At 72.4% G+C, this 115,047-nt stretch carries 96 protein-coding genes, 2 tRNA genes, 2 pseudogenes and 1 riboswitch (2 of these 101 cut by a window edge); of the genes and pseudogenes, 58 read left to right on the forward strand and 42 right to left on the reverse strand.

The window, feature by feature from the left end; translation table 11 throughout:
- Nucleotides 1-340: the 3' end of an SDR family oxidoreductase gene (locus ABZY13_RS08850; RefSeq protein ID WP_356628246.1), read on the forward strand. The gene continues 545 nt to the left of window position 1, outside the view; the window shows 340 of its 885 coding nt (coding positions 546-885); its start codon lies off the left edge, out of view; it ends in the stop codon at nt 338-340.
- A gap of 149 nt (nt 341-489) precedes the next feature.
- A complete protein-coding gene (locus tag ABZY13_RS08855) occupies nt 490-678 on the forward strand; it encodes a hypothetical protein (RefSeq protein ID WP_356628248.1) in 189 nt (62 codons plus the stop codon).
- 82 nt (nt 679-760) lie between these two features.
- On the opposite strand, the gene ABZY13_RS08860 is transcribed toward ABZY13_RS08855, so the two are convergent.
- The gene (locus tag ABZY13_RS08860) at nt 761-4,042 is read right to left on the reverse strand and encodes a S41 family peptidase (RefSeq protein ID WP_356628250.1); all 3,282 of its coding nucleotides are present in this window, start codon (nt 4,040-4,042) and stop codon (nt 761-763) included.
- A 211-nt stretch (nt 4,043-4,253) separates the two neighbouring features.
- On the opposite strand from ABZY13_RS08860, the gene ABZY13_RS08865 reads away from it, so the two are divergent.
- Entirely contained in the window at nt 4,254-4,853 is a 600-nt protein-coding gene (locus tag ABZY13_RS08865) for a TetR/AcrR family transcriptional regulator (RefSeq protein ID WP_356628513.1), read from the forward strand.
- A 137-nt stretch (nt 4,854-4,990) separates the two neighbouring features.
- Entirely contained in the window at nt 4,991-7,216 is a 2,226-nt protein-coding gene (locus ABZY13_RS08870) for an MMPL family transporter (protein ID WP_356628252.1), read from the forward strand.
- A gap of 320 nt (nt 7,217-7,536) precedes the next feature.
- On the opposite strand, the gene ABZY13_RS08875 is transcribed toward ABZY13_RS08870, so the two are convergent.
- Complete coding sequence (locus ABZY13_RS08875) at nt 7,537-7,794, reverse strand: hypothetical protein (protein WP_356628254.1); 258 nt, start codon at nt 7,792-7,794, stop codon at nt 7,537-7,539.
- A gap of 89 nt (nt 7,795-7,883) precedes the next feature.
- Between ABZY13_RS08875 and ABZY13_RS08880 the strand changes: the two genes are divergently transcribed.
- Nucleotides 7,884-8,375, forward strand: a complete 492-nt coding sequence (locus tag ABZY13_RS08880; RefSeq protein ID WP_356628256.1) for a YbaK/EbsC family protein — start codon at nt 7,884-7,886, stop codon at nt 8,373-8,375.
- 91 nt (nt 8,376-8,466) lie between these two features.
- The gene (locus tag ABZY13_RS08885; protein ID WP_356628258.1) at nt 8,467-8,742 is read left to right on the forward strand and encodes a DUF1876 domain-containing protein; all 276 of its coding nucleotides are present in this window, start codon (nt 8,467-8,469) and stop codon (nt 8,740-8,742) included.
- 6 nt (nt 8,743-8,748) lie between these two features.
- Here ABZY13_RS08885 and ABZY13_RS08890 read toward each other — a convergent pair whose 3' ends face one another.
- The 5 genes from ABZY13_RS08890 to ABZY13_RS08910 form a co-directional block, all read right to left on the reverse strand.
- Nucleotides 8,749-9,921, reverse strand: coding sequence for a serine hydrolase domain-containing protein (locus ABZY13_RS08890; RefSeq protein ID WP_356628260.1), 1,173 nt, complete (start codon nt 9,919-9,921; stop codon nt 8,749-8,751).
- Between the two features lie 98 nt (nt 9,922-10,019).
- Nucleotides 10,020-10,364 (reverse strand): MarR family transcriptional regulator, encoded by a 345-nt coding sequence (locus ABZY13_RS08895; RefSeq protein ID WP_356628515.1) that lies wholly within the window; start codon nt 10,362-10,364, stop codon nt 10,020-10,022.
- Between the two features lie 68 nt (nt 10,365-10,432).
- A complete protein-coding gene (locus ABZY13_RS08900) occupies nt 10,433-11,191 on the reverse strand; it encodes an ABC transporter ATP-binding protein (RefSeq protein ID WP_356628262.1) in 759 nt (252 codons plus the stop codon).
- Nucleotides 11,179-11,940 carry a cobalt ECF transporter T component CbiQ gene (cbiQ, locus tag ABZY13_RS08905; RefSeq protein ID WP_356628264.1) on the reverse strand — a complete coding sequence of 254 codons (762 nt, stop codon included), beginning with the start codon at nt 11,938-11,940 and terminating at the stop codon, nt 11,179-11,181. Before cbiQ ends, ABZY13_RS08900 begins: the two co-directional genes overlap by 13 nt.
- A 1-nt stretch (nt 11,941) precedes the next feature.
- Nucleotides 11,942-13,003 carry an energy-coupling factor ABC transporter permease gene (locus ABZY13_RS08910; RefSeq protein ID WP_356628266.1) on the reverse strand — a complete coding sequence of 354 codons (1,062 nt, stop codon included), beginning with the start codon at nt 13,001-13,003 and terminating at the stop codon, nt 11,942-11,944.
- Nucleotides 13,004-13,176: 173 nt separating this feature from the next.
- Between ABZY13_RS08910 and ABZY13_RS08915 the strand changes: the two genes are divergently transcribed.
- Nucleotides 13,177-13,536, forward strand: coding sequence for an SsgA family sporulation/cell division regulator (locus ABZY13_RS08915; protein WP_356628268.1), 360 nt, complete (start codon nt 13,177-13,179; stop codon nt 13,534-13,536).
- Nucleotides 13,537-13,711: 175 nt separating this feature from the next.
- Here the strand turns inward: ABZY13_RS08915 and ABZY13_RS08920 are convergent, their stop codons facing one another.
- The 3 genes from ABZY13_RS08920 to ABZY13_RS08930 all read right to left on the reverse strand — a co-directional run bounded on the left by ABZY13_RS08920 (nt 13,712) and on the right by ABZY13_RS08930 (nt 19,012).
- Complete coding sequence (locus ABZY13_RS08920) at nt 13,712-15,382, reverse strand: penicillin-binding transpeptidase domain-containing protein (protein WP_356628270.1); 1,671 nt, start codon at nt 15,380-15,382, stop codon at nt 13,712-13,714.
- 114 nt (nt 15,383-15,496) lie between these two features.
- Nucleotides 15,497-17,140 carry a penicillin-binding transpeptidase domain-containing protein gene (locus tag ABZY13_RS08925; RefSeq protein WP_356628272.1) on the reverse strand — a complete coding sequence of 548 codons (1,644 nt, stop codon included), beginning with the start codon at nt 17,138-17,140 and terminating at the stop codon, nt 15,497-15,499.
- A gap of 114 nt (nt 17,141-17,254) precedes the next feature.
- Nucleotides 17,255-19,012: a phospholipid carrier-dependent glycosyltransferase gene (locus ABZY13_RS08930; protein WP_356628274.1), complete on the reverse strand. Its 1,758-nt coding sequence runs from the start codon at nt 19,010-19,012 to the stop codon at nt 17,255-17,257.
- Nucleotides 19,013-19,071: 59 nt separating this feature from the next.
- Here ABZY13_RS08930 and rsmI point away from each other — a divergent pair, with 59 nt between their 5' ends.
- The 4 genes from rsmI to ABZY13_RS08950 all read left to right on the forward strand — a co-directional run bounded on the left by rsmI (nt 19,072) and on the right by ABZY13_RS08950 (nt 22,679).
- A complete protein-coding gene (gene rsmI / locus ABZY13_RS08935) occupies nt 19,072-19,917 on the forward strand; it encodes a 16S rRNA (cytidine(1402)-2'-O)-methyltransferase (RefSeq protein WP_356628276.1) in 846 nt (281 codons plus the stop codon).
- A 58-nt stretch (nt 19,918-19,975) separates the two neighbouring features.
- The gene (locus tag ABZY13_RS08940; protein ID WP_356628278.1) at nt 19,976-20,845 is read left to right on the forward strand and encodes a TatD family hydrolase; all 870 of its coding nucleotides are present in this window, start codon (nt 19,976-19,978) and stop codon (nt 20,843-20,845) included.
- A 77-nt stretch (nt 20,846-20,922) separates the two neighbouring features.
- Nucleotides 20,923-21,789, forward strand: coding sequence for a 16S rRNA (adenine(1518)-N(6)/adenine(1519)-N(6))-dimethyltransferase RsmA (gene rsmA / locus ABZY13_RS08945; protein WP_356628280.1), 867 nt, complete (start codon nt 20,923-20,925; stop codon nt 21,787-21,789).
- Complete coding sequence (locus ABZY13_RS08950) at nt 21,786-22,679, forward strand: 4-(cytidine 5'-diphospho)-2-C-methyl-D-erythritol kinase (RefSeq protein ID WP_356628282.1); 894 nt, start codon at nt 21,786-21,788, stop codon at nt 22,677-22,679. Before rsmA ends, ABZY13_RS08950 begins: the two co-directional genes overlap by 4 nt.
- A 3-nt stretch (nt 22,680-22,682) precedes the next feature.
- On the opposite strand, the pseudogene ABZY13_RS08955 reads toward ABZY13_RS08950, so the two are convergent.
- Nucleotides 22,683-23,152 (reverse strand): annotated as a pseudogene (locus tag ABZY13_RS08955) (Uma2 family endonuclease).
- 157 nt (nt 23,153-23,309) lie between these two features.
- Between ABZY13_RS08955 and ABZY13_RS08960 the strand changes: the two are divergent.
- The 4 genes from ABZY13_RS08960 to ABZY13_RS08975 all read left to right on the forward strand — a co-directional run bounded on the left by ABZY13_RS08960 (nt 23,310) and on the right by ABZY13_RS08975 (nt 29,971).
- Entirely contained in the window at nt 23,310-25,115 is a 1,806-nt protein-coding gene (locus tag ABZY13_RS08960; RefSeq protein ID WP_356628284.1) for an ABC-F family ATP-binding cassette domain-containing protein, read from the forward strand.
- A 209-nt stretch (nt 25,116-25,324) separates the two neighbouring features.
- Entirely contained in the window at nt 25,325-27,154 is a 1,830-nt protein-coding gene (locus tag ABZY13_RS08965; protein WP_356628286.1) for a PQQ-binding-like beta-propeller repeat protein, read from the forward strand.
- Nucleotides 27,155-27,214: 60 nt separating this feature from the next.
- Nucleotides 27,215-28,948, forward strand: coding sequence for a PQQ-binding-like beta-propeller repeat protein (locus ABZY13_RS08970; RefSeq protein WP_356628288.1), 1,734 nt, complete (start codon nt 27,215-27,217; stop codon nt 28,946-28,948).
- 234 nt (nt 28,949-29,182) lie between these two features.
- Nucleotides 29,183-29,971 carry a LuxR C-terminal-related transcriptional regulator gene (locus ABZY13_RS08975; protein ID WP_356628290.1) on the forward strand — a complete coding sequence of 263 codons (789 nt, stop codon included), beginning with the start codon at nt 29,183-29,185 and terminating at the stop codon, nt 29,969-29,971.
- Nucleotides 29,972-30,003: 32 nt separating this feature from the next.
- On the opposite strand, the gene ABZY13_RS08980 is transcribed toward ABZY13_RS08975, so the two are convergent.
- Nucleotides 30,004-30,324: a hypothetical protein gene (locus ABZY13_RS08980; protein WP_356628292.1), complete on the reverse strand. Its 321-nt coding sequence runs from the start codon at nt 30,322-30,324 to the stop codon at nt 30,004-30,006.
- A 33-nt stretch (nt 30,325-30,357) separates the two neighbouring features.
- Nucleotides 30,358-32,037 (reverse strand): sodium:solute symporter family protein, encoded by a 1,680-nt coding sequence (locus ABZY13_RS08985; RefSeq protein ID WP_356628517.1) that lies wholly within the window; start codon nt 32,035-32,037, stop codon nt 30,358-30,360.
- A 225-nt stretch (nt 32,038-32,262) separates the two neighbouring features.
- Here ABZY13_RS08985 and galT point away from each other — a divergent pair, with 225 nt between their 5' ends.
- From galT to galK, 3 genes are read left to right on the forward strand one after another with little or no spacing between them, the layout of a single operon-like run.
- Nucleotides 32,263-33,348 carry a galactose-1-phosphate uridylyltransferase gene (gene galT, locus ABZY13_RS08990; RefSeq protein ID WP_356628294.1) on the forward strand — a complete coding sequence of 362 codons (1,086 nt, stop codon included), beginning with the start codon at nt 32,263-32,265 and terminating at the stop codon, nt 33,346-33,348.
- Nucleotides 33,345-34,313 (forward strand): UDP-glucose 4-epimerase GalE, encoded by a 969-nt coding sequence (gene galE, locus ABZY13_RS08995; protein ID WP_356628296.1) that lies wholly within the window; start codon nt 33,345-33,347, stop codon nt 34,311-34,313. The genes galT and galE overlap by 4 nt, the downstream gene beginning before the upstream one ends.
- Nucleotides 34,313-35,473 carry a galactokinase gene (gene galK / locus ABZY13_RS09000; protein WP_356628298.1) on the forward strand — a complete coding sequence of 387 codons (1,161 nt, stop codon included), beginning with the start codon at nt 34,313-34,315 and terminating at the stop codon, nt 35,471-35,473. Before galE ends, galK begins: the two co-directional genes overlap by 1 nt.
- 44 nt (nt 35,474-35,517) lie before the next feature.
- Here the strand turns inward: galK and ABZY13_RS09005 are convergent, their stop codons facing one another.
- On the reverse strand, nt 35,518-35,973 hold the full coding sequence (locus tag ABZY13_RS09005) for a GNAT family N-acetyltransferase (RefSeq protein WP_356628300.1): 456 nt from the start codon (nt 35,971-35,973) through the stop codon (nt 35,518-35,520).
- Between the two features lie 250 nt (nt 35,974-36,223).
- Here ABZY13_RS09005 and ABZY13_RS09010 point away from each other — a divergent pair, with 250 nt between their 5' ends.
- Nucleotides 36,224-36,997 (forward strand): response regulator transcription factor, encoded by a 774-nt coding sequence (locus tag ABZY13_RS09010; RefSeq protein ID WP_356628302.1) that lies wholly within the window; start codon nt 36,224-36,226, stop codon nt 36,995-36,997.
- Here the strand turns inward: ABZY13_RS09010 and tamR are convergent.
- Nucleotides 36,956-37,453, reverse strand: a complete 498-nt coding sequence (tamR, locus tag ABZY13_RS09015; RefSeq protein ID WP_356628304.1) for a MarR family transcriptional regulator TamR — start codon at nt 37,451-37,453, stop codon at nt 36,956-36,958. The genes ABZY13_RS09010 and tamR overlap by 42 nt on opposite strands.
- Before the next feature lie 73 nt (nt 37,454-37,526).
- On the opposite strand from tamR, the gene ABZY13_RS09020 reads away from it, so the two are divergent.
- On the forward strand, nt 37,527-38,315 hold the full coding sequence (locus ABZY13_RS09020) for a trans-aconitate 2-methyltransferase (protein ID WP_356628306.1): 789 nt from the start codon (nt 37,527-37,529) through the stop codon (nt 38,313-38,315).
- Between the two features lie 122 nt (nt 38,316-38,437).
- On the opposite strand, the gene ABZY13_RS09025 is transcribed toward ABZY13_RS09020, so the two are convergent.
- Nucleotides 38,438-39,115, reverse strand: a complete 678-nt coding sequence (locus tag ABZY13_RS09025; protein ID WP_356628308.1) for a TetR/AcrR family transcriptional regulator — start codon at nt 39,113-39,115, stop codon at nt 38,438-38,440.
- Nucleotides 39,112-40,128, reverse strand: coding sequence for a fatty acid desaturase (locus ABZY13_RS09030; RefSeq protein WP_356628310.1), 1,017 nt, complete (start codon nt 40,126-40,128; stop codon nt 39,112-39,114). The genes ABZY13_RS09025 and ABZY13_RS09030 overlap by 4 nt, the downstream gene beginning before the upstream one ends.
- A 313-nt stretch (nt 40,129-40,441) precedes the next feature.
- Here ABZY13_RS09030 and ppc point away from each other — a divergent pair, with 313 nt between their 5' ends.
- On the forward strand, nt 40,442-43,186 hold the full coding sequence (gene ppc / locus ABZY13_RS09035) for a phosphoenolpyruvate carboxylase (protein WP_356628312.1): 2,745 nt from the start codon (nt 40,442-40,444) through the stop codon (nt 43,184-43,186).
- Between the two features lie 119 nt (nt 43,187-43,305).
- Here the strand turns inward: ppc and ABZY13_RS09040 are convergent, their stop codons facing one another.
- The 7 genes from ABZY13_RS09040 to ABZY13_RS09070 all read right to left on the reverse strand — a co-directional run bounded on the left by ABZY13_RS09040 (nt 43,306) and on the right by ABZY13_RS09070 (nt 49,024).
- Nucleotides 43,306-43,794, reverse strand: coding sequence for a hypothetical protein (locus ABZY13_RS09040; protein WP_356628314.1), 489 nt, complete (start codon nt 43,792-43,794; stop codon nt 43,306-43,308).
- A 46-nt stretch (nt 43,795-43,840) separates the two neighbouring features.
- On the reverse strand, nt 43,841-44,443 hold the full coding sequence (pth, locus tag ABZY13_RS09045) for an aminoacyl-tRNA hydrolase (RefSeq protein WP_356628316.1): 603 nt from the start codon (nt 44,441-44,443) through the stop codon (nt 43,841-43,843).
- Nucleotides 44,444-44,513: 70 nt separating this feature from the next.
- Nucleotides 44,514-45,110, reverse strand: coding sequence for a 50S ribosomal protein L25/general stress protein Ctc (locus tag ABZY13_RS09050; RefSeq protein WP_356628319.1), 597 nt, complete (start codon nt 45,108-45,110; stop codon nt 44,514-44,516).
- A 275-nt stretch (nt 45,111-45,385) separates the two neighbouring features.
- A complete protein-coding gene (locus ABZY13_RS09055; RefSeq protein ID WP_356628321.1) occupies nt 45,386-46,366 on the reverse strand; it encodes a ribose-phosphate diphosphokinase in 981 nt (326 codons plus the stop codon).
- A 137-nt stretch (nt 46,367-46,503) separates the two neighbouring features.
- On the reverse strand, nt 46,504-47,952 hold the full coding sequence (glmU, locus tag ABZY13_RS09060) for a bifunctional UDP-N-acetylglucosamine diphosphorylase/glucosamine-1-phosphate N-acetyltransferase GlmU (protein WP_356628323.1): 1,449 nt from the start codon (nt 47,950-47,952) through the stop codon (nt 46,504-46,506).
- A 115-nt stretch (nt 47,953-48,067) separates the two neighbouring features.
- A tRNA-Gln gene (locus tag ABZY13_RS09065) sits at nt 48,068-48,139 on the reverse strand.
- A gap of 12 nt (nt 48,140-48,151) precedes the next feature.
- Complete coding sequence (locus ABZY13_RS09070; RefSeq protein WP_356628325.1) at nt 48,152-49,024, reverse strand: hypothetical protein; 873 nt, start codon at nt 49,022-49,024, stop codon at nt 48,152-48,154.
- A 165-nt stretch (nt 49,025-49,189) separates the two neighbouring features.
- Between ABZY13_RS09070 and ABZY13_RS09075 the strand changes: the two genes are divergently transcribed.
- Nucleotides 49,190-50,500: a histidine kinase gene (locus tag ABZY13_RS09075; protein WP_356628327.1), complete on the forward strand. Its 1,311-nt coding sequence runs from the start codon at nt 49,190-49,192 to the stop codon at nt 50,498-50,500.
- Nucleotides 50,501-50,570: 70 nt separating this feature from the next.
- Here ABZY13_RS09075 and ABZY13_RS09080 read toward each other — a convergent pair whose 3' ends face one another.
- The gene (locus ABZY13_RS09080) at nt 50,571-51,065 is read right to left on the reverse strand and encodes an SUKH-3 domain-containing protein (protein ID WP_356628329.1); all 495 of its coding nucleotides are present in this window, start codon (nt 51,063-51,065) and stop codon (nt 50,571-50,573) included.
- Between the two features lie 53 nt (nt 51,066-51,118).
- On the reverse strand, nt 51,119-51,649 hold the full coding sequence (locus tag ABZY13_RS09085; protein WP_356628331.1) for a YwqJ-related putative deaminase: 531 nt from the start codon (nt 51,647-51,649) through the stop codon (nt 51,119-51,121).
- A 292-nt stretch (nt 51,650-51,941) separates the two neighbouring features.
- On the opposite strand from ABZY13_RS09085, the gene ABZY13_RS09090 reads away from it, so the two are divergent.
- From ABZY13_RS09090 to ABZY13_RS09105, 4 genes are all read left to right on the forward strand, one after another.
- Entirely contained in the window at nt 51,942-52,976 is a 1,035-nt protein-coding gene (locus tag ABZY13_RS09090) for an SMI1/KNR4 family protein (RefSeq protein WP_356628333.1), read from the forward strand.
- Nucleotides 52,977-52,978: 2 nt separating this feature from the next.
- Nucleotides 52,979-55,636, forward strand: a complete 2,658-nt coding sequence (locus ABZY13_RS09095; RefSeq protein ID WP_356628335.1) for an SUKH-4 family immunity protein — start codon at nt 52,979-52,981, stop codon at nt 55,634-55,636.
- A 262-nt stretch (nt 55,637-55,898) separates the two neighbouring features.
- Complete coding sequence (locus ABZY13_RS09100) at nt 55,899-56,789, forward strand: cellulose-binding protein (protein WP_356628337.1); 891 nt, start codon at nt 55,899-55,901, stop codon at nt 56,787-56,789.
- A gap of 320 nt (nt 56,790-57,109) precedes the next feature.
- A complete protein-coding gene (locus ABZY13_RS09105) occupies nt 57,110-58,408 on the forward strand; it encodes a glycosyltransferase family 4 protein (protein WP_356628339.1) in 1,299 nt (432 codons plus the stop codon).
- Nucleotides 58,409-58,561: 153 nt separating this feature from the next.
- Here the strand turns inward: ABZY13_RS09105 and ABZY13_RS09110 are convergent, their stop codons facing one another.
- Nucleotides 58,562-60,061 carry an MFS transporter gene (locus ABZY13_RS09110; RefSeq protein WP_356628341.1) on the reverse strand — a complete coding sequence of 500 codons (1,500 nt, stop codon included), beginning with the start codon at nt 60,059-60,061 and terminating at the stop codon, nt 58,562-58,564.
- Between the two features lie 446 nt (nt 60,062-60,507).
- Between ABZY13_RS09110 and ABZY13_RS09115 the strand changes: the two genes are divergently transcribed.
- The 3 genes from ABZY13_RS09115 to mfd all read left to right on the forward strand — a co-directional run bounded on the left by ABZY13_RS09115 (nt 60,508) and on the right by mfd (nt 67,717).
- Entirely contained in the window at nt 60,508-61,296 is a 789-nt protein-coding gene (locus ABZY13_RS09115; protein WP_356628343.1) for an ABC transporter ATP-binding protein, read from the forward strand.
- Nucleotides 61,293-63,872 (forward strand): FtsX-like permease family protein, encoded by a 2,580-nt coding sequence (locus ABZY13_RS09120; RefSeq protein WP_356628345.1) that lies wholly within the window; start codon nt 61,293-61,295, stop codon nt 63,870-63,872. The genes ABZY13_RS09115 and ABZY13_RS09120 overlap by 4 nt, the downstream gene beginning before the upstream one ends.
- 311 nt (nt 63,873-64,183) lie before the next feature.
- Nucleotides 64,184-67,717 (forward strand): transcription-repair coupling factor, encoded by a 3,534-nt coding sequence (mfd, locus tag ABZY13_RS09125; protein WP_356628347.1) that lies wholly within the window; start codon nt 64,184-64,186, stop codon nt 67,715-67,717.
- Nucleotides 67,718-67,906: 189 nt separating this feature from the next.
- Here mfd and ABZY13_RS09130 read toward each other — a convergent pair whose 3' ends face one another.
- Nucleotides 67,907-68,092, reverse strand: coding sequence for an antitoxin (locus ABZY13_RS09130; RefSeq protein ID WP_356628349.1), 186 nt, complete (start codon nt 68,090-68,092; stop codon nt 67,907-67,909).
- Nucleotides 68,093-68,241: 149 nt separating this feature from the next.
- Between ABZY13_RS09130 and ABZY13_RS09135 the strand changes: the two genes are divergently transcribed.
- Together ABZY13_RS09135 and ABZY13_RS09140 are read left to right on the forward strand one after the other, a co-directional pair.
- Entirely contained in the window at nt 68,242-68,973 is a 732-nt protein-coding gene (locus ABZY13_RS09135) for an HNH endonuclease family protein (protein ID WP_356628351.1), read from the forward strand.
- Nucleotides 68,974-69,166: 193 nt separating this feature from the next.
- Entirely contained in the window at nt 69,167-69,850 is a 684-nt protein-coding gene (locus ABZY13_RS09140; RefSeq protein ID WP_356628519.1) for a GNAT family N-acetyltransferase, read from the forward strand.
- A 9-nt stretch (nt 69,851-69,859) separates the two neighbouring features.
- On the opposite strand, the gene ABZY13_RS09145 is transcribed toward ABZY13_RS09140, so the two are convergent.
- On the reverse strand, nt 69,860-70,672 hold the full coding sequence (locus tag ABZY13_RS09145) for a hypothetical protein (RefSeq protein ID WP_356628353.1): 813 nt from the start codon (nt 70,670-70,672) through the stop codon (nt 69,860-69,862).
- A 217-nt stretch (nt 70,673-70,889) separates the two neighbouring features.
- Between ABZY13_RS09145 and ABZY13_RS09150 the strand changes: the two genes are divergently transcribed.
- The 14 genes from ABZY13_RS09150 to ABZY13_RS09215 all read left to right on the forward strand — a co-directional run bounded on the left by ABZY13_RS09150 (nt 70,890) and on the right by ABZY13_RS09215 (nt 88,581).
- Complete coding sequence (locus ABZY13_RS09150; RefSeq protein ID WP_356628355.1) at nt 70,890-73,028, forward strand: N-6 DNA methylase; 2,139 nt, start codon at nt 70,890-70,892, stop codon at nt 73,026-73,028.
- Between the two features lie 194 nt (nt 73,029-73,222).
- On the forward strand, nt 73,223-73,879 hold the full coding sequence (locus ABZY13_RS09155) for a hypothetical protein (protein WP_356628357.1): 657 nt from the start codon (nt 73,223-73,225) through the stop codon (nt 73,877-73,879).
- 38 nt (nt 73,880-73,917) lie between these two features.
- Nucleotides 73,918-75,408, forward strand: coding sequence for a serine/threonine-protein kinase (locus ABZY13_RS09160; protein ID WP_356628521.1), 1,491 nt, complete (start codon nt 73,918-73,920; stop codon nt 75,406-75,408).
- A gap of 262 nt (nt 75,409-75,670) precedes the next feature.
- Entirely contained in the window at nt 75,671-76,318 is a 648-nt protein-coding gene (locus ABZY13_RS09165; protein WP_356628359.1) for a SurA N-terminal domain-containing protein, read from the forward strand.
- Between the two features lie 183 nt (nt 76,319-76,501).
- Nucleotides 76,502-77,539, forward strand: coding sequence for a nucleoside triphosphate pyrophosphohydrolase (locus ABZY13_RS09170; protein WP_356628361.1), 1,038 nt, complete (start codon nt 76,502-76,504; stop codon nt 77,537-77,539).
- 20 nt (nt 77,540-77,559) lie between these two features.
- A complete protein-coding gene (locus tag ABZY13_RS09175; protein ID WP_356628363.1) occupies nt 77,560-78,852 on the forward strand; it encodes a cytochrome P450 in 1,293 nt (430 codons plus the stop codon).
- A gap of 250 nt (nt 78,853-79,102) precedes the next feature.
- The gene (locus ABZY13_RS09180) at nt 79,103-80,164 is read left to right on the forward strand and encodes a transglycosylase family protein (protein WP_356628365.1); all 1,062 of its coding nucleotides are present in this window, start codon (nt 79,103-79,105) and stop codon (nt 80,162-80,164) included.
- 182 nt (nt 80,165-80,346) lie between these two features.
- Nucleotides 80,347-80,514, forward strand: a riboswitch (cyclic di-AMP (ydaO/yuaA leader).
- 3 nt (nt 80,515-80,517) lie between these two features.
- Nucleotides 80,518-81,258 carry a transglycosylase family protein gene (locus tag ABZY13_RS09185; protein ID WP_356628367.1) on the forward strand — a complete coding sequence of 247 codons (741 nt, stop codon included), beginning with the start codon at nt 80,518-80,520 and terminating at the stop codon, nt 81,256-81,258.
- A 477-nt stretch (nt 81,259-81,735) separates the two neighbouring features.
- Complete coding sequence (gene eno / locus ABZY13_RS09190) at nt 81,736-83,016, forward strand: phosphopyruvate hydratase (protein ID WP_356628369.1); 1,281 nt, start codon at nt 81,736-81,738, stop codon at nt 83,014-83,016.
- 113 nt (nt 83,017-83,129) lie between these two features.
- Nucleotides 83,130-83,603, forward strand: a complete 474-nt coding sequence (locus tag ABZY13_RS09195; protein ID WP_356628371.1) for a septum formation initiator family protein — start codon at nt 83,130-83,132, stop codon at nt 83,601-83,603.
- A 28-nt stretch (nt 83,604-83,631) separates the two neighbouring features.
- Nucleotides 83,632-84,216: a DUF501 domain-containing protein gene (locus tag ABZY13_RS09200; protein ID WP_356628373.1), complete on the forward strand. Its 585-nt coding sequence runs from the start codon at nt 83,632-83,634 to the stop codon at nt 84,214-84,216.
- The gene (locus ABZY13_RS09205; protein ID WP_356628375.1) at nt 84,213-85,154 is read left to right on the forward strand and encodes a Ppx/GppA phosphatase family protein; all 942 of its coding nucleotides are present in this window, start codon (nt 84,213-84,215) and stop codon (nt 85,152-85,154) included. The genes ABZY13_RS09200 and ABZY13_RS09205 overlap by 4 nt, the downstream gene beginning before the upstream one ends.
- A gap of 516 nt (nt 85,155-85,670) precedes the next feature.
- Entirely contained in the window at nt 85,671-87,050 is a 1,380-nt protein-coding gene (locus ABZY13_RS09210; protein ID WP_356628377.1) for an NAD(P)/FAD-dependent oxidoreductase, read from the forward strand.
- Nucleotides 87,051-87,270: 220 nt separating this feature from the next.
- Nucleotides 87,271-88,581 carry a cyclopropane-fatty-acyl-phospholipid synthase family protein gene (locus ABZY13_RS09215; RefSeq protein ID WP_356628379.1) on the forward strand — a complete coding sequence of 437 codons (1,311 nt, stop codon included), beginning with the start codon at nt 87,271-87,273 and terminating at the stop codon, nt 88,579-88,581.
- Nucleotides 88,582-88,681: 100 nt separating this feature from the next.
- Here ABZY13_RS09215 and ABZY13_RS09220 read toward each other — a convergent pair whose 3' ends face one another.
- On the reverse strand, nt 88,682-91,210 hold the full coding sequence (locus tag ABZY13_RS09220; RefSeq protein ID WP_356628381.1) for an FtsX-like permease family protein: 2,529 nt from the start codon (nt 91,208-91,210) through the stop codon (nt 88,682-88,684).
- A gap of 51 nt (nt 91,211-91,261) precedes the next feature.
- On the reverse strand, nt 91,262-92,032 hold the full coding sequence (locus ABZY13_RS09225) for an ABC transporter ATP-binding protein (RefSeq protein ID WP_356628383.1): 771 nt from the start codon (nt 92,030-92,032) through the stop codon (nt 91,262-91,264).
- 404 nt (nt 92,033-92,436) lie between these two features.
- On the opposite strand from ABZY13_RS09225, the gene ABZY13_RS09230 reads away from it, so the two are divergent.
- The 3 genes from ABZY13_RS09230 to ABZY13_RS09240 all read left to right on the forward strand — a co-directional run bounded on the left by ABZY13_RS09230 (nt 92,437) and on the right by ABZY13_RS09240 (nt 94,954).
- Nucleotides 92,437-92,519, forward strand: a tRNA-Leu gene (locus ABZY13_RS09230).
- A gap of 222 nt (nt 92,520-92,741) precedes the next feature.
- Complete coding sequence (locus ABZY13_RS09235; protein ID WP_356628385.1) at nt 92,742-93,917, forward strand: 4-hydroxybenzoate 3-monooxygenase; 1,176 nt, start codon at nt 92,742-92,744, stop codon at nt 93,915-93,917.
- A gap of 137 nt (nt 93,918-94,054) precedes the next feature.
- On the forward strand, nt 94,055-94,954 hold the full coding sequence (locus tag ABZY13_RS09240; RefSeq protein WP_356628387.1) for a Bax inhibitor-1/YccA family protein: 900 nt from the start codon (nt 94,055-94,057) through the stop codon (nt 94,952-94,954).
- Nucleotides 94,955-95,050: 96 nt separating this feature from the next.
- Here ABZY13_RS09240 and ABZY13_RS09245 read toward each other — a convergent pair whose 3' ends face one another.
- Nucleotides 95,051-95,278 carry a DUF4287 domain-containing protein gene (locus tag ABZY13_RS09245; protein ID WP_356628389.1) on the reverse strand — a complete coding sequence of 76 codons (228 nt, stop codon included), beginning with the start codon at nt 95,276-95,278 and terminating at the stop codon, nt 95,051-95,053.
- Between the two features lie 104 nt (nt 95,279-95,382).
- Between ABZY13_RS09245 and ABZY13_RS09250 the strand changes: the two genes are divergently transcribed.
- Nucleotides 95,383-95,694, forward strand: a complete 312-nt coding sequence (locus ABZY13_RS09250) for a hypothetical protein (RefSeq protein ID WP_356628391.1) — start codon at nt 95,383-95,385, stop codon at nt 95,692-95,694.
- A gap of 123 nt (nt 95,695-95,817) precedes the next feature.
- Here ABZY13_RS09250 and ABZY13_RS09255 read toward each other — a convergent pair whose 3' ends face one another.
- From ABZY13_RS09255 to ABZY13_RS09265, 3 genes are all read right to left on the reverse strand, one after another.
- Entirely contained in the window at nt 95,818-96,603 is a 786-nt protein-coding gene (locus ABZY13_RS09255) for a hypothetical protein (protein WP_356628393.1), read from the reverse strand.
- A 303-nt stretch (nt 96,604-96,906) separates the two neighbouring features.
- Entirely contained in the window at nt 96,907-98,127 is a 1,221-nt protein-coding gene (locus tag ABZY13_RS09260; protein ID WP_356628395.1) for an acetyl-CoA C-acetyltransferase, read from the reverse strand.
- A gap of 108 nt (nt 98,128-98,235) precedes the next feature.
- Nucleotides 98,236-99,297, reverse strand: a complete 1,062-nt coding sequence (locus ABZY13_RS09265; protein ID WP_356628397.1) for an SGNH/GDSL hydrolase family protein — start codon at nt 99,295-99,297, stop codon at nt 98,236-98,238.
- Nucleotides 99,298-99,445: 148 nt separating this feature from the next.
- Between ABZY13_RS09265 and ABZY13_RS09270 the strand changes: the two genes are divergently transcribed.
- Nucleotides 99,446-100,834 (forward strand): cystathionine beta-synthase, encoded by a 1,389-nt coding sequence (locus tag ABZY13_RS09270; RefSeq protein WP_356628399.1) that lies wholly within the window; start codon nt 99,446-99,448, stop codon nt 100,832-100,834.
- A 353-nt stretch (nt 100,835-101,187) separates the two neighbouring features.
- Here the strand turns inward: ABZY13_RS09270 and ABZY13_RS09275 are convergent, their stop codons facing one another.
- Entirely contained in the window at nt 101,188-101,613 is a 426-nt protein-coding gene (locus tag ABZY13_RS09275; protein WP_356628523.1) for a hypothetical protein, read from the reverse strand.
- 183 nt (nt 101,614-101,796) lie between these two features.
- On the opposite strand from ABZY13_RS09275, the gene ABZY13_RS09280 reads away from it, so the two are divergent.
- Nucleotides 101,797-102,651 (forward strand): MurR/RpiR family transcriptional regulator, encoded by an 855-nt coding sequence (locus ABZY13_RS09280; RefSeq protein WP_356628401.1) that lies wholly within the window; start codon nt 101,797-101,799, stop codon nt 102,649-102,651.
- Nucleotides 102,652-102,941: 290 nt separating this feature from the next.
- Nucleotides 102,942-103,523, forward strand: a complete 582-nt coding sequence (locus ABZY13_RS09285; protein ID WP_356628403.1) for a hypothetical protein — start codon at nt 102,942-102,944, stop codon at nt 103,521-103,523.
- Nucleotides 103,524-103,646: 123 nt separating this feature from the next.
- On the opposite strand, the gene ABZY13_RS09290 is transcribed toward ABZY13_RS09285, so the two are convergent.
- From ABZY13_RS09290 to ABZY13_RS09305, 4 genes and pseudogenes are all read right to left on the reverse strand, one after another.
- Nucleotides 103,647-104,021, reverse strand: coding sequence for a hypothetical protein (locus ABZY13_RS09290; protein WP_356628405.1), 375 nt, complete (start codon nt 104,019-104,021; stop codon nt 103,647-103,649).
- A gap of 12 nt (nt 104,022-104,033) precedes the next feature.
- Entirely contained in the window at nt 104,034-104,564 is a 531-nt protein-coding gene (locus ABZY13_RS09295) for a roadblock/LC7 domain-containing protein (RefSeq protein ID WP_356628407.1), read from the reverse strand.
- Between the two features lie 127 nt (nt 104,565-104,691).
- A pseudogene (locus ABZY13_RS09300) lies at nt 104,692-105,537 on the reverse strand (transcriptional regulator).
- Nucleotides 105,534-105,950, reverse strand: a complete 417-nt coding sequence (locus tag ABZY13_RS09305) for a hypothetical protein (protein WP_356628409.1) — start codon at nt 105,948-105,950, stop codon at nt 105,534-105,536. The pseudogene ABZY13_RS09300 and the gene ABZY13_RS09305 overlap by 4 nt, the downstream one beginning before the upstream one ends.
- Before the next feature lie 411 nt (nt 105,951-106,361).
- Between ABZY13_RS09305 and hutU the strand changes: the two genes are divergently transcribed.
- The 4 genes from hutU (at nt 106,362) to hutI (ending at nt 111,938) form a co-directional block, all read left to right on the forward strand.
- Nucleotides 106,362-108,080 (forward strand): urocanate hydratase, encoded by a 1,719-nt coding sequence (gene hutU / locus ABZY13_RS09310; protein WP_356628411.1) that lies wholly within the window; start codon nt 106,362-106,364, stop codon nt 108,078-108,080.
- 5 nt (nt 108,081-108,085) lie between these two features.
- A complete protein-coding gene (locus tag ABZY13_RS09315; RefSeq protein WP_356628525.1) occupies nt 108,086-109,342 on the forward strand; it encodes an allantoate amidohydrolase in 1,257 nt (418 codons plus the stop codon).
- Nucleotides 109,339-110,685 carry a formimidoylglutamate deiminase gene (locus tag ABZY13_RS09320; protein ID WP_356628413.1) on the forward strand — a complete coding sequence of 449 codons (1,347 nt, stop codon included), beginning with the start codon at nt 109,339-109,341 and terminating at the stop codon, nt 110,683-110,685. Before ABZY13_RS09315 ends, ABZY13_RS09320 begins: the two co-directional genes overlap by 4 nt.
- A gap of 77 nt (nt 110,686-110,762) precedes the next feature.
- Nucleotides 110,763-111,938, forward strand: coding sequence for an imidazolonepropionase (hutI, locus tag ABZY13_RS09325; RefSeq protein WP_356628415.1), 1,176 nt, complete (start codon nt 110,763-110,765; stop codon nt 111,936-111,938).
- Nucleotides 111,939-112,147: 209 nt separating this feature from the next.
- Here the strand turns inward: hutI and ABZY13_RS09330 are convergent, their stop codons facing one another.
- On the reverse strand, nt 112,148-113,065 hold the full coding sequence (locus tag ABZY13_RS09330; RefSeq protein ID WP_356628417.1) for an RNA polymerase sigma factor SigF: 918 nt from the start codon (nt 113,063-113,065) through the stop codon (nt 112,148-112,150).
- A 237-nt stretch (nt 113,066-113,302) separates the two neighbouring features.
- Between ABZY13_RS09330 and ABZY13_RS09335 the strand changes: the two genes are divergently transcribed.
- Nucleotides 113,303-113,692, forward strand: a complete 390-nt coding sequence (locus ABZY13_RS09335) for an STAS domain-containing protein (RefSeq protein ID WP_356628419.1) — start codon at nt 113,303-113,305, stop codon at nt 113,690-113,692.
- 232 nt (nt 113,693-113,924) lie between these two features.
- Complete coding sequence (locus tag ABZY13_RS09340) at nt 113,925-114,461, forward strand: ATP-binding protein (RefSeq protein WP_356628421.1); 537 nt, start codon at nt 113,925-113,927, stop codon at nt 114,459-114,461.
- Nucleotides 114,462-114,616: 155 nt separating this feature from the next.
- On the opposite strand, the gene ABZY13_RS09345 is transcribed toward ABZY13_RS09340, so the two are convergent.
- Nucleotides 114,617-115,047, reverse strand: partial view of an oligopeptide:H+ symporter gene (locus ABZY13_RS09345; RefSeq protein ID WP_356628423.1) — the 3' portion only. It continues 1,066 nt past the right edge of the window; only the last 431 of its 1,497 coding nucleotides appear in the window; the start codon falls outside the window, past its right edge; the stop codon is at nt 114,617-114,619.

Raw genomic sequence — 115,047 nt, forward strand, 5'->3', positions numbered from 1 at the left:
TCTGTCCTGGACGGACACCGACATGGTGCGCGGCGCCGACCAGGACGACGTCATGCGCGAGCTGCGGCAGCGGCTGCCGTGGCCGTCCAACAAGACCTATCCGCTGGGCCCCGCGGTGGACCGGATGGTCGCCGGGATCGAGCGGCGGTCGGCCCATGTGTACGGGCAGTGGTGGCTGCGCGGGATGCAGGGCGTGCGCGGGTATCTGCCGGCGCTCATCGGGACCGTGGGGCAGCGCGAGATGCGGCGCTTCGCGGACCGGCTGGACGGCATGCGCATCGGGCTCGTCGGGGCGGGCGGCGCGGCGGACGAACAGGAGCGCGCCGTACGCGAGAAGTAGGAAACGTCGGGCATCCGCCGGGCCGGTCCGGGCCGGCCACGCTCCGCTACGGTCCGTCACTGATCGAAATGCGAGCTTTGTCCGCCCGTGCAAATCTGGTCGAGGCCGTGAGGGAACCCTCCCTCACCCACGACCAGGAGTGAACGCACATGGGTATGAAGGACAAGTTCCAGGACCGGGCCGACAAGCTCCGCGAGCAGGGCCAGGACAAGATGGACCAGGCCAAGGAGCGGATCGGGCAGCGCCGCGGCGGTGAGCAGGACCCGCAGCGCGAGCCGCAGCGCGACCCGATGCGGGAGCGGGACGAGGACCGTCTCGACGAGGACTACGACATGTGACCTCGGTCCCGGAGCAGCGCAAGGGGCGCCCCAAGGGGCGCCCCTTCTGTGCTGTCCTCACGCCGTTGTCGCCCTCATGCCCTCACGTCCGCGGCGGCAGCTTCGGGCGTGAACGGTCGGGTACGGCGCTGTAGTCGGGCGGGGAGGCGGGCGGATTGCTCTCCAGCAGCTCCAGCGCCAGCCGTACCGCGTCGTCCAGTTCGGCGTACCGCCCCTCCGCCCAGTCCAGCGGGGTGCGCAGGGACTCCACGTCCGGGGCGACGCCGTGGTTCTCGACCGACCAGCCGTACGCGTCGAACCAGGCCGCGTTCATCGGCACGGTGATGACCGTGCCGTCGCCCAGCCGGTGCCGGCCGGTCATGCCGACCACCCCGCCCCACGTCCGCTGCCCGACCACCGGCCCGAGCTTCAGCAGCTTGAACGCGGCCGTGATCATGTCGCCGTCGGAGGACGTCGCCTCGTCCGCCAGCGCCACCACCGGTCCGCGCGGGGCGTTGGAGGCGTACGACACCGGCTGCGCGTCGCGGGTGAGGTCCCAGCCCAGGATGGTGCGGGTCAGCTTCTCCACCACCAGTTCGCTGATGTGACCGCCCGCGTTGCCGCGCACGTCGACGATGAGCGCCGGGCGGGACATCTCCATGCGCACATCGCGGTTGAACTGAGCCCAGCCCGAGCCGCCCATGTCCGGGATGTGCAGATAGCCGCACTGCCCGCCGCTCAACTCCCGTACCACCTCGCGCCGTTTGGCCACCCAGTCCTGGTAGCGCAGCGGCCGCTCGTCGACCAGCGGGACGACCGCGACCCGGCGGGAGCGGCCCTGGCCCTCCGCCGGGACGAAGGTCAGCTCCACCGTCGTACCGCCCGCCGCGGCGAGCAGCGGGTGGGGGCCGGTCACCGGATCCACCGGCCGCCCGTCCACATGGGTGAGCACCGCGCCCTCGCGGACGCCCGAACCGGCCAGCGGGGAGCGGGCCTTGGAGTCGGAGGACTCGCCGGGCAGGATCCGCTTGACCATCCACCGGCCGTCCCGGCACACGAAGTTGGCGCCGAGCAGGCCCTGCCGGCGCTGGTAGACCGGAGGCCCCTCGTTGCGGCGGGCGGCGGTGACATAGGCGTGGGAGGTGCCCAGTTCGCCGAGCACCTCGCGCAGCAGGTCGGCGAACTCGTCGGGGGAGGCGACCCGTTCGACCAGCGGGCGGTACTGGGCGAGCACCGCGTCCCAGTCGATGCCGCACATCCCCGGGTCCCAGAAGTGGGCCCGGATGATCCGGCCCGCCTCCTCGTACGCCTGCCGCCACTCCGCGCCCGGATCGACCTCGTGGAGGATGCGGCGCAGGTCGATCCAGGTGGTCGTGTCGCCGTCGCCGGGCTCGGTGGCCGGCACCGCGCGCAGGTCACCCTCGTCGACGACGACCAGCCGGCTGCCGTCGCCGCTGACCGCGAACCAGTCGAGGTGGGAGACGAGTTCGGACTTCTTCGCCTTGCTGATGGTGAAGTGCTCCAGCGTCGGGCGGCCCGTGGTGTCGTCGGGGTTGGCGAAGGTCTCGCCCAGCGCGCCCGAGATCGGCCAGCGCAGCCAGACCAGTCCGCCGCCGGCGACCGGGAACAGCGCCGAGTACTTGGAGGCCGCCACCGGGAACGGCGTGACCCTGCTCGGCAGGCCCTCGACCTCCACGGTGGGGGCGCTGCCGTCGCCGGGCTCCTCGTCCTCCACCGGGTCCAGGCCCCCCGCTGCCGGACGCCCGTCGGGCGACAGCGCGAACGGGGACGGGGTCGCCGAGGACAGCGGGACCAGATAGGGGCGGCAGCCCAGCGGGAAGGACAGGTCGCCGGTGTGCACGTCGTAGACCGGGTCGAAGCCGCGCCAGGACAGGAAGGCGAGATAGCGGCCGTCGCTGGTGAAGACGGGGTTCTCGTCCTCGAAGCGGCCGTTGGTGACGTCCACGATCAGCCGGTCCTGGATCCTGGCGAGCCTGATCTGGCGCAGGGAACGCCCGATGCCGGGATGCGACCAGGCCAGCCAGGAGCCGTCGGGGGAGAAGGCGAGGTCGCGAACGGGGCCGTTGTCGGAGCGGACCAGCTCGGTGACCGCGCCGCCCGCCCCGCCCTCTTCGGTCACGTCGCCGCCCGCCGAGCCTTCCTCGGTCACGTCGAGCAGCAGCAGCCGCCCGTCGTGCGAGGCGACGGCCAGCCGCTCGCCCTGGGGGTCGGACACCAGCTCCAGCACCCGGCCCAGCCGCCCGGAGGCCAGCCGGCGCGGCGGGCGGACGCCGGTGGCGCGCGGCAGGGAGGCGATCTCGATCGCGTCCTCGCCCTCCGCATCCGTGACGTAGGCGACCTGGCCGCCGGGGCCCAGCATCTCCGGGAGCCGGACCCGTACGCCCGGGGTGTCGGCGATGGTGCGGGCGGGACCGTCGCGGTGGGTGAGCCAGTACAGGCTGCCGCGCACCACGACCGCGCTCGCCCGGCCCGTCTCGTCCACCGAGAGTCCGGCGACGTGCTGGGCCGCGGGGACCTGGTACGTACGGCGGCCCGCGCGCGGTCCGCTCAGGCGCACGTCGAGGCGGCGGGGCCGGGAGCCGGGCGACAGGTCGTCCACGATCCACAGGTCGCCGGCGCACTGGTAGACGACGCGGGCGCCGTCGCTCGCGGCGTGCCGGGCGTAGAAGGCGTCGTGGTCGGTGTGACGGCGCAGGTCGGAGCCGTCGTGGGCGCAGGAGTAGAGGTTGCCGACGCCCTCGTGGTCGGAGAGGAAGGCGATCCGGTCGCCGACGAACAGGGGGGAGTGCAGATGGCCCTCCAGGTCGGCGAGGAGCCGTCGGCCGTGCAGCCAGAGGCGGCCGGTGGCGCCGCCCCGGTAGCGCTGCCAGGAGGCCGGTTCGTGCGGCGGGGTGCCGGTCAGCAGGAGGGTGCGGCGCTCGCCGTCGACGTCGCCGACCTGGATGTCGGTGACCGGGCCCCAGGGGAGTTTGCGGCCGGGGTCGCCGTCGGGGGAGACCTTGTAGGACCAGGTGAAGTGGGAGAAGGGCTCGCCGTGCGAGGCGACGGCGAGGATGTCGCTGTGTCCGTCCGCGTCGGGGGGCGTCCAGCCGCAGACGCGGGTGTCGGGGCTGCCCCAGTGGGTGAGCCGGCGCGCGGGTCCGCCGTCCACCGGGACGAGGTGCAGCTCGGGCACGAGGGTGCGCCAGCTCGTGAACGCGATCTGCCGGCCGTCCGGCGAGAAGCGGGGGTGCCCCAGCTTGGTGCGGTCGACGGTGAGCCGCCAGGCGCGGCCCGGTCCGTCGGCGGAGGCGAGCCAGAGGTCGTCCTCGGCGACGAAGCACAGCAGGTCACCGCTGAGGTGGGGCAGGCGCAGATAGGTCACGTCACCATGCTTTTCCCTGGGACGCACCGGGGCAACTCGTGCCTTTGGCGCACGGGTGCGCGCGCCGGGGGTGCGTGGAAGCGTGCGGCGTGACCCACACCACGAACGAAACGGTTTCGTTTCGCAGGGTGGGTGCGCTACCTTCGTCTTGTACGAAACGGTGTCGTACGGATTCGGTTCGACGGGAAGGTGGGACGACATGACGGAGACCGTGACGGCTACGGCGACGGCACGTCGCAGCCGGATCACCCCCGAGCGCGAGGCCGAACTGTACGAAGCGGTGCTCGACCTGCTCCGCGAGGTCGGCTACGACGCCCTCACCATGGACGCCGTGGCCGCCCGCACCCGGTCCAGCAAGGCGACGCTCTACCGCCAGTGGGGCGGCAAGGCCGAGCTGGTGGTCCGGGCCCTGCGGCACAGCAAGCCGGGCTCCATCGGCGACATCGACACCGGGTCGCTGCGGGGCGACCTGCACGCCCTGGTGACCCGCGAGGACGACTGCGCCATGGCCCAGAACTCCGCGCTGATGCGGGCCCTGGCCATGGCGGTGCACAACAACGCGGATCTGCTGAAGGCGTTCAAGGAACTCCTCGTCGAACCCGAGATGGACGAGTTCCAGCGCGTCATGCAGCGGGCCGTCGACCGCGGCGAGGTCCAGCCGGACCGCCCCGCGCTCGACTACATCGTGCACATGCTGGTCGGGGCGTTCGCGACGCGGACGCTGATCGACGACCAGCCACCGACGCAGGCGTTCCTGCGCGCGTACATCGACGCCGTGGTCCTCCCCGCCCTCGGCGTTCCGGCTCACTGACAGTCCCCTGCCAGCCCCCTTCCCCAGCGGCACGACCTGCAGCACGACCATCAGCACCACCTGACGTCACCGCTCACGTCGTCGGGCTGATCATCCCTGCCCTGAAGTACCCACGACCTGACCGGGAGTACGCCCTCGTGGCCACGTTCCTCTACAAACTCGGCCGGTTCGCCTTTCGGCGACGGCACTTCGTCGCCCTGATATGGGTGGCGCTGCTGACGCTGGCGGGTGTCGGCGCGGCGAGCGCCCCCACCCCCGGCTCCGCCTCCTTCTCCATCCCCGGCACCGAGGCCCAGAAGGCCTTCGACCTGCTGGAGGAGCGCTTCCCCGGCATGAGCGCCGACGGAGCGACCGCACGGGTCGTCTTCAAGGCGCCGGCCGGCGAGAAGATGACCGACGCCGGCCCCAAGGAGACCGTCCAGGAGACGGTGAAGGAGCTGTCCGGCGGCTCCGAGGTGGCCTCCGTCGCCGACCCGTACACGGAGAACGCCGTCAGCAAGGACGGCGCGATCGCCTACGCGTCGGTGCGCTACGACGTCTCCGGCATGGAGCTGGAGGAGTCCACCAAGGAGGCCCTGGAGGACGCCGCCCAGCAGGCGCGGGACGCCGGGCTGACCGTCGAGATCGGCGGTGACGCGCTCCAGGCCGTGCCGCACACCGGCACCACGGAGATCATCGGCATCGCGGTCGCCGCGGTGGTCCTCGTCATCACCTTCGGCTCGCTGATCTCGGCCGGCATGCCGCTGCTCACCGCGCTCATCGGCGTCGGCATCGGCGTCTCGTCCATCACCGCCCTCGCCAGCACGCTGGACCTGGGCTCCACCACCTCCACTCTGGCGATGATGATCGGCCTCGCGGTCGGCATCGACTACGCGCTGTTCATCGTCTCCCGCTACCGGGCCGAACTGGCCGAGGGCCGCGGGCGCGAGGAGGCGGCCGGCCGGGCCGTCGGCACCGCGGGCTCCGCGGTCGTCTTCGCCGGTCTGACCGTCGTGATCGCCCTGGTCGGCCTCGCGGTCGTCAACATCCCGATGCTCACCAAGATGGGCGTCGCGGCGGCGGGCACCGTCGCCATCGCGGTCCTGATCGCGCTCACCATGATCCCGGCGCTCCTCGGCTACGCGGGCCGCAAGGTCCGTCCGGCGGGCGAGAAGGGCAAGCTGCTCGGCGGCGGGCGCAAGAAGAACCAGGACGGCGGGGCGGCCCGCCCGAACATGGGCACCCGCTGGGCGAGCTTCGTCGTCCGCCGTCCGGTGGCCGTGCTGCTGCTGGGCGTGATCGGCCTCGGCGCGGCGGCGGTCCCCGCGGCCTCGCTGGAGCTGGGCCTGCCCGACGACGGCTCCCAGCCGACCTCCACCACCCAGCGCCGGGCCTACGACCTGCTGTCCGAGGGCTTCGGTCCCGGCTTCAACGGCCCGCTGATGGTGGTCACCGACGCCAAGGGCGCCGACGACCCGACCGAGGTGTTCAACGGCGTCGTCGACGACATCAAGGGTCTGGACGACGTCGTCACCGTGACCCCGCCGGCGCCGAACAAGTCCGGCGACACGGCGACGATCACCGTGATCCCCGACGCCAAGCCGTCCTCGGTCACCACGGAGGACCTGGTCCACGCCATCCGGGACACCGGCGCCGGCATCAAGGCGGACACCGGGGCCACGGTCCTGGTCACCGGTTCGACGGCGATGAACATCGACGTCTCGCAGAAGCTGAACGACGCGCTGGTGCCGTACCTGATCCTGGTGGTCGGCCTGGCCTTCCTCCTCCTGATCGTGGTCTTCCGCTCGGTCCTGGTCCCGCTGAAGGCGGCTCTCGGCTTCCTGCTCTCCGTGATGGCGGCCCTCGGCGCCGTGGTCGCGGTCTTCCAGTGGGGCTGGCTGGCCGGCCTGATGGGCGTCGAGGAGACCGGTCCGGTCATGTCGATGATGCCGATCTTCATGGTCGGCGTGGTCTTCGGCCTGGCGATGGACTACGAGGTGTTCCTCGTGACCCGCATGCGCGAGGCGTACGTCCACGGCGAGAGCCCGAGCCAGGCGGTCGTCACCGGCTTCAGGCACGGTGCGCGGGTCGTCACGGCGGCGGCGGTCATCATGATGGCGGTCTTCGCGGGCTTCATCGGCTCCAGCGAGTCCATGGTCAAGATGATCGGCTTCGGCCTCGCGATCGCGGTCTTCTTCGACGCGTTCGTGGTCCGCATGGCCATCGTCCCGGCGGTCCTGGCGCTGCTGGGCAAGAGGGCCTGGTGGCTGCCGAAGTGGCTCGACCGCGCCCTGCCCAACGTCGACGTCGAGGGCGAGGGCCTGCGCGACCTGTCGGGTCCGGCCGACGACACGGACGAGGACCGGGCGCTGGCGCGCGTCTGACACGCCGCAGACAAGCCGGTGAGGGCACCGTGGGGACGGGGCAGGCCCTCACCGGCTTCTTCGTGCCGCCGGGACGTCAGCCCCGGTGGCTGCCCGAGACGACGGCGAACCTCCGGACGACGGCGCCGCCGCTCACCCGGACGACGGCGCCGCCGCTCACCCGGACGGCGAGGAGCTGCGGCTTTCTCTGGCGTATGCACGACACCGGCCGTCGGCGCGCCGTCGCATGCCACCGGATGGGGCTCGCCCCCGCCGTCCCGGTCGACCGGGTCACCCGGCCCTCGCCGGTGCAGTGGGCGTGGACGGAGTACGTCCGCCGGTCAAGGCCCGGGGAGGTCCCTGCCGCGGGTGCCGGTCGTCTCGGCGACGAGGAACCGGGCCTGGAGGGGGAGTTCCAGTCCGGAGGGCCACGGCGTTCCTCCGGCCGGGGGCCGCTCGGCGGGCGTCTGCTCGGCGGAGGGCTGCGCGGGACGGCTCTGCGCGGGGGCGGCGGTTTCGGCAGGGCCGGTGCAGCCGCCGGCGAGGACGGCTGCGGAGGCGACCGCGACGGCCGCGGCGGCGCGGAGGGAGCGGCGCACGGAGGCCTCCGGCCGTGGGCGCCCGCCGTCATGCCGTACCGGGGTAACTCGGTCGCGTCCGCGCCGCTCGCGCCGTTAGCGTGCCCCGTATGACGACGAGTGGTGCGGTGCATCCGCGGTTCGGCGAGGCTCTGCGGGAGCTGGGGCTCGGGGACGTCGGCGAGCGGGCACGGAGATTTCCCGAGGCCACCCGGACCGCCGCCGAGGCGGCCGCGGCCATCGGATGCGAGCTGGGTCAGATCTGCAAGTCACTGGTCTTCGCGGCCGACGGCGTCCCCGTCCTGGTGCTCATGGACGGCGCCTCCCGCGTCGACCTCGGGCTGGTGCGCGAGGCGCTCGGCGCGCAGCGCGTCACGCGCGCCGACGCCGCGGTCGTGCGCGAGGTCACCGGGTACGCCATCGGCGGCGTCCCGCCCTTCGGCCACCGGACGCGCACGCGCGTGCTCGCCGACCGTGGGCTGCTCGCCCACGACGTCGTCTGGGCCGCCGCCGGCGACCCCCACACCGTGTTCCCGATGGAGCCCAAGACGCTGATCGCCCACGCCGGCGGCGACCTCGTGGACGTGCGCGAACGCCGGTAGCGGCCCGGTGGCTGTCCGGTGGCCGCCCGCGTGGGTGCGCCCGCGCCCCGTCGGGCGCACCCTGGAAGGAGGTCTTCCGGAGGTGATCGTCATGATGCACACCGCAGTGGGATGGCACGTCGAGCTGGAGTTCCAGGAGGACGACCAGCACACGAAAGCGGCCGCGCTGGTGCGCTTGCCGGACGGGAGCGAGGTGCGCGCCCACGGGCACGCCACCCGGCACCGCACCGACCCCAACCAGCCCCGGGTGGGCGAGGAGATCGCCGGCGCCCGGGCACTGAACGAGCTGGCGATGCGGCTGCTCACCAAGGCGCACGACGAGATCGACGAGGCGTCGGGACGGACCTCGCACCCGATCCACGTGTGAGCCCGGTCAGCGGCCCAGCGACTGCCGTACCGCCGTCACCAGCGCCTGCGCCCTCGGGTCGGCCGTGACGCTCTTGCGGAAGCCGTTCGTCACATAGGCGAAGGCGACGCCGGCCTCCGGATCGGCGAACGCGAGGGCGCCGCCCCGGCCCGGGTGGCCGAAGGAGCCGGGCGACAGCAGTGGCGAGGCCCCGCCGTGCAGCATGTAGCCCAGGCCGAAACGGGTGTTGACCACCAGTACCCGGTCCGGCCCCGACGCGTGCTCACGCCGGGCCAGTTCCACCGTCTCCGGCGTGAAAAGGGCCCGCTCGCCGTCCACCTCGCCGATCAGCGAGGCGTAGAAACGGGCCAGGCCGTCCGCCGTGGCGATGCCGTTCGTCGCGGGCAGGGACGCGGCGCGGTATGCGGGGTCGTTCTGGTCGGGGAACGGCGTCACGGCCGCGAAGGCCCGCCGGGTGAGGGAGCCGGGGTCCCGGTAGGCCTCGGCCACCGCACGCTTGGGCCGGGTGCGCAGGACGCCGCCGGCCGACGGCGCCTCGGTCTCGCCGACCCGCCCCACGCGCCCGGTCTCCGCCTCGGGCAGCCCCAGCCACAGCTCCAGGCCGCGCGGCCCGGTGACCTCCGCCGCGAGCCACTCGCCTGTCCGCCGCCCGGTGACCCGCCGGGTCAGCTCGTCCACCATCCAGCCGTACGTCAGCGCGTGGTAGCCGTGGTCCGTGCCGGGCTCCCACACCGGGGCCTGCGCCGCCACGGCCGCCGGCCCCCGCTCCGGGTCCAGCGCCTCCCGCGCGTCCAGCGGGCGGTCCAGCACCGGCACCCCGGCCCGGTGGGCGAGCACGTCCCGCACCAGGACCCGCTCCTTGCCGCCCGCCTTGAACTCCGGCCAGTACGCCGCCACCGGCGCGTCCAGGTCCAGCAACCCGCGCTGGTGCAGCAGCAGCACCACGGCCGCCGCCACGCCCTTCGTCGCGCTGCGCACGATCTGCGCGGTGCCGCGCTCCCAGGGCGCCGCCCCGTCCGTGCCGTCGACGTCCCGGACCCCGGCCCACAGGTCGACGACCCGGCGCCCGTCCCGGTAGACGGAGACGGCCGCGCCCCGGTCGCCGAGCACCTCGAAGTTGCGGACGAACGCGTCCCCGACCGGTTCGAACCCCTCGGCGACCGTGCCGTTCACATCCACGTCCGTACTCCCGTTCCCTCGCGGCGTCACGCTCCCTGCAACGCCCCCGCCCACCGGCCGATTCCGGCCGCCCGCTGCCCGCTATCCCAGCAGAATCGTCACGTCGACGTTCCCGCGGGTCGCGTTCGAGTACGGGCACACCTCGTGCGCCGCGTCGACCAGCCGGGCCGCGACCTGCGCGTCCAGCACCGGCAGGGAGACGCTGAGGGCGACCGCGAGGCGGCCGCCTGGAGCCGCTTGAGCAGCGGCGAGACGGTGCCGTAGTCCAGGCGCAGGGCGGCGGCCAGGTCCTTCACCGTCGTCTCGCCGCGCTCCCACAGCACCAGCAGCACCAGGTATTGCGGGTAGGTGAGCCCGAGTTCGTCCAGGAGCGGCCGGTAGGCGGCCGTCACCGCCCGCTGGGCGGCGTACAGCGCGAAGCACAGCTGCTCGTCCAGGAGCAGCGACCCTTCCGGCCCCTGAGCCCCTTCCTCGACGGCGACGGCGTCGTCCCGGGCGTTCTCGTGTCGCGTCACGCGCCCATTGTCACGGACCTGGGGTCGAACCCGAAGGGCAGCTCCAGCCGGTGGGCGCGCATCAGCTGCTCGTCGGAGAGCAGGGTGCCGGTCGGGCCGTCGGCGGCGATCACGCCGTCGCTGAGGATCAGCGAGCGCGGGCACAGCTCCAGCGCGTAGGGCAGGTCGTGGGTGACCATGAGGACGGTGACGTCCAACGAGCGCAGGATGTCGGCGAGTTCGCGGCGGGAGGCGGGGTCGAGGTTGGACGACGGCTCGTCCAGGACGAGGATCTCCGGCTCCATCGCCAGCACCGTCGCCACCGCGACCCGCCGGCGCTGCCCGAAGGACAGATGGTGCGGCGGCCGGTCCTTGAACGCGGCCATCCCGACCTGCTCCAGCGCCCGGTCCACGCGCGCCTCCAGCTCCGGCCCCTTCAGCCCGGCCGCCGCCGGGCCGAAGGCGACGTCCTCGCGCACGGTCGGCATGAACAACTGGTCGTCCGGGTCCTGGAAGACGATCCCGACCCGGCGCCGGATCTCCGCCATGTGCTTGCGTCCGACCGGCAGCCCGGCGACCGTCACGCTGCCCGTGCCGCCGCCGAGGATGCCGTTGAGGTGCAGCACGAGCGTCGTCTTGCCCGCGCCGTTCGGCCCGAGCAGCGCGACCCGTTCGCCGCGCTCGATCCGGAAGTCCACGCCGAACAGGGCCTGGTGGCCGTCGGGGTAGGCGAAGGCGAGGCCCGAGACCTCGAGGGAAGCAGTCACAGCACCCATCCCAGCAGACAGACGGCGAGAGCGGTCGCCGGGAGGGCGAACGCGCCCGACCACTGCGCCCGCGACGCGGTCACCTCGTCGATCACCGGCATGGACCCGGCGTACCCGCGGCTGATCATCGCCAGGTGCACGCGCTCGCCGCGCTCGTAGGACCGGATGAACAGCGCGCCCGCCGACTTCGCCAGCACGCCCCAGTGCCGCACGCCGCGCGCCTCGAAACCGCGGGACTCCCGGGCGATCCGCATCCGCCGCATCTCGTCGGCGATGACGTCGCCGTAGCGGATCATGAAGGAGGCGATCTGCACCAGCAGCGGCGGCAGCTTCAGCCGTTGCAGGCCGAGCAGCAGCTCGCGCAGTTCGGTGGTGGACGCCAGCAGCACGGAGGCGGCGACGCCGAGGGTGCCCTTGGCGAGGACGTTCCAGGCGCCCCACAGACCGCTGACGCTGAGCGACACGCCCAGCACCTCCGTGCGCTCGCCCTCCGCGACGAACGGCATCAGCACCGCGAACGCGACGAACGGCACCTCGATCAGCAGCCGCTTGAGCAGGAACGGGGCCGGCACGCGCGCGACGACCGCGACCACCGCCAGCAGCACGGCGTAGACCCCGAAGGCCCACATCGCCTCGCGCGGGGTGGACACCACGACCACCACGAACGCGAAGACGGCCGCGAGCTTGGTGTGCGGCGGCAGAGCGTGCACGGGCGAGTGCCCGTGCCGGTACAGCTTGTGCGCGTGTCCGGCGCCCATGTCAGGCGCTCGGGCGGGCGGCCGGCACGTCCGCGGGGCCGGCCGGCTCGTCGCTGCGGCGGCGGCGCACCGACCAGAAGACGGCGGTGCCCGCGACGACGGTCACGCCGACGCCGATCACCCCCGCGAGGCCCCCGGACAGCCGGGCGTCCTCGACGTCCTCGACGCCGTAGTCGGCGAGCGGCGAGTCGGCGACGGCGTGCTCCTCGGCCTTCTCGTCGATGCCGTTGTCGGCGGCGACCTTCTCCAGGCCGTCGGGGCTGGCGGAGGCGTAGAAGCTGACGAACCCGGCGAGCACCAGGGAGGCGGCCAGACCGGCGATCCACACCGTGCGCGGCGAACGCGCGCGGGCCGGCTCGGGCTCCGGGGCCGGGGCGTCGACCAGCTCGCCGCCGACCCGCAGCTTCAGCGGCCGGCGCAGGTCCCGGGCGCCGTACACCAGGTCCGGCCGTACGGCGACGACCGCGCCGACCGTCAGCGCCGTGATCGCGGCCTCGCCGATGCCGATGAGGAGGTGGACGCCGACCATGGCGGTGGCGACCTTGCCGATGGAGACGTCGGCGGTGCCGCCGAGCCAGTACAGGAACGTGAAGGCGACGGCGGCGGCCGGCACCGACAGCAGCGCGGCGACGAAGGAGGCGGCGGTGATCGACCGCCGGGAACGCGGCAGCACCTTCACCAGACCCCGGAAGACGGGGTAGGCGACGACGGTTCCGACGACGGCCATGTCGGTGATGTTCACGCCGAGCGCGGTCAGGCCGCCGTCCGCGAAGAGGATGCCCTGCATCAGCAGGACCACGGATATGCACAGCACGCCTGTGTAGGGGCCGACGAGTATCGCGGCCAGGGCTCCGCCGAGCAGATGTCCGCTGGTCCCGGCGGCGACCGGGAAGTTCAGCATCTGCACGGCGAAGATGAACGCCGCCACCAGCCCGGCCAGCGGTGCGGTGCGCTCGTCCAGTTCGCGGCGCGCGCCGCGCAGGCTCACGGCGACGGCGCCGGCGGCGACGGCTCCGGCCGCGACGGAGAGGGGCGCGTTGATGAATCCGTCAGGTACATGCACCGTTCGATGATAGTGGCTTAATGCGAACGCTTTGCAAGAGCGAGAGCGTCTCGATGTGCTAAAGGGGCCGAACCGGATCGCTCCGGGAGGTGTGATTCCCGGATTGTGGGACATTGGACTGGGAGCGGATTCATGGCTTCCGCACAGGCCACGCTGAGTAAAGGGGCCGTCCGATGTCTGTAGTCGAACAGTACGCGCGAGCACACATCGTCACGGACATGGACGCCGGGGCGTCCGAGGAACACGGAGCGGTTCCGGTCGTCCTGCGCTACGACCCCGACAGCGATCCGCGCACGGTCCGCATCGCCCTGCCGGGCGCCCAGGAGTGGGCCTGTTCCCGCGAGGTGCTGGAACAGGGCCTGCGCGCCCCGGCCGGCTCGGGCGACGTACGGGTGTGGCCGTGCGGGCGCGTTCAGGCCGTGGTCGAGTTCCACACGGCGCACGGCGTCTCGGTCGTCGAGTTCGAGTCGAAGACGCTGGTGCGCTTCCTGCGGCGCACCCACGCCGAGGCCACGACGCCGGTGCACCACTGAGACGCCGGTGCACCACTGACCGGACGCGGGCTGCCCGCCGTAGGGGCCGCGCCCGCTGCGGACCGGGGGCGGCCGACCAAGCCGCCCCGCCGGCGGGCCGCCCCGATCGGCCGCCCTGTTTCCGGGGCAGCGCCGCCCCGATCGGCCGCCCTGCTGCTCGAGCAGCGCCGCCCGATCAGCCGCCGTGCTTGAGCAGCGCGGCCACGATCGGGCCCGCCGTCTCGCCGCCGTGCCCCGCCGCCTGGACGACGCCCGCCGCCGCGAGGTCGCCCCGGTACGCGGTGAACCACCCGTTCGGCTTCTTCTGGCCGTCGACCTCCGCCGACCCCGTCTTCGCGCCGACGTCGCCGGTGACCCCGGCCATCGCCTCCGCCGCCGTGCCGTACGCCGCCGTGTACGCCATCAGCTCCCGCAACTGCGCCAGCGTGCCCCCGGACATCGTGCGCGCCGCCTTCGCGAGCGTCCGCCCGTCCACCGACGGGGACACCAGATACGGCTGCCGGAACACCCCCGACTTCACGGTCGCCGACACCGACGCCATGTTCAGCGGGTTCATCCGCACCCCGCCCTGCCCGATCAGCGACGCCCCCATCGGGGCCTTCGTCTGCACCGGCACCGAGCCGTCGAAGGTGGGCACGCCGACCGCCCAGTTGTTCAGCGACAGGCCGAAGACCTGCTGCGCCTGCTCGGTCAGGTCGTCGTCCTCCAGCTTCGGCGCCCGGCTGATGAAGGCCGTGTTGCAGGACCGGGCGAAGCTGGCCTTGAAGGTGCCGTCCTCGATCCTGAACTTGTCATCGTTGTGGAACTTCCAGCCGCCGTAGGTGAAGTACTTCGGGCAGGGGTGCGCCTTGTCCGCCGACGCCAGCCCCTTCTCGATCAGCAGCGACGCGGTGATGACCTTCATCGTGGATCCGGGCGCGAGCGAGCCCTGGAAGGCGGTGTTGAAGCCGGGGGAGGAGTTCGCCACCGCGAGGATCTCGCCCGTGGACGGGCGCAGCACCACCACCGACGCCCGGGACTTCGCGGCGACCTGCTTCTCGGCGGCGGCCTGCAGGCGCGGGCTGAGCGTCGTCCTCACCGTGCCCGGGGTGCCCTCGCTCAGCTCCAGCAGCGTCTTGTCGGACAGCTTCTTCGCCGTGGACGCCTTGCCGCGCACCACACGCAACTCGACGCCCGCCGTGCCGCCGGCCGTTCTGCCGTACTTCTCGCGCAGCCCGTCCAGCACCGGCCCCAGCGACGGGTACTTCTTCGTGGTCAGCTTCCCGCCGTCGCGGTCCAGCGCCGTCACGGGCGGGTCGCCGGCCTCGCCCGTGACCAGCCGGTCGCCCTCGCGCAGGTCGGGGTGGACGACGGAGGGCCGCCAGTCGACCACCGGCTCGCCGTCGCCGCCGTCGCGGACGACGGTCAGCGCGCTGCGGTACGTCAGCGGCTTCGCGGTGTCGCCGTGGCGCACCTCGCCCCGGACGGTGAAGGCGACGCGATCGCCCTTGCGGACGCCGGGAGTGAGTGCGAGGTCCGTGATCCGGGCGTCCTTCGCGTGACCGGCGAGCAGGGCCTTGGCGGCCTTGGCGTCGTCGGTGGCGCGGGCGGCCTTCGCGGCGTCGCCCCGCTGCCAGGCGGTGAGGAAACGGGTCGCCGCCCCGTCGACCTCGTCGGCGGTGAGCGGGCCGGTCCGCACCGACCGCACCTGCTGGTGGCCGGCGCTCGCGGCGGTCCCGGTCGTGCCGCCGCCGGCGAAGAGCGCGTAGGCGCCGACCCCGGCCCCGGCGGCGGCCACGGCGATCACCCCGCCGATGAGGGCGGGATTCGTCTTCCGTCGCTCGGCGACACGCCTTCTCTTGCCCACTGCTTCCCGATCCTCCGCGCTGTCCCGGCCCTGCCCCCGTCACCCGGGGCGCCCTCGTCCGCCTCACGCATCCAACGACGGCGACCACCTTAGAGTCCCGTCCTGTGGAGCGGTTCAGCCTCCTGCCCGCAGCACGTCCGCCACGATGGGGCCGGCCGCCTCACCACCGCGGCCGCCCTCCTTGGTCATGGCCGCCGCCGCGAGGTCGTTGCGGAAGCCGGTGAACCAGCTGTCCGACGTGGCCTGCCCCGCGACCTCGGCCGAGCCGGTCTTCGCCCCGATGTCGCCGCCGAGGCCGCTCATCGCCGACGCGCCCGTGCCCTGCGTGGCGGTCAGCCGCATCATCTGCTTGAGCTGGGCCGCCGTGCTCGCGGGCAGGCCGTCGGCGGTGGCGAGCTGCCGGCCGTCCAGGTCCGGGGAGACCAGATACGGCTGCCGGAACGCGCCCGTCATCGCGGTCGCCGTCACCGACGCCACGGTCAGCGGGTTCATCTGCACCTGGCCCTGGCCGATCGCGCCAGCCGCGCGGTCCGGTCCGGCCACCGGCGGGACGCTGCCGTCGAAGGAGGTGATGCCGGTCTTCCAGTCGTCCCGGCCGATCCCGAACCGCTGCTGCGCCTCCTGCGTCAGCGACGCGTCCGTGAGCGGCTGCTCGTCCACGAGCTTGATGAAGGCCGTGTTGCACGAGCGCAGGAAACTGTTCGCCAGGGTGGCGCCCTCGTCGGGCTGCATGCCGGTGAGGTTCTGGAAGGTCTGGCTCTGCCAGGTCGCGGTGGGCGGGCAGGGCGCCGGGCCGTTCATCGTGGTCACGCCGTTGTCGATGAGCATCGCCGCGGTGACGATCTTCATCGTGGAGCCGGGCGCGACCCGTCCCTCGAAGGCCGCGTTGAAGGCGTCCGCGCGGTTGTTCGCCACCGCGAGCACCTCGCCGGTGCTGGGCTTGAGGGCGACCACGGACGACTCGTCGTACCGCCGCACCGCCCGCTCGGCCGCCGCCTGCACGGCCGCGCTCAGAGTGGTCGGCAGCCGGCCCGGCCGCCCCTCGGACAGGGTCACGAGCGGGGTGTCGGCCGCCTCGGCCGCCGCGTGCCGCACGACCAGCTCGACGCCGGGCTCGCCGCCCGCCTTGTCGCCGTACCGCTTGCGCAGCGTGTCCAGGATCGGCCCGAGGGAGGGGTACTCCTTCCTCGACAGCACCTTCCCGTCGCGGTCCAGGGCCTCCACGGGAGCGCTCGCCGACTCCTCCGTGACCAGCGTGTCGCCCGCCTTCAGCCGGGGGTGGACGACGGACGGCTCCCAGTCGACCAGCGGCCGCCCGGTGGTCACGCCACGCACGACGGTCAGCGCGCTGTCGTAGGCGATCGGCTTCGACTTCCCCCCGAACGACACCCTGCCCTCGACGGAGAACGGCACGGTGCTGTCCTTCGCCGGGGCGGGCGTGATCCTCACGTCGGTGATGTGCGCCGACTCCCCGAACGCGGTCAGCACCGGCTCCGCCTCGACGGCGTTGTTGGTGAGCCGTGCCGCGGCGGCCCCATCGGCGTTCGACCACGCGGCGAAGAACTTCCGCGCGGTCTCGCGCACCTCGTCCGCGCCGGGCGGCCCGGTCTCCACGGCCGCGGTCCCACCGGCGCCCCCGCCTCCGTCCCCGCCGCCCCCGTCCAGCGCGGACACCACGTTGAACGCCCCGTACCCCGCACCGCCGACCATCGCGGCGAACACCCCGCCGACGATGCCGACCTTGACCCCCCTGCGCATCGCGCGCCCCTCCCGTTGTAGTCCCCACGCACTGTAGGCACGGGATGCCACAACGGCGGCCGGAGTTTTCCCGATCGTTGTTGCCGGCCCCGCCCAACGCCGGGTATCCGGCCGCTAAACCCAGGTATCCAGCCACATCCGCGACCGCCAGTCGTCGATCGGGATGGACTGGCCGGTGTGGATGGGCCAGAAGTAGATGAAGTTCCAGGCGATCAGCAGCACCAGGACGCCCGCGCCCGTCGCGCCCGCCACCCGGCGGCCGTCGTCCGAGCGGGGCGGGCCGAGCAGGGCGCCGATCAGCATCGCCACCGCCAGGCACAGGAACGGCACGAAGACCACGGCGTAGAAGAAGAAGATCGTCCGTTCCTGGTAGAAGAACCAGGGCAGGTAGCCGGCCACGATCCCGCAGGCGATGGCGCCCGCCCGCCAGTCGCGGCGGAAGAACCAGCGCCACAGCACGTACAGCAGCGCGAAGCAGGCCGCCCACCACAGCATCGGCGTGCCCAGCGCCAGCACCTCGCGGGCGCACTTGCCGCCCGCGTCGACGGGGCAGCCGGCCACGCCGGAGTCGGGGTCCTCGTAGAAGAAGGACACCGGGCGGCCGGTGACGATCCACGTCCACGGGTTGGACTCGTAGGTGTGCGGCGAGTGCAGGCCGACGTGGAAGTCGTACACCTGGTTCTCGTAGTGCCACAGGCTGCGCCACCAGTCGGGGAACAGCCACGACCAGGCGCTGTCCTTGCCGTCCGTCGCCGCCCAGTTCCGGTAGTAGCCGCCCTTGCCGTCGTCGGGGGAGAGGATCCAGCCCGTCCAGGAGGCGACGTACGTGGCGATCGCGACCGGCACCGTCGACAGGAACGCCCAGCCGGCGTCCCGCTTCAGCATCGTGAGGTAGGGGTGCGGGGCGCCCGCCACCCGGCGCGCGCCGGCGTCCCACAGGACCGTCAGCACGCCGAACGCGGCCAGGAAGTACAGGCCGTTCCACTTCGTGCCGAAGGCCAGACCCAGCATCACGCCCGCCGCCAGCCGCCAGGGCCGCCACCCCAGACGGGTGTGCTCCGCCGTGTACGCGTCCGGCCGCGCCCGGCCGTCCTCGTCCACCGGGAGCGCCGCGGCCAGCCTCGCGCGCGCCCGGTCCCGGTCGACCAGCAGACAGCCGAAGGCCGCCAGCACGAAGAACATCAGCACGCCGTCCAGCAACGCCGTGCGGCTCATCACGAAGTGCAGCCCGTCCACCGCCATCAACGCGCCCGCAAGGCAGCCGAGGAACGTGGAACGCAGCAGCCGGCGCCCGATCCGGCACAGCATCAGCACCGACAGCGTGCCCAGCAGCGCGGTCATGAACCGCCAGCCGAACGGATCGAACCCGAACATCAGCTCGCCCAGGCCGATCACGTACTTCCCGACCGGCGGATGGACGACGTACGCGGCGTCCGTGGGGATCGGAACGTTTCCGCCCGAGTTGAGGATGAGGTCGTTGACCTCCTTGTCCCAGTTGACCTCGTAGCCGCGGTGGACGATCGCCCACGCGTCCTTCGCGTAGTACGTCTCGTCGAATATCACGTCCTTCGGGCTGCCCAGGTGCCAGAACCGCAGCACCCCCGCGAACAGCGCCACCAGCAGCGGTCCGGCCCAGCCCGCCCAGCGGTTGATCCGCACGGCGAGCGGGTGGGCGACGCCGAGCGCCGCCCACATGCGCGGACTCGGCTCGGCGCCGGCGTACGGCGGAACCAGACGGTCCCGGACGTCGCCGCGGGGATCCGCCGGCGCGTATCCGAAGCGGCGCAGCCGCTGCTGCCACGAGGACTCGGCCCGCCCCTCGGGGGAGGACTGGTCCTGCCGGGTGTCCGTGGAGGACGCGGTACTGGTCACCGCGCCATCGTAGGGAACGCTTCTGTGGGAGTCCCGCGGTTCCCTGCGACGATTGGGGCGTGACAGGAATCCTTGTACTGGCAGGCACCCCCATCGGCGACATCACGGACGCACCGCCCCGGCTCGCCGCCGAACTGGCGGGGGCCGACGTGATCGCCGCCGAGGACACACGGCGGCTGCGGCGGCTCACCCAGGCGCTCGACGTCACCCCCAGGGGGCGTGTCGTGTCGTACTTCGAGGGCAACGAGTCCGCCCGCACGCCCGAGCTGGTCGAGGAACTCCTGGGCGGCGCGCGCGTGCTGCTCGTCACCGACGCGGGCATGCCGTCGGTGTCCGACCCCGGGTACCGGCTGGTCGCCGCCGCGGTGGAGCGGGACGTCAAGGTCACCGCCGTGCCCGGCCCGTCCGCCGTGCTGACCGCGCTCGCGCTGTCCGGGCTGCCCGTCGACCGCTTCTGCTTCGAGGGGTTCCTGCCGAGGAAGGGCGGCGAGCGGCTGTCGCGGCTGCGCGAGGTCGCGGGCGAGCGGCGCACGCTGGTGTACTTCGAGGCCCCGCACCGGCTCGACGACACCCTCGCCGCGATGGCCGAGGTGTTCGGCGGCGAGCGCCGGGCCGCCGTCTGCCGGGAGCTGACCAAGACGTACGAGGAGGTCCGGCGGGGCCCGCTGGCCGAGCTGGCGCAGTGGGCGGCCGAAGGGGTGCGCGGGGAGATCACCGTGGTCGTGGAGGGCGCGCCCGAGCGGGGGGCCGAGGAACCGGACGCGGAGGAGCTGGTGCGGCGGGTGCGGGTGCGGGAGGAGGCGGGGGAGCGACGCAAGGAGGCCATCGCGGCGGTGGCCGTGGAGGCGGGCGTGCCCAAGCGGGTCGTCTTCGACGCGGTGGTGGCGGCGAAGAAGGGGGCGTAGCGGCCCCGGGGGGTAGGTACGGTCCGGGCCTCGTCGGCCCTTTCGTAGGATCGGGGTCATGCCGTCCAACGCCGAAGCTCCGCCGCTGCCCGAGCCCCTGCGGGTGCCCGTCGCCGACTCGCACACCCACCTCGACATGCAGGACGGGACCGTCGAGGAAGCGCTCGCCAAGGCCGCGTCCGTCGGGGTGACGACGGTCGTGCAGGTCGGGTGCGACGTCGCCGGGTCGCGGTGGGCGGCCGAGACGGCGGCGGCGTACGACGCCGTGCACGCGGCCGTCGCCCTGCACCCCAACGAGGCGCCCCGCATCGTGCACGGCGATCCGGACGGGTGGTCCCGACAGGGCGCGCGCCTACCCGGCGGGGACGCGGCGCTGGACGAGGCGCTCGCCGAGATCGACCGGCTGGCCGCGCTGCCCCAGGTCAAGGCCGTCGGCGAGACGGGGCTCGACCACTTCCGCACCGGCGAGGAGGGCAAGGCGGCGCAGGAGCGCTCGTTCCGCGCCCACATCGAGATCGCCAAGCGGCACGGCAAGGCCCTGGTCATCCACGACCGCGACGCCCACGCCGACGTACTGCGCGTCCTCAAGGAGGAGGGCGCCCCCGAGCGCACCGTCTTCCACTGCTACTCCGGCGACGCCGAGATGGCCGAGGTCTGCGCCCGCGCCGGGTACTACCTGTCCTTCGCCGGCAACATGACCTTCAAGAACGCCCAGAACCTGCGCGACGCCCTCGCCCTCGCCCCGCTGGAGCTGGTGCTGGTGGAGACGGACGCGCCGTTCCTGACGCCCGTGCCCTACCGCGGGCGGCCCAACGCGCCCTATCTCGTCCCCGTCACCGTGCGCGCGATGGCGCAGGTGCGGGGCATCGCCGAGGACGCGATGGCGACCGCGCTCGGCGCCAACACGGCCCGCGCCTTCGGCTACTGACCGGAGCACCGGCGAGCGGCCGCCGACGCCGACCCCGCCCGCCGGGACCACCGTCGCCCCGCGGCTAGGCTTGTCGCGTGAGCACCTCCCCCGACGCCCTGCTGGGCCCCGCCGACGTCCGTGAGCTGGCGGCGGCCCTCGGCGTGCGTCCCACCAAGCAGCGCGGACAGAACTTCGTCATCGACGCCAACACGGTCCGCCGGATCGTCCGCACCGCCGACGTCCGCCCCGACGACGTGGTCGTGGAGGTCGGCCCGGGGCTCGGCTCGCTCACGCTGGCGCTGCTGGAGGTGGCCGACCGGGTCACCGCCGTCGAGATCGACGACGTCCTCGCCGCCGCCCTGCCCGCGACGATCGACGCGCGGATGCCGGAGCGCGCCGACCGGTTCGCGCTGGTGCACTCCGACGCCATGCAGGTGACCGAGCTGCCGGGCCCGGCCCCGACCGCGCTGGTCGCCAACCTGCCGTACAACGTCGCCGTGCCGGTGCTGCTGCACATGCTGGAGACGTTCCCGAGCATCGAGCGCACCCTCGTCATGGTCCAGTCCGAGGTCGCCGACCGGCTCGCGGCCGGCCCCGGCTCCAAGGTATACGGCGTGCCGTCCGTGAAGGCCAACTGGTACGCCCAGGTGAAGCGGGCCGGCGCGATCGGCCGCAACGTCTTCTGGCCCGCGCCCAACGTCGACAGCGGACTGGTCTCCCTGGTCCGCCGCTCCGAGCCCCTCACCACGAGCGCGTCCCGCCGCGAGGTCTTCGCCGTGGTCGACGCCGCCTTCGCCCAGCGCCGCAAGACGCTGCGCGCCGCCCTCGCCGGCTGGGCCGGGTCGGCGGCGGCGGCCGAGGCGGCGCTGGTGGCCGCCGGGGTGTCGCCGCAGGCGCGCGGTGAGGCCCTCACGGTGGAGGAGTTCGCGCGGATCGCCGAGCACAAGGAGTCCGGCAAGTGAGCGTGACGGTACGCGTCCCGGCCAAGGTGAACGTCCAGCTCGCGGTGGGCGCCGCCCGCCCCGACGGCTTCCACGACCTGGCCAACGTCTTCCTGGCGGTCGGCCTCCACGACGAGGTGACGGCCACCCCGGCCGAGGAGCTGCGCGTCACCTGCGCGGGCCCGGACGCCGCCCAGGTCCCCCTGGACCGCACCAACCTCGCCGCCCGCGCGGCCCTCGCCCTGGCCGAGCGCCACGGCCTCGCCCCCGACGTGCACCTGCACATCGCCAAGGACATCCCGGTCGCCGGCGGCATGGCGGGCGGCAGTGCGGACGGCGCGGGCGCGCTGCTGGCCTGCGACGCCCTGTGGGGCACGGGGGCGACCCGCGGCGAACTCCTCGACATCTGCGCCGAGCTGGGCAGCGACGTGCCGTTCAGCCTGATCGGCGGCGCGGCCCTCGGCACCGGGCGCGGGGAGAAGCTGACGCCGCTGGAGGTCGGCGGCACGTTCCACTGGGTGTTCGCGGTGGCGTCCCGGGGGCTGTCCACCCCGGCGGTCTTCCGGGAGTTCGACCGGCTGACCGAGGGCACGGACATCCCCGCCCCGGTCGCCTCGCCGGACCTGATCGAAGCGCTCGCCAAGGGCGACCCAAAGGCCCTCGCCGCGACCGTCTCGAACGACCTCCAGCCGGCGGCGCTGTCCCTCTTCCCCAAGCTGGCGCGGACCCTGGAGGCGGGCCGCGGGGCCGGCGCCCTCACGGCCCTGGTCTCGGGGTCGGGGCCCACGACGGCGTTCCTCGCCGCGGACGCTGAGTCGGCGCAGGAGGTGGCGCGGTCGCTGCGGGCGTCGGGCACGTGCAGGAACGTGCGCACGGCCACGGGGCCGGCGCCCGGGGCGACGGTGCTGTGAGGGTCAGAGCCGGTCGATCTCGGTGAGGTCGATGTCGACGGGGAAGGGCTGGTCGACCTTGAGACGGTCGCGGTGCATGCCGGCGTGCACGTAGGCCTCGGTCACGGGATCCAGCTCGTACACATGGATCACGGGCCTGCCGTCCGCCCCCATCTCCACCCGCCAGAAGTGCTCGATCCCGGCGGTGGCGTACTTCAGCGGCTTGGTCGTGCGGTCCCGGGACTCCGAGTCGGGAGAGACGACCTCGACGGCCAGCGCCACGTCCTTCGCCGGGAAGCTCGTCTGGTCCGGACCGGTGACGGCTTCACGCCGGACCACGATGATGTCGGCTTCGGGTCCGTTCTTCTTGTCGAGGACGACCGTCATTTCCTGTGCGGCGGGAGATCCGGCAGGCTGGACAGGTCGTCCACGGTGTAGCCGTCCTGCGGCGGCACCGGCCACTGGACGCGGTGCTCTACGGGCTCGGCGATCATGATTCCTCCCATGGACGGGATCCTGCTGCCTGCTCACCACGTTAGCGGCCGATCAGCGATCATGTCATCACAAAGAGTGACCATCTCCGCGTGCGCTGCCCCACCCCCGCAAGGCCCTACGCTTGAAGGCTGACCCACCCCCGCGCACAGGAGTGAAATGGCCGTCAACCTGGTCAATGTCGAGAACGTCAGCAAGGTGTACGGCACCCGCACCCTCCTCGACGGCATTTCGCTCGGCGTCTCCGAGGGCGACCGCATCGGCGTCGTCGGCCGCAACGGCGACGGCAAGACCACGCTCATCCGGATGCTGGCCAAGCTGGAGGACACCGACACCGGCCGGGTCACCCACTCCGGCGGCCTGCGCATGGGCGTGCTCACCCAGCACGACTCCCTCGACCCCGCGGCCACCGTCCGCCACGAGGTCATCGGCGACATGGCCGACCACGAGTGGGCGGGCGACGCCAAGGTCAGGGACGTGCTCACCGGGCTGTTCGGCGGGCTGGACCTGCCGGGCTTCCCGCAAGGGCTGGACACCGTGATCGGACCGCTCTCCGGCGGCGAGCGGCGCCGGATCGCGCTCGCCAAGCTGCTCATCGAGGAGCAGGACCTGATCGTCCTGGACGAGCCCACCAACCACCTCGACGTCGAGGGCATCTCCTGGCTCGCGAACCATCTGCGCGAGCGCCGCTCCGCGCTGGTCTGCGTCACCCACGACCGCTGGTTCCTGGACCAGGTCTGCACCCGCATGTGGGACGTGCAGCGCGGCGTCGTCCACGAGTACGAGGGCGGCTACTCCGACTACGTCTTCGCCCGCGCCGAGCGCGAGCGGATCGCCGCCACCGAGGAGACCAAGCGGCAGAACCTGGTCCGCAAGGAGCTGGCCTGGCTGCGCCGCGGCGCCCCGGCCCGCACCTCCAAGCCGCGCTTCCGCGTCGAGGCCGCCAACGAGCTGATCAAGGACGTGCCGCCGCCCCGCGACAGCTCCGAGCTGATGAAGTTCGCCTCCTCCCGGCTCGGCAAGACCGTGTTCGACCTGGAGGACATCACCGTCCAGGCCGGCCCCAAGGTGCTGCTCAAGCACGTCACCTGGCAGCTCGGCCCCGGCGACCGCATCGGCCTGGTCGGGGTCAACGGCGCCGGCAAGACGACGCTGCTGCGCGCCATGGCCGAGGCGGCCCGCACCGGAGGCGAGGCCCAGCCGGCCGGCGGGCGGATCACCGTCGGGCGGACCGTCAAGCTGGCCTACCTCTCCCAGGAGGTCGCCGAACTCAACCCGGCGTGGCGGGTCCTGGAGGCCGTGCAGCAGGTCCGCGAGCGCGTCGACCTCGGCAAGGGGCGCGAGATGACCGCGGGTCAGCTGTGCGAGACGTTCGGCTTCAACAAGGAGAAGCAGTGGACGCCCGTCGGCGACCTGTCCGGCGGTGAGCGCCGCAGGCTCCAGCTGCTGCGCCTGCTCATGGACGAGCCCAACGTCCTCTTCCTCGACGAGCCGACCAACGACCTCGACATCGAGACCCTGACCCAGCTGGAGGACGTCCTCGACGGCTGGCCCGGCTCGATGATCGTGATCTCCCACGACCGGTTCTTCGTCGAGCGCACCACCGACCGGGTGTTCGCCCTGCTCGGCGACGGGACCCTGCGAATGCTGCCGCGCGGCATCGACGAGTACCTGGAGCGCCGCCGCCGCATGGAGGAGGCCGCCGCCGCCTCCGCGCCCACCGCCCCCGCCCGGCCCGCGGCCGAGAAGAGCGCCGCCGACCAGCGCGCGGCGAAGAAGGAACTCCAGAAGATCGAGCGGCAGTTGGACAAGATCTCCGAGAAGGAGACCAAGCTGCACGACCAGATCGCCACGAACGCCACGGACTTCGCGAAGGTGGCCGAACTGGACGCGGAGCTGCGCCGGCTGGCGGGCGAGCGCGAGGAGCTGGAACTGCGCTGGCTCGAACTCGCCGAGGACGCGTGACCGTCGTGAAGGACGCGTGAAGGCGCGTAACAGGGGCATCACGGGCCGGTCCACCCTTGGGAACAGGGGCGGACGCGGCCCGCTGTGCTGTCGGCGCCGGGTGATAGAAAGGGCCGTCTGAAAACCGTCTGAGATTCATGAGCTACACGGGTGTGGCGAAAACGCAGCGCCGTCGGCGCGGGCCACATCGTCACAAGGGGGAACCGCCGATGACCCAGCCGCCCAGCCAGCCGCCGCAGCCGCCGCAGGGAGGCTTCGGAGCCCCGCAGGACCCGCAGGAGGGCTTCGGCGCTGCTCAGGACCCGCGCCGGGCGACGCCCCCCGGCGCCCCGCAGCCGGGCTACGGCTACCCGCAGCAGCCCTCCGCCGGCCCCTACGGGCAGCCTCAGCAGCCGGGCCCCTACGGGCAGCCCCAGCAGCCGGGCCCCTACGGCCCGCCGCAGCAGCCCGGCGGGCCCTATGCCCCGCAGGGCCCGTACGCCCAGCAGGGTCCCTACGGGCAGCCCCAGCAGCCCGGCCCCTACGCCGCCCAGCCCGGCTACGGCCACCCGCAGTCCCCGTCGTACCCCGGCGCCCCCACCCCGCCCCCCGGCGGCGGCTCGCGCAACCCCTTCAAGGGCAAGCCCGCCCTCGCCGTCGCCGCCGCCGTGGCCGCCCTGCTCGTCATCGGCGGCACCGTCTACGCCGTGACCGGCGACGACGGCGGCAAGGCGAAGAAGCCGGTCGCCAAGACCAGCGACGGCCCCGCGCCCAAAACCTCCGGCACCCCGGTCAACCCCGGCGACGGCAGCGGCGACGGCAAGGGCGGCGACGACCCGGAGAACCTCAACGACGGCCGCAAGCCCGGCGAGTCGAAGGTGCTCTGGTACAAGGACGCCCCCGACGCCCCGGCCGACGGCGCCGACGCCCCCGGCATGTGGATCACCGACAAGACGGCGGTCAAGGCGGCCTACAAACAGCTGTTCGCCTTCAACGTCGGCGACGGCCAGCCCACCTGGGAACCGGTCGGCTTCCAGGAGCAGATCTGCGCGGCCACCCCGCAGAAGACGGCCGACGACAAGATCGTCGTCGCGTACATGAGCGGTTCCAGCGACCGCGCCAAGTGCAACCGGCTCGCGCAGATCGACCTCAACACCGGCAAGCAGGGCTGGCAGGCCGAGGTCGAGGACGGCGCCCTGTTCGACAGCGCGCTCTCGGTGGAGCTGTCCCTGGCCGGCGACACCCTGATGGTGGGCCGCTCGCAGTCCGGCACGGCGTACGACGTGACCAGCGGCAAGAAGCTGTTCGACAAGAAGAAGTACGACGACTCCTGCTTCCCGACCGCGTTCGCGGGCGGCGCGAAGCTGATCTCGGTGGCGTCCTGCGGCGCGGGCACCGAGACCGAGCACGAGGAGATCCAGGAGCTGGACCCGCGGACCGGCAAGGTCAAGTGGACCCAGAAGTTCGACAAGGGCTGGCGCATCCTGCGCACCTACTCCGTGGACCCGCTCGTCGTCTACAGCACCAACGAGGACAAGAACGCCTGGAACATCTCCACCATCGACGACCGGGGCGGCCTGCGCTCCCAGGTCGAGGTGGACGAGGAGTTCGCCCCCGAGTGCGGCTGGGGCATCCTCCAGCGCAACCTCACCGGCTGCCTGGGCGTCGCCGCCGACGCCGACACGCTGTACCTGCCGACCAAGGCGACCGCCGCCGCCAACGAGGTCGTCGCCGTCAGCCTGTCCACCGGCAAGGAGAAGTGGCGCGTCAAGTCCCCCGCAGACGAGACGATGCTGCCGCTCCAGGTCGAGGGCGGGAACCTGATCGCGTACGTCCAGCCGTCGTACGACGCGGGCGGGCGGATCGTGTCGATCGCGACGGCCGGCGCCGGCCACGAGCCGAAGACGCTGATGCAGAACCCGGTCGGCGCCGCGGAGGTCGAGGGCGGCTTCTTCTCCCGCGACCTCGCCTGGGCGGACAACCGCTTCTACCTCTCCACCACCCGGCTCAACGGCGACGACGAGGCCAAGGAGAAGCTGATGCTCTCCTACGGCAACTGACGCCCGCGCAACCGCCTTCGCCACCCCTCCGGCTCCCGTCCCACGAGGTAACCCACCGTCATGACCCAGCCGCCGCCCCCGCCGAACCAGCCCCCCAGCCAGCCCCAGGGCCCCGGCTACGGCTACCCGCACACCCCGCAGCCCGCGCAGCAGCCCGCCCAGCCGCCCCAGCCCGGCTACGGCTACCCGGCGCAGCCGCCGGGCGCCCCGACCCCCGCCCCCGGCCACAACCCGTACGCCCAGCAGCCCCCCGCCGCGCCCAACCCCTACGGGCAGCAGTCCGGCTACGGCTACCCGCAGCCCCCGACCACGCCGATGGCGCCGTATCCGGGCGCACCCGGCGGCAAGCGGAAGATCAACGCGCAGGTCGCCATCATCGTCGCCGCCGTCGTCGCCATCGCCCTGATCATCGGCGGCGGCGTGTGGTACTCCTCCGGCAAGGACGACGGCAAGGACGACGTCGCCGCGAGCAGCGGCGGCGCCACCGGCGGCGGCGAGGACAAGGGCGGCGAGGGCGGCACGTCCACGACGGGCGACGAGAAGGTCCCCGCCGACGTCAAGTCCCGGGTGCTGTTCCAGGTCCCGCAGCCCGAGGTGGAGAAGGGCGAGTCGGTCGTCGTCGAGGGCTCCTGGCTCACCGACACGGTGTACGCCAAGAGCGGCATCGCCGAGATCGTCGGCTACGACCCCGACTCGGGCGCCAAGAAGTGGACGATCGACCTGCCGGGCCCGGTCTGCCAGACCACGCCGCACATCACCGAGGACAACAGGACGGCGATCATCCACCAGCCGAAGATGCCGGCCAAGGACGGCTTCGAGGGCTGCAGCGAGATCGCGGCGATCGACCTGGACGCCGGCAAGAAGCTGTGGACCAAGACGGCCGCCGCCGGCGACGACACCATCAGCTTCGACAACGTCACCGTCGGCGCGACCACGGTCGCCGTGGGCAGCCACGACGGCGGGGCCGCGTTCGACATCGCCACCGGCAAGGCGCTGTGGACGCCGAAGGTCGGCGACACCTGCCACGACGCCGGCTACGGCGGCGGCCCCAAGCTGGTCGCGGTCCGCAAGTGCGGCTCGTACGGCGCCTACCAGCTCAACATCCAGACCCTGGACCACAAGACGGGCAAGGTCGTCTCCGAGTACAAGATGACCGAGGGCATCGACTACGCCAGCGTCGTGTCGACCGACCCGCTGGTCGTCGCCGCAGACGTCGGCGACTCCGCCGGCGACGGCAGCGGCATCTCCGACTTCTTCTCCATCGACAACAAGACCGGGCAGCTGCGCGCCCGCATCTCCGCGCCGGGCGAGGAGTACGCCGCCGAGTGCGACGGCATCACCCGGATCGAGAACTGCTCCGGCGTCGTCGTCGGCAACGACCGGCTGTACCTGCCGACCGAGGAGCACGACGGCAGCGCCGACCTGAAGAAGACCAACGAGATCATCGCGTTCGACCTGGCCCGCGGCAAGCAGACCGGCCAGCGTCTGGTCGCGGGCGACGGCTACACGCTCACCCCGCTGCGGATGGACGGCGGCAACGTGATCGCGTACAAGCGTCCCCCCTACGACGAGGGCGGGCAGGTCCTCAGCATCGACGGCGGCAGCTTCAAGGCCGTCAAGCTGATGCAGAACCCGGACACCGAGGCGGTGCGCGACGTGGAGATGAGCATGCTCCCCGACACGGCCGAGCTGCGCTTCCGCAACGGACGCCTGTTCATGTCCGAGGTGTACGCCAGCAACTACGGCACCGGTGAGAAGCGGTACCTGGCGATCGGCTTCGGCACCAAGGGCTGACCGTCCTCGCGCCGTCGACCGCGGCCCCGCACCCCGCACGACCGGGGGTGCGGGGCCGCGCGCGTGGTGCGCGGCGGGCGCGCGCGGAGCGAAAGACCGCGGTTCAGGGCAGATCTCATGAGTAGGGGCAGCGCGACGCCCGACTTGCGTGTAGCTTCCGGGGGCATGACGAGCGGGGGGCGGCCCGGACCTGGGGAGCGTCCGGCGCGCCCGCCGGGGGGACTGGGGGGTTCGATGGGAGTGCGGCTCATGGTGGTCGACGACCACCGGCTGCTCGCCGAGGCGCTGGCCTCGGCGCTGAAACTGCGCGGCCACCGGGTGCTGGCCGCGGCGGCGCCGGCGGCGGGGGCGGCCGAGCTGGTGATCGCCCGGGCGCCCGAGGTGTGCCTGCTGGGTACGGCCGCGCCCGCCGACCCGGGGGCGTTCGACCCGGTGGTGCGGATCAAGCGGGAGCGTCCGCAGGTGGCGGTGGTGGTGCTGGGGCCGGTGCCGAGCCCGTGGGGGATCGCGGCGGCGTTCGCGGCGGGGGCGTCCGGCTATGTGCGGCACGACGAGCGCATCGAGGGCGTCGAGCGGGCGATCGTGAAGGCGCGGGCGGGGGAGGTGGCCGTCGCGCCGCAGCTGCTGCAGGGGGCGTTCGCGGAGCTGCTGAACCCTGCGGCCCAGCCCGACGACGAGGGCCGGCGCCTGCTCCAGATGCTCACCCCGCGCGAGGTCGAGGTCCTGGTCAGGGTCGCCGACGGCGAGGACACCCGGCTGATCGCGGCCGGCATGGGCATTGCCCCCTCCACCGCCCGCACCCACGTCCAGCGCGTCCTGATGAAGCTCGGCGTCGGCTCCCGCCTGGAGGCCGCGGCCCTGGCGGCCCGCACGGGCCTTCTGGACCGGGCGGGCTCACTGCCCCGGCAGGACCGACAAGACCGGCAGGACCGGCAGGACCGGCAGGACCCGCAGGGGCGGCAGGACGGTCGGCCGCCGGGACCGGGGCTCGGACCGCGAGCGGCCCCGGGGCCGGAGTCGTAGCGGCTCGCGGCCCCGGTGGCGCCGGGCGTGGATCACTCCGGGCGGCGGTCGTCCGGTACGGCGTCCGGCGGGGGCGGGGCGATCGGGCGCAGCTTGAGCCAGATCAGGAAGAACAGGCCCAGCAGCAGCATGCCCAGGCCGGTCCACAGGTTGATGTTGACGCCCTCGGCCTTGTCGATGGCCGCGTCGTCGTCGGTGAGGCCGGCGATCGTGACGATGACGCCGTAGAGCACGAACAGGCCGCCGATGATGCGCCGGATGTCGAACAGGTGGGCGGCCGTGGCGGACTTGCCCTCCAGCTCGGTGACTTCCCGCTGGACGTCCTTCTCGGAGTAGCCGTACTCGTGTGACATGTCAGTCCATCCTCCCAGTCGTGGTGCCGTCCGTCAGAACGAGAACGGGATGTAGCAGGCGGCGGCGAGGATCACGGCGCCCCAGCCCAGCAGGGCCGGCTTGCGGTACCAGGCGTCGTCGCCGGCGGCGGGCGGCTCGGCCATGCCGGGGGAGACGGTGCCGTAGACCAGGCCCTGGAGTTCCTCGGCGGGCTTGGGCTTGGTGAACAGGGACACGGCGACCATGACGACCGCGCCCGCGACGAACCCGGCGATGGCGGAGACGAAGTTGGCGCCCTGGTCGGAGGGGATGTCGACGATGTCCTGCTTGTAGAGGACGAAGTAGTTGACCATCGCCGCGGTGGTGCCGGCGATCAGCCCCCAGAAACCGGACTTCATCGAGGCCCGCTTCCAGAACATGCCGATGATGAAGACCACGAACATCGGCACGTTGAAGAAGGAGAACAGCGTCTGCAGGTAGCTCATGATGTTGGAGAACGACGACGCCAGGAACGCCGTGCCGATCGACGCCATGACGCCGATCGCGGTGATCAGCCGCCCGAACCGCACGTAGTAGGCGTCCTCGCGGCCCCGGACCACGTACTTCGCCCAGATGTCGGTGGTGAACACGGTGTTGAACGACGACACGTTGGCCGCCATGCCCGCCATGAACGCGGCCAGCAGACCGGTCACCGCGATGCCGAGCACGCCGTTGGGCAGCAGCTGCTCCATCAGATAGGGGATGGCGTCGTTGTACTGCAGGTCGGACTCGGGGGTGCCGATCTTCGGCACGAGCACGGCGGCGACCAGACCGGGGATCATCACCAGGAAGACGATGAAGATCTTGGGGAAGGCGGCGATGAGCGGGGTGCGCTGCGCGGCGGAGAGGTTCTTGGCGGACAGCGCGCGCTGCACCTCGGCGAAGTTGGTGGTCCAGTAGCCGAAGGACAGGACGAAGCCGAGGCCGAGGACGATGGTGAGCCAGTTGGCGCCGAGCGGGTTGTCGCTGCCGATGCCCGTGCCGCCCCAGGAGGTCATGAAGTCGCCGCCGCGTGACTCGGTGAGCGAGTCGGACAGGCCGTCCCAGCCGCCGACGCTCTTGAGGCCGAGCACGGTGATCGGGATGAGCGCGGCGAGGATCACGAAGAACTGGAGCACCTCGTTGTAGATCGCCGAGGACAGTCCGCCCAGGGTGATGTAGGCGAGGACGAAGAAGCCGGCGACCACGATCGCCACCCACTCGGGCCAGCCGAGCAGCGCCTCGACCACGATCGCCAGGGCGTAGAGGTTGACGCCGGCGATCAGGATGGCGGCGAAGGCGAACAGGACCGAACTGAGCAGGTGCGCCGCCTTGTCGAAGCGCAGCAGCAGGAACTCGGGGACCGAGCGGACCTTGGAGCCGTAGTAGAAGGGCATCATCACCAGGCCGAGGAAGACCATGGCCGGGATGGCGCCGATCCAGTACCAGTGGGTGGTGTAGACGCCGTACTGGGCGCTGTTGGCGGCCATGCCGAGGATCTCGGTGGCGCCGAGGTTGGCCGCGATGAACGCGAGGCCGGTGACCCAGGCGGGCAGGGAGCGTCCGGAGAGGAAGAAGTCGAGGCTGGTCTTGACCGACCGGCGGGCGGCGAAGCCGATGCCGAGGACGACCACGAAGTAGATGCCGAGGATCGTGTAGTCGAGCCAGTTGGTGGGAAGCCGCAGCTCGGCTGCCAGGTATGTGGGGGTTTCCAGGGTTTCCATACGCACTCGCTTCGTTGCGGGAACTGAGCCGGAACTGATTCCTGAACTGATCCGTGGCGGAACCTATGCCTCTGTGTTCGCCAATTGAACACGCCCCGTGTCGAACTTTGATTGATTGTGATGTTGCCAGTGGTGTGGTGAGTTGTGTTTTGGTATGTTGAGTTCTGTTGAATGTTCTGTTCGATGGCAGGTGGTACTGCGAATGGGGACCCCGCGGTGAAGAAGACCTCGACCCGGCTGGCCGACGGTCGCGAGCTGATCTACTACGACCTGCGCGACGACACCGTGCGCGACGCGGCCGACCGCCGCCCGCTGGAGCGGACCGTCACCACCTCCCAGGTCCGGCGCGACCCGCTGCTCGGCGACTCGGTCGCCGTCGCCTCGCACCGCCAGGGCCGCACCTACCACCCGCCCGCCGACGAGTGCCCCCTGTGTCCCACGCAGGGCGAGCGGCTGAGCGAGATCCCGGACTCGTCGTACGACGTGGTCGTCTTCGAGAACCGCTTCCCCTCGCTGGCCGGCGACTCCGGCCGCTGCGAGGTCGTCTGCTTCACCTCCGACCACGACGCCTCCTTCGCCGACCTCACCGAGGACCGGGCGCGGCTCGTGCTGGAGGCGTGGACCGACCGCACGGCGGAGCTGTCCCAGCTGTCCTCCGTCGAGCAGGTGTTCTGCTTCGAGAACCGCGGCGCCGAGATCGGCGTGACCCTCGGCCATCCCCACGGGCAGATCTACGCCTACCCCTTCACCACCCCGCGCACCGCGCTGATGCTGCGCTCCGTCGCCGCCCACAAGGAGGCCACCGGCGGGGAGAACCTCTTCGACGCCGTGCTGCAGCGGGAACTGGCAGACGAGCGGGTCGTCCTGGAGACGGATCACTGGGTGGCCTTCGTCCCCTACGCCGCGCACTGGCCCTACGAGGTCCACCTCTACCCGCGCCGCCGCGTCCCCGACCTGCTCGGCCTGGACGAGGCGGCGCGCTCGGAATTCCCCCGGGTCTATCTGGAACTTCTGAGGCGCTTCGACCGGATCTTCGACGGGCGGGGTGGAGGGAGAGAAGGGGCGGGAGAGCCCCCGACGCCGTACATCGCCGCCTGGCACCAGGCGCCGTTCGGCGCGCTGGAGGAGTTCGACGGCGTCACCCGTGACGACTTCGCGCTCCACCTGGAGCTTTTCACCATCCGCCGCACTTCCGGCAAGCTGAAGTTCCTCGCGGGCTCCGAGTCCGGCATGAACGTCTTCATCAACGACGTGCCGCCGGAGCACGCGGCCGAGCGACTGCGAGAGGTAGCGAGTTCATGAGCGGTAAGTACCTGGTCACCGGCGGCGCCGGCTACGTCGGGTCGGTCGTCGCCCAGCACCTGCTGGAGGCCGGCCACGAGGTGACCGTCCTCGACAACCTCTCCACCGGCTTCCGCGAGGGCGTCCCCTCCGGCGCCGCCTTCGTCGAGGGCGACATCCGCGACGCCGCCAAATGGCTGGACTCCTCCTACGACGCCGTCCTGCACTTCGCCGCCTCCTCCCAGGTCGGCGAGTCGGTCGTGCGGCCCGAGAAGTACTGGGACAACAACGTCGGCGGCACCATGGCCCTGCTCACCGCCATGCGCGAGGCGGGCGTGCGCCGGCTGGTGTTCTCCTCCACGGCCGCCACCTACGGCGAACCCGAGCAGATCCCCATCGTGGAGAGCGCGCCCACGCAGCCCACCAACCCCTACGGCGCGACCAAACTCGCCGTCGACCACATGATCGCCGGCGAGGCCGCGGCCCACGGCCTGGCCGCCGTGTCGCTGCGCTACTTCAACGTGGCCGGCGCCTACGGCGACTTCGGCGAGCGCCACGACCCCGAGTCGCACCTCATCCCGCTGGTCCTCCAGGTCGCCCAGGGCCGCCGCGACGCCATCTCCGTCTACGGCGACGACTACCCGACCCCCGACGGCACCTGCGTCCGCGACTACATCCACGTCGCCGACCTCGCCGAGGCCCACCTCCTGGCGCTGACGGCCGCCGCCCCGGGCGAGCACCTGATCTGCAACCTCGGCAACGGCGCGGGCTTCTCCGTCCGCGAGGTCGTCGACACCGTCCGCAAGGTCACCGGCCACCCCGTCCCCGAGGTGACCGCGCCCCGCCGCGGCGGCGACCCGGCGGTCCTGGTCGCCTCGGCCGCCACCGCCCGCGAGCGGCTCGGCTGGAACCCGTCCCGTGCGGACCTCACGGGAATCGTCGCGGACGCGTGGGAGTTCGCCCAGAAGATCGCAAGGGAGCAGTAGTGGCGGCACAGCAGGTGCGGGACGCCTTCGTCGAGCTGTACGGGACCGAGCCCGAGGGCCTCTGGGCGGCGCCCGGCCGGGTCAACCTGATCGGCGAGCACACCGACTACAACGACGGCTTCGTGATGCCCTTCGCGCTGCCGCACACCGCCGTCGCCGCCGTCGCCCGCCGCACCGACGGCGTCCTGCGGCTGCACTCGGCCGACGTCGAGGGCGGCGTCGTGGAGCTGCGCGTCGAGGACCTGACGCCGGAGACCGATCGCGGCTGGACGGCGTACCCGGCGGGCGTGGTGTGGGCGCTGCGCGAGGCCGGCCACCCGGTCACCGGCGCCGACGTCCACCTCGCCTCCACCGTCCCGGCCGGCGCCGGCCTCTCCTCGTCGGCGGCCCTGGAGGTCGTCGTCGCCCTCGCGCTGAACGACCTGTACGCACTCGGCCTCAAGGGCTGGCAGCTGGCCCGGCTGTGCCAGCGCGCCGAGAACGTCTACGTCGGGGCGCCCGTCGGCATCATGGACCAGACCGCCTCCGCGTGCTGCACCGAGGGGCACGCCCTGTTCCTCGACACCCGCCACCTCTCCCAGAAGCAGATCCCCTTCGACCTCGCCGCCGAGGGCATGCGCCTGCTCGTGGTCGACACCCAGGTCAAGCACGAGCACAGCACCGGCGAGTACGGCAAGCGCCGCGCCGGCTGCGAGAAGGGCGCGGCCCTCCTCGGCGTCGACGCCCTGCGGGACATCCCCCACGGCGAACTGGACGCGGCGCTGGAGCGGCTCGGCGACGAGGAGGAGGTACGGCGGCTGGTGCGGCACGTCGTCACCGAGGACGCCCGCGTCGAACGCGTCGTCGCCCTGCTGGAGTCGGGCGAGACCCGCGCCATCGGGCCGGTGCTGACCGAGGGGCACGCCTCGCTGCGGGACGACTTCCGCATCTCCTGCCCGGAGTTGGACCTGGTCGTGGACACCGCGCTCGGCGCCGGGGCGCTCGGCGCGCGGATGACGGGCGGCGGCTTCGGCGGGTCGGCGATCGTGCTGGCCGAGGCCGGGGACGTCGAGGCGATCACCAAGGCGGTCGAAGAGGCCTTCGCCGCGGCCGGGTTCACCGCCCCGCGGGTGTTCGAGGCGGTCCCGGCGGCGGGCGCGCGCCGCCTCGGTCCCGGCTGAGTCGGCTGCCCCGGCGGGCGGCGCGTGCCGCCCGCGCCCAGGACTCAGCCCAACCGCTTCGTCAGTGTGAACTCCGTGATCCCCGGCGGATAGCCGGGGATCACGCACACCACGTCGTATCCGTGCTTCCGGTAGAAGTCCGGCGCCTGGAAGTCCCACGTCTCCACGCGCGCCGCCGCGCACTCCCGCTCCTCGCGGGCCACCCGCTCCGCCTCGTTCAGCAGCCGCGAGCCCAGTCCGCCGCCGCGGTGCCGTTCGTCCACCCACAGATAGGTGACGTGCAGCCACGTCGCCCAGGTGTGCCCGACGAGTCCCCCGGCGAGTTCGCCGTCCGCGTCCAACCCCCAGACGTGCAACGGCACTTCCCGCTCGGCCGGCGTCCCGCGCAGGGCGGCCAGCACCGGCGAGGCGGCCGTGTTGCTGTCCCGGAGCCGGGCGCGCAGCAGATCGCGCCGGGCCTTGTCGACTTCTGTCTCAAGACGAAACATGCGGCACACCATAAACGCGCCCGGTGACCAGTTCCGAAAAGGGCCTTCCCCTCCCGGCTCCCGTCCGTACTCTGAGGGCAACGCCGGTGGGGGCCGGCGTTCGTTTCAGGGGTGCGAGGCGAAGTCGGGTTCGGCGCCCGTCGAGGGGGGTAGCAGTGTCTGCACGGCGGCGGCCGTGCGGCTGCCGCGTCCCCGGGCGTCGTACCCGCGTCGTCTCTCTTTCTCCGGGTTCTTCCGGGTTCTCCGGATCAGTGGGGGTTTCGTGGTTCGCATCCGAGTGCTGGTCGTGGACGATCACCGCATCTTCGCCGAGTCGCTGGCCGCGGCGCTCGCCGCCGAGCCCGACGTGGAGGTCTCCGCCGCGGGCAGCGGCCCCGCCGCGCTGCGCTGTCTCGACCGCGCAGCCGCGGAGGGCCGCCGCTACGACGTGCTGCTCGTCGACGCCGACCTGGGCGGCCTGCCCGGCGCGCGCGGCGCCCTGCCGGTGCAGTGCGTCCCGGACGGCGGCGCGGACGGCGTGGTGGACGGCATCTCGCTGGTCGCGGGCGTGCGCACGGCACAGCCCGGCGTGCGCAGCGTCGTCCTCGCTGAGAAGGACGACCCCCGGCGCGCGGCCCTGGCGCTGCAGGCCGGGGCGAGCGGCTGGGTCGCCAAGGACTGCTCCCTGTCCCGGCTGCTGACGGTCGTCCGCGGCGTCCTGCGCGACGAGACGCACCTGCCGCCCGCCCTGCTGACCGGGGTGCTGCGCGAGCTGACCGCGGCCCGCAAGCACCGCACCGACAGCGAACGCCTGGTGGAGTCGCTGACGCCGCGCGAGCGGGAGGTGCTGCGCTGCATGGTGGCGGGGCTGGGCCGCAAGGCGGTGGCGGAACGGCTGTACCTCTCCCCGCACACGGTCCGCACCCACATGCAGAACGTCCTCGGCAAGCTCGGCGTCCACTCCACGCTCGCGGCCGTCGCCCTCGCCCGGCGGGCCGGAGTGGGCCCCGCCGACCTAACCCGGGATGTTGTCGAACGGGGCGGTCAGCTGGCGTAGCAGGGCCGCCAGCTCGCCGCGCTGGGCCCGGGACAGCTCGGCGAGGATGGCGCGCTCCTGCTCCAGCAGCCCCGCGAGCGCCTGGTCGGCGCGGTCGCGGCCCTCGGGCGTCAGCCGGACCAGCACGCCGCGGCGGTCGCTGGGGTCGGGCAGCCGCTCGACCAGGCCCTTCTTGGCGAGCCGGTCGATACGGTTCGTCATCGTCCCCGACGTCACCAGGGTCTGCGTCAGCAGCTGCCCCGGCGAGAGCTGGTACGGCGTCCCGGCGCGGCGCAGCGCCGTCAGCACGTCGAACTCCCACGGCTCCAGCTGATGCTCGGAGAAGGCCAGACGGCGCGCCCGGTCCAGGTGCCGGGCCAGCCTGCTCACGCGGCTGAGGACCTCGAGCGGTTCCACGTCGAGGTCCGGGCGCTCCCGGCGCCACGCCGCGACCAGCCGGTCGACCTCGTCCTCCATGACGATCAGTGTAGTGGTTGTGTCGACGTGAAGTCTCTTGACATCAAGATACCCGGGTGTTCAAGCTGATGACATGCCCGCAACCGCCTGGGACCCGTCCCAGTACCTGCGCCATGCCGGCCACCGCGCCCGCCCCTTCGCCGACCTCCTCGCCCGCGTCCCGGACCTCCCCTCCGACGCGCCCCGCGTCGCCGACCTCGGCTGCGGCCCGGGCAACGCCACCGCACTGCTCGCCGCCCGCTGGCCCACGGCCCACGTCACCGGCTACGACAACTCGCCCGACATGCTCGCCAGGGCCGTCGCGGACCACGCCGGCGACCGGCTGGACTTCGCCCACGCCGACGTGCGCACCTGGACCCCGGACGCGCCGCACGACCTGATCATCAGCAACGCCACGCTCCAGTGGGCGCCGGGCCACGCCGACCGCTTCGCCGACTGGATCACGGCGCTGCGCCCCGGCGGCACGTTCGCCTTCCAGGTCCCCGGCAACTTCGACGCCCCCAGCCACCGCCTCCTGCGCGAGAGAGCCGCCTCCGCCCGCTGGCGGACCCGCCTGACCGGCGCCCTCGACCACGACGACGCGGTCCTCACCCGCGAGGCATACCTCGCCCGCCTCACCCGCCTGGGCTGCGCGACGGACGTCTGGGAGACGACGTACGTCCACCTCCTCCAGGGCGACGACCCGGTCCTCGACTGGGTCAAGGGCACGGCCCTGCGCCCCGTCCTCACGGCACTGGGCGAGGACGCGGCCGACTTCCTCACGGAGTACGGCGCCCTCCTGCGCGAGGCCTACCCACGGGGCCCGCACGGCACGGTGTTCCCGTTCCGCCGGGTTTTCGCGGTGGCGGTGAAGGCGGCGTGACCGCTACCGGCTTCCTGAACGCGTCCAGAGCGGAGTCCGTGTCCACGTCGAACGGGCGCTCGCCACGAGCCTGCCGTGGTGGATGCCCGTGAGGGTGCACCTTCGCGGCCCCGGCCCGGCGGTCAGCTCTTCCGGTGCCCGATCAGCCGCGGCTTCTGCTCCAGCCCGTCCAGACCGTGCCACGCCAGATTCACCAGATGCGCCGCCACCTCCGCCTTCTTCGGGCGGCGGACCTCCAGCCACCACTGCCCCGTCAGGGCGACCATGCCCACCAGGGCCTGCGCGTACAGCGGGGCCAGCTTCGGGTCGAAGCCGCGGCTCTTGAACTCGCGCCCCAGGATGTCCTCCACCTGGGTGGCGATGTCCGAGATCAGCGACGCGAACGAGCCCGTCGACGTCGGGATGGGGGAGTCGCGGACGAGGATGCGGAAACCGTCCGTGTACTCCTCGATGTAGTCCAGCAGGGCGAACGCCGCCTGCTCGCACAGCTCACGCGGGTGACCCGCGGTGAGGGAGCTGGTCACCATGTCCAGCAGGCGCCGCATCTCGCGGTCCACCACGACCGCGTACAGCCCCTCCTTGCCGCCGAAGTGCTCGTACACCACCGGCTTGGAGACCCCGGCCTTCGCCGCGATCTCCTCCACCGACGTGCCCTCGAAGCCCTTCGCCGCGAACAGGGTGCGACCGATCTCCAGCAGCTGCTGGCGCCGCTCCGCTCCGGTCATCCGGGTTCGGCGCGCACGCCTCGGCCTGTCGTTGCTCGGGGTGCTGCTGGAGTCGGTCGCCACGGCGTCAATCATGCCGCCTCGGCCGCCGCCCTCCCCTGCCGGGAGCCGCCTTCCCCGCCGCTACGGCGCGAATCGATACGCGAGCGTGACGGCCAGCGCACGTCGTACGCCCACCCGAGCTGCTCGAACCAGCGGATCAGCCGCGCCGAGGAGTCCAGCTGGCCCCGCTCCACCCCGTGCCGCGCGGACGTCGGGTCGGCGTGGTGCAGGTTGTGCCAGGACTCGCCGCAGGACAGGATCGCCAGCCACCACACGTTGCCCGAGCGGTCCCGCGACTTGAACGGCCGCTTGCCCACCGCGTGGCAGATCGAGTTGATCGACCAGGTCACGTGGTGCAGCAGCGCCACCCGCACGAGCGAGCCCCAGAAGAAGCCGGTGAACGCGCCCCACCACGACATCGTCACCAGACCGCCGATCACCGCCGGCAGGGCGAGGGACACCGCCGTCCACAGGATGAACTGGCGGGAGATGGCCCGCAGCGTGCGGTCCTTGATCAGGTCGGGCGCGTACTTGTCCTGCGGGGTGCGCTCCTCATCGAACATCCATCCGATGTGCGCCCACCACAGCCCCTTCATCAGGGCCGGCACCGTCTCGCCGTACCGCCACGGCGAGTGCGGGTCGCCCTCCGCGTCGGAGAACTTGTGATGCCTGCGGTGATCGGCCACCCACCGCACCAGCGGCCCCTCCACCGCCATCGACCCGGCGATCGCCAGCGCGATCTTCAGGGGTCGCTTGGCCTTGAAGGAACTGTGGGTGAAGTGCCGGTGGAAACCGATCGTGATGCCGTGGCAGCCGAGGAAGTAGAAGAACACCAGCAGACCGAGGTCCAGCCAGCTCACTCCCCATCCCCAGGCCAGCGGCACGGCCGCGATCAGGGCGAGAAACGGAACGACGATGAACAGCAGAAGCGCGAGCTGCTCCACCGAACCCTTCCGGTCGCCGCCCAGCGTCGCGGGCGGCGGGGTGTCGGTGGATTGCGGGCCCGCCTTCGGGGCGTCGGCGATCACATCGGAACTCATGGTCATGGGCGTCCCCTGGGGGGTCGTGGGTTGAGAAAGACGTCGCGGGCCCCGGAACGGGAGCAGGCTCGGGCGGGACCTCCCTACGGTTCCGTAACCTACGGCGTCGTAAGTATGTCAGCGTGTCGCCCGGCGGCAAGAGCCCGACCGACTGCGCGTCCCGACCGGCACCTATCCTTGGAGTCGGTCGGACAGCGCGGTCCGCTCTGATTACTTCCACGGAACACCGGCCCGTATGCGGCAGCCGCCGCGCGACGGACACCGGGTTCCCACCCACACGAGCTTCAGACGAGCTTCAACACTGCAAGGAGCCGCACCTGTGAGCAGTGCCGACGACCAGACCGAGTCGCGAGTGACCACCAGCAGCGAACTGCGCGCCGACATCCGCCGACTGGGCGATCTCCTCGGAGAGACCCTCGTCCGGCAGGAGGGCCCGGAGCTGCTCGACCTCGTCGAAAAGGTACGCCGACTCACCCGTGAGGACGGCGAGGCCGCCGCGGAGCTGCTGCGCGGCACCGAACTGGAGACCGCGGCCAAGCTGGTCCGCGCCTTCTCCACCTACTTCCACCTGGCCAACGTCACCGAGCAGGTCCACCGCGGCCGCGAACTGCGCGCCCGCCGCGCCGCCGAAGGCGGCCTGCTCACCCGTACGGTAGACCGGCTCAAGGACGCCGACCCCGAACACCTGCGCGAGACGGTCCGCAACCTCAACGTCCGCCCCGTCTTCACCGCACACCCCACCGAGGCCGCCCGCCGCTCGGTCCTCAACAAGCTCCGCCGCATCGCCGCCCTCCTGGACACCCCCGTCCTCATGGAGGCCGACCGGCGCCGCTTCGACACCCGCCTCGCCGAGAACATCGACCTCGTCTGGCAGACCGACGAACTGCGCGTCGTCCGCCCCGAACCCGCCGACGAGGCCCGCAACGCCATCTACTACCTCGACGAACTCCACGCCGGCGCCGTCGGCGACGTCCTCGAGGACCTCACCGCCGAACTCGAGCGCGTCGGCGTCAAGCTCCCCGACGAGACCCGCCCCCTCACCTTCGGCACCTGGATCGGCGGCGACCGCGACGGCAACCCCAACGTCACCCCCCAGGTGACCTGGGACGTCCTCATCCTCCAGCACGAACACGGCATCAACGACGCCCTGGAGATGATCGACGAACTCCGCGGCTTCCTCTCCAACTCCATCCGCTACACCGGCGCCACCGAGGAACTCCGCACCTCCCTCCAGGCCGACCTCGAACGCCTGCCCGAAATCAGCCCCCGCTACAAGCGCCTCAACGCCGAAGAGCCCTACCGGCTCAAGGCCACCTGCATCCGCCAGAAGCTCGAGAACACCAAGACCCGCCTCGCCAAGGGCACCCCCCACGAACCCGGCCGCGACTACCTCGGCACCAGCGAGCTCCTCCAGGACCTCACCCTCATCCAGACCTCGCTGCGCGAACACCGCGGCGCCCTCTTCGCCGACGGCCGGATGAACCGCACCATCCGCACCCTCGCCGCCTTCGGCCTCCAGCTCGCCACCATGGACGTCCGCGAACACGCCGACGCCCACCACCACGCCCTCGGCCAGCTGTTCGACCGACTCGGCGAGGAATCCTGGCGCTACGCCGACATGCCCCGCGAGTACCGCGCCAAGCTCCTCGCCAAGGAACTCCGCTCCCGCAGGCCCCTCGCACCCACGCCCGCGCCCGTCGACGCCGCCGGCGCCAAGACCCTCGGCGTCTTCCAGACCGTCAAGCGGGCCCTGGAGGTCTTCGGACCCGAGGTCATCGAGTCCTACATCATCTCCATGTGCCAGGGCGCCGACGACGTCTTCGCCGCCGTCGTCCTCGCCCGCGAAGCCGGCCTCATCGACCTCCACGCCGGCTGGGCCAAGATCGGCATCGTCCCGCTGCTGGAGACCACCGACGAGCTCAAGGCCGCCGACACCATCCTCGAGGACATGCTCTCCGACCCGTCCTACCGGCGCCTCGTCGCGCTCAGGGGCGACGTCCAGGAGGTCATGCTCGGCTACTCCGACTCCTCCAAGTTCGGCGGCATCACCACCAGCCAGTGGGAGATCCACCGCGCCCAGCGCCGGCTGCGCGACGTCGCCCACCGCTACGGCGTCCGCCTGCGCCTCTTCCACGGCCGCGGCGGCACCGTCGGCCGCGGCGGCGGCCCCACCCACGACGCCATCCTCGCCCAGCCCTGGGGCACCCTCGAAGGCGAGATCAAGGTCACCGAACAGGGCGAGGTCATCTCCGACAAGTACCTCATCCCCTCCCTCGCCCGCGAGAACCTGGAACTGACGGTCGCCGCCACCCTCCAGGCCTCCGCCCTGCACACCGCGCCCCGCCAGTCCCACGAAGCCCTCGCCCGCTGGGACGCCGCGATGGACGTCGTCTCCGACGCCGCCCACGCCGCCTACCGCAGGCTCGTCGAGGACCCGGACCTGCCGACGTACTTCCTCGCCTCGACGCCCGTGGACCAGCTCGCCGACCTGCACCTGGGCTCGCGGCCCGCCCGCCGCCCCGGCTCCGGCGTCTCGCTCGACGGACTGCGCGCCATCCCGTGGGTGTTCGGCTGGACCCAGTCCCGGCAGATCGTCCCCGGCTGGTTCGGCGTCGGCTCCGGCCTCAAGGCACTGCGCGAGGCGGGCCTGGACACCGTGCTGGACGAGATGTACGAGCAGTGGCACTTCTTCCGCAACTTCGTCTCCAACGTCGAGATGACGCTCGCCAAGACCGACCTGCGGATCGCCGGCCACTACGTCGACACCCTCGTCCCCGACGACCTCAAGCACATCTTCGACACCATCAAGGCCGAGCACGAGCTGACCGTGGCCGAAATCCTCCGCGTCACCGGCGAGGACGAACTCCTCGACGCCCAGCCCGTCCTCAAGCAGACGTTCGCCATCCGCGACGCCTACCTCGACCCGATCTCCTACCTCCAGGTCGCCCTCCTCAAGCGCCAGCGCGACGCCGCCGCCGCGGGCACCGACCCCGACCCGCTCCTGTCCCGCGCCCTGCTCCTCACGGTCAACGGCGTGGCAGCCGGCCTGCGCAACACCGGCTGACCCGGCGCACGGACGCGAGAACGCCGGCGCCCCTGCAAAGGGGGCGCCGGCGTTCTCGCGTCCTACGGCATCCCAGCACCGGCCGGACAGGACGGCCGGCGCGCCCGGCCCGCCGTACGTCACACCACCGCGAACGCCGCCGTGACCAGCGCCAGCCCCGCCCCCGCCATCGCCCCCGCCACCCGCGTACGCCCCAGACCCCCGGCCACCACGACCGACGCCAGCAGCAGCGCGCCGCCGAGCGGCACCCACGCGTACAGCACCCCCGCCGGACCGGACCGCACGGCCTCGTCACCGTCCGGCTTCATCACCACGGTGTAGGTCTCGCCCTCGCGCACCGCAGCCGTGTCCTCCAGCACCGCCCGCTCCCGCACCGGCCACCCCCGCGACAGCGGCGCGTACGGGCCCGAACAGGAACCGCCGGCGCACCCGGTCACCTCGACCGTGCCCCGCTCCCGGCCCTTGGTCAGCATCACGTACTGGGCGGACCCCCACGAGGCCCACACCCCGGCGACCAGGATCAGCGCCGCCACGGCGCCCATCGCCGCGAGCCGGCCGAAACGCAGCGCGGTGAACGCGCCCTGACGGGAGACGACGGCAGAAGGCATGGCCGCGATCCTTGGCCATGACCTCGCGTTCCGTCAACCTGGGCGGCTACGAGTTGTACGTCCCCTGCGCCCGCTCCAACCCCTCGATCACCAGGCACTCCACCGCGTCCGCCGCCCGGTCCACGAAGTAGTCCAGCTCCTTGCGCTCCGCCGACGAGAAGTCCTTCAGCACGAAGTCCGCGACCTGCATCCGCCCCGGCGGCCGCCCGATCCCGAACCGCACCCGGTGATAGTCCGAACCCATCGCCTTCGTCATCGACTTCAGCCCGTTGTGACCGTTGTCCCCGCCACCCAGCTTCAGCCGCAACGTCCCGTAGTCGATGTCCAGCTCGTCATGGACCGCCACGATGTTCGCCACCGGCACCTTGTAGAACTCCCGCAGCGCGTTCACCGGACCACCCGACAGGTTCATGAACGACATCGGCTTCGCCAGGATCACCCGCCGGTTCCCCGGCCCCGGCGGACCGATCCGGCCCTCGACGACCTGCGCCTGCGCCTTCCCCGCCCGCTTGAACCGGCCCCCGATCCGCTCCGCGAGCAGATCCGCCACCATGAACCCCACGTTGTGCCGGTTCATGGCGTACTCCGGACCCGGATTGCCCAGCCCCACGATCAGCCACGGGGCACTGGCATCGGTCGTCACCTGCATCTCTCCTTGATACGCGCCAGCCGCTGCCCCCGACGGGGAACAGCGGCTGACGAAACGACGTCGGCGAGGATCAGGCCTCGGCGGCCTCATCGCCCTCGGCGCCCGCACCCTCCGGGGCCTCCTCCGCCTGCGCGGCCAGGACCTGGATGACGACCGCGTCGCCGTCCACCGCGAGCTTGGTGCCCTTCGGCAGCGTGATGTCCTTCGCGTGGATGGAGGCGCCGGCCTCCAGACCCTCGACGGACACCGTCACGGACTCGGGGATGTGCGTGGCCTCGGCCTCGACCGGAAGCGCGTTCAGCACGTGCTCCAGCAGGTTCCCGCCCGGGGCCAGCTCGCCCTCGGTGTGGACGGGGATCTCGACCGTCACCGTCTCGCCGCGCTGGACCAGCTGCAGGTCGACGTGCTCCAGGAAGCCCTTCAGCGGGTCGCGCTGCACGGCCTTCGGAATCGCCAGCTCCGTGCTCTTGCCGTCGATGTCCAGGGAGATCAGGACGTTCGGCGTACGCAGCGCCAGCAGCAGGTCGTGACCCGGGAAGGTCAGGTGCAGCGGGTCCGAACCGTGGCCGTACAGAACACCGGGAACCTTGTTCGCGCGGCGGATGCGACGGGCCGCACCCTTGCCGAACTCGGTGCGCGTCTCGACGGCGAGCTTCACCTCGGACATGTTGATCACTCCTCGCAGAGGTAGAACGGACGGGGTCACCCGGCCAACGAACGGCCTGCTACGAAGAGCGCGTCGATAACGGACCGCCGCAGTCGCCGGAAACACGTTCCGGAACGAGTACGGCCTCCCTCGCCGAGCAACTCCAGCAGGATACTCGGCAGGGGAGGCCATACCCAAAACGATCTTCACGGCGAGCTGGGGCGGGAAGGCGACAGGGCTTGGGAACAGGCTGCAGAACCCTTACTGCACCGGCCTTGCCGACACCCCCACCGCTCCTACTGCTCGTCGAACAGGCTCGTCACCGAACCGTCCTCGAACACCTCACGCACCGCCGACGCGATCGTCGGCGCGATCGACAACACCGTGATCTTGTCCAGATCACCACTCAGCTCACCCGGCGTCGGCAACGTGTTCGTGAACACGAACTCACTCACCCGCGAGTTCTTCAACCGGTCCGCCGCCGGACCCGACAGCACACCGTGCGTCGCCGTCACGATCACGTCCTCCGCACCGTGCGCGAACAACGCGTCCGCCGCCGCACAGATCGTGCCGCCCGTGTCGATCATGTCGTCCACCAGCACACAGACCCGGCCCTTGACCTCGCCCACGACCTCGTGAACGGTCACCTGGTTCGCCACGTCCTTGTCACGCCGCTTGTGCACGATCGCCAGCGGCGCACCCAGCCGGTCGCACCAGCGGTCCGCCACCCGCACCCGGCCGGCGTCCGGCGACACCACGGTCAGCTTCTCCCGGTCCACCTTCTTGCCCACGTAGTCCGCCAGCAGCGGAAGCGCGAACAGGTGATCCACCGGACCGTCGAAGAAACCCTGGATCTGATCCGTGTGCAGATCCACCGTCAGCAGCCGGTCCGCGCCCGCCGCCTTCATCATGTCCGCGATCAAACGCGCCGAAATCGGTTCACGACCCCGGTGCTTCTTGTCCTGACGGGCGTAACCGTAGAACGGCACGATGACGGTGATGGAGCGGGCCGACGCACGCTTCAACGCGTCGATCATGATCAACTGCTCCATGATCCACTTGTTGATCGGAGCCGTGTGGCTCTGAATCAGGAAACAGTCCGCCCCACGAGCCGACTCCTGATACCGCACATAGATCTCGCCATTGGCGAAATCGAAGGCCTTGGTCGGGACAACCCCGACACCCAGCTGCTGGGCGACCTCCTCGGCAAGCTCGGGGTGGGCGCGGCCGGAGAAGAACATCATCTTCTTCTCGCCGGTCGTCTTGATCCCGGTCACAGCACTTTCTCCTCAGAGGTGTCTCAGCCGATCACGACACGACGTCCGAACCCGGACGAACCGACATCGTCACAGCTGGTTGGGGGTGCGGGTGTGCACTTATCACGGTACGCCGTCCCAGACGCACCTGTTTCCGGTCAGCCTTCGCCACCCGGCTCCCGGGACGCCGCCTCGGCCGCCTTCGCCGCCGCGCTCCCCGGACGCTTACGAGCCACCCAACCCTCGATATTCCGCTGCTGACCACGGGCCACAGCCAACGAACCGGGCGGCACATCCTTCGTGATCACGGACCCCGCGGCCGTGTACGCGCCGTCCCCCACCGTGACAGGCGCCACAAACATGTTGTCCGAACCCGTCCTGCAGTGCGACCCCACCGTCGTGTGATGCTTGCTCACACCGTCGTAGTTCACGAACACACTGGCCGCACCGATGTTCGAGTACTCGCCGATCGTGGCATCACCGACATAGGACAGATGCGGCACCTTCGTACCCTCGCCCACGGACGCGTTCTTCGTCTCCACATACGTCCCGATCTTGGACTTCGGCCCCAACCGCGTCCCCGGCCGCAAATACGCATACGGCCCCACCGACGCCTCCGGACCCACCTCCGCCCCGTCCGACACCGTATTGTCCACCCGGGCCCCCGCACCCACCCGCGTGTCCCTCAGCCGGCTGTTCGGACCCACCTCGCACCCCTCACCGAGATGCGTCGCACCCAACAACTGCGTCCCCGGATGCACCACCGCATCCCGCTCGAACGACACCGACACATCCACCCACGTCGTCGCCGGATCCACCACCGTCACGCCGTCCAGCATCGCCGCACGCAACAACCGCTCATTCAGAATCCGCCGCGCCTCCGCCAACTGCACCCGGTTGTTGATCCCCACGATCTGCCGGTGATCCACCGCCACCGACGCCCCCACCCGATGCCCGGCCTCACGCAAAATCCCCAGGACATCCGTCAGATACTCCTCACCCTGACTGTTGTCCCTGCGCACCTTCCCCAGCGCATCCGCCAGCAGCCGCCCGTCGAACGCGAACACCCCGGAATTGATCTCCCGAACCGCCCGCTGCTCCTCGGACGCGTCCTTGTGCTCCACGATCGCCGTCACCGCACCCGACGCCGGGTCCCGCACGATCCGCCCGTACCCGGTCGCGTCCGGCACCTCCGCCGTCAGCACCGTCACGGCGTTCCCGTCCTCGGCATGCGTGCGCGCCAGGGCCAGCAACGTCTCCCCGGTCAGCAGCGGAGTGTCCCCGCACACCACGACGACCGTCCCGTCGACGCCCCCGCCCAGCTCCTCCAGCCCCATCCGCACGGCATGCCCGGTGCCGTTCTGCTCCGCCTGCACGGCGGTGCGCACGTCGGGCGCGATCGCGGCGAGGTGCGCGGCGACCTGCTCGCGCGCGTGGCCCACGACGACGACGAGGTTCTCGGGCTCCAACTCACCGGCGGCGGCCAGCACATGCCCCACCAGGCTGCGGCCGCAGATCTCGTGCAGAACCTTCGGTGTGGCCGACTTCATGCGGGTGCCCTCACCCGCTGCGAGTACGACGACGGCTGCCGGGCGGTTGGCGCTCACGGGATGCCCTTCGGCTGTGGGATGCGGGGTGACGTCCGCAGGATACCGGGGGTGGTTGTGGGGGGCATGAGTACGGGCCCTGACCTTGTGGGTCAGGACCCGAACCGAATAGTTGCTCCCCCGCCAGGACTCGAACCTGGAATGATCCATCCAAAGTGGATAGTGTTGCCGATTACACCACGGGGGAGTGCAAGCCCGGCTAATCGGACATTCCGTCGACCGGCTGGGCGGCTCCCAACACTATGCCGTACCAAGAGCCTTCGATGCGACGGTACAACTCCGCCCCCTTGAGGACTTTGATCACCAGACAGCCGCGGTACGACTCGCCGACGTTCTTGCGGACCGTCTTGGGGTTGTGCTTCTTGACGGTCGTCCTGTTGAACGCGGATCGGTCGGCGCCGACGAGGTCGGCCCAGTACTGTTCGGCGGCCGGGATGTCGGCGGTCTCATGGATCATGACCGTGTAACGGAGGCGCTCGCGCTCGACTCCGAGCAGGTCGAGCCAGGCGAGGAAGACCCGGATCATGCTCGGGTCGCTGTTGACGAACGCGACCGTCTCCCGCCGGCTGTAGGGCTTGTCCTTGCCGCCCTCGGCCCAGTAGAGGCCCACGCCGACCAGGAACAGCTCACGGCTCGTAAGCCTTCCGATCGACTGCTTCGCGGCTTCCTTCGTTCGACGTCGCTCCTCGTCGCGAATGCGCAGCTTCTCCTCCCAGCCGCGGCGAGCGATGGCCGAGGCCTCCTCCGGCGTGCGTTTGCGTTCCGGCTTCGGCAGATCCCGTACCCACAAGGACACCGAGCTCCTGGAGCAGCCCAGCTCCGCCTGGATCCGGTCGTACGTCCACCCCTGGAGTCGTAGCTCGCGGGCCTTCTCGCGGAGGTCGTCCTTGGCGCGGGGGCGCTTGGTCCAGGCCGGTGGGGGTTCGCCCTTGACGAGTTGGTTGAGGACGTCGTTGTTGAAGATCTTCAGTTCGTCGCGGATCTGCCGGAGGCTGAGGCCCGCTCGGCGGAGGGCGACGGCCTGGGCACGCAGGGCTTCGAGGTCCGCGTACTTGCCGGTTGAATGTGCCATGGGCATACCGTCCGTGCGGAATGTGCGATTCCGGTGTCGAACGGGACGGGTTCATCAGTTCGGGGGATATCGAGCGGTTCGGTGGGGTTCGATTGCGGGGCCCGGTGCGGGGTGGTCGGAGAAAGTCGACGGAAAAGGCGTGCGGTGCGCCCGTAGGCTGGGGGCATGACCACGTCGGGGGAAGAAGACGCCGGGGTCCGGTCGGGGCCCTGGTGGTGGAGTCGGCGGCGCAGTGCGGTGCTGGACGGGTGTCTTGCGCTGGTGTCGGCGGTGGAGTGCGGGGCCGAGGGGATTCCGTTCGCGCGGGACGCGGGGATTCCGGTGGCCGCGGGTGTGGCGTTCGGGGTGCTGGCGGGTTCGACGCTGCTGGCGCGCCGGGTGTGGCCGATTGCCGTGGTGCTGGTGTCGGTGGCGATCGCGCCGGCGCAGATGGGGTTGCTGCTCACGGTCGTCGGTCTGTACACGCTGGCGGCGTCGGAGTTGCCGCGGCGGATCATCGGGTCGTTGGCGGGGATGTCGCTGCTGGGCACGTTGGTGGTGACGTTCGTGCGGGCGCAGCAGGACATGACGAGTGGGGAGTTGTCGCTCGGGGACTGGTTCGTGCCGTTCATTTCGATCACGGCGTCGTTGGGGGTGACGGCTCCGCCGTTGTTGCTGGGGCTGTATGTGGGGGCCCGGCGGCGGTTGATGGAGAGTTTGCGGGAGCGGGCGGACAGTCTGGAGCGGGAGCTTCAGTTGTTGGCGGAGCGTGCGGAGGAGCGTGCGGAGTGGGCGCGCAGCGAGGAGCGGACGCGGATCGCGCGGGAGATGCATGACGTGGTGGCGCACCGGGTGAGTCTGATGGTGGTGCACGCGGCGGCGTTGCAGGCGGTGGCGCGGAAGGATCCGGAGAAGGCGGTGCGGAATGCGGCGCTGGTGGGGGACATGGGGCGGCAGGCGCTGACCGAGCTGCGGGAGATGCTCGGGGTGCTGAGGAGTGGTGACGGGGAGGCGGGCCGGCGGGACCGGGCGGGGGTTCCGTTGGCTGCGGTGGGGGTGGCCGCGGCGGTGGCGGCTTCTCGTGCTGCGGAGGAGTCGGACGGGCCGTGTCTGTCCGAGCTGGAGGAGTTGGTGGGGCAGTCGGAGGCGGCCGGGATGGTCGTGGATCTGCGGGTGGAGGGGGAGGTGCGGTCGTATGCGCCGGAGGTGGAGCAGACCGCGTACCGGGTGGTGCAGGAGGCGCTGACGAACGTGCACAAGCATGCGGCGGGTGCGAAGACGTATGTGCGGTTGGCGCACCGGGTGTCGGAGATCGCGATGCAGGTGGAGAACGAGCCGCCGCCGGAGGTGTCGTCGGCGTCGTCGGCCCGGTTGCCGTCGGGGGGCAATGGGCTGGTGGGGATGAAGGAGCGGGTTCTGGCGCTGGGCGGGGTGTTTGTGTGCGGTCCGACGGATGCGGGGGGTTATCGGGTGTCGGCGGTGATTCCGGCGTCGTAGCCGGGGCGGGGGTCTTTGGTGGAGGCCGTCGTGTGTGGGGGTGGGCCGCTGGGGGGTGGCCCGGCTGTGGTCAGGCGGTGGTGAGGCGTTGTGGGGTGAGGCCGGTGATGAGGCCGGTGAGGGCGTGGTCGATGTCGGGGCCGAGGTACCAGTCGCCGGTGTGGTCGAGGGCGTAGACGCGGCCTTCGGTGTCGATGGCGAGTATGGCCTGGGTGTCGGCTTCGGCGCCGAGGGGGCTGACTTCGGTGCCGAGGGCGCGGCCGAGGTCGCCGAGGGTGCGGGCGAGGTGGAGGCCGTGGAGGGGGTCGAGGTGGAGGGTTGCGGGGGCGATTTGGCGGCCGGGGCCGGTGGGGGTGATGTGGAGGTTGCCGAATTCGGCCCAGGCTTCGACGGCGGCGGGGAAGACGGCGTGGCGGTGTCCGGCGGGTGAGGTGTGGCCGCGGAGGGTGTCGGCCCAGATTTCGGCTTGTTTGATGTCCCAGCGTCCGGGTTGCCAGCCGGCGGCGCGGAGGGCGGCGTCGACGGGGACGGCGAAGCGGGTGGTCGAGGTGCGGTCGGTGTGCATCTGCCCTTTGTTCGTTCGGGGTGGGTGGTGTGGGGGTGTGGGGCGGGTGCCGGTCAGGCGGCGGGTGTCGTGGGGTCGACGATGCGGACGCCGAAGTGGGCGCTGAGGGCGGTGCAGGCGCGGCAGGGTGGGGCGAAGCTGCCGTGGAGGGGGTCGCCGTCCTCGCGGATGCGGCGGGCGGTGAGTTTCGCCTGTTTGAGTGATTTGCGGGCTTCGCCGTTGGTCATGGGTTTGCGGGCGGCGCGTTTGCTGCGGGCGGCGTCGGCGTTGGTGAGGTGCCGGGAGATGAGGATGGTCTCGGCGCAGCGTCCGGTGAAGCGGTCGCGTTCGGCGCTGGTGAGGGTGTCGAGGAAGTCCTGGACGAGGGGGTGCAGGGCTGGTGTGTGGTCGCCGCGGGCGGCGGTGCCGGTGAGGGTGGTGCCGCGGACGGAGAGGGCGGCGGCGACGGTGGGGAGTATGCCGTCGCGGCGGTGGCGGAGGGTGGGGGCGTGGGGGGTTCGGGTGGCGCTCCAGCCGATGCGGGGGTCGCCTTCGGGTGCGTTGCCGGGTTCGCCGGCGTGCGGTCCCGTTTGCGTCGCGTTCATGATCGTTTTTCCCCTCCGTGCATCCCCCCGGCGGACACAGAGTGCCAAATGCCGTGGCTGGTGGGGAAGCTGGGGCGGCGCGACACGCCCGTGTTCGGGTGGTCCGTGACGGTGACGTGTCGGCTGGTCACAGCGGGTGGACGTGGTGGCGGGGGTGGTCGGTGGGTGGGTCGGGGCCGCGGTGACCTGCGCCGGTGACCGCTTTCCCGGTACCGCATAGGCTGTCGGCGCACCGCGATGTGCGCGGGCAACGCGCAGGGAAGACAGTCGACACCCGCAGGGGGCAACCGCCATGACGACAGGTCGGCTCGGGCTGGGGTCGCCTCCCGGCCGTCAGGCCGGGGGACAAGCCGTGCCGCCGAACGCGGCGTATGCCGGGCAGGTCGTGCATTTCCCGGATCCGGTCCGGGCGGCGCGTCACCCGAGGGGGGTGCGGGTGGACGAGCGTGGTTACCCGGATTTCTCGCCCTATGCGCGTGCTGCGGTGGAGATCGCGGATCCGCCGGAGGGTTTCGGTGTGGACGAGCTGCGGCTGACGGATTACGTGTCGGCGAACGCGGCGCTGGCGGCGAGTGGGCACGCGTTGTGGGACACGGTGCCGGCGGTGGCGACGCCGCACGGCTGGACGTGGCATCACGTTGCGGGGTCCCGGCGTCTTGAGCTGGTGCCGGTCGAGGTGAAGGCGTTGCTGCGGCATCACGGCGGTATCGCGACGGCGGCCGTCGATCAGTCGAAGCGGGGTACGCGTCCGTTGCAGGAGACGCGTCCGGCGCACTTCGGGCTGCCGAAGTCGGGTGTGGCGGTGTCGGAGGCCCAGGTGCTGGGGGTCGAGGAGGATCTCGGTTACCGGTTGCCGGGGGCGTATCGGTCGTTCCTGAAGGCGGCGGGTGGTTGTGCGCCGGTGGGTACGGCGTTGGACGCCGAGCTGGGGCTGTTGATCGATCAGCCGTTCTTCACGGTGCGTGAGGAGGCGGCGGTCAATGACCTGGTGTACGTCAACAAGTGTCTGCGTGACCATCTGACCAAGGACTACCTGTGCGTGGCGTTCGTGCAGGGCGGTCTGCTGGCGGTGAAGGTGAAGGGCGAGCGGGTCGGTTCGGTGTGGTTCTGCGCGTACGACGACGTGCGGGACGCCGATCCGGCGTGGTCGCCGGCGGAGCGGGTGGAGCGGTTGCTGCTGCCCTGCGGGGAGGACTTCGACGTCTTCCTGTCGCGGTTGGCGGGGTCTCCGCCGGAGCTGGAGACGGTGGCGAATCTGATGGTGGACGGCGGGTTCGCGCGGGTGGCGCCGGTGTCCGGTGCGGTTTCCGGTGGGGGGAGTGACTGACGATGGTGACGTTCGCGCAGGCGCAGGAGCGCGCCGAGGAGTGGATCAACGGTGATGTGCCCGCGTACCAGCATCGTGAGGTGCGGGTGCGGGAGTTCGAGCTGGGGTTCGTGGTGTGGGCCGAGGACCGCGCCGACGGGCCGCGTTCGGACGGGGGCGCGCAGCGGTTGGTGATCGCCCGGGACAGCGGAGAGGCCACGTTGTGGCCGTCGTTGCCGGTGGGTGAGGTGATCCGCCGGTACGAGGAGGAGTACGGCCGTCCGGAGGCGGCCCCGGAGCCTCAGCCGCCGGCTGCGGCGCGGGTGGATCTGAATCAGACGTCGTTCCTGTTGAGTCCGCCGGAGTGGCTGCAGGAGGCGGCGGACCGGTTGGGGATTCCGGACCGGCGGAGTGGCGGGACGGACGGTACGGACGGGGCGGGGGCGCGGTCGGGGGGCGCGCCCGAGTCCGTGGGGGCTTCTGCGGGTGGTTCCGGGGCCGGTGCGGGTTCGGCTTCCGGGGTCGGCGCGGGCTCGGGGGCCGGTTCGGGTTCCGGTTCCGGCGGTGGTGCGGCCTGGCCCGCTGCCGCGGCGCAGGAGGAGGGTGCGCCGGGCACGCCTGCGGGGGCGACTCCGTGGGCGGGTACGGACACCAATGCCGAGGTGGGCGAGGACCGTTCGGTGCCGTTGCCGGCGACGGTGTTCGCGCCGCCGCTGAGCGGCTCGGACGACGAGACGCCGCCGCCCGTGGCGCCGCCGGAGGCGCAGACGGCTTTGATGGCCGGGGGCAGTGGGCTTCCGCCGACGGCGGTGGCGCCGGTGCTGGGCGGGCCGGGAGGGCCTGTGCCGCCTGGGGCGCCGGGTGGACCGGGTGCGTCGGTGTCGCCTGGGGTGCCGGGTGCGCCGGGGATGCCGGGTGGACCGGGCGGGCCCGGTGCGCCGCAGGGCAGTCCGCCTCCGCCGTCGCAGGCGCCGGGTACGCCGCCGCCTCCGCCCGGAGCGCCGGGTACGCCGACGCCTCCGCCGGCTCAGCCGGGCCGGCCGGTGCCGCCGGACGCCGGGGACATCGCCGAGGCCGCGACCAGCAAGGCCGCGCCTCCTCCGCGCCGGGTGGGTGCGACGCCTCCGCCTCCGCCGGGGGCGCCGGGCACTCCGGGCGTCCGCCCGGGGAGCACGCCGCCGCCTGGTGTGCCGGGTGGTACGGGGGGCGCGTATGTCCCGACGCAGATGGTGTCGTCCCTCGGACCGGACGGTCCGGGTCCCGTGCCGCCGCCCGCGCCTCCCGGTGCTCCGGGGACCCCGGGCGCGCCTGCGGCTCCGGGTGCTCCGGGCGCGCCTGCGGCTCCGGGTGCTCCGGGCGCCCCTGGTGGTACGCCCCCCGGCGGTGTTCATCACGCGGCGACGATGCTGGCCGACCCCTCGACGGGCGGGGCTCCGCATCCGCCGGGTGCGCCCGGCGTGCACGGCTCGGCCGGGGGTGCGCGCGGTGCGGTGCACCACGCCGAGACGATGCTGGCCGGTCCCGCGGTCGGCGGCCCCGGCGTGCCCCCGCCTCCGCCGGCTCCCGGTGTGCCCGGCATGCCCGGTCCGGGCGGCGCGCACACCCCGCCGCAGCCGATGCACCACACGCCGCCGCAGCCCGTGCCGCCCGGCCCGCCCGGCGCCGTGCCGCCGCCGGGTGCGTACGGCTATCCGCAGCAGGCCGGCGTGCCCACGGTCGGCCCCGGCTACCAGGCGGTCCTGCGCTACCGGGCGCAGGACGGCTCCGAGCAGCAGCTGATCCGGCGTTCCGCGCCGGGCATGCCGCATCCGGAGTGGCAGATCTTCCACGAGCTGCGCGCCATGAACGTGCCGCCGGACCAGGTCCTGGAGCTGCACACCGAGCTGGAGTCCTGCCAGCTGCCGGGCGCCTACTGCGCGCGGATGATCCGTGAGCAGTGGCCGCAGGCCCGCATCACGAGCATCGCCCCCTACGGCACGGATCACGCGAGCCGTCAGCAGGGCATGCGGCAGCTCCTCGCCCACCAGGGTGAACTGCACCAGGTGGCCGACGGTCCCGCGCGCCCCGCGCCGGTGCGTGCGCCGTTGCCGCCGGTGCCGCCTGCGCCGCCGATTCCGCCGGAGGGCGTGGCGCAGGAGCTGGCGGGGGCGTTCGGGCCGGGGGTGTTCCGGTTCGAGCAGCCTGCGGTGTCCCGGCAGGGCGTGCCGCCGGTCGTCGCGCACACGCTGGTCGTGGCGGGGCTGCCGCTGGACATGGGGCCGTTCTTCTGGGCGCAGGCCCAGCCGGGGCGGCCGGTGCCGACGCTGGCGGAGCTGGCGGCGGAGCGCGGGGTGCAGCCGGCGCCGGACGCGGGCTCGTACCTCGTCATGGGCAGCGATTTCGGCAAGGCCATCTGTGTGCAGTACGGGACCGCGCACATCGTCGCGGTGCCGGTGGAGGCCGGGCCGGGCGGATCGCCGGTGCCGCCGCAGTTCGTGAACACCGGCCTGCCGGAGTTCGCGCGGTGCTTGGCCCTGTTGGGCCGGATGTGGCGGCTGAGGTTCGGGCTGAACCAGGAGCAGGCGGGCCGCTGGACCGTCGACTTCCAGGCACAGCTGGCCGCGCTGGACCCGGCGGCGCTGGGGTCGCCGGAGAGCTGGTGGTCGGTGCTCCTGGAGCAGATGTGGGACGGCCTGCTGTGAGGTTCTGACACCTGCGGGGGTGCGCGAGCGAAGGGGGCGTGCCCGGTCGGACGACGACCGGGCACGCCCCCTTCGCCGTGCGCGGCGTATGGGGTGCGGGGTGCGGTGCGCGCGGGGTGTGCGCGGCGTGTGAAGGGCGGGCTGCGGGGTGTGGCGCGCGCGATGCCCGGAGTGTCGCATTATGAACATTTCCTGCTGGTCCACCAAGATGTGCGCAACCGCAGCGAAAAAGTCATACCCGCATCATTCGAGAGGTCTCGGAATGAGCAGCGCACCGGTGTCACCCCACGGCTTCGTGACCGTCCGGGGGCGCGGCTACCGCCCCGACCAGGCCGATGCGTTCGCCTCGGCGCTCTCCGGCGAACGCGATGCCGCCTGGGAGCGTGCCGCCCGCCTCACGGTGCTGGCGCGGGAGATGGAGGAGGGGCTGGAGGAACTGCGGGAGACGGTGGCGGGGCTCGCGCCGCAGACGTACGAGACGCTGGGGGAGGGCGCGCAGCGTGTGTTCCGGTTCGCGTGCGAGGAGGCGGAGTCCGTGCGCGAGCGTGCGCGGCTCGCGGCCCGGGAGTGTGTGGCGCGGGCGCGGGAGCGGGCCGAGGAGGTGCGCCGGGTGGCGCGGGAGGAGGCGGACGCGCTCCTCGCGGAGGCCGACGCGCGGGTGCGCGAACGGCTGGAGGCGGCGCGCGCCGAGGCCGACGAGATCCGGGTCGCCGCCCGGCGCGCGCTGAAGGAGGAGCGTGCGCGCCGACTCGTCGTGCTGCGCGAGGTGCGGCAGCGGACCGAGGCGCTGGTGACCGGGCAGGAGCGGGAGCATGCCGAGCGCTGGGCGGAGGTGGAGCGGGAGGCGGGGGAGAGCGCGGCGGCGCTGGACGCGAGCAACGCCGGGCGGATCGCGCGGGCCGAGCAGGCGCTGGCGGAGGCGGAGCGGGCGCTGGCCGACGCCGAGCGGGGAGCCCGGCGCCGGCAGGAGGAGGCCCGTGCCCGTGCCGCGGAGATCATCGCGGAGGCCCGGCTGACGGCGGACGGCATCGCCCGCGAGACCGAGCGGGTGCTGCGCGAACACGGGGAGCGCTGGGACGCCGTACAGGCGCAGATGGACGCCGCGCGGAACCGGATCGAGGAGCTGACCCGGCGTCGTACGCCGGTCGAATGACGACTACGGTCGTCCGCCGGTCCGCCGGCCCGCCGGTCTCTGCACGCGGCCTCGGTCCTGGGCGGCCGAGACCTCCGCTGCCTGCGCTGTTCGTCCGACGCGCGGCGGCCGGACAGCAGGGTGCCGAGCCAGCCGGAGGCGAAGCCGAGGGGGACGGTGACGATGCCGGTGGTGGTGCCCTCATGCCGGGCACCAACCTCAATCTCCGGCTCGCCCGTCTCCGCCTTCCCCGTGGCCGACTCCACCCGCTTCCCGTTCACAGTTGTCAAACCGGCCGGTCGGTATGCGCTTTCTGTGCGCCGGCGAGGAACCCGTTCCTCATGCGCATCGCCTTCCTGCTGCACAACGCCTACGCCGTCGGCGGCACGACCCGCACCACGCTGAACCTGGCCGCCGCCCTCGCGCCCCGCCACGAGGTGGAGCTGGTCTCGGTCTTCCGGCACCGCGCCGAACCGTGGTTCGCCGTCGACCCGGCGCTGCGCCTGCGCGCCCTGGTCGACCGGCGGGACGGCTCGGCCGACCGCGCCCACCCGGAGTACGGGCTGCTCGGCGGTCGCTTCCCGCGCGGGGACAGCCGTGCCCCGCAGTACCACCGGCTGGCGGAGCGGCGGATCGTCGAGTGGCTGGGCGCCACGGACGCCGACGCCGTCGTGACCACCCGCACCGGACTCAACGTCCTCCTGGCCGGGTTCGGGCCCGCGCGCGCCCTGCGCATCGGCCAGGAGCACCTCACCCACGACTCGCATCCGCACGCGCTCCGGCGCACGCTCCAGCGTCACTACGGCGCCCTGCACGCCCTCGTCACCACGACAGAGGCCGACGCCCGCGCCCACCGGACCGGCCTGCGCGTCCCCGGCCTGCGCATCCTGGCCATCCCCAACGGCGTCCCCGACCCCGGCGGCCCCTACGCCGACGCCGGCGCCACCACGATCGTCGCCGCGGGCCGGCTGACCCGCGTCAAGCGGTTCCCGATGCTGGTCGACGCCTTCGCCCGAGTGGCCGGCGACTTTCCCGGCTGGACCCTGCGGATCTACGGCGACGGACCCGAGCGCCGGGCCGTCGCCGACCGCATCGACCGGCACGGGCTGCGTGGCAGGGCCGAGTTGGCGGGGCTGGTGACGCCGCTGGAGCGGGAGTGGGCCAGGGGCTCCGTCGCCGCGGTCACCTCGGCGCGTGAGTCGTTCGGCATGACGATCGTCGAGGCGATGCGCTGCGGGCTACCGGTCGTCAGCACCGACTGTCCCCTGGGGCCGCGGGAGATCCTCCGGCACGGCATCGACGGACTGCTCGTCCCCCGCGACGACGTGGACGCCTTCGCCCGCTCCCTGCGCCTGCTCATGGCCGACCGCGGCCTGCGCGCCCGCATGGGCGAGGCCGCGCGAACGCACGCGTCCCGGCGCTTCGACCCGGCGGTGATCGCCGGCCGCTACGACGCCCTGCTCGCCTCGCTGAGCCCGCCGGCCCCAGCCGCCCCGGCCACCTCGCCGACCCCGCCTGCCCCGGCCGCCCCGGCAGGCGGTGGCCGGCCACGGTTCGGTGCGGTGCCTGTGGCGGTGGCGACGGTGCGGATCCGGGGGCAGGCGGTCGGGCGTCGGGTCGCTGGGTGGGGCAGGCGGTGAGGACGGGGTGTGTCCTGGGAGGGGTGGGCCGAACGGTCGGCTGTCCGCGCCGCCTGGAACCTCGGGCCGTCGGTCCTCGGCCCTCGGCCCGGGGACCGTTCGGCCCGAGGACCGAGGACCGACGGCCCGAGGGCAGTTCGGTCCGAAGGCCGTTCAGTCCTTGAGGACCGGGAACCGTCGCGGCGCCAGCAGCAGGAGGGCGAGGAAGGCGAGGGCCGCCGCTCCCGCCGCTCCCAGATAGACGGCGTGGACCGCGTCCGCGATGGCTCTGCGGGTCGTTTCCGAGGCGGCGCCGGTTTCCAGGCCGTGGGCGATGGCGTCCAGGTTCGCCGCGTCGCCGACCCGGGAGGCCAGCACACCGTTGGCGACGGCCCCGAAGAGGGCCGCGCCCAGCGTCTGACCGGTCTGCCGGCAGAACAGCACCGACGCCGTCGCCGTACCCCGTTCCGCCCAGCCCACCGTGGCCTGCACGCCGACGATGAGCGGAAGCTGGAACAGGCCCAGCGCCGCCCCCAGCAGCAGCATCAGCAGCGCAGGCTGCCAGGCCTCGCCCGGATACGGCAGGAGCGGGAAGGCGAGGAGGATCAGGGTGGCCAGGCCGATGCCGAGCATGGCGGAGTTGCGGAAGCCGATCCTGCGGTAGACGTGCTGGCTGTGCGCGGCGGAGATGGGCCAGGACAGCGTCCACACGGAGAGGACGAAGCCCGCGGCGACCGGGCCGAGGCCGAGGACGGACTGGGCGTACGTCGGCAGGAAGACGGTGGGCGCGACCATGAGCAGGCCCAGCGCGCCGAGGGCCAGGTTGACCGCGGCGATGGTGCGCCGACGCCACACCCAGCCCGGAATGATCGGCTCGGCGGCCCGGCGTTCGACCACCACGACGACCACGACCAGGGCCAGTCCGGCGCCGAACAGGCCGAGGGACGGGGCCGACAGCCAGGGCCAGGCCACGCCGCCCTGGACCAGGGCGGTGAGCAGGACGCCGCCGCAGGCGAACACGGCGACCGCGCCCGCCCAGTCGACCCGCGCCCGCGGCACGGACTCCCGCTCGGGCTCGTGCAGGTGACGGACGATCAGCCACAGCGCGGCCCCGCCGACGGGCAGGTTGACCAGGAAGATCCAGCGCCAGTCGGCGTATCCGGCGAGCAGACCGCCCACCGCGGGCCCGGCGACCGCCGACACCGCCCACACCGTGGAGAGCTTGGCCTGGATCTTCGGGCGTTCCTTGAGCGGGTACAGGTCGGCGGCCAGGGTCTGGACGGTGCCCTGGAGGGCCCCGCCGCCCAGGCCCTGGACGATGCGGAAGGCGATGAGCGCCCACATGTTCCAGGCCAGCGCGCACAGCAGCGAGCCCGCCAGGAAGACGGCCGCGCCGACGACCAGCACGGGTTTGCGGCCGAAGGTGTCGGAGAGTTTGCCGTAGACGGGCAGCGAGACGGTGACCGCGAGCAGATAGCCCGAGAAGAGCCAGGAGAAGACGGAGAAGCCGCCCAGGTCGCCGACGATCTGCGGTACGGCCGTGGCGACGATGGTGGAGTCCAGCGCCGCCAGACCCATGGAGAGCATGAGCGCGGCGACGACGGCGCCGCGTCTGCCGGTGTCCGGCGCCCGCCCGGTGGCGGTCCCTCGTATGCCGATGTCCTCCTGGCCCACGGGATTTTCCTTTCCCCTTGCACCTATCTGCCGGTGCACAGCTTCCCACTCGCACCTCATGTAGGGGCAGAGCGCGACTTCGGAGCGGCTTCCCCTAGGGGTACCTCCGCACTACGGATGGGGGCGGGTTCGTACCGGCGGAGGACGAGGCGGCGAGTGCCGTTATTTAACCTGGCTTTACACCGTGAGGGGGGCGGGCACGGGCGGTTGCCGCAGTCCGGGGGGTGGGGTTTTCCCCCGGACAAGTGGGGGTTCAGCCTCATCGAACCGGAGGCGCCGCCGGGGCCAGACTCGTGGTCGTACCGCAGCACGTCTCGTACCGCAGTACATCTCGCACGTCAGCACGTCCGGCACCTCAGCACGTCTCGACCTCAGCACGTCTCGCACCGACCGTACTCGCACGTTCTACGCACGCTTCGACTTCATACAGACATAGGAGAGTTACCGTGACATCGGCTGTAACCATTCCCAGGCACGGGGGCACTGGAGGGCGTACGGCCGTTGCCGCGCGGGCGCGGCAGGTCGTCAAGGCGTACGGGGCCGGGGAGACCCGCGTCGTCGCCCTCGACCACGTCGACGTGGACATATCCCGCGGCCAGTTCACCGCGATCATGGGCCCCTCGGGGTCCGGCAAGTCCACGCTGATGCACTGCCTCGCCGGGCTGGACACCGTCACCAGCGGCCAGATCTACCTGGACGAGACGGAGATCACCGGTCTGAAGGACAAGAAGCTGACGCAGCTGCGCCGGGACCGGATCGGGTTCATCTTCCAGGCGTACAACCTGCTGCCGACGCTGAACGCCATCGAGAACATCACGCTGCCCATGGACATCGCCGGGCGCAAGCCCGACAGGGAGTGGCTGGACCGGGTCGTGGAGACGGTCGGGCTCGCCGGCCGGCTCAAGCACCGGCCGACCCAGCTGTCCGGCGGCCAGCAGCAGCGCGTCGCCGTGGCGCGAGCGCTCGCCGCCCGCCCGGAGATCATCTTCGGGGACGAACCGACCGGAAACCTCGACTCCCGCGCCGGCGCCGAGGTGCTGGGCTTCCTGCGCAAGTCGGTGGACGAACTGGGCCAGACGATCGTGATGGTCACGCACGACCCGGTCGCCGCCTCCTACGCCGACCGTGTGCTCTACCTGGCCGACGGCCGGATCGTGGACGAGATGTTCAAGCCGACCGCCGAGGCCGTCCTGGACCGCATGAAGGACTTCGACGCCCGGGGGCGCACGTCATGACCGTGCTCAAGACCTCGATGCGCAACTTCTTCGCGCACAAGGGGCGCATGGCGCTGTCGGCGGTGGCCGTGCTGCTGTCGGTGGGCTTCGTGACCGGCACGCTGGTCTTCACCGACACCATGACGACGACGTTCGACAAGCTGTTCACCGCCACCTCCTCCGACGTCACGGTCAGCGCCAAGGGCTCCTCGGACACCGGGGAGACCACCTCCGACACCGGCAGGCCGCCGGTGCTGCCGGCCTCCGTCGTGGACGAGGTGCGGGCGACGGAGGGCGTCAAGTCGGCCGAGGGGACCGTCTTCTCCACCTCGGTGACCGTGGTGGACGCCGACAAGGACAGTCTGTCGCCCACCAGCGGCGCCCCCACCATCGTCGGCGGCTGGAACGCCAACGAGGCCCGCACCATGAAGATCACCGAGGGAGCCGCGCCGAAGGGCGCCGACCAGGTGATGGTGGACGGGGACACCGCCGACAAGCACGACCTCAAGCTCGGCGACGAGATCGCCGTGATCACCGTGGTCGGCACGCACACCGCGAAGATCTCCGGCATCGCCGACTTCACCGTCACCAACCCCGGCGCCGCGATCTTCTACCTGGACGTCGCCACCGCCCAGAAGACCCTCGTCGGCGAGAGCGACGTCTTCACCAACATCAACGTCACCGCCGAGGCCGGCTTCAGCGACGCGGCCCTCAAGCGCAACGTCGTCGCCGCGCTCGGCGGCGGCTACAAGGTGCAGACCGCCCAGGAGGTCGCCGACGCCAACGCCGAGCAGATCGGCGAGTTCATGGGCGTCATCAAGTACGCCATGCTCGGCTTCGCCGGGATCGCCTTCCTGGTCGGCGTCTTCCTGATCATCAACACCTTCTCCATGCTGGTCGCCCAGCGCACCCGCGAGATCGGGCTGATGCGGGCCATCGGCTCCAGCCGCAAGCAGGTCAACCGGTCGGTGCTGGTGGAGGCCCTGCTGCTCGGCTTCTTCGGGGCGCTGCTCGGAGTGGGCGCGGGCGTCGGCATCGCCGTCGGGCTGATGAAGCTCATGAGCATGACCGGCATGAAGCTGTCCACCGACGATCTGACGATCGCCTGGACGACGCCGGTGATCGGCATGGTCCTCGGCGTGGTCGTCACCGTCCTCGCCGCCTACCTGCCCGCCCGCCGCGCCGGCAAGGTCTCCCCGATGGCCGCCCTGCGCGACGCCGGTGCGCCCGCCGACGCCCGGGCCGGCCGGATCCGCGCGGTGCTCGGCATCGTCCTCACCGGCGTCGGCGCGGGCGCGCTGTACCTGGCGGGCGCCGCCGACACGGCGAGCGACGGGTCGCTGTGGCTGGGCCTGGGCGTGGTGCTGAGCCTGATCGGGTTCGTGGTGATCGGGCCGGTGCTGGCCGCGGGCGTGGTCCGGGTGCTGGGCGCGCTCGTGCTGCGGGTCTTCGGCCCGGTGGGCCGGATGGCCGAGCGCAACGCGCTGCGCAACCCGCGCCGCACCGGCGCCACCGGCGCCGCCCTGATGATCGGTCTGGCGCTCGTCGCCTGCCTGTCGGTGGTCGGCTCCTCCATGGTCGCCTCGGCCACGGACCAGCTCGACAAATCCGTCGGCACCGACTTCATCATCCAGTCCGACAGCGGACAGCTGATCACCCCGCAGGCGGTCGCCGCCGTCAAGGAGACGCCCGGTCTCGACCGGGTCACCGAGTACAAGGTTCTCGAGGCCGACCTCGTCACGCCCGACGGCAAGGTCTCCAAGAACGAGACGATCAACGCCGCCGACCCGACCTACGCCGAGGACGTGCGCACCGAGACCGTCGCCGGCGACCTCGCCGACGCCTACGGGCCGAACTCGATGTCCGTCTTCGAGGGCTTCGCCGAGGAGCACGGACTGACCGTCGGCTCCAAGGTGAAGGTCCACTTCCGCGACGGAGGCACCGCCACCCTCACCGTCCGCGCCATCACCAGCGACGAGGTGGTCATCGACAAGGGCGCGATGTACGCGTCCATCACCACGGTCGCCGAGCACGTCCCGGCCGAGAAGATGCCGCTGGACATCATGGTCTTCGCCGCGGCGAAGGAAGGACAGCAGGACGCCGCCTACAAGGCCCTGAAGTCCGCGCTGCACGACTACCCGCAGTACACGGTCCGCGACCAGACCGACTACAAGGAAGCCCTCAAGGACCAGATCGGCCAGCTCCTCAACATGATCTACGGCCTGCTGGCCCTCGCGATCATCGTCGCGGTGCTCGGCGTCGTGAACACCCTCGCCCTGTCGGTGGTGGAGCGGACCCGGGAGATAGGCCTGATGCGGGCCATCGGCCTCTCGCGCCGGCAACTGCGCCGCATGATCCGCCTGGAGTCGGTCGTCATCGCCCTCTTCGGCGCCCTGCTGGGGCTCGGACTGGGCATGGGCTGGGGCGCCACCGCCCAGCAGCTGCTGGCTCTGGAGGGTCTGACCGTCCTGGAGATCCCCTGGCCCACCATCGGCGGAGTCTTCGTCGCCTCGGCCTTCGTGGGCCTGTTCGCCGCCCTCATCCCGGCCTTCCGGGCCGGCCGGATGAACGTCCTGAACGCCATAGCAACGGATTAGGGCCCGAGAGCAACGGATCCGGGCTCGAGAGCAACGGATCCGGGCTCGAGAGCAACAGATTGGGGCCCCGCGGCGCAGTACAAGAGGGGGAGTGGGACACGGGGAATCCGAGCCACCGCATACGGGGGTTGCGGAGGAAGGCCGGGCCCGGCGGAGAAGTCCGCCGGGCCCGGCCCACGCAGTGCGCCGGGTGATCGGCGCGAGGGCGACGTACCCTGGAGACACCCCGGCCCGCCCCGCGCGTCGGGTCCTTCGCGTTGCCCCCGGCATCTCGGCCCGGAACACCCCGGCCCAGGACGGAAAGCCCCTTCATGAGCCTGCACGGTCTGCTCGACGCCGTCGTCAAGGACACCGCCCTCGCACACGCGATCAAGGCGGCCTCCGACGGCAACCGGATGCACCTCGATCTGGTCGGCCCCCAGGCGGCCCGCCCCCTCGCCGTCGCCGCGCTGGCCCGTGAGAGCGGCCGCCCGGTGCTGGCGGTGACGGCCACCGGCCGCGAGGCCGAGGACCTCGCGGCGGCCCTGCGGTCGCTGCTGCCGCCGGAGGGCGTCGTGGAGTACCCCTCCTGGGAGACGCTGCCGCACGAGCGGCTCAGCCCCCGCAGCGACACCGTCGGCCGCCGGCTCGCCGTGCTGCGCCGCCTGGCCCACCCCCGCCCCGACGACCCCGAGACCGGCCCCGTCTCCGTCGTCGTCGCACCCGTACGGTCCGTGCTCCAGCCGCAGGTCAAGGGCCTGGGCGACCTGGAGCCGGTCGCGCTGCGCGCCGGGCAGACCGCCGATCTGAACCGGATCGTCGAGGCACTCGCCGCCGCCGCGTACGCACGCGTCGAACTGGTCGAGAAGCGCGGCGAGTTCGCCGTACGGGGCGGCATCCTCGACGTGTTCCCGCCCACCGAGGAACACCCCCTGCGCATCGAGTTCTGGGGCGACGACGTCGAGGAGATCCGCTACTTCAAGGTCGCCGACCAGCGCTCCCTGGAGGTCGCCGAGCACGGCCTGTGGGCGCCGCCCTGCCGCGAGCTGCTCCTCACCGACCAGGTCCGCGAGCGCGCCGCCGCCCTCGCCGAGGCCCACCCCGAACTCGGCGAACTCCTCGGCAAGATCGCCGAGGGCATCGCCGTCGAGGGCATGGAGTCCCTCGCGCCCGTCCTGGTCGACGACATGGAGCTGCTGCTCGACGTGCTGCCCAAGGGCTCCATGGCCGTCGTCTGCGACCCGGAGCGGGTGCGCACGAGGGCCGCCGACCTGGTGGCGACCTCGCAGGAGTTCCTCCAGGCGTCCTGGGCGGCCACCGCCGGCGGGGGCGAGGCGCCCATCGACGTCGGCGCGGCCTCCCTGTGGTCCATCGCCGACGTCCGCGAACGCGCCCGCGAGCTGGACATGATGTGGTGGTCGGTGTCGCCGTTCGCCGCCGACGCCGAGCTGGACGCCGACACCCTCAAGCTCGGCATGCACGCCCCCGACACCTACCGCGGCGACACCGCCAAGGCGCTCGCCGACACCAAGGGCTGGCTCGCCGACGGCTGGCGCACCGTCTTCGTCACCGAGGCCCACGGCCCGGCCGCCCGCACCGTCGAGGTCCTCGGCGGCGAGGGCGTCGCCGCGCGCCTCGACGCCGACCTGCGCGAGATCACCCCGTCCGTCGTCCACGTGGCGTGCGGCTCCATCGAGCACGGCTTCGTCGACCCGGCGCTCAAACTGGCGGTCCTGACCGAGACCGACCTGTCCGGCCAGCGCGCCGCCGGCCGCGAGGGCGCCCGGATGCCCGCCCGCCGCCGCAAGACCATCGACCCGCTCACCCTGGAGGCGGGCGACTACATCGTCCACGAGCAGCACGGCGTCGGCCGCTACATCGAGATGGTCCAGCGCACCGTGCAGGGCGCCACCCGCGAGTACCTCGTCGTGGAGTACGCCCCCGCCAAGCGCGGCCAGCCGGGCGACCGCCTCTACATCCCCACCGACCAGCTGGAACAGATCACCAAGTACGTCGGCGGCGAGGCCCCGACCCTGCACCGGCTCGGCGGCGCCGACTGGACCAAGACCAAGGCGCGCGCCAAGAAGGCCGTCAAGGAGATCGCCGCCGACCTGATCAAGCTGTACAGCGCCCGCATGGCCGCCCCCGGGCACGCCTTCGGCGCCGACACGCCCTGGCAGCGCGAGCTGGAGGACGCCTTCCCCTACGCGGAGACGCCCGACCAGCTCACCACCATCGCCGAGGTCAAGGAGGACATGGAGAAGTCCGTCCCCATGGACCGCCTGGTCTGCGGCGACGTCGGCTACGGCAAGACCGAGATCGCCGTGCGCGCCGCCTTCAAGGCCGTCCAGGACGGCAAGCAGGTGGCGGTGCTGGTGCCGACGACGCTGCTGGTGCAGCAGCACTTCGGCACGTTCAGCGAGCGCTACGCGCAGTTCCCGGTCACCGTGAAGGCGCTGTCCCGGTTCCAGACGGACACCGAGGCCAAGGCGGTCCTGGAGGGCCTGCGCGAGGGCTCGGTCGACGTCGTCATCGGCACGCACCGGTTGTTCTCCTCGGAGACCAGGTTCAAGGACCTCGGCCTGGTCATCGTGGACGAGGAGCAGCGCTTCGGCGTCGAGCACAAGGAGCAGCTGAAGAAGCTGCGGGCCAACGTCGACGTGCTGACGATGTCCGCCACCCCCATTCCGCGCACCCTGGAGATGGCGGTGACCGGCATCCGCGAGATGTCGACCATCACCACGCCCCCGGAGGAGCGCCACCCCGTCCTCACCTTCGTCGGCCCCTACGAGGAGAAGCAGATCGGCGCAGCGATCCGCCGCGAACTCCTGCGCGAGGGCCAGGTGTTCTACATCCACAACCGCGTCGAGTCCATCGACCGCGCGGCGGCCCGGCTGCGCGAGATCGTCCCCGAGGCGCGCATCGCCACCGCTCACGGCCAGATGTCCGAGTCGGCGCAGGAGCAGGTCGTGGTCGACTTCTGGGAGAAGCGGTTCGACGTCCTCGTCTCCACGACGATCGTCGAGTCCGGCATCGACATCTCCAACGCCAACACCCTGATCGTGGAGCGCGGCGACACCTTCGGCCTGTCCCAGCTGCACCAGCTGCGCGGCCGCGTGGGCCGGGGCCGCGAGCGCGGGTACGCGTACTTCCTGTACCCGCCGGAGAAGCCGCTGACCGAGACCGCCCACGAACGGCTGGCGACCATCGCCCAGCACACCGAGATGGGCGCGGGCATGTACGTCGCCATGAAGGACCTGGAGATCCGCGGCGCCGGCAACCTCCTCGGCGGCGAGCAGTCCGGCCACATCGCGGGCGTCGGCTTCGACCTGTACGTGCGGATGGTCGGCGAGGCGGTCGCGGACTACCGGCGCCAGCTGGAGACGGGGGAGATCGAGGAGGAGCCGCCGCTCGAGGTCAAGATCGAGCTGCCGGTCGACGCGCACGTCCCGCACGACTACGCGCCGGGCGAGCGGCTGCGGCTGCAGGCCTACCGCTCCATCGCCTCCGCCAACTCCGAGGAGGACATCAGGGCCGTACGCGAGGAACTCGTCGACCGCTACGGCAAGCTGCCCGAGCCCGTGGAGAACCTGCTGCTGGTGGCCGGGCTGCGGATGCTGGCGCGGGCCTGCGGCGTCGGCGAGGTCGTGCTCCAGGGCAGCAACATCCGGTTCGCGCCGGTGGAGTTGCGCGAGTCGCAGGAGCTGCGGCTGAAGCGGCTGTACCCGGGCTCGGTGATCAAACCGGCGGCGCACCAGGTCCTCGTACCGCGCCCGAAGACCGCGAAGGTCGGCGGCAAGCCGCTGGTCGGGCGGGAACTGCTGGGCTGGGTGGGGGAGTTCCTGACGTCCGTGCCGGGGTCGTAGACGCGGGCGCGGCGTCCCTGCTGGGGGCGCGGGCGCCGGCGTCCCTGCTGGGGGCGTGGACGCGGGCGTCCGTGGCGGTGGCCTGGGCGCGGGCGCGGATCCGGCTGTCGTCGTGGGCGAACGGAAGCCGCCCGTCACGGACCGGCCGTGCGGGCGGCTTCGTCGTGCGCGGAGCTTCGTTCTCCGGCCTTACTGCTGCTGATCGGGCTTGTCGCGGTCCACGCCGTACCGCCCCTCGATCTTCTGCTGGGCGGTGTCGACCTGGTCCTGGTACTTGTTGCCGGTCCTCTGGTTGACCTGCTTCTCCGCGGCGTCGGACAGCTTCCTGGTCCTGTCCGGCGTCATCTTGCCCTTCAGCTTGTCGAAGATGCCCATGCGCAGCTCCTTCCGGAGGTGATCCTCCACCGACGATACGCCGGATGTGGGGGGAATGCCGATTTCGCCCCAGTGTGGTCTGGACCTCTCGGCGGCTACGGTGGCGGCAGCCGGACGGGCCGGCGGGACGGTGTGAGGGAGGACGCGGCGTGAGGCGTCTCAGGGGCGGGACGGCGGTCGCCGCGGTGACGGCGGCGCTGGTCGTGGCGGCCGGCTGCACGGAGGGGACCACCGGCTTCGGCGGACCGGAGGGGACGCAGAGTCCCGGGAGCGGGGGAGCGGCCCTCGCGGCGGCCCGGGTCCTGCCCGTGAAGGGGCGCGCCCCGAAGACCGGCTACGACCGGGACCGCTTCGGCAGCCCGTGGGCCGACACCGACTCCAACAGCTGCGGAACCCGCGACGACATACTCCGCCGCGACCTCGACGACGTCGAGTTCGGCGACGGCGAGGAGTGCGAGGTGTCCTCCGGCACCCTGGACCCCGACCCGTACACCGGCAAGGACGTCGCCTTCGTGCGGGGGCGCAGCCGCGTGGACATCGACCATGTCGTCGCACTGTCCGACGCCTGGCAGAAGGGCGCCGGGCAGTGGGAGCCGAGCAAGCGCATCGCCTTCGCCAACGACCCCCTCAACCTCGTCGCCGTCGACGCGGGCGCCAACCGGTCCAAGGGCGACGGCGACACGGCGACCTGGCTGCCGCCGAACAAGTCGTACCGGTGCCGGTACGTCGCCACGCAGGTCGCCGTGAAGAAGAAGTACGGGCTCTGGGTCACCGCCGCCGAGAAGGCCGCGATGACCAGGGTGCTGTCCGGCTGTCCCGGGCAGCGGCTGCCAGACGGGGGCTCGCCGACGAAGGCGCCGTCGCGGTTCCGGGCGGACTGAGCGCGGGCGGGCCGGTCGTGCCGGCTATTCGGTCGCGGAGCGCGGGCGAGCCGCCTACCTTGGCCGCGTGAGCCGGGGTGTCCGGCATGACCGGGGTATGGGTGTGACTGAGGTGGTTGGGGTGTCCGGCGTGACCGGCGTGACGGTGGCGAGCCTGGCCGAGCGGCCCGAGGCGCTGGAGCGGGTGACCGGCATGGCCGACAGCTGGCCGCCGTTCGTCGTCAACGACCTCGTCGGCAACGCGCACTACGGCCGGATCGCCACCGAACTCCCGCAGTACGTGCTGTTCGCCGAGGACGAGAACGGCGACGTCGTCGCCCACGCCTACAGCGTCCCCTTCGCCCTCGGCGCCGACGGCCGCGGCGGACTCCCCGCACGGGGCTGGGACCAGGTCCTCGTCTGGGCCTTCTCCGACCTGCGCCGCGGTGTCCGGCCCGACACCGTCAGCGCCATCTCCGTCGTCGTCGCCCCGCACGCCCAGGGGCGCGGCCTGTCCGCCCTGATGCTCACCGCCCTGCGCGACAATGCCCGGGCCCTCGGTTTCCGCGAGGTCGTCGCCCCGGTGCGGCCCAGCGCCAAGCACCTGGAACCCCGCACCCCCATGGAGGAGTACGCGCGCCGGCTGCGCCCCGACGGGCTGCCGTACGACCCCTGGCTGCGCGTCCACGCCCGCGCCGGCGCCACCCTGGACTCGGTCGCGCCGGCGTCGATGACCGTGACCGCCTCGCTGGAGGACTGGCGCGGCTGGACCGGGCTGCCCTTCGACGCCGCCGGCGAGGTGGAGGTGCCGGGGGCGCTGGCGCCGGTACGGTGCGAGCCGGAGCGGGGGTACGCGGTGTACGTCGAGCCGAACGTGTGGATGCGCCACCGGCTGTGACGGCGCGTCTCAGGCGGCGAGGTCGTCCAGGTCGATGATCTCGCCCGCGGGCTCGCGGGCCGGGACCGGCTTCTCGTAGTCGCGGAAGGCGAGAGTGCTCGGGTCGGCGGTGGAGGTGCTGTCGACGCGCAGCAGATAGGGCTCCTCCTCGGTGGCGACGTACAGCGTGTAACGGTCGGCGCCGTTCTTCTCGGTCAGCGTGATCGCGGGCGTGCCGTCGACGGTGGTGGTCTCACCGCGCTCGGCGGCGGAGTGCACGTCCTCGGCGCCGCCGAGCAGGGTGTTCAGGTCGCAGAAGGCGGTCATCTCGGCGGCGTCGTCGCCCGTCGCGGAGGTCTTCGCCCACTTCCCGGCCAGCAGGTCGACCACCGCGTCGGTCTCCGCCTCGTCCTGGCCCTCGCCCTGCGCGCGCAGGAAGGCCTCGTCGTACCGCAGGTAGATCGTGTCGCCGGTCTTGATCAGGTCGGCCTTGCCGCCGTCCATGCTCAGGGTGCCTGCGCACTCGTTCTGCTTGTTGAGGGCCATGTCCAGCCCGATCGTGCCACCGCTCGCCTCGTCGGGGACGTCGCCCGTCACGCGCAGCGAGGAGGCGCCGGTCGTGGCCTCGACGGCACGGTTGGCGATCTGGCCGCCGGTGAGGCCGGGGAAGGGCTCGTCGGACCCGGACTTCGCGGACTTCTTGGACTTGCCGGAAGTGCTTGGGCTGCTGGTCTTGCCGGACTTGCTCGACTTGTCGGCCTTGCCCTCGCTCGACAGGCAGCCGGTGGCGCCGAGGGCGGTGGCGGTGATGAGGCAGAGGGCGGCGATGGCGGTGCGGCGCATGAGGGCTCCTTGGAGGCATGGCGGGGGTTGAAGGCGGGCTCCGTTGCGTGCTCGCTCGGCGGGCCGCCCGTTCGGTGCGTCAATAAGATCAGAGCCTGTGAACCGAGTCAACACGATTCACGCGTCAAGGTCAGTACACGGCTGTGAAGGCTTCGAGTACGCGCTCGCCGCTATGCTCGGCGCACAGGCAGCACACGGGACGAGGGGAGCCAGGCGCGTGCAGGACAACGCCACAGAGGTGACCGCCGCCGGGATCGCCCGGCTCGCCGGCGTGGGACGCGCCGCCGTCAGCAACTGGCGCCGCCGTCACGCCGACTTCCCCAAGCCCGTCGGCGGCACCGAGACCAGCCCCGCCTTCCCGCTGGCCGAGGTCGAGGCATGGCTCCGCAAGCAGGGCAAACTCGCCGAGGTTCCTCTGCGCGAACGCGTCTGGCAGCAGGTCGCCGGGCATCCCGGAGGCCCGGTCACCGCGCTCACCCACGCAGGCTGCGTGCTGCTGCTCATCCACGACCGGCCCACGGTGTGGCTGGAGGTGAGCGGCGGCTCCGACGAACGGCTCGCCGCGCTGCTGCCGGGTGCGCTGGAGCAGGTGATCGTGCCCCGGTTCGGCGGCGACCGCGTTCACACGGGAGCGGCGGGGCGCGGGGCGGAAGCTGTGAACTCCCGGCCCACTGTGAACCCAGTGCCGCCCGTTTCCGTAGAGGCTCCCCGGACCGGCTGGTCCGTCCCGGCCCCGTCCGTTCACACCCCCACCGGCCCCGACCTCCTCCCCTCTGCCCCCCTCCTCCGCGGCGCCGCCGAGCTGGCCGCCGACGTGGGCGCCCGGCAGGCGTTCGAGTTCCTGCTCGGCCGCCACCTCGACGCCAACCCCCGCCAGTACACGCTCACCCCGGTCGACCTGGCCCGCCTCATGGCCGAGCTGACCGGACCCGCCCGCACCGTCCTCGACCCCGCCTGCGGCGCCGGCACCCTGTTGCGAGCCGTCGAAGCCCGCCCCGGCCAGCAGGTGTACGCCCAGGACAACGCCCCCGACCTCGCCGCGCTCACCGCGCTCCGCCTCGCGCTGCACGGCAGGGCCACCGTCCGGGCCGCCGCCGGGGACGCCCTGCGCGCCGACGCCCACCCCGACCTGCGCGCCGACGCCGTCCTGTGCCATCCCCCGTTCAACGAGCGCAACTGGGGGCACGACGAACTGGCGTACGACCCGCGCTGGGAGTACGGCTTCCCCGCGCGCACCGAGTCCGAGCTGGCCTGGGTGCAGCACGCGCTCGCCCGGCTCCGGGACGGCGGTACGGCCGTCCTGCTGATGCCGCCCGCCGTCGCCTCCCGGCGCTCGGGCCGCCGTATCCGCGCCGACCTGCTGCGCCGCGGCGCGTTGCGGGCCGTCGTCGCGCTGCCGGTGGGCGCGGCCCCGCCGTACAACATCCCGCTCCACCTATGGGTGCTGCGCCGGCCCGAGAAGGCGCCCGCGCAGCCCGAGGTGCTGCTCGTGGACACGGGGCGGTTCGCCGCCGACGGGCGCGGCGGACCGGACTGGCGGGGAGTGCGCGACGCGGTGATGCACGCCTGGCGGCCGTTCGACCGGGACGGCACGCTTCCCGAGCAGCCGGGGCTGGCGCGTTCCGTGCCCGTGATCGATCTCCTCGACGACGACGTGGACTTCGCGCCCGCCCGGCATCTGCCGCTGCCGGCGGCCGACGGCGTCACCCAGCTCACGGAGATGCGCGAGCGCCTCGGCGAGACCCTGCGCCTGACCGCCGGTCTCACTCCGGCGCCCGCGCCGCTCACGCCGCCCGCGCGCTGGCCGCTCACCACCATCGGCGAACTCGCCCGCGCGGGCGCCCTCACGATGCGTACCGGCGGAAACGGCGGGCACGCGCGCGTACCCGTTCTCACCGACCACGACGTCCTCGCCGGAACCGCTCCCTCCGGGACGCTGCCCGAGAGCGACGAGGAAGCGGTGCTCCTCGCGGTCGGCGACGTCGTCGTGCCGGTGCTCGGGGGCGGCGCGGTGGCGCGCGTGATCGGCGACGGGACGGCGGGCGCGGCCCTGGGCCGCAACCTCGTGCTGCTGCGCCCCGACCCCGCGTCGCTCGACCCGTGGTTCCTCACCGGTTTCCTGCGCGGCACCGACAACCACCGCCAGGCCAGCAGCTACGCCTCCACCGCCACCCGGCTCGACGTCCGACGCCTGCAGCTGCCCCGCCTCCCGCTGGACGAGCAGCGGCGTTACGGCGCGCGCTTCCGCGCGCTGGACGAGTTCGAGAGCGCGCTGCGCGATGCGAGCCGACTGGGGGCGCGTCTCGCCCGCGGGATGTACGACGGCCTGACGGACGGGACCGTCGCGCCCGACTGAGAAAAGCCCCGGCATCCGTAAGTGATCAGTGCGACAACGGTTCGGTACAACCCGGGACGGGTTGTCGGTGTCGACCTATACGCTCGAAGCGACAATCTCACGACCGGCGTTGCCCGACGCCGGTTCGAACCCCGCACGCGTGCGCGCACCAGGCATCAGGAGCAGTCATGCATGGCCACGGCTATACGCAGCCGGTGAAGCAGCCGCCCCCGACGGCGTTGCTGGTCCTCCTGCGCGTGCTGTTCGTGGCGTTGGCCGTCTTCAGCCTCGGCCTCCTGACGTGGGTGATGCTGCTGCGTCTCGCGGCCGTCACGCGCAAGTCGCTCCACTGGGGCCTGTTCGTGGCCGTGCTGGCGATCGACATCCTCTCCCTGGTGCTGCTCGGCACCGAGCCCGGCGACGAGATCCACACCACGGGCGGCTGGACCGGCCTGATCCTGCTCCTGGGCACGCTCGTCGTGGTGATCGCGTACTACATCGCGGCCGAGGTGCGCCACTACCACGACGTCCGCTACGGCATCCCCGCCGGACGGGCGACGGCGTCGTACGGGTACCCGAACCCGGCCGCGACCGCCCCGTACACCACCGCGGCCACGGGCCCGCAGCCCGTCGTCCACCCGGCCCCGCCGCACACGCCGATACCCGGCCCGCCCCCGCCCGTCCCCGCGCAGCCCCACACCCCGATACCCGGGCCCGGCACGCCCGCGCACACCCCGCCGCCGCAGCGCCCCGCGCCCGCGCGCATCGACCAGGTGCGGGCCGAACTGGACGAGCTGAGCGACTACCTGCGCAAGCAGGGCGGCCAGGGTGGTCACAGCGGTCGGGGCGACGGCGGCGAGGGCGCGCGGTGACCGTGGCGGCGAAGCGCGTCGTCGCCGGCCGCTACGAACTGGCCACGCTGATCGGGCAGGGCGGCATGGGCCAGGTCTGGACGGCCTACGACCAGCGGCTCGACCGGCGCGTGGCGGTGAAGCTGCTGCGCCCCGACAAGGTGGCCGGCCAGGAGGCCGACGAGCTGCGCCGCCGTTTCGTGCGGGAGTGCCGGGTGACGGCCCAGGTGGACCACCCGGGGCTGGTGACCGTGCACGACGCGGGCAGCGACGGCGCGGAGCTGTTCCTCGTCATGCAGTACGTCGACGGGGCCGACCTCTCCGACCACCTCGCCGAGCACGACCCCTACCCCTGGCCGTGGGCGGTGGCGGTCGCCGCGCAGCTGTGCGCCGTACTGAGCGCCGTGCACGCCGTGCCGATCGTCCACCGGGACCTCAAGCCGCGGAACGTCATGGTGAAGCAGGACGGCACCGTCACGGTCCTCGACCTCGGCGTCGCCTCCGTCATGGACACCGACACCACCCGCCTGACGCACACCGGCTCGCCCATCGGCTCCCCCGCCTACATGGCCCCCGAGCAGGCGATGGGCGGCGCGGTCGGCCCGTACACCGACCTGTACGCGCTCGGCGTGCTCATGCACGAACTGCTCAGCGGCGACGTCCCATTCGCGGGCTCCACGGCGCTCGGGGTGCTGCACCGGCACCTGTACGAGGCGCCGGTGCCCGTGCGCCGGCTGCGCCCCGAGGTGCCCGAGGCGCTGGAATCCCTCGTGCTGCGCCTGCTCGCCAAGGACCCGCAGCACCGGCCCGGCTCCGCGCAGGAGGTCTACGAGGAACTGGCGCTGCTGCTGCCCGCGCGCGGGATGCCCTCCGGCGCGCCCCTCGACCCGACCCGCCCCTTCCTGCGCCCGCACGCCCCCTGGCCGGACCGCGCCCGGACGCCCGCGCCCCAGCCCGCCCCGGCCACACCGGCTCCGGAGACGGCCGAGAAGCCGGACGTGGCCCGCGCGGTCGACGAGGTGAAGCGGCTGCTCGGCGAGGGACGTATCACCCAGGCCGTCGACATCCTGGGCGCGATCCTCCCCACGGCCGCCGATCAGCACGGCGAAAACTCCCCGGTCGTACGCACCCTGCGCAAGCAGTACGCGGCCACGCTCATGGACGACGGCCAGTACCGTCGCGCGCTGCCCGAACTGCGCCGCCTGGCCGACGAGCGCGCCGCCGAGGCCGGACAGGCCGACCCGCAGTCGCTGCGCTACCGCTACGAGGTCGCGCAGTGCCTCGAACAGCTCGGTGAACCGGCGGCGGCGCTCGCCGAGTACCGGTCGCTGCTGCCGTACTACGAGAACCAGTACGTCTCCGGTGACCCCGAGCTGGCCCACGACGTCCGCCGCCGCATCGGGCATCTGCTGCTCGCCGTCGGCGACCGGGCCGCCGCGCAGGCCACTTTGGTGCGGCTGCTGCACGACGTGGAGACGCTGCACGGGCCCGGACATCCGCTCGCCGCGGAGGTGCGGCGGACGCTGCAGTGGCTGGGGCAGGTGCGCTGACCGCCGGAGGGGCGAACGGGCGCCTTCGGCGGGGGTGCCGTCGGCCGTGCGGGTCCTGCCGTGCGGGCGCCTGCCGCGCGAGGGCGCCTGGGGTGCGGCTGCCGACCGCGCGGGGAGCCCGTGGTGCGGGTGCGTGAGCCGTGGGTGCCTGAAGTCGCGGTGAATCGTTGGTCGAATGGGTTGGCCAAAGCCCGGCCGCTGCCTACCATCGATCACCGCAAGACTTTGTGCACCGTCGCACAATCTCCTCGGGAGGTTCCCCTTGCACCGCCGCCGTCGCACCGCGCTCCTCCTGTCCGCCGCGATCGCCGCGGCCCCGCTGCTGACCGCCTGCGGCAACGACGCGCACCCCGGTGCCGCGGCCGTGGTCGACGGCCGGCGGATCACCGTGGCGCAACTCGAGAACCGGGTCGACGAGGTGCGCGAGGCGCAGCGGGCGGCGGTGGGCGACGAGACGCAGTACGCGCAGATCGTCGCCAGGACCGGCACCCTCGCCCGCGACACCCTCCACAGCATGGTCCTGGACCAGGTCCTGCACCGCGCCGCCCGGGACGCGGGCATCACGGTCAGCCGCAAGGAGGTCCAGCAGATGCGCGCCGGCCTCGAACAGCAGGCGGGCGGCGCCAAGGGCCTGGAGACGACCTGGCTCCAGCAGTACGGGGTGCCTCCGGAGCGCCTGGACGAGAACCTGCGCCTGCAGCTGGAGGCGCAGAAGCTCGCCCGGCACCTGGGCACCGACACCGGCCAGCCGGCATTCTGGAAGGCCCTGTCCGAGGCATCCAAGAAGCTCGACGTGGACCTCAACCCGCGTTACGGCACCTGGGACGTGGAGAAGAGCAGCCGGGTGGACGCCAAGACGCCGTGGGTGCGCGAGGTGACGGCGGAGGCACCGCCGGAGCAGCCGGCGTAGGCGCGGCGGTACGGCTGCGGGCGGAGGCGTAGGCGGCGGGTACTGCGGGCCGGCCGCCGGCCGGGCGGCCGACGTGCAGGCGGTCGCGGGGTTCGGTGGCGTGCCAGGCTGTTCATCCGATGATCGCAGTGGTCGCTGTGGACAACTCGCGAGCGCCTCGCCGTGGTGGGTTACGTTCGGATCGTGAACGCAACCAGCTTCGAAGGCACCCCGGACACCGGTCCCGACCCCCGTTCCGCGCCCGGACGCATCGTCCTGCTCACCACCAGCCACCGCGTCGCCCCCGGGCTGCTCTCCTGGCCCGCGTGGCAGGCCCTGCACGCCGCCGACCAGGTGCTCTGCGCCGACGGGGCGCACCCGCAGCTGCCCTATCTGCGGGAGGCCGGGATAGCCGTCGCCGAGGCGGCCCCGACCGCCGAGGAACTGGTCGACGCGTGCGCCGACGGGCGCACGGTCGTGGTCGTCGCCACCGGCGAGGGCGAACCCGGGCTGACGGACGGACTGGCCCGGCTGGCCGGCGGCGGACGCGTGCGCATGCCGGAGCTGGAGCTGCTCCCCGCCTCCTACGACCTGCCCGGCGCCCGCCTCCTCGACCTCGTCCAGGTCATGGACCGCATCCGCGCCGAGTGCCCCTGGTCGTCCCGCCAGACCCACCAGGGGCTCGTGAAGCACGGCATCGAGGAGATGTACGAGCTGATCGAGGCGATCGAGGACGGCGACCGGGACGAACTCCGGGAAGAGCTGGGCGACGTCCTGCTCCAGGTCGTCTTCCACGCCCGGATAGCGGAGGAGGACCAGGACGCCCCCTTCTCCATCGACGACGTGGCGGGCACCATCGTCGCCAAGCTCATCCACCGCCACCCGCACGTCTTCGGCGACGCGACGGCCTCCACCCCCGAGGAGGTCAGAGAGCACTGGCTGCGCACCAAGGCCCAGGAGAAGCGGCGCACGTCGGTGACCGAGGGCATACCTCTGCACCAGCCCGGCCTCGCCCTCGCGGCCAAGCTCGCGTCCCGGGCGCGTACCGCGGGCCTCGACGTGCCGCTGCCGAAGGACGAGGGGATCGGCTACGAGCTGCTGGCGCTGGCGGCACGGGCCGAGGCGGAGGGCGTGGATCCGGAGACGGCGCTGCGCGCGGCGGCACGCGCGTACCGGGACGCGATCAGGGAGACGGAGGCCGCGGCGAGCACGGCGGCCGAGGAGCCCGGAAAGGAGTCTTAGCGGCCGGATAACGTCGACGGGTGACCAACCAGCCGCATTCCCGTCAGCACGCCGCCCCACCCGCGCCCGAACTCTTCACCTGGGAGTTCGCGACCGACCCCTACCCGGCGTACGCCTGGCTGCGCGAGCACGCGCCGGTGCACCGGACGCGGCTGCCCAGCGGGGTCGAGGCATGGCTGGTCACCCGGTATGCCGACGCGAGGCAGGCGCTGGCCGACCAGCGGTTGTCCAAGAACCCGGCCCACCACGACGAGCCCGCGCACGCGAAGGGCAAGACCGGCATCCCCGGTGAGCGCAAGGCCGAGCTGATGACCCATCTGCTCAACATCGACCCGCCGGACCACACCCGGTTGCGGCGGCTGGTGTCCAAGGCGTTCACCCCGAGCCGCGTCGCGGAGTTCGCGCCGCGCGTGCAGGAACTGACCGACCGGCTCATCGACGGGTTCGCCCGCACGGGGAGCGCGGACCTCATCCACGAGTTCGCCTTCCCGCTGCCCATCTACGCCATCTGCGACATGCTCGGCGTACCGCCCGAGGACCAGGACGACTTCCGGGACTGGGCGGGCATGATGATCCGTCACGGGGGCGGGCCGCGGGGCGGTGTCGCGCGGTCGGTGAAGAAGATGCGCGGCTACCTCGCCGAGCTCATCCACCGCAAGCGCGAGTCCCTGCCCGCGGAGCCGGCGCCCGGCGAGGACCTCATCTCCGGCCTGATCCGCGCCTGGGACCACGGTGAGCACCTCACCGAGAACGAGGCGGCGGCGATGGCGTTCATCCTGCTGTTCGCCGGGTTCGAGACCACCGTCAACCTCATCGGCAACGGCATGTACGCGCTGCTCACCCACCCCGTGCAGCGCGCCCGCCTCCAGCACTCCCTCGCGGCGGGCGAACGCGACCTGCTGGCCACCGGAGTGGAGGAACTGCTGCGCTACGACGGGCCGGTGGAGCTGGCCACCTGGCGTTTCGCGACCGAGCCTCTGACGATCGGCGGCCAGGACATCGCGCCCGGCGACCCGGTGCTCGTCGTCCTCGCGGCGGCGGACCGGGACCCGGAGCGGTTCACCGACCCCGACACGCTCGACCTCGCCCGGCGCGACAACCAGCACCTCGGTTACGGACACGGCATCCACTACTGCCTCGGCGCGCCGCTCGCCCGGCTGGAGGGCCGGACAGCGCTGGCCACGCTGCTGACCCGCCTCCCCGACCTGCGGCTCGGCGTCGACCCGGCAGAGCTGCGCTGGCGGGGTGGACTCATCATGCGCGGACTGCGCACGCTGCCGGTGGAGTTCACGCCCGAGCAAGGTCGTGCATAGCGGACTCTTCCGGACACCCGTGTCCCAAACCAAACATGACAGCCCTTCACATCTGTGATCTTCACGTGATCTGCGCGGCATGAACTTGTGACAAGTGATCGTCTGCCGATACGTTCACCCATCAACGTGGCGGCGGCGCATCACCCGCCGCGCGGGTCACTGCTGTCTCGGGAAAGGTCCCCGCATGCTCTCCGGGAACGGTCGTCACCGTCGCCCCCGCCAGGCCCCGGCACTCGTCGTCGCGGCCGGCGTGACCGGCTCCGCCATCGCCATCCCCCTGCTCGGCGCGACCGGCGCCAGTGCGGCGAGCGGTGCGACGTGGGACAAGGTCGCGGAGTGCGAGAGCGGCGGTTCCTGGAGCGCCGACACCGGCAACGGGTACTACGGCGGCCTGAACCTGTCGCAGGAGGACTGGGAGGCGTACGGCGGTCTCACCTACGCGTCGCGACCGGATCAGGCCAGCCGTTCCCAGCAGATAGCCGTCGCCGAACGGCTGCTCGCGGACCGGGGCGCCGAGGCGTGGGCCAGTTGCGGCATCCTCGTCGGTCTCGACCAGGACGACAGTGAGGCGGGCGTCGACACGGGGGTGGCCGGCGACGCGGCGTCGAGCACGCCGGACGGCGTCCTCAACCCGCCCGGATTGTCCAACTCCTCCGGTTCTTCCGCCTCAGTGGGCGGGAAGTCGGGTGCGAAGTCGAGCACGAGCCCGACCGAATCGGCGGGCGCGGGGAAGTCGGCCGAATCCGACCGATCCGGCGAATCCGATGAATCCCCTGGAACTGAATCGACGGATTCGGGTCGGGCGACGGCGTCCGAGACCGGAACCGGAGCCGGGGCCGGCCGGGAGACGGGCGCACCCTCCGCCTCCGTCTCCACTTCCCCCTCTGCACCCGAATCACCCGATAGCGGCACGGATGTGTCGGAATCTGCAGACTCCGACACTCTCGCCAAAACCCCCGAAAGTGTCGGCTCTTCCAGTCTCATCGACACCGGCATCGCCGACGCGGGCTCGGGGACCGGCCGTCATCGCGGCTCCAGCGCGCAGGAGGACGTCCTCGACGACCGCGAGGCCGGGTCCTCCGGCTCCTCGGGGCGGCACGCCTCGCGGGGCGGGTCGGCGGAGCGGGCGGCCGCCGACGGGTCGTACACGGTGCGCGAGGGCGACAGCCTCTGGGGCATCGCCGACTCTCTTGAGGTCGACGGCGGATGGTCCGCGCTCTACTCGGAGAACAAGGACGCCGTCGGCGCCGACCCGGACCTCATCCTTCCCGGTCAGACCCTGGATGTCGGGGTCGAAACGGTCGAAAAGTAGCGGGAGTTCACGTCACGGTTCGGGCTGATTGTCCGTTTTGGAATCAGTGTGGGATGAGTCTCAGAAGCCCTGATCGTCTTTGAAATTCCGCCGATCGCGTGTCTACGGTCGTGACCGCTCGCCAATGCGGGCCCCGGTAGCCGCAACGCCGAATCCTGCCAGCGGCCGTCCGGGAACAGTCGTCGCGTCAAGCGCCGTAGGCAGGAGCGGGGGACCCAAGGTAGGCGCCGTTCCGGGCAGTTGAGCCCGGGGCGGCTAGGGGTGAAGCCGCGTCCCGTGAGGGACGCGGCCGGGCAACTCAACCGGCCCGAACCCGACAGCTCACCTCGCAGGCGTCGGTGAGGGGATCAACCATGCTGTTTTCCGGCAAGGGCAAGCACCGTCGTCCGACCGCCCTCCAGCGCTCCACTCGCGCCATCGCCATCGCCGGCGTGACCGGCGCCGCCGTCGCCGCTCCGCTGATGGCGTCCGGCACCGCCTCCGCCGCCACCGCCTCCGAGTGGGACGCCGTCGCCCAGTGCGAGTCCGGCGGCAACTGGTCCATCAACACCGGCAACGGCTACTACGGCGGCCTGCAGTTCTCGGCCTCCACCTGGGCCGCCTTCGGTGGCACGCAGTACGCCGCCACCGCCGACCAGGCCACCAAGGAGCAGCAGATCGCCATCGCCGAGAAGGTGCTGGCCGGCCAGGGCAAGGGCGCCTGGCCGCACTGCGGCACCGGCCTGTCGAACTCCGCCTACAACGGCGGCTCGGCCGGCACCTCCGGCGACGCCGGCAGCTCCACCGGTTCGAACGCGACGGGCTCGGCCGACACCGGCTCCTCCGAGGCCACCGCCCCGGCCCGCGAGACGGAGCAGCAGCCGGCCTCCCGTTCCGCCGACCGCCCGGCCGCCAAGAAGACCGTCACCACCCCGACCGGCAAGAAGGTCAAGAAGGGCGACGGCGAGTACAAGGTCGTCGAGGGCGACACCCTCAGCGAGATCGCCGCGGAGCACGACGTCAAGGGCGGCTGGGCGAAGCTGTTCAAGCTGAACAAGGACATCGTCGAGGACGCGGACGTCATCTACCCGGGCCAGCAGCTGCACCTCAAGTGACGGCCGGCGGCGAGGGGCGCGAAGTGACGGCGGGCGCCGAAGGGCTGAACTGACAGGCGGCGCGGAGCGCACTCACAGCACGCGCCGACCGACGCCGTCATCCTGAAAGCCCCCGGGCCTCCGGGCCTCCGGGCCTCCGGGCCTCCGGGCCTCCGGGCCCCCGGGCTGACGGCCACAGGCCCCAGCACCCCGGTCCCCCAGGACCCCCGCCCCCAGACCCCCGTGAGGGTTCCCCCCGTCCCCGCGGGCTCCCCGCCCCGGCGCGTTCTCCCCCGTACGCGCCGGGGCGGGGCTTTTTTCGGCCAGGCGTGCACGCAACCGTGCGCGGGACTTTTTGTTCCGTTCGGAAACAATTTACTCTCGGTTCCGTCCACGGGGTGGTCGACCGGCTGGCCGATCGCCCGGAGCCGGTTAGGCTCGTCTCGCAGAGCCACCGCGGCCCTGCGAAGCCGCGTCACATTGAAGAAGGAGATGCTCGTGCCGTCCATCGACGTCGTCGTAGCCCGGGAAATCCTGGACTCCCGAGGCAACCCCACGGTCGAGGTCGAGGTCGGCCTCGACGACGGCAGCACGGGTCGTGCCGCCGTTCCGTCCGGCGCCTCCACCGGCGCCTTCGAGGCCATCGAGCTCCGCGACGGCGACCCGAACCGCTACCAGGGCAAGGGCGTCGAGAAAGCCGTGCTGGCCGTCATCGAGCAGATCGGCCCCGAGCTGGTCGGCTACGACGCCACCGAGCAGCGCCTGATCGACCAGGCGATGTTCGACCTGGACGCCACCGACAACAAGGGCTCCCTCGGCGCCAACGCCATCCTCGGCGTCTCGCTCGCCGTCGCGCACGCCGCCTCCGAGGCCAGCGACCTGCCGCTGTTCCGCTACCTGGGCGGCCCGAACGCGCACCTGCTGCCCGTTCCGATGATGAACATCCTGAACGGCGGCTCGCACGCCGACTCCAACGTGGACATCCAGGAGTTCATGATCGCCCCGATCGGCGCGGAGTCCTTCTCCGAGGCGCTGCGCTGGGGCACCGAGGTCTACCACACCCTCAAGAAGGTGCTGAAGGGCAAGGGCCTGGCCACCGGCCTCGGCGACGAGGGCGGCTTCGCCCCGAACCTCGGCTCCAACCGCGAGGCCCTCGACCTCATCCTCGAGGCCATCAAGGAAGCCGGCTACACCCCCGGCGAGCAGATCGCCCTGGCGCTCGACGTCGCCGCGTCCGAGTTCTACAAGGACGGCACGTACACCTTCGAGGGCAAGGCGCGCTCCGCCGCCGAGATGACCGAGTACTACGCCGAGCTGGTCGAGGCGTACCCGCTGGTCTCCATCGAGGACCCGCTGTTCGAGGACGACTGGGAGGGCTGGAAGACCATCACCGAGAAGCTCGGTGACAAGGTCCAGCTCGTCGGCGACGACCTGTTCGTCACCAACCCGGAGCGTCTGGCCCGCGGCATCGAGGAGGGCGCCGCCAACGCCCTGCTGGTGAAGGTCAACCAGATCGGCTCGCTGACCGAGACCCTGGACGCCGTCGAGCTGGCCCAGCGCAACGGCTTCAAGTGCATGATGTCCCACCGCTCCGGCGAGACCGAGGACGTCACCATCGCCGACCTCGCCGTGGCCACCAACTGCGGCCAGATCAAGACCGGCGCCCCGGCCCGCTCCGAGCGCGTCGCCAAGTACAACCAGCTGCTGCGCATCGAGGAGATCCTCGACGACGCCGCGGTGTACGCCGGCCGCAGCGCGTTCCCGCGCTTCAAGGGCTGACCCGGCCGACCCGGCTGATCCGGCCGTAGAGGCAGCGTCGTCCGTACGTCCCCGTACTCGGTCCCGTACCGTGTGCGGGGACGTACGCGCGTGTGTGAAGGTGAGGCGGGGACATGGCCGTGAAGGACCGGGACCGGTTCTCCACCACGACCAGGCTCAAGCTGCTCGGCGAACAGACCGCGGCCCGGGTCTACCGCTCCCAGACCCGCCGCCAGGCCCGCCGCTCCCGGCTCACCGGCCGGGCCGCCCTGCTCGCCCTCGTCGTCTGCTCCCTGGTCGTGGCCCTCGCCTACCCGATAAGGCAGTACGTCGCCCAGCGCGCCGAGATCGCCGATCTGGAGCGCGAGCAGCGCCAGGCCCGCGAGCGCGTCGAACAGTTGCGCGACCTGAAGGCGCGCTGGCAGGACGACGCGTACGCGGAGCAGCGGATCCGGGAGCGGCTGCACCATGTGATGCCGGGGGAGACCGGGTACGTCGTGATCGACCCGGGCGCCGCCCGCCAGTCGCGCACCGACCACGGGGCGGCCGACCGCCCCTGGCACACGAACCTCTGGGAAGCGGTCGACAAGTCCGACGCCGCCCAGTGAACGCATAGAGGAAGACAGTCTCAGACGCATGGAAACGCCCCCGCCGTCCACCCCGCGCACCGAGCCCACCGACGCGGACGTGGAGGCCTTCAATCAGCAGCTCGGACGGCCCCCGCGCGGCCTGCGCGCCATCGCGCACCGCTGCCCCTGCGGCCAGCCGGACGTCGTGGAGACGGCCCCGCGGCTGCCCGACGGCACGCCCTTCCCGACGCTGTACTACCTGACGTGTCCGAAGGCCAACTCGGCCATCGGCACGCTGGAGGCCAACGGCGTGATGAAGGAGATGACGGAGCGGCTGGCCGCCGACCCGGAGCTGGCCGCCGCGTACCGGGCCGCCCACGAGGACTACGTCCGGCGGCGGGACGCGATCGAGGAGCTGAAGAACTTCCCCAGCGCCGGTGGCATGCCGGACCGGGTGAAGTGCCTGCACGTCCTGGTCGCCCACTCGCTGGCCGCGGGCCCCGGCGTCAACCCGCTGGGCGACGAGGCGCTGGCGATGCTGCCGCAGTGGTGGCGCAAGGGCGCCTGCGTGACGCTCCCCGGCACGGCGGCCGGCCGGACCGGGGAAGAGCCCGGACAGCCCACGGACGCGAGCGAGGAGACCGGCCGATGACCCGAGTGGCCGCCATCGACTGCGGTACGAACTCCATCCGTCTCCTCGTCGCCGACGCGGACCCGGCGACGGGCGAACTGGTCGACCTGGACCGACGGATGACGATCGTGCGGCTCGGCCAGGGCGTCGACCGCACCGGCCGGCTGGCGCCCGAGGCGCTGGAGCGGACCTTCGCGGCCTGCCGCGAGTACGCCGGGATCGTCAAGGCCCACGGGGCGGAGCGGCTGCGCTTCGTGGCGACCTCCGCCTCCCGCGACGCGGAGAACCGCGAGGACTTCGTGCGCGGCGTGCTGGACATCCTGGGCGTGGAGCCGGAGGTCATCACCGGGGACCAGGAGGCGGAGTTCTCCTTCACCGGCGCGACCAAGGAGCTGACGGGGCGTACGGATCTGGCGCTGCCGTTCCTGGTGGTGGACATCGGGGGCGGTTCCACCGAGTTCGTGGTGGGCGAGGAGCGGGTGCGCGCGGCGCGCTCCGTGGACGTCGGGTGCGTGCGGATGACGGAACGGCATCTGGTGCGGGACGGCGTGGTGAGCGACCCGCCGGCCGAGGAGCAGATCGCGGCGATGCGGGCGGACATCGAGGCCGCCCTCGACCTCGCGGAGGAGCGGGTTCCGCTGCGGGAGGCGCGCACCCTGGTCGGGCTGGCCGGCTCCGTCACGACGGTGTCGGCCATCGCGCAGAACCTGCCCGCGTACGACTCGGCGGCCATCCACCACTCCCGCGTCTCCCACGACACCGTCCGGGAGATCACCGACCGGCTGCTGCGCTCCACGCACGCCGAGCGCGCCGCCATCCCCTCCATGCACCCGGGGCGGGTGGACGTGATCGGCGCGGGGGCCCTCGTCCTGCTGTCGATCATGGAACGGATCGGCGCGGAGGAGGTCGTCGTCAGCGAGCACGACATCCTCGACGGGATCGGCTGGTCGTTGGCCTGACCGCCTGCGGGGTGCGGTACGCGTCCCGACGGTCGCCGGCCTCGACGACGAGGAGGACGTCCTCCTCGTCGTCAGCCGGCGCCGCCCCTCTAATTACTTGCGGGTATCTTCAAACTGAGCAGGCCGGACACCGTTTGAGCGCGCCCGGCGGGTGCTTCCTCACCTCCCGTTGACGCCCGCCGGGAAAAGTTCGTGAAGTTCTTCACAAGGAATTCGGTCCCCAAGGGGGATCATCGGCGGTCGTTGCGCCATTACGGGGCCCCACCAGGGCCGTAGAGGCTCTGGAGCGGGGATGGGGGAGGGGTCGCGCGGGGTCTGCGCGGGGCGCCGGCCCGAGGCGTGAGACAGGCCAGAGGGGCAGCTCACGCGGCCTTGACAGGGGTCCGTGCTGCACGGTGGCCCGCATCCGTCACCATGGCCCGTGTCATGCGGGCCGCGAAGGATAGCACAAGCCTGGAGGAAGCTTGTGAAGGGGCGCACGAGCCACCCCCCTGGGGCGGGTGGATACTCGATGGCATGAGCACCACGGAGCGTCCCAGGATCCTCGTAGTAGGCGGTGGGTACGTAGGCCTGTACGCAGCTCGGCGCATTCTCAAGAAGATGCGCTTCGGCGAGGCGACCGTCACGGTCGTCGACCCCCGGTCGTACATGACCTACCAGCCCTTCCTCCCCGAAACCGCCGCCGGCAACATCTCCCCGCGTCACGTCGTCGTCCCGCTGCGACGCGTGCTGCCCAAGGCGGAGGTCCTCACCGGCCGGGTCACCACCATCGACCAGGACCGCAAGGTCGCCACGATCGCCCCGCTGGTCGGCGAGGCGTACGAGCTGCCCTTCGACTACCTGGTGATCGCGCTCGGCGCGGTCTCCCGCACCTTCCCGATCCCCGGCCTCGCCGAGCAGGGCATCGGCATGAAGGGCATCGAGGAGGCCATCGGCCTGCGCAACCACGTCCTGGAGCAGCTGGACAAGGCCGACTCCACGACCGACGAGGAGATCCGCCGCAAGGCGCTCACCTTCGTCTTCATCGGCGGCGGCTTCGCGGGCGCGGAGACCATCGGCGAGGTCGAGGACATGGCCCGGGACGCGGCCAAGTACTACCGCAACGTGTCCCGCGAGGACATGCGCTTCATCCTGGTCGACGCGGCGGACAAGATCCTGCCGGAGGTCGGCCCCAAGCTCGGCCAGTACGGCAAGGAGCACCTGGAGAGCCGCGGCGTCGAGATCTACCTCTCGACCTCCATGGACTCCTGCGTCGACGGCCACGTGGTGCTCAAGAACGGCCTCGAGGTCGACTCCAACACGATCGTCTGGACGGCCGGCGTCAAGCCGAACCCGGCGCTGACCCGCTTCGGCCTCCCGCTGGGCCCGCGCGGCCACGTCGACACCGAGGCCACGCTCCAGGTCAAGGGCACGGACTACATCTGGGCCGCGGGCGACAACGCCCAGGTGCCCGACCTCGTCGGCCGCAAGGCGGGCAACGAGAACGCCTGGTGCCCGCCGAACGCCCAGCACGCGCTGCGCCAGGCCAAGCTGCTCGGCGACAACGTGGTCTCCGGCATGCGGGGCTTCCCGCAGAAGGAGTACAGCCACGCCAACAAGGGCGCGGTGGCGGGCCTCGGCCTGCACAAGGGCGTCGCGATGATCGTCATGGGCAAGATGAAGATCAAGCTGCGCGGCCGTCTGGCGTGGTACATGCACCGCGGCTACCACGGCATGGCCATGCCGACCTGGAACCGCAAGATCCGCGTCTTCGCGGACTGGACCCTCGGCATGTTCCTCAAGCGCGAGGTCGTCTCCCTCGGCGCCCTGGAAACCCCGCGCGAGGAGTTCTACGAGGCCGCCAAGCCGGCCCCGGTCGCCGCCGCGAAGACCGAGGAACGCGCCAAGGCGTCGTAACACCCCTGCGCCGCCCCGAAGGGCCTCCCGCCATCCGTGGTGCGGGGGGCCCTTCGGCGTTCCGGCGAGCCGGGCAGGCGCCGGGGCGGACGAGCGGGGCGGGCAAGCGGATCGGGCGGGTTTTGCACAGCCGTAACGCATTCGAGGGACTGCGCCGGGGCGCCGTGGGTGTTTACGTGGTGTCGGACATCCAGGGGTCACCGTCACGGAGGTGTGCACCATGGCGGACGCCGCGTCGCGGCTGAGAGAGCTGGTCGAGCAGGTGCTGGGGACGCCGCTCCCGTTGGGCATTCGTGCCTGGGACGGTTCGCGGGCGGGTCCGCCGGACGCGCCGGTGCTGGTGGTGCGCAACCGGCGGGCGCTGCGCAGGCTGTTGTGGAAGCCGGGGGAACTGGGGCTGGCGCGGGCCTGGGTCGCGGGGGACCTGGACGTGGAGGGGGATCTGTACACCGCCCTCGGTGCCGTCTCCGGCCTCGTCTGGGAGCGTCCCGACGACGCCCGGACGCTCACCGAGATCCTGCGCGATCCGCGCTCCCGCGCCGCCGTCCGCGGCCTGGTCGCGCTCGCCGGGGCGCCGTTGCCGCCCGCACCGCCGCCCGAGGAGGTCCGCCGACGGCGGGCGCGTCTGCACACCCGGCACACCGACCGCCGTGCCGTCAGCCACCACTACGACGTCGGCAACGACTTCTACGAGCTGGTCCTCGGCCCCTCCATGGTCTACTCCTGCGCCTACTGGCCCGCCCCCGAGTCCGCGGGCGGCACCCTGGAGACCGCCCAGCGCGACAAGCTCGAACTCGTCGCCCGCAAGCTCGCCCTGAAGCCCGGTCACCGTCTGCTCGACGTCGGCTGCGGCTGGGGCTCCATGGCCGTGCACGCCGCCCGCGAGCACGGCGCGCACGTCGTCGGCATCACGCTGTCGCAGGAACAGGCGGCGTACGCCCGCAAGCGCGTCGCCGAGGAAGGACTGACGGACCGGGTGGAGATCCGGGTGCAGGACTACCGGGACGTCACCGACGGGCCGTACGACGCGATCTCCTCCATCGGCATGGCCGAACACGTCGGCGCCGAGCGCTACCTCGCCTACGCCGAGAGCCTGCACCGCCTGCTCCGGCCCGGCGGCCGGCTGCTCAACCACCAGATCGCCCGCCGCCCCGAGCGCGACGAATCCGCCTACCACGTCGACGCGTTCATCGACGCCTACGTCTTCCCCGACGGGGAGCTGGCGCCGCTCGGCACCACCGTCACCCAGCTCGAACGGGCCGGTTTCGAGGTGCGGGACGTGGAGTCCATCCGCGAGCACTACGCCCTCACCCTGCGCCGCTGGGTCGCCAACCTGGAGGGCGAGTGGGCCCGCGCGGTCCGGCTCGCCGGCCCCGGCCGGGCCCGCGTCTGGCGGCTGTACATGGCGGCCTCCGCCCTCGCCTTCGAGCGCAACCGCATCGGCGTCAACCAGGTCCTCGCCGTGCGGACCCCCGACTCCGGCGCCTCGGGGCTCCCCCTGCGCACCCGCACCTGGAACGCGGACGCCTGACGGGACGGGAAAGGGGCCCGATCCCCCGGATCGGGCCCCTCGGCTGTGGCTTCGGCTGCTGCGGCCTCGGCCTCGGACACGCAGCCGTACTGCCGCGCCGCTACTCCGACTTGATCGCCGTCAGCATGTTCAACCGGGCCGCCCGCCGCGCCGGCCACAGCGCGGCCAGCACGCCCACCGCCGCCGCCAGCAGCAGGAACACGCCCATCCGGGCCCACGGCAGCACCAGTTCGTACGTCGCCATCCTCGTCCCCAGCAGCTCACCGGCCGCCCAGCCGAAGAACACGCCGAGCCCGATGCCGAGCACGCCGCCGAACACGGAGATCACCAGCGACTCCAGCCGCACCATCCGCTTGACGCCCTTGCGGTTCAGGCCGATCGCGCGGAGCATGCCGATCTCCTGCGAGCGCTCGAACACCGACATCGCCAGCGTGTTGATGACGCCGAGCACCGCGACGATCACCGCCATGGCCAGCAGGCCGTACAGCATGTTCAGCATCAGCGTGAACATCCGGGCGATCTCGTCGGAGATGTCCTTCTTGTCCTGGACGCGGATGGCCGGGTTGGAGCCGAGGGCCTTCTCCAGCCGGTCCTTGGCCGCCGCGGATGCGCCGTCGGACGTCTTCAGCAGGACCCGCATGTCGGCCGGGTCCGTCTGGTGCGGGGCGAGCGCGGCGGTGTCCAGCAGGATGCCCTGGAACATGTCGTTGGCCTCGTAGACCCCGGCGACCGTCATCCGCTGCCTCGCGCCGTCCTCGTACGACACCGTGAACGCCGAACCGGCGCGCCAGCCGTGCGACTCGGCGGTCAGGTCGTCGACGACCACCTCGGCGCCGCCGATCCCGAAACGGCCGTCCTCCACCGTGAGGTCGGTCAGTTCGCCGAACGCGCGGCCGGCGACGCCGGTGAGGTACTCCGTCTCGCCCTCGACGCGCGCCGGCGCGCCCCGCATCGGGCTGGTGACGGTGACGCCTTCCGTGGCGCGCAGCGTCTTCTCCACGTCCGGGGAGAGCGGGTTGCCGTTCGCCATGGAGACGACGTAGTCGGCCTGGATCGCGGCGCTCGCCATCTTGTCGATCGACTTCTGCAGGCTGCCCGCCATCACCGTCATGCCGGTGATCAGGGTCAGGCCGATCATCAGCGCGGAGGCCGTCGCGGCCGTACGGCGGGGATTGCGCAGGGAGTTCTGGCGGGCGAGCCGGCCCGCGACGCCGAAGACGCGCAGCACCGGCGCCGACGCCGCGATCAGCGGGCGGGACAGCAGCGGGGTCAGCACGAAGACGCCGATGATCAGCAGCACCGCGCCGAGGCCCATCGGGGCCTGGCCGTCCGAGCCGTCCATCGTCGTCGCCGCGAGGACCACCGCCACCCCGGCGGCGGAGAACACCGCGCCGACCGTGTTGCGCAGCACCAGCGACTTCACCGTCGCCTGCGCGTGCACGCTGCTCATCGCCGCGACCGGCGGTATCTTCGCCGCCCGTCGGCCCGGCAGCCACGCCGCCAGCATCGTGACGACGACGCCGACCGCCAGGGCGGTGCCGACCGTGCCGGGGGAGACCACCAGCGGGCCGGCCGGGACGGTCTCGCCCAGGGTGTCCAGCAGCGAGCGCAGCCCGGCGCCGATGCCGACGCCCGCGATCAGGCCGGTCACCGCGGCGACCGCGCCCACCACGAACGCCTCGACCAGCACCGCCCTGGTCACCTGCCGGCGGGACGCCCCGACCGCGCGCAGCAGCGCCAGCTCCTTGGTGCGCTGGGCGACCAGCATGGTGAAGGTGTTGGCGATGATGAACGTGCCGACGAACAACGCGATGCCGGCGAAGACCAGCAGCCCCTGCTTCATCCCGCCCATCTGGGCCGCGATCCTCTCCGCCTGCTCGTCGGCGAGCCGCTCCCCGGTGGTGGTCTCCACGACGCCGCGCGGCAGCGCCCGGTCCAGTTCGGCCTTGAGCGCGGCCTGCGTGACGCCCGCCTTCGCGGTCACGGCGATCTCGTCGTACGTGCCCGGCGTGCCGAACAGCCGCTGTGCGGTGGCCGTGTCGAACAGGGCGAGGCTGCCGCCCGCGGCGACGTTGCCGTCGTCGGTGGTGAACACGCCGGTGATCTCCGGCTCCAGGACCGGGCCGTCCACCGACAGCCGTACCGTGTCGCCGACTTCGTACCCGGTGCGCTCGGCCGTCTGAGCGTCGATGAGCATCTCGCCCTCGCCGCGCGGCGCGCGCCCGCTCACCAGCGGATAGCGGGGATCCTCGGCGCCCCAGTAGTTGCCGCCCTGCGACTGGAAACCGCCGCCGACCAGCTTGCCGTCCTTGTCGGCGATGGCGGCGAAGCCGGTGACGACGCCGGTCGCGGAGGCGGCCGACGGCACGCGGCCCGCGTCCTCCACCAGCGCCTGCGTCAGCTCGGGGGTTTCGCCGAGGGTGTCGCCGGTGTCCTTGCGGCTCTCGGCGCGCACGGCGACGTCGACGTGGTCGAAGCCCTTGGCGGAACTCTTCTGCAGGGCCTCGGAGATGGTGTTGGTGAAGACCAGCGTCCCCGACACGAACGCGACGCCGAGCATCACGGCGAGCACGGTCATCAGGAGCCGGGCCTTGTGCGCGAGTACGTTGCGCAGGGCGGTTCGGAGCATGGGTTTTCTCAGTCCAGAGGGGGTGGTGGGGCGCGGACGTCGGTCGTCGGGTCAGCTGGTGCGGCCCTTGGCGTCGAAACGCTTCATGCGGTCGAGCACCGCCTCGGCGGTCGGCCCGTGCACCTCGTCCACGATCCGCCCGTCCGCCAGGAAGACCACCCGGTCCGCGTAGGCGGCGGCCACCGGGTCGTGGGTCACCATCACCACCGTCTGCCCCAGCTCCCGGACGGAGTTGCGCAGGAAGCCCAGCACCTCGGCGCCGGAACGGGAGTCGAGGTTCCCCGTCGGTTCGTCGCCGAAGACGATGTCGGGCCGGGAGGCGAGCGCGCGGGCGACGGCGACGCGCTGCTGCTGGCCGCCGGAGAGCTGCGAGGGACGGTGACCGAGCCGGTCGGCGAGGCCCACCATGCGGATGACGGTGTCCAGCCACTCCTTGTCCGGCTTCCGGCCCGCGATGTCCATCGGAAGGGTGATGTTCTCCCGCGCGGTGAGCGTCGGCAGCAGGTTGTAGGCCTGGAAGATGAACCCGATCTTGTCCCGGCGCAACTTGGTGAGCTGCTTGTCCTTGAGCGCGCCCAGCTCGGTGTCGCCGACGCGCACCGAGCCGGAGGAGAAGGTGTCGAGCCCGGCCACGCAGTGCATCAGCGTGGACTTGCCGGACCCGGAAGGGCCCATGATCGCGGTGAACTCGGCCTGCCGGAAGTCGACCGAGACGCGGTCCAGGGCGACCACCCGGGTCTCGCCCTGGCCGTAGATCTTCGACAGCTCCGAGGCGCGCGCGGCCACCTCGGTGGTGCGGCCGGCGACGGGTGTGGTGGTCACGGAAAGCGCTCCTGTCGGACGACGGCTGTGTTCTGGAACGCGATCCATCGTCTCGGCCGGATACCGCCCTGTAGTCAGCCGCAGTTCCGGTTCCGGAGCCAGACTGCGGTCGCACGCACGTCCCCGGTGTCATACCTGGGGATGACGGACGCCCCTCGGCGCCGACCCGGAACGGCGATCCTCCCGAGAACAGGTGGTGTGCCCTTGTTCGGGCGGTGAAATTCCGTCATTCGCCCCGCGTGGCCGACCGCCGCGGACAGGGCTTCTTGGCAGGTGCGGACGGCTGGAACCGAGTGCTGATGCACCCTCAGACATCAATAAAATAAGACAACATCGGTCCGCCCGCCCGCTGTTCGGGCCCCGGGTCCCGATAGGCTCGACCCTCGTTGCGGAGCCCATGGCCTGCCCGGATGGTGGAATGCAGACACGGCGAGCTTAAACCTCGCTGCCCCTCGCGGGCGTACCGGTTCAAGTCCGGTTCCGGGCACTACCGTCGTCACTCTCGGTGACCTGCTGGAACGGCTGGGTTCCCGCCCGCGGCCGTACGTCCCCGCCCCCCTCTCGCGCGACCGTTGACACCCGCCCGGCGGGCGCGAGACTCTTGCGCGTAGCTTAGTGAAGAAAAATTCACTCGGCGAACGCATGGAACGGGTCCATGCGAGGCTGACAGACGTGGCGAAGACGCCGCCCCATCCGAAGGGAACGCCCGATGCGCACCACCGTCGGCATCATCGGAGCCGGCCCCGCCGGCCTGCTTCTGGCCCGGCTGCTCGACGGCGCCGGCATCGACTCCGTCGTCCTGGAGAGCCGCGACCGGGCGTACGTCGAACGGCGGCAGCGGGCGGGCATCCTGGAGCAGGGGACCGTGGACGTGCTTCGGGCGGCCGGCGCCGGGGAGCGGATGGACCGCGAGGGCCTGCGGCACGACGGCATCGAACTGCGCTTCGACCGCCGTCGGCACCGCGTGGACTTCCCCGCGCTGACCGGCGGGCGGTCCGTGACGGTGTACGCGCAGACCGAGATCTGCAAGGACCTCATCGCCCTCCGCCTCCAGAGGGGCGGCCCGCTCCTCTTCGAGGTGGAGGCGCTCGCCGTCGAGGACCCCACGGGGGAGCGGCCCCGGGTGCGGTTCCGGCACGGGGGCGAGGAGGACGTGCTGGAGTGCGAGTACGTCGTCGGGTGCGACGGCTTCTGGGGGGTCGCCCGGAAGGCGGTGCCCGCCGAGCTGTCCCGCGTCTTCGAGCGGACGTACCCCTTCGGGTGGCTCGGCATCCTCGCCGACGTCCCGCCCTCCCACGACGAACTGGTGTACGCCCGCCACGCCCGCGGCTTCGCCCTGCTGTCCATGCGCTCCCCCTCCGTCTCCCGCCTCTATCTCCAGGTGCCCGACGGCACGGACGCCGGGGCCTGGGACGACGAGGCGATCTGGGACGAGCTGGAGCGGCGCTTCGAGACCGACGACGACTGGCGGCTGGAGCGCGGGCCCATCACGCAGAGGTCGGTCACGCCGATGCGGTCCTTCGTCCACGAGCCCATGCGCCACGGCCGTCTCTTCCTCGCCGGCGACGCCGCCCACATCGTGCCCCCGACCGGCGCCAAGGGCCTCAACCTCGCCGTCGGCGACGTCGTCGCCTTCGCCCGCGCGCTCACCCACCGCATGCGCACCGGGTCCACCGCGCTCCTGGACGCCTACTCGGAGAACTGCCTGCGCCGCGTCTGGCAGGCCGAGCGGTTCTCCTACGACATGACCACCCTGCTCCACCGCGCTCCCGGCGCGGACCCCTTCGAGGACCGCCTCCAGGCCGCCCGCCTGGAACGGCTCGTCTCCTCCCGCGCCGCCGAGACCGACCTCGCCGAGGCGTACACCGGCTTCCCGCTCGACTGAGAACCGGGAATCATGGAACCCGGTGGCGTGTTGCCCAGCACAAGGAGGGAAAGATCCTCCCCAAGCAGTAGCGTCATTCTTTTGCCTGTCTATTACTCTTGAGCCAAGGCTACGCAGGGTGGCCATGGAGGAGTGAAATGAGGAGCAGCAACCCGGTCTTCTCGCGACGGGGGTTCAGCCGCGACAACGGCTACGCGGGCTTCAACACCGCGCCGCAGGCCGGGGGCGCAGCTGTAGGCACCCAGGGCAACCCGTACGCCCAGCCCGGCGCCGGCAACCCCTACGCGCAGAACCCGTACGCCCAGAACCCTTACGCCCCGCAGGACCTGACCCACGGCGCCCCGCCGCAGGCCCCGGTCACCGCCGGCCGGATGACGATGGACGACGTCGTCATGCGCTCGGCCATGACGCTCGGCACCGTCGTCGTCGGCGCCGTCCTCGCCTGGGCCCTGCTGCCGGTGTCGTCCAGCAGCTACGGCCTGGCCATCGGGGCCGCGCTCATCGCCTTCGTCCTGGCGATGGTCCAGTCCTTCAAGCGCAAGGCCTCGCCCGCGCTGATCCTGTCGTACGCCGCCTTCGAGGGCGTCTTCCTCGGCGTGATCAGCGAGATGTTCAACACCCGCTGGTCCGGCGCGCCCTTCCAGGCGGTGGTCGGCACCATGGCGGTCGCCGCCGCCACGCTGCTGATCTACAAGGCAGGCTGGATCCGCGTCACCGCGCGCTACGCCCGTATCGGCATGGCGATCGCGATCGCGTTCATCCTGGTCATGGCGGTCAACCTGCTGCTCGTCGCCTTCGGCGTCGCCGAGGACGGCGGTCTGCGCAGCATGGGCCCGCTCGGTGCGATCGTCGGCATCATCGCGATCGTGCTCGGCGCGTTCTTCCTGACGCTCGACTTCAAGCAGATCGAGGACGGCGTCGCCTACGGCGCCCCCCGCGAGGAGTCCTGGCTGGCCGCGTTCGGCCTGACCATGACCCTGGTGTGGATCTACGTCGAGATGCTGCGCCTGGTCGCCATCTTCAGCGGCGACGACTGACCGGCAGCGGCGGCAGCCGCACGGACACGAGATGAGCGAGGGCCCCGGGTCGACGACCCGGGGCCCTCCGCCGTGTCCGGGGTCGGGACGACAGGGCTACAGCAGCTTGCGCGCGGCCCGCCTCAAGTCGTACTCGTGGATGATCGCCTTCGCGTGGCCGTACGCCAGGTCGTACTCGTGGCGCAGCCAGCTGACCTTCTCCTCGAAGCGGAGAGCGGGGCCTTCCTCGACGGTGCGCAGCCAGTCGGACACTTCACGACCGGTGCAGTGGGGGATGCGGGCGAGCAGATTGCGATGGGTCTCCTGGGAGAACACTTGGGACATCGGCGCCTCCGGACGCAATGGGATGTAAGCCGGTCCTTCAGGTCACCGTGCCTGAGCGTTCGCCCGTTGGCAACAGTGCGTCCCGGGCGCGTAATCTCGCGCCCGTGGTGGAAACGACGCGACTGACCCGTGCGGTGGACCACTTCGCCGACCGGCTGCGGGCCGCGCCCCAGAGCCGGCTCCAGCGGGGCGGCGCCGCGGAGGCCCTGGCGCTGGCCCGTGAGCTGGCCCGGCGGGCGCAGATCCTGGAGGACCCGGACCGCGAGCCCCGTGAGATGCCGGACGCCGGCATGTTCGCCGCCGCCGACCAGATCACCGTCGCCGCCCACGACCTGGCCCTGGTCCTGCGCGACGAGGTCGGGCTGGCGGAGGCGGTGGCGCTGGTGGAGGAGGCGCAGCGGCGGGCGGGGGTCTGAGCGGCGGCGTTCAGGAGGCGGTGGGGACTGGGCCGGGCCCGCGAGGTCGGGCTCAGGGGAAGCGGGTGGCAGCGCCGGGTCCGTAGGGCTCAGGGGGAGCGGGTGGCCGCGCGGGTCCGCGGGTCACAGGGACGCGATGACCCGGTCCGCCAGGATGTAGACCGTCTCGTCACCGCAGGTGAAGGTGAGGGCGTACGCGCCCGAGACGCCCGAGCCGCCCAGCAGGACCGGGGTCTCGCCGGCGGCGAGAGCGGCGGCGAGGCGCTCGGCGGTCTCACGGTGGCCCGGGGTCATGCAGAGGGTCGTACCGTCGGCGAACACGTACACGTCGAGGGTGCCCAGTGGGCCGGGGCGGACGTCCGTCAGCTCCACGGCGGAGGCGGCGAGTTGCTCAAGGGTGGCCACCGTGCGCTCGTGGTCGTTCACCACGGGTGAGGAATGCGGGGTGAAGTCCGGGTGCGAGGGGTGCCGGCGGCGGGCGGCGGCCAGTTCCGGGGAGTCCCCGGCGTACTCCTCGGCCTCGGCGCCCGGCTCGGTCACCGGCTCCAGGTGCTCCACACCGGCGAAATCGGCCTGCCTGGGCATGAACAGCTCGCTGTCGGCCAGACCCAGCAGGGTGGGCGCGTCGGCCACGTCACGGGCCTCCTGAGCCGCCCAGAAGGCGCGCGCCTCGGCGAGTTCGCGTTCGCGCTCCTCGGCGAGGGCCTCGGCGACGGCCGCGCGTATCTCGTCGGTGTCCGCCGCGGCGCGGGCGGCGGGCACCAGCCCGTGTGCGGCACGGCCCTCGGCCAGCTCGGCGTGCAGGGCGGTGACCTGCCGGCGGAGCTGCACAAGGGTGCGCAGGACGGCGACGCCCACGGCGCCCGTGGCGGCCGTGGTGACCAGCAAGGCGATCGGCATGGCGCTCACTGACGTACTCCCGGTTCAAAGTCGACCCCCCGACTTCCTACATCAGCTTGATGGGTGAACTAACCAGCTGTCAGTGCGTAACGTCACGAAACGGACAGGTTCCTGGGTCTTGCGTTTTCGCTTCACCCGCTCTGACCTGCGGTGACACCCGTGCTGGGAGGAGAAGGTCACATCCTGGGTCTGATTGGATCACAAAACGGCCCGGAGTCCCGGTGGTTACGGGATTCCGGGCCGTTCAATGACCCATTGCGTCCGGATCGCTACGGAGGGGCGGGACGCTGTGGCGCGTCTGCTGAGGGGCGGTCAGCTCAGGCGCTCGATGACCATCGCCATGCCCTGGCCACCGCCGACGCACATGGTCTCCAGACCGAACTGCTTGTCGTGCCACTGGAGCGAGTTGATCAGCGTGCCGGTGATCCGCGCGCCGGTCATGCCGAAGGGGTGGCCGACGGCGATGGCGCCGCCGTTGACGTTCAGCTTGTCCAGCGGGATGCCCAGCTCCTGGTAGGAGGGGATCACCTGGGCGGCGAACGCCTCGTTGATCTCGACCAGGTCGATGTCGTCGATGGTCAGACCGGCGCGGCGCAGCGCCTGCCGGGACGCCTCGACCGGGCCGAGGCCCATGATCTCGGGCGAGAGGCCGGAGACGCCGGTGGAGACGATCCGGGCGAGCGGGGTCAGGCCCAGCTCGCGCGCCTTGGTGTCGGACATGATGACCAGCGCGGCGGCGCCGTCGTTCAGCGGGCAGCAGTTGCCGGCGGTGACCAGGCCGTCGGGACGGAAGACGGGCTTGAGGCCCTGGACGCCCTCCAGGGTGACGCCGGGGCGCGGGCCGTCGTCCTTGGCGACGACGGCGCCGTCGGGGAGCGTCACGGGGGTGATCTCGCGCTCCCAAAAGCCGTTCTTGATGGCTTCCTCGGCGAGGTTCTGCGAGCGGACGCCGAACTCGTCCATCTCCTGTCGGGTCACGCCCTTCCAGCGGGCGAGGTTCTCGGCGGTCTGGCCCATCGCGATGTACGGGTCGGGCAGCAGGCCGTCCTCGCGCGGGTCGTGCCAGGTGGCGCCCTCCTGCTCGGCGACCGCGGCGGTGCGTGCCTCGGCCTCGGCGAACAGCGGGTTGTGCGTGTCCGGCAGGCTGTCCGAGTTGCCCTTGGTGAACCGGGAGACCATCTCGACGCCGGCCGAGACGAAGACGTCGCCCTCGCCCGCCTTGATGGCGTGCAGGGCCATCCGGGAAGTCTGCAGGGACGAGGAGCAGTACCGGGTGATCGTGCAGCCCGGCAGGTGGTCCATGCCCATCTGCACGGCCACGATCCGGCCCAGGTTGTTGCCCTGCTCGCCGCCGGGCAGGCCGCAGCCCAGCATCAGGTCGTCGATGTCCTTCGGGTCCAGCTCCGGGACCTTGGCCAGCGCGGCCTGGATGATCGTGGCGGCGAGGTCGTCGGGGCGCAGATCCTTCAGGGAACCCTTGAAGGCGCGGCCGATGGGGGAGCGGGCGGCAGAGACGATCACGGCTTCGGGCATCACGGCTCCAAGCGACAGCGGTAGGGGCGTACGGCCGAAGTTACCGGTATGTAAGCGCTTGGTCACGGTCGCCGCGGTGTGATGCGGGCCTCTTTTCCAAGCGCTTGCTTAGTCCATTCGGGTAATCGTTCCGGACGCTCCGCCGGGCGTTTTGCCGACCGGCTCGTCGACCGGTTCCGCCGCGAGGGGCCTGCGGCGGCGGCGCTTGAGCAGCGCCCAGGGGCCGCGGGGGCCGGCCGGCATCGCCGCCGCGACCTCCGTGCCGCCCTCCGCCGCCGCCTCGGCGGCGGCCCGGGCCACCGGCAGGAAACCCTCGTGACGGGAGGCGTCGGGGCGCTCCTCCTCGGCCGGCCACAGGCCGAGCGCCGCGCAGACCGTCGGCAGGACGGCCATCGCGGCGGTCGCGTAGCCCTCCGCCGAGGGGTGGTAGTGGTCGGGCCCGAACAGCTCGCGCGGGTTCGCCGCGAACTCCGGGCCGAGCAGGTCGCCCAGCGACACCGTGCGCCCGCCCTGCCCCACGACCCCGATCGTCTGCGCCGCCGCCAGCTGGCGGGACGCCCGGCGGGCCAGCCAGCGCAGCGGCTGCTGCACCGGTTCGATCGTGCCGAGGTCGGGACAGGTGCCGACCACCACCTCAGCGCCGGCCGTGCGCAGTCGCCGTACCGCCGCCGACAGATGGCGCACCGAGCGGGTCGGGGGCATGCGGTGGGTGACGTCGTTGGCGCCGATCATGATCACGCACACGTCGGGCACCCGGTCCGGGTCGGCCAGGACGAGCGCCACCTGGCGGTCCAGGTCGTCGGACTGGGCGCCGGGCTGGGCGACGTTGCGCAGCTCCACGGGGCGCTCGGCCACCGCCGCGAGGCCCGAGGCGAGCAGCGCGCCCGGCGTCTGGCCCGCCCGGTGCACGCCCTGTCCCGCCGCCGTGGAGTCACCGAGGAGGGTGAAGCGCAGCGGCGGCACGCCCGGGGTGAGAAAGGCCCTGCCGTACGTCCCCTCCGCGTGCGGAACGCGCGGTGAGGAGCCGTTGCCCACCTGCCGCCGGGCCAGCCGGACCTCGGCCAGCACCAGACCGGCGACCGCCGCTCCGGCCAGCCCGATGCCGCCCCCGCCGTACGCCGCCCCGGCCGCGATCCGCCGGGCCACCCGCGCCCTCGACATGCTGGTCATGCGTCGCCGCCACCTCCTCGAACCCCGTACACCCAGTGCTTGCCCCGAAGCGGCGGTCCGCCAATCTCAACGACGAGTGAACGCGCGTCGCGCGCCGTAGGCTGGCGGCACATCACGACCACCCCTTTTGCAGCAACCGGAGACAACGGTGCAGTTCCACGACTCGATGATCAGCCTCGTCGGCAACACCCCGCTGGTGAGGCTCAACAGCGTGACCAAGGGCATCAGGGCGACCGTCCTGGCCAAGGTGGAGTACTTCAACCCCGGCGGGTCCGTGAAGGACCGCATCGCCCTGCGCATGATCGAGGCCGCCGAACGGAGCGGCGAGCTGGAGCCGGGCGGCACGATCGTGGAGCCCACCAGCGGCAACACGGGCGTCGGCCTGGCGATCGTGGCCCAGCAGAAGGGCTACAAGTGCATCTTCGTCTGCCCGGACAAGGTGTCCACCGACAAGATCAACGTGCTGCGCGCGTACGGCGCCGAGGTGGTCGTGTGCCCGACGGCTGTGGCCCCCGAGCACCCGGACTCCTACTACAACGTCTCCGACCGGCTGGTCCGCGAGACGCCGGGCGCCTGGAAGCCGGACCAGTACTCCAACCCGAACAACCCCCTGTCGCACTATCACTCCACCGGCCCCGAGCTGTGGGAGCAGACCGAGGGGCGGATCACCCACTTCGTCGCGGGCGTGGGCACCGGCGGCACCATCTCCGGCACCGGCCGCTACCTCAAGGAGGCCAGCGAGGGCCGCGTCCAGGTGATCGGCGCCGACCCGGAGGGCTCGGTGTACTCCGGCGGGTCCGGGCGGCCGTACCTGGTCGAGGGCGTCGGCGAGGACTTCTGGCCGACGGCGTACGACCGCACCGTCGCCGACGAGATCGTCGCCGTGTCCGACAAGGACTCCTTCCAGATGACGCGCCGGCTGGCCAAGGAGGAGGGCCTGCTGGTGGGCGGCTCCTGCGGCATGGCCGTGGTCGCCGCGCTGCGGGTCGCCGAGCGGCTCGGCGAGGACGACGTCGTGGTCGTGCTGCTGCCGGACAGCGGGCGCGGCTACCTCAGCAAGATCTTCAACGACGAGTGGATGGCCGACTACGGCTTCCTCGAGGACGCCGGCCCCAGCGCTCGCGTCGGCGACGTCCTCGACGACAAGGAGCACGGCGCCATCCCCTCCCTGGTCCACATGCACCCGGACGAGACCGTCGGCCAGGCCATCGAGGTCCTGCGCGAGTACGGCGTGTCCCAGATGCCGATCGTCAAGCCCGGCGCCGGCCACCCGGACGTGATGGCCGCCGAGGTCGTCGGCTCGGTCGTGGAACGCGAGCTGCTGGACGCGCTGTTCACCCAGAAGGCCTCGCTGGACGACCCGCTGGAGAAGCACATGTCGGCGCCGCTGCCGCAGGTCGGCTCCGGAGAGCCGGTCGGCGACCTGATGTCCGTGCTCGGTACGGCGGACGCGGCGATCGTCCTGGTGGAGGGCAAGCCCACCGGAGTCGTCAGCCGGCAGGACCTGCTGGCCTTTCTGGCCAAGACGGCCAAGTAACGGCAAACCTGCGGTGAACCGCCCGTGACCGCGGCGAACTTGCGGTGACGGGCGGGGCCGGGACCGTCGCGGAACTGGTACGTGCGTGTCACGTACACGCAGCACCCGCTTAACACGCGTCCGGCACATTGGTGGATGTCGGCAGAGCGGGAGCGGCTCCCCGCTCAGGCCGGCACCGAACGGCGCCAAGGACCTCCGGAGCGGCTCCCGGACCTCCATGGACGCCACGGACGCGGGGGGCCTGACCCGGCCCGCGTCCCACGCGGGGACCGCCGTCGTCCCGCCCCCCGGAAACGGGGGTGCGGCGGTCCCCGCGCACAGCCTTGCTCCGCGGCGCCCCCTGCGATCGGGCGTCAGTCCTCCCAGTCCCCGTCCCCGCGGGACTTGCGACGTCCGCCGAACAGCCCCGGATGGGCCCGCGCCGCCTGGAAGGCGTTCACCCCGACGATCCCGGCCCAGGCCGCCAGCAGCCCCGGCAGACCGGCGACCCCGCCGCCGATCGCGGACAGCGGAACCGCCAGCACCAGCGAGACGATCCCGAAGCCGAAACGCTCGCCCCAGGAGTCCGTCGGCTGCGACGACCGCGAGCCCCGCGCCGCCACCAGCTGCTGCTCGGCGAACTGCCGCCGCACCCGGCGCTCCACCGCCCCGTCTATTCGCTGGTCGACCTTCTCCAGGAACGAGTCGATCAGCGCCGACTCGTACTCCTCGCCCAGATCCCTGCGCGCCCGCAAAGTGGCGTCCAGTTCCTTCTTCAGGTCGGCGTCCCGCGCGTCCATTCCGCTCATGCACACCACGGTAGGAAGCGGCGAAGACGGCCGCACTGGGGCTAACCCCCGAGTCGGAACGGGGGGCTGCGCCTGCTGCATAGGGTCATGCAGAATGCTCGATGCTTGAATGGGTGAGGTTCGAGGATGCCGGGGTGCCGGGGTACCGGGGGCGCCGAGGTCGGGGAGCGTGTCATGGGTGAGAGCGAGAGCCGTGCCGACAGCCCGGCCGGGCGGCTGCAGGCGTTGTTCGAGGGGCGCCGGCTGACGCCGACCCAGCGGCGGATCGCGCACTGCATGGTGCGGCGCGCCGCCGACGTGCCGTTCCTGTCCAGCGTCGAGCTGGCCGAGCTGGCCGGGGTCAGCCAGCCGTCCGTCACCCGGTTCGCCGTCGCCCTCGGCTTCGACGGCTACCCCGCCCTGCGCCGCCACCTGCGCGAGGTCGCCCCCGCCGAACAGACGGCCGCCACTGCCCCGTACAACGAGTACCAGCAGGCCGTCGAGGCCGAGATCGAGAATCTGCGCCACCTCGCCGAACTCCTCGCCGACCCACGCCCCGTGCACCGGGCCGGGCGACTGCTGGCCGCCTCCCGCCCGCTGCCCGTGCTGGGACTGCGCGCCGCGGCGGCCCAGGCGTACGGGTTCGCCTACTTCGCGGCCAAGGTCCATCCCGACGTACGGCTGCTCCACGAGGGCGGCACGATGATCCACGACCGGATCGACGGCGCCGTGCGCGCCGGCGCGAGCGCCCTGCTGTGCTTCGCGCTGCCCCGGCATCCGCGCGAGGTCGTGGACACCCTCGGATACGCCAAGGAGGCCGGACTGACCGTGGTGACGGTCGCCGACTCCGCCTTCGCGCCGGTCGCCAAGGTGTCCGACCTGCTGCTGCCGGCCGCCGTCGGCACCGGGCTCGCCTTCGACACGGCCTGCGCGCCGATGCTGCTCGGGCGGGTGCTGCTGGAGGCGATGTGCGACGGACTGCCACAGGCGCAGGCCCGGCTGGAGGAGTTCGACGCGCGGGCGGCGGCGCGGGGGCTGTTCGTGGAGTGAGCCGGCCTGCCGGGGACGGGCCCTCGGCAGCCCGTCGACGAGCTGTCCGCGCCCTGCGGACGGGTCCTCGGTGGCCGCGGACGAGGTCTCTCGACCCGCGAAGGCCTTCGGCGTCCCGCGGACGGCCCCCGGCGACCCTCGGACCGGCCTGCGACCCGTGGACGGGCCCGCCGCGGCCGGGGGTGGCGGGCAATGGCCCGGCCCGGTCGCCGACTTCTCAGATTCGTCTCACGTTCGCCCGCTAGCCTGCCGCCCGTCAGGAGTGTGCCGAGGCGACAAGGAGGCGGATCGTGGCACGCGGAGGTCAGGGACTGGCTCGGGTGGCCTGCGTCGTACGGGCGGGGGCCGCGCCGCTGTGGTGGCTCGGGGTGCTCGCGGCAGGCGCCGGCGTGCTGGTCCCGGGCGTGACGGGTCGACGGATCGGAGTGCTCGCGGGGGCCGCGCTGTTCATCCTGGCCCTCGTCGCCGTGTATCTGCACCGGCGCGGTCGGTACGCGGCCCTGGCCGCCGGCGCCGTCCGCGCCGGCAAGCACGATGTGCTCCAGGACCGCGCGGTGACCGTGCGCAACTGGCGGCGCGGGCGCCGCTGGTGGCTGCTGTTCGCCTTCCTCGCCGCGCTGGGCAGCGCGTTCGCCGTGCCCGCGGCGGGCGGGATGCTGCTCGCCGGGGCGGGTGCGGGGCTGTGGCTGAAGGCCGCGTGGATCGGGCGGCGCGAGCGGGCCGGCGAGGCGCTGCTGTGGGTGCGGGTCGACTGGCTGGCGCGGGGCGGACGCCCGGCCGGCAAGGCCGTCAGGGCCTACCGCAGCACCGGTATCGCCGCGGGCGACGCGGCTCCGGGAGGCTCCCGCCGCCGCACTCCCGCGCTGGTGTGACGACCGCGCTGGTGTGACGACCGTGCGGGTGTGACGTCCGCGTCGGTGCGACGTCGACGGGACCGCGCGGTCGGCGTCCGGCCCGGGACGGCGCCGGGGACGGCCGCCGGCCCGGGCCGGACGTCAGACCTCCAGGTCCTGTTCGCTGCGGCGCAGCTGGTGGCGGGCCATCGCCAGGTCGGACCGCTCGGCGTCCAGGACGAGGTAGAGGAACAGCCCGTCGCCGCCGCGCCCGCTGAGCAGCCGGATCAGGTGGTACTTGTCGGTCAGGGTGATCAGGATGTCCTCGATCCGGCCCTTGAGCCCGAGGTGTTCCATGGTGCGCATCTTGGCGCGGACGACGTCCGTGTTCCCCGCGGCGGCGACGTTCAGGTCGAAGCCCTTGCTCCCGCCCGTCGTGCCCAGGGCCATGCCGGTGGTGTAGTCGACGAGCGCGACTCCGGTGGCGCCCTCGATCGAGGCGGGGGCTTCCTTCAGCGCGGTCTCCGTGCCGGCCATGACGTTCTCCTCTCAACTCTCCATGGTGGTGGACATGCCGGTGGGGGGCGTCTGGGTGCCGGGCGGATCCGGGCTGGCGGGCGGGGTGCGCAGCACGCGCGGGGTGCGCACCGGCCGCTGCCGTGCGGGGCGGCCGTTCCCGGCGGGCGCCGGGGCGGTCTCCTGCCGCGGGGGCGCGGCGTCGATCAGCTCACCGATGCGGGCGCCGGCCCGGCGGCCCTCCAGGTGCAGCCGGCCGACGTTGACGCGGTCCTCGGCGAGCAGCGTCAGCACCGCGCTGCGGCCCGCCGCGTACGCCGCCACATAGCCGCGCACCCCGCGCACCAGCAGTTCGCGCAGCTCCCCCTGGCCGGTCGCGTCGGCGATCCGCACCGAGACGCCGAGCGCGGCGGCGGTGAGCGCGGCGAGGCCCTCCGGTTCGACGCCGGGTGTGTCGTGGGCGATGACCAGCCCGTCCACGCTGGCGGCGAGGGCGCCGGTCAGCTGGGGCACGCGGGCCCGCAGCCGGTGCAGTTCGTCGCGGACGGGGGCTGCCACCGCCATGTGGTCCGCCCCTGCGTGGTGTGGCCCCATGTGGTCTGTCCCCATCGGGTCGGTTCCCATCGGGGCTCTCCTTTCGGCGGACGGTTCCGCGGACGTGGTGGCCGGCCGCGGTCGGGGTTGCTGCCGTTCAAAGGGCCTCCAGCGCATCCCTGACCCTCTTCAGCAGTGCTATGTCGGGATCGGCGGTCCGCAGATCGGCCGGGGGCCCGGCGCCGGCCTCGGGCGGGGCGGGACGGGTGAGGGCGGGGTGGTCGAGGGGGGCGGGTGCGGGGGCGGGTGGACGGGGGACGACACGGCCGGCCGCGGTCAGCCGTCGTACGTCCACCAGCGTGTGGAACGCCGGCCGGCCCAGCTCCCGGGCGATGTCCGTCGCCCTGCGGACGCCGTCCACCCGGGCCGGCACCGCCGCCTGCCGGGGCGCGACCGCCGGGGCGGTGGCCGGCGGGCGGGTCCGGCCGGACGCGGTGCAGCAGGGTGCGCCGGCGCAGCGTCTCGTGCTCCACGGCGGCGACCGGCACCGAGTGCAGGCAACCCAGCCAGTGGGTGGGGCCGTGGTGGAAGCGGCCCGGCGTGCTGCTCGGGGCGAGGGCGAAGTACGCGGCGTCGTAAGGGCGCCCAGATGGCACAGCTCCAGCGCGCCCGGCGTCAGCAGACCGGCGTCCAGCAGCAGGTGCCCGGCGTCCCGCCCGCAGTCCGCTCCCGTGTGCGCCCGGTCCGCCGCCTTTCGCCAGACGCGCTCCCCCAGCGTGCCGTGCGCCGTGAGGAGCACGTCGAGACCGGGGGCGAACGGGCTCTCGGCGTGCACCACCCGGCCCTCGGCCGGATAGAGGTCGCCGCAGGCGCGGACCAGGACGCCGGTGGCCTCCTCGGCGGCAGGCCGGGCCAGCATGGGGGAGACGCGGCCCTCCCGGCTCCCGGCCGACCTGTCCCGCACCGGCAGCCGGGGCGGCGGGGTCGCGGCGACCACGGTCATCCCAGCACCGGCCGTCCGGCCATCTCGCCCAGCCGGATGCGGGCCGGCGCGAGATTGCCGTCCGCGCGGGAGAGCCACAGGTGCAGGAACACGCCGCTGTCGAACGACGTCCGCACGAACCGGATGACGTGGTAGCTGCCCCGGTTGCTCAGGATCAGATCCTCGACCGGCGGATCCGTGGCGTCCCGGTCCCCGCCGTCCCCACCGGACCGGCCGCCGCCGGGCGGGAACGCCCGCTGTTCGGCGGCGAGCCCGGCCAGTTCGGCGGCCTCCGCGGCGGCCGCCTCGTGGTCGCCGCCCGGGGATCCCCGACGGTGCCCAGAGGCCAGTCCGCTGGTCCAGTCGACCAGCGCGGCGCCCCCGGCCCCGGGCAGCCGCATGGCCTCCAGCAAGCACTCGTCGATTCCGGGCACCCCGACTCCCCTCCCGCCGGTTCGGCTGAGTGACGTCGACGCTACGCATCGTGTGGGATGAGGGGTGAGGATTCCGGCATTTTCCAATGGAACATGCGCCGCGGTGGCTAGGGTGGGTCAACTGAGCCCGTCTTCAGGTGTGTTGATGTCCCGTCCGCGCCGACGGCCCGGTGCCCTTCTGGTGCTCCTGCACTGCGCCCCTCCCTCCGTCCTGGTGAGCGAGGTGCCGCGGCCCCTTCCTCCGCCTCGGTGTGCGATGTGCCGCGCCCCGCCCCCGGCGCGCACTATTGACTAGCTATATTCAGAACGCCAGGATGTGAATATCGCGAGCAACAGCTCCGGACCCGCACCGGTCACACCGCCGGCCGCACCACCAGCAGCACCGCCCGCGGCACCCCCAGGAGGCAGCCCATGTCAGGACCCCGCCCGCCCGTCACCCGCCACCACCCCCAAACGAGGCACTCCGGGCCGCCCCCTGGTTCTGTCCGAGCGCCCCGAGGCACCGAACCGAGCGCCCTGGGATGGCCGCAGGAAGCCGCCCTGCGGATGCTGCAGAACAACCTCGACCCGGAGGTCGCCGAGCACCCCGACAAGCTCGTCGTCTACGGCGGGACCGGCAAGGCCGCGCGCGACTGGCGCTCCTTCGACGCCATGGTCCGCACGCTGAAGACCCTCAAGCAGGACGAGACCATGCTGGTCCAGTCCGGCCGTCCGGTCGGCGTCATGCAGACCCACGAGTGGGCGCCGCGCGTGCTGATCGCCAACTCCAACCTCGTCGGCGACTGGGCCAACTGGGAGGAGTTCCGCCGCCTGGAGGCCCTCGGCCTGACCATGTACGGGCAGATGACCGCCGGCTCCTGGATCTACATCGGCACCCAGGGCATCCTCCAGGGCACCTACGAGACCTTCGCCGCCGTCGCCGCCAAGAGGTTCGGCGGCACCCTCGCCGGGACGATCACCCTCACCGCCGGCCTCGGTGGCATGGGCGGCGCCCAGCCGCTCGCCGTGACCATGAACGACGGCGTCGCCATCTGCGTCGACTGCGACCCGCGCGCGATCGAACGCCGCATCGAGCACCGCTACCTCGACGTGAAGGCCGACTCCCCGGAACACGCCCTCCGGCTGGCCGTCGAGGCCCGCGACCGGCGCGAGCCGCTGTCCATCGGCGTCCTCGGCAACGCCGCCGAACTCGTCCCGCAGTTCCTCGCCCTGGGCGCCCCCATCGACATCGTGACCGACCAGACCTCGGCCCACGACCCGCTGGCCTACCTCCCCGCGGGCCTCCCCTTCGAGGACATGGCCGACGCCGCCGCCAAGGACCCGGCCGGCTTCACCACCCGCGCCCGCGAGTCCATGGCCCGGCACGTCGAGGCCATGGTCGGCTTCATGGACGCCGGCGCCGAGGTCTTCGACTACGGCAACTCGATCCGCGGCGAGGCCCGGCTCGCCGGTTACGAGCGGGCGTTCGCCTTCCCCGGCTTCGTCCCCGCCTACATCCGGCCGCTGTTCTGCGAGGGCAAGGGCCCCTTCCGCTGGGCCGCCCTCTCCGGCGACCCCGCCGACATCGCGAGGACCGACAGGGCGATCCTCGACCTCTTCCCCGAGAACGAGTCCCTGGCCCGCTGGATCCGCATGGCCGGAGAACGCGTCCGCTTCCAGGGCCTGCCCGCCCGCATCTGCTGGCTCGGCTACGGCGAACGCGACAAGGCCGGCGAGCGGTTCAACGACATGGTCGCGAGCGGCGAGCTGTCCGCGCCGGTCGTCATCGGCCGCGACCACCTCGACTGCGGCTCCGTCGCCTCCCCGTACCGGGAGACCGAGGCCATGCGCGACGGCTCCGACGCGATCGCCGACTGGCCGCTGCTGAACGCCATGGTCAACGTGGCGTCCGGGGCGTCGTGGGTCTCCCTCCACCACGGCGGCGGCGTCGGCATGGGGCGGTCGATCCACGCGGGGCAGGTCACCGTGGCCGACGGCACACCGCTGGCCGGCGAGAAGATCCGGCGCGTGCTCACCAACGACCCCGGCATGGGCGTCATCCGGCACGTGGACGCGGGGTACGACATCGCGGAGTCGGTGGCGGCGGAACGGGGCGTGCGGGTGCCGATGTGCGAGGGCGAGCCGGCGTGAGCGACGTGCGGGGCGACCGCCCACAGACCGAACCGGCCGGCGCGGCCTCCTTCCACCGCATGTGGCGCGATCTCCTTCCCGTCGGCCGTCACCCCGCCTCGGGCGGCTACCGCCGCTACGCCTGGACGCCCGCCGACGTCGAGTGCCGCGCCTGGTTCCGGGAGCAGGCCGAGGCACGCGGACTGGCGTACGAGGTCGACCGCAACGGCAACCAGTGGGCCTGGCTCGGCGACCCCGCCGACGGGGACGCCGTCGTCACCGGCTCCCACCTCGACTCGGTGCCCGACGGCGGCGCCTTCGACGGCCCCCTCGGGGTCGTGTCCGCGTTCGCCGCGCTGGACGAAGTGCGCCGCAGGGGGGCGCGGTTCGGCAAGCCGTTCGGCATCGTCAACTTCGGCGACGAGGAGGGCGCCCGCTTCGGCCTCGCCTGCGTCGGCTCCCGGCTCGCGGCCGGACGGCTCACCCCCGAGCAGGCGCACCGCCTGACCGACGCGGACGGCGTGACCCTGCCCCGCGCCATGGAGGCCGCCGGAATCGACCCCGACGCCCTCGGCCCCGACCCCGAACGCCTCTCCCGCATCGGCGCCTTCGTGGAACTCCACGTCGAACAGGGCCGCGCCCTCGACCTCACCGGCGACCGGGTCGGCATCGCCGGCGCCATCTGGCCGCACGGACGCTGGCGGTTCGACTTCCGCGGCGAGGCCAACCACGCCGGCACCACCCGGCTCGCGGACCGGCGCGATCCGATGCCCTCCTACGCCGAGACGGTCCTCGCCGCCCGTCGGCAGGCCGAACTCGCGGGCGCCGTCGCCACCTTCGCCAAGGTCGCCGTCGAGCCCAACGGCGTCAACGCCATCCCCTCCCTGGTGCGCGGCTGGCTCGACTCCCGCGCGCCCGAGCAGGACACCCTCGACACCGTGGTCGGCGCGATCCTGGACGCGGCCCGCGCCCACGCCGACAAGCACGGCGTCGACCTGGACGTCGTGCGCGAGTCCTTCACGCCCGTCGTGGAGTTCGACCACGCCCTGCGCGACGAACTCGCCCGCATCCTCGGCAAGGACGCCGGCCTCAAGGTCCCCGTCCTCGGCACGGGCGCCGGACACGACGCCGGAATCCTCTCCGGGAGCGTCCCGACCGCCATGCTGTTCGTGCGCAACCCCACCGGCGTCTCCCACTCCCCGGACGAGTACGCCGCCGAGGACGACTGCGTGGCCGGGGTACTCGCACTCGCCGACGTACTGGAAGGACTGGCCCGCAGGTGACGCAGACCCCCGCGCGCACGTACTGGCTTGAGCACGCCTGGCTAGGCGCCCACGTCGAACCCGGCGTCGCCCTCGACGTGGCCGGCGGCCGGATCGCCGCCGTCCGCACGGGCGCCGACACCCCGCCGCCCGGCGCCGAGATCCTGCGCGGACTGACCCTCCCGGGCCTGGCCAACGCCCACTCGCACGCCTTCCACCGGGCCCTGCGCGGCGCCGTCCAGGCCGGCAGCGGCACCTTCTGGACCTGGCGCGAGGTCATGTACGCGGTGGCCCACCGGCTCACCCCGGACGGCTACCACGCCCTGGCCCGCGCGGTGTACGCCGAGATGGCCCTCGCCGGCGTCACCGCCGTCGGCGAGTTCCACTACGTCCACCACGCCCCCGGCGGCGCCCCCTACGCCGACCCCAACGCCATGGGGGAGGCGCTCGTCGCGGCGGCCGCCGACGCCGGCGTCCGCATCACCCTCCTCGACACCTGCTATCTCTCCGCCGGCTTCGGCGAGCCGCCCACCGCCCACCAGCTCCGCTTCTCCGACGGCACGGCGGAGGCCTGGGCCGAGCGCTGTTCACTTCTCAAGGAACGAGATCACGCACGGATCGGAGCGGCCGTGCACTCCGTACGGGCCGTGCCCGCCGACCAGCTGGCCACCGTGGCGCACTGGGCGCGGGAACGGCGGGCCCCGCTGCACGTGCACCTGTCCGAGCAGACCGCCGAGAACGAGGCCTGCCTGGCCGCGCACGGCCGCACCCCCGCCCGCCTCCTCGCCGACCACGGCGTCCTCGGCCCGCGCACCACCGGCGTCCACAACACCCATCTCACCGCCGAGGACATCGCCCTGCTCGGCGGCAGCGGCACCGGCACCTGCATGTGCCCCACCACCGAACGCGACCTCGCCGACGGCATCGGCCCCGCCGTCGCCCTCCGGGCCGCGGGCTCCCCGCTCTCACTCGGCTCCGACAGCCACGCCGTCATCGACCTGTTCGAGGAGGCGCGCGCGATGGAGCTGAACGAACGGCTGCGCACCCGCACCCGGGGCCACTGGACGGCCGCCGCCCTGCTGCGCGCCGCGACCGCGGACGGACACGCCGCCCTCGGCTGGCCCGACGCGGGCAGCCTGGAGCCCGGCGCGCTCGCCGACTTCACGACGATCGCGCTGGACTCGGTCAGAACAGCGGGCCCGCCGCCCCGGCTCGGCGCCGAGACGGCCGTATTCGCCGCGACGGCGGCCGACGTACGGCACACGGTCGTGGGCGGCCGGCACGTCGTGCGCGACGGGGCCCACACGCTCGTACCCGATGTGCCCGGGGCCCTGGCGCGGGCCGTGCGGAACCTGCGTGCCTGACCCCGGCGACCGCGACCGCCCCCGCCGCCCGCGGCACCGACTCCCGCACCGCACCCCACGAGGACGCCGAGGACGCCATGAGCAGCAGCACCGTCATCACCAACATCGCCACGCTGGCCACCAACGATCCCTCCCTCGGCGACGGCTCCCCCCTCGGCCTGATCCGGGACGCGGCCGTCGTCATCGACGGCGACCGTGTCGTGTGGACCGGTGAAACAAGCAAAGCACCCGCCACTGACAACCGGGTCGACGCCGGCGGCCGGGCCGTCGTCCCCGGCTTCGTGGACAGCCACTCCCACCTGGTCTTCGCCGGCGACCGCACCGAGGAGTTCAACGCCCGCATGTCCGGCCGGCCCTACAGCGCCGGCGGCATCCGCACCACCGTCGCCGCCACCCGCGCCGCCACCGACGGGGAACTGGACGCCAACCTCACCCGCTACCTCGCCGAGGCCCTCCGCCAGGGCACCACCACCCTGGAGACCAAGTCCGGCTACGGCCTGACCGTCGAGGACGAGGCCCGCGCCCTGCGCATCGCCGCCGCCCACACCGACGAGGTCACCTACCTCGGCGCGCACGTCGTCGCCCCCGAGTACGCCGACGACCCGGCCGCCTACGTCGCCCTGGTCACCGGCGAGATGCTCGACGCCTGCGCCCCCCACGCCCGCTGGATCGACGTCTTCTGCGAGAAGGGCGCCTTCGACGGAGACCAGGCACGCGCCGTCCTCTCCGCCGGCCGCGCCAGGGGCCTGCACCCCCGCGTCCACGCCAACCAGCTGTCCTACGGCCCCGGCGTCCGGCTCGCCGTGGAGTTCGACGCGGCCAGCGCCGACCACTGCACGCACCTCACCGACGCCGACGTGGACGCGCTGGCGAGCGGCAACACGGTCGCGACGCTGCTGCCCGGGGCGGAGTTCTCCACCCGCGCCGCCTGGCCGGACGCCCGCCGGCTGCTCGACGCCGGGGTGACCGTGGCCCTGTCCACGGACTGCAACCCGGGCTCGTCGTTCACGTCGTCCGTGCCGTTCTGCATCGCCCTGGCCGTGCGGGACATGGGCATGACCCCCGACGAGGCGCTGTGGGCGGCCACCGCCGGCGGCGCCCGTGCCCTGCGCCGCACGGACGTCGGCCTCCTCACCCCCGGCGCACGCGCCGACCTCGTCCTCCTGGACGCCCCCAGCCACGTCCACCTCGCCTACCGGCCGGGCGTCCCCCTGGTCGCCGGCGTGTGGCGGCGCGGCGTCCGGGTGGTCTGACGACGACCCCGGTCGAACGCCCGAAAGGTGTTTCCGCGAGTGATCCCGGGGGACCCGGTGCATCCGCGGGGGTGCGTGCCCGGACACGGCTCGGCCGGCGCCCGTGGAGAGGGCGCCGGCCGGGAAGCCCGGGGCGGGGTGAAGCGACCACGAACACCGAAGGCGAGGGCGGCCACGACCACCGAGGGCGGGGCGGGGGAGCCGTCGGCTCACTCCTCGAGCGTCAGCCCCTTGCGCAGCCGCTTCAGCGTCCGCGCCAGCAGCCGGGACACGTGCATCTGCGAGATGCCCAGCTCCTCGCCGATCTCGGACTGGGTCATGCCCGCCACGAAGCGCAGCGAGAGGATCGTGCGGTCCCGCGCCGGCAACTGGGCGATCATCGGCTTCAGCGACTCGACGTACTCGATGCCCTCGAGCCCGTGGTCCTCGTAGCCGATGCGGTCCGCGAGGGCGGCCTCGCTGTCGTCCTCCTCGGGCTGGGCGTCCAGCGACGAGGCGGTGTAGGCGTTGGAGGCCGCCATGCCCTCGACGACCTCCTCGGGGGAGATGCCGAGGCGCTCCGCCAGTTCGGCCACCGTAGGGGCGCGGTCGAGCTGCTGGGCCAGTTCGTCGCCGGCCTTGGCCAGGTCGATCCGGAGTTCCTGGAGCCGGCGCGGCACGCGCACCGACCAGGAGGTGTCCCGGAAGAAGCGCTTGATCTCGCCGACGATGGTGGGCATCGCGAAGGTCGGGAACTCGACGCCGCGACTCAGTTCGAAGCGGTCGATGGCCTTGATCAGGCCGATCGTGCCGACCTGGATGATGTCCTCCATCGGCTCGCTGCGGGAGCGGAACCGGGAGGCGGCGAACTTGACCAGGGCGAGGTTGAGTTCGACGAGCGTGTTGCGCACGTACGCGTAGTCGTGCGTGCCTTCCTCGAGGGATTCGAGCCGCTCGAAGAGGGTCTTGGACAGGGCCCGGGCATCCTCGGGGGCCACTTCGTCGTACGGGGGGATCTCCGGAAGTCCGGCGAGGGCGTCGGTGAGATCGCCGTCGGTCGCGATGGGATCCAGATGTTCCGGAAGGGGTGTCGACGTCGCCCTCTGGGTATGCGATGCGTCGAGCCGGGGTGACATGATGTCCTCCATCGTTCTCGGCATTTGGCTGCCGAAGCCACTACGTGCACTGCGGTGTGCGGCGCCTCCAAAGCCGGCCGTGTCGGGTACGTGTTCCTCTAGCCCTACCCGCTTTGCAGACCCGTCCGCAAGTGCCTTTTGTTCGAATGTGTCCGTTTGTGTGCGATTGTTCGGGTGTCGGAGAGTGTGAGGAAGGCGTAGTGTTCGATGGCGAAAGTCAGCAGACACGGACCCTGGGAGAGAGACGGCATGGACCACGGGACGGTCGGCAGCGCACAGTCGGGCCGGCTTCTGGTGGAGGTGCGAGAAGAAGGCCCCAGTGCCGTCGTGACTCCGGCGGGTGAGCTGGATCACCACACCGCCGACCTGTTGCGCGAGCCCCTCGACGAATGCCTCGCCAAGGGCTTCAGTCGCCTGGTGGTGGACTGCTCGCGGCTCGAGTTCTGCGACTCCACCGGCCTCAACGTGCTGCTCGGCGCCCGCCTCAAGGCGGAGGCCGCCGGCGGCGGCGTGCACCTCGCGGGGATGCGCCCGGTGGTGGCGCGCGTCTTCGAGATCACCGGCGCCGAGGCGGTGTTCACCGTGCACGCGACGGTCGAGGACGCCCTGTCCGTCGACGGCGGCGGCCAGGCCGGCTGAGCGGCCGGCGGACGTGTCGACGGGATCGAAGTGGGGGGTGTCCCACCGGATGCGTCGGGCAGGAGACACCCTGAGCATGCCGGTCGCAATCGTTGCGCAACACCTTTCGCGCATCCCCTCGGGGGTACCGGAAGGACAGGCGCGCACGGGCCGCGGGGCGACTGCGGGACGGCGGGCGCTCATGACTGGACTTTTCCATCGTGAACTGGTGAATCGGTGAGGTGAAGCGCTGATGAGCACCACCCGGCCCTACTCGCCGGGCGACCGCGGCCCGGAGCCCGGCGGCGCTTCCGCGGCGTCGCAGGGGGACGCTCCCGGCGTCGCGGCGCCCGTCGAAGGCGCGGCCGCATCGCCCGCCGCGCGGCAGGTCCGCAGCCTGAGCTTCGACGGCGCCGCCGGTGTCGTCCCGCTCGCCCGCGACTTCGCCCGTCAGGCGCTGCACGCGTGGGGCTGGCTGCCGGCCGCCACCGCGGACCGCAGGGCCGCCGCCGAGGACGTGCTGCTCGTCGTCTCCGAGCTGGTCACCAACGCCTGCCTGCACGCCGAGGGGCCGGACGAGCTGTGGATCGCCTGCGACAACAAGGTGATCCGCATCGAGGTCTCCGACCGCGGCGCCGGCCAGCCCGCACCCCGCACCCCGCACCGCGCCGGCCGCCCCGGCGGTCACGGCATGTTCATCGTGCAGCGCCTCTGCCTGGACTGGGGCGTCGTCCGCACCCCCGGCGTCGCGGGCAAGCGCGTCTGGGCGGAAGTGGGCGCGCCGGCGTAGCCGTACGGCTGAGGGAAGCCGTACGGCCCCTCTGTAACCGCCCCGCACGAGGTGTCCGCGTACGCCGCGCGGCAGCACGCACACGAAAGGGCCACCGCTCCCGGCGGTGGCCCCTCGCTCGTGCGCGGACCGGTGTCAGCGCACCGGGACGGGCGTCAGTGCACGCCGCCCATCTGCTCCTTGACCTTGTTGCGGTACATCCACACCGCCACACCGGCGATCACGGCGAGCGTGGCCTCCATGGCCACCACGCCCGTCCGGTTCAGGTCGACGCCCGCGATGGAGAGCAGGCCGGTCGTGGCGTCGCCCGCGGTGACGGCCAGGAACCAGACGCCCATCATCTGCGAGGCGTACTTCGCGGGCGCCATCTTCGTGGTGACCGACAGGCCGACCGGGGAGAGCAGCAGCTCACCGACGGTCTGCGTGAAGTAGATCGCCACCAGCCACAGCGCCGCCGCCTTGTGACCGCCCTCGGCGATCGTCAGCGGGGCGAGGAACAGGAAGAAGGACGCGCCGACCAGGACCAGGCCGGAGGCGAACTTCACGATCGTGCTCGGCTCCTTGCCGCGCCGGTTCAGCGCCAGCC

Origin of the sequence: Streptomyces sp. NPDC006610 (assembly GCF_040611575.1) — a bacterium.
Lineage (GTDB): Bacteria > Actinomycetota > Actinomycetes > Streptomycetales > Streptomycetaceae > Streptomyces.

Bases quoted from the DNA above. Each gene is read 5' to 3' on its own strand.
- ABZY13_RS09330 (WP_356628417.1), bottom strand. From the start codon at position 113,065: ATGGAGGACATCATGTCACCCCGGCTCGACGCATCGCATACCCAGAGG.
- ABZY13_RS08855 (WP_356628248.1), top strand. From the start codon at position 490: ATGGGTATGAAGGACAAGTTCCAGGACCGGGCCGACAAGCTCCGCGAG.
- ABZY13_RS09185 (WP_356628367.1), top strand. From the start codon at position 80,518: ATGCTGTTTTCCGGCAAGGGCAAGCACCGTCGTCCGACCGCCCTCCAG.
- ABZY13_RS09280 (WP_356628401.1), top strand. From the start codon at position 101,797: ATGGGTGAGAGCGAGAGCCGTGCCGACAGCCCGGCCGGGCGGCTGCAG.
- ABZY13_RS09090 (WP_356628333.1), top strand. From the start codon at position 51,942: ATGACGACAGGTCGGCTCGGGCTGGGGTCGCCTCCCGGCCGTCAGGCC.
- galE (WP_356628296.1), top strand. From the start codon at position 33,345: ATGAGCGGTAAGTACCTGGTCACCGGCGGCGCCGGCTACGTCGGGTCG.
- ABZY13_RS09265 (WP_356628397.1), bottom strand. From the start codon at position 99,297: ATGACCAGCATGTCGAGGGCGCGGGTGGCCCGGCGGATCGCGGCCGGG.
- tamR (WP_356628304.1), bottom strand. From the start codon at position 37,453: ATGGAGGACGAGGTCGACCGGCTGGTCGCGGCGTGGCGCCGGGAGCGC.
- ABZY13_RS08900 (WP_356628262.1), bottom strand. From the start codon at position 11,191: ATGGGTGCTGTGACTGCTTCCCTCGAGGTCTCGGGCCTCGCCTTCGCC.
- ABZY13_RS09240 (WP_356628387.1), top strand. From the start codon at position 94,055: ATGAGGAGCAGCAACCCGGTCTTCTCGCGACGGGGGTTCAGCCGCGAC.
- ABZY13_RS09040 (WP_356628314.1), bottom strand. From the start codon at position 43,794: ATGCCTTCTGCCGTCGTCTCCCGTCAGGGCGCGTTCACCGCGCTGCGT.
- ABZY13_RS09260 (WP_356628395.1), bottom strand. From the start codon at position 98,127: ATGCCCGAAGCCGTGATCGTCTCTGCCGCCCGCTCCCCCATCGGCCGC.
- ABZY13_RS09215 (WP_356628379.1), top strand. From the start codon at position 87,271: ATGGCGGACGCCGCGTCGCGGCTGAGAGAGCTGGTCGAGCAGGTGCTG.
- ABZY13_RS09080 (WP_356628329.1), bottom strand. From the start codon at position 51,065: ATGCACACCGACCGCACCTCGACCACCCGCTTCGCCGTCCCCGTCGAC.
- ABZY13_RS09295 (WP_356628407.1), bottom strand. From the start codon at position 104,564: ATGGCGGTGGCAGCCCCCGTCCGCGACGAACTGCACCGGCTGCGGGCC.
- ABZY13_RS08970 (WP_356628288.1), top strand. From the start codon at position 27,215: ATGACCCAGCCGCCGCCCCCGCCGAACCAGCCCCCCAGCCAGCCCCAG.
- ABZY13_RS08885 (WP_356628258.1), top strand. From the start codon at position 8,467: ATGATGCACACCGCAGTGGGATGGCACGTCGAGCTGGAGTTCCAGGAG.
- ABZY13_RS09235 (WP_356628385.1), top strand. From the start codon at position 92,742: ATGCGCACCACCGTCGGCATCATCGGAGCCGGCCCCGCCGGCCTGCTT.
- ABZY13_RS09335 (WP_356628419.1), top strand. From the start codon at position 113,303: ATGGACCACGGGACGGTCGGCAGCGCACAGTCGGGCCGGCTTCTGGTG.
- ABZY13_RS09050 (WP_356628319.1), bottom strand. From the start codon at position 45,110: ATGTCCGAGGTGAAGCTCGCCGTCGAGACGCGCACCGAGTTCGGCAAG.
- ABZY13_RS09030 (WP_356628310.1), bottom strand. From the start codon at position 40,128: ATGACCATGAGTTCCGATGTGATCGCCGACGCCCCGAAGGCGGGCCCG.
- ABZY13_RS09220 (WP_356628381.1), bottom strand. From the start codon at position 91,210: ATGCTCCGAACCGCCCTGCGCAACGTACTCGCGCACAAGGCCCGGCTC.
- ABZY13_RS09195 (WP_356628371.1), top strand. From the start codon at position 83,130: ATGGCCGTGAAGGACCGGGACCGGTTCTCCACCACGACCAGGCTCAAG.
- ABZY13_RS09275 (WP_356628523.1), bottom strand. From the start codon at position 101,613: ATGGACGCGCGGGACGCCGACCTGAAGAAGGAACTGGACGCCACTTTG.
- ABZY13_RS08980 (WP_356628292.1), bottom strand. From the start codon at position 30,324: ATGTCACACGAGTACGGCTACTCCGAGAAGGACGTCCAGCGGGAAGTC.
- ABZY13_RS09075 (WP_356628327.1), top strand. From the start codon at position 49,190: ATGACCACGTCGGGGGAAGAAGACGCCGGGGTCCGGTCGGGGCCCTGG.
- hutU (WP_356628411.1), top strand. From the start codon at position 106,362: ATGTCAGGACCCCGCCCGCCCGTCACCCGCCACCACCCCCAAACGAGG.
- ABZY13_RS09100 (WP_356628337.1), top strand. From the start codon at position 55,899: ATGAGCAGCGCACCGGTGTCACCCCACGGCTTCGTGACCGTCCGGGGG.
- ABZY13_RS09005 (WP_356628300.1), bottom strand. From the start codon at position 35,973: ATGGTGTGCCGCATGTTTCGTCTTGAGACAGAAGTCGACAAGGCCCGG.
- mfd (WP_356628347.1), top strand. From the start codon at position 64,184: ATGAGCCTGCACGGTCTGCTCGACGCCGTCGTCAAGGACACCGCCCTC.
- ABZY13_RS08965 (WP_356628286.1), top strand. From the start codon at position 25,325: ATGACCCAGCCGCCCAGCCAGCCGCCGCAGCCGCCGCAGGGAGGCTTC.
- ABZY13_RS09095 (WP_356628335.1), top strand. From the start codon at position 52,979: ATGGTGACGTTCGCGCAGGCGCAGGAGCGCGCCGAGGAGTGGATCAAC.
- cbiQ (WP_356628264.1), bottom strand. From the start codon at position 11,940: ATGGGCGCCGGACACGCGCACAAGCTGTACCGGCACGGGCACTCGCCC.
- ABZY13_RS09140 (WP_356628519.1), top strand. From the start codon at position 69,167: ATGGCCGACAGCTGGCCGCCGTTCGTCGTCAACGACCTCGTCGGCAAC.
- ABZY13_RS09245 (WP_356628389.1), bottom strand. From the start codon at position 95,278: ATGTCCCAAGTGTTCTCCCAGGAGACCCATCGCAATCTGCTCGCCCGC.
- ABZY13_RS09120 (WP_356628345.1), top strand. From the start codon at position 61,293: ATGACCGTGCTCAAGACCTCGATGCGCAACTTCTTCGCGCACAAGGGG.
- ABZY13_RS09340 (WP_356628421.1), top strand. From the start codon at position 113,925: ATGAGCACCACCCGGCCCTACTCGCCGGGCGACCGCGGCCCGGAGCCC.
- ABZY13_RS09290 (WP_356628405.1), bottom strand. From the start codon at position 104,021: ATGGCCGGCACGGAGACCGCGCTGAAGGAAGCCCCCGCCTCGATCGAG.
- ABZY13_RS08880 (WP_356628256.1), top strand. From the start codon at position 7,884: ATGACGACGAGTGGTGCGGTGCATCCGCGGTTCGGCGAGGCTCTGCGG.
- ABZY13_RS09210 (WP_356628377.1), top strand. From the start codon at position 85,671: ATGAGCACCACGGAGCGTCCCAGGATCCTCGTAGTAGGCGGTGGGTAC.
- ABZY13_RS08940 (WP_356628278.1), top strand. From the start codon at position 19,976: ATGCCGTCCAACGCCGAAGCTCCGCCGCTGCCCGAGCCCCTGCGGGTG.
- ABZY13_RS09020 (WP_356628306.1), top strand. From the start codon at position 37,527: ATGCCCGCAACCGCCTGGGACCCGTCCCAGTACCTGCGCCATGCCGGC.
- ABZY13_RS08925 (WP_356628272.1), bottom strand. From the start codon at position 17,140: ATGCGCAGGGGGGTCAAGGTCGGCATCGTCGGCGGGGTGTTCGCCGCG.
- ABZY13_RS09070 (WP_356628325.1), bottom strand. From the start codon at position 49,024: ATGGCACATTCAACCGGCAAGTACGCGGACCTCGAAGCCCTGCGTGCC.
- ABZY13_RS09205 (WP_356628375.1), top strand. From the start codon at position 84,213: ATGACCCGAGTGGCCGCCATCGACTGCGGTACGAACTCCATCCGTCTC.
- hutI (WP_356628415.1), top strand. From the start codon at position 110,763: ATGAGCAGCAGCACCGTCATCACCAACATCGCCACGCTGGCCACCAAC.
- ABZY13_RS09130 (WP_356628349.1), bottom strand. From the start codon at position 68,092: ATGGGCATCTTCGACAAGCTGAAGGGCAAGATGACGCCGGACAGGACC.
- ABZY13_RS09145 (WP_356628353.1), bottom strand. From the start codon at position 70,672: ATGCGCCGCACCGCCATCGCCGCCCTCTGCCTCATCACCGCCACCGCC.
- ABZY13_RS08960 (WP_356628284.1), top strand. From the start codon at position 23,310: ATGGCCGTCAACCTGGTCAATGTCGAGAACGTCAGCAAGGTGTACGGC.
- ABZY13_RS08975 (WP_356628290.1), top strand. From the start codon at position 29,183: ATGGGAGTGCGGCTCATGGTGGTCGACGACCACCGGCTGCTCGCCGAG.
- pth (WP_356628316.1), bottom strand. From the start codon at position 44,443: ATGCAGGTGACGACCGATGCCAGTGCCCCGTGGCTGATCGTGGGGCTG.
- ABZY13_RS09200 (WP_356628373.1), top strand. From the start codon at position 83,632: ATGGAAACGCCCCCGCCGTCCACCCCGCGCACCGAGCCCACCGACGCG.
- ABZY13_RS09085 (WP_356628331.1), bottom strand. From the start codon at position 51,649: ATGAACGCGACGCAAACGGGACCGCACGCCGGCGAACCCGGCAACGCA.
- ABZY13_RS08915 (WP_356628268.1), top strand. From the start codon at position 13,177: ATGTCTGTAGTCGAACAGTACGCGCGAGCACACATCGTCACGGACATG.
- ABZY13_RS09105 (WP_356628339.1), top strand. From the start codon at position 57,110: ATGCGCATCGCCTTCCTGCTGCACAACGCCTACGCCGTCGGCGGCACG.
- ABZY13_RS09025 (WP_356628308.1), bottom strand. From the start codon at position 39,115: ATGATTGACGCCGTGGCGACCGACTCCAGCAGCACCCCGAGCAACGAC.